We start from the raw sequence: 115343 nt of genomic DNA on the forward strand, positions 1-115343 counted from the left end.
CGTGGTGTCGAGCCTGATTCTCCTCGCCCGCCCTCCTTATCCCCATCGCGTCTTCGCGACCGCAACCGAAGCTTGCACATGGTTTCAGCGCGGTTTCGGGGCCGAAGCCGTGAATGGAAAAGAGCTCGAGATCGCCATCGCCGACCTCAGACGACGCATCGCGGTGCGCGCGTTTCGATAAGTCCGCTGACCAGTCTCCGCGATGGCGCATCGTAGGTGCTGGGGGTCAGGTGCTCACACTCGCGCCTCACGCACTTACGGGCCGTGACATAGACGAAGCGCGAACATTCCGCGTGCTTGCGCTCGATGCCGAGACATTGCAAGCCCGCATGGATGCTCCGTGCACGCCGGATCTCGGGGCGCGCCATGTGCTCGAGCTCCACGCGGACGTCGAACCGCTCCTGGGCGAGGTGGTGGATGTCGTCCCCTCCCCGTCGGGTACGGTCGTCGACTACGCGGTCAAAGAGCTGCCGCTGCAGGCCGTGCGCGAGCTGCTCACATTGATCGACCGGCTCACGGCCCGCGGCCTCGCCGTGCAGAACGATGTGGCGCTGCCGCGCGAGCAAGAGACCATCACCGATCCGCGCCGCATCCGCGAGGTGCTGCGCGCCCTGATGGCCAACCGCGCCGGCGCGCGCGCCGTCTCCGAGCAAGGTCGGCCGCTCACCCGGCTGGTCCCGGCGGACATTACCCCCGAGCTCGCGCTGCCGCTGGAGTGGCACACGGACGACGTGTTCCCCAATCCGCCGTTCTCGATTGAGATGGTTAGCCATTTCTCGGTCTACCGCTTCACCGTCACCCGCATCGAAGCGCGCGGCGAGCGGCTCGCCACCGCGGTTCCGACCCGCATCGAGCGCTCCCGGCATCGCGCGTGGATCCGGGCGCGTCCGCGCGAGAACGATATGTTCATCTCGTTCACGCACCCGCGCTGGCCCGAGCTGCGCATTCGCCGCCCGCTCATCGATCTGTCGCTCGACGGCGCCGCCTTCGATACCCAGCGCCTCTCCGACATGCTGTACCCGGGGCTGGCCATTCAGGATCTCTCCATCCAGTCCGACGACCGCGAGCGCTTCGACTTTCGAGGCATCATCCGCCACGTCGGCCACCCCGGGGATTGGTCGGGCGAGGACGTGGCCGGTATCCTGCTTTTGCCGCGCTCGGAGGACGATGGCCGGCGCTGGCGCGACCAGGTGCTCCGCCTCTTGTGCCCGAACACTCGCGCCGATGGAACGTTTGCAGCGCAGGTGTGGGAGCTCTTGGATCGCGCGGGCTACTTTTCGCTCTCCGGCAAATCGCACAACGATTTTCTGCCGCAGCGCGAGGGCTTCGGTGAGTTCTGCCACCGCATCTCCAACGCCCCGCACCTGGGGTGCCAGGTGGTGCGGCCATCGGGGCGCGGGGTCGAGGGCTCGGTGGCCGCCATCCGCCCCTACGAGCGCAGCACCTTCTTCTACCAGACGGCGCGCCATCCGAACCATGTGACGGCGCGCGGTCAAGTGTTGCGCGACATCCACCTGGACATCATGACGCGCACCTATCGCGATTCGCCGAACACCGATTGGCTCATGGCCATGGTGCAGGAGACCGCGCGCTTTCCGCGGTTGGCCTACTACGATATCCCGCGGCGCTACGTGGACTCGGGGCGCTCGTACATCCTGCCGTTCCGCGCCCTGCAGACGCGAACCTTCGACCGCATGAGCCCATGGCCCGACGCCACCGAGACCACCTTCGCCGTGGCCAACGACGAGGAGCGCGCCTTGGTGTGCGAGGTCCTGGGGCGCACCAAAAACCCCATCTACCTGGACGCGCTCGATCTGGTGCCCGAGCGCTTCGATCTGAGCTCGATCTGCGACGTCTGGGGCAAGGCTGGCATTCTGCGCAAGCGCGAGGTGCTGGTCGCGCGCACCCAAGCGGGCCCCATGGTGGCCGCCATCGTGGAGCTGGTGGGCGAAGGCGTGCACCTGTTCGGGCTGCTCGATTCGGTGCGCATCGTGCCGCTGCGCGACGAGGTGCTGCCCAACGAAATGCTCGTTCAGCTCCTGGACCACGTCCGCGAGTTCTACAAATCGCACCACAAGGCGATGTTCACGTACCACTTCGAGGGGGGCGACAACAAAAACGACATGGGCCACGCGCTCGACGCGGGGTTCCAGGACATGGGGGGCGCCTTTCTCATCTTGCTCCGCTGGGAGCTGGTGCCCGAGATGTTGGAGCAGATCTACCAGGTCGCCGCGCCGCGCGATCTTCCACCCTTGCCGCACACCACGCCGTGACCGCTCCCCCCGCCGCCGCAGCGCCCGCCCGCCCTTGCCACGATAGCTGGGAGCCGGTCCGCTACGACGACGGCGCCGAGCTCGCGCGGCTCCGCCACTCGGGCGAGGCCGTCTTCGTCCACGACGAAATCGAGCTGCAGCTCTCGGAGCTGATGGAGATCCGGTCGCCTTCGCGCAAGCTCTCGGCCGGGGAAATTCACGAGCGCGTCCTCGCGCACACGGGGCAAACGCGGCTCGCGGCCTATGGCTCGTGGTTCTTCTTCCCGTGGTCGAAGACCTTGGTGCACGTGCTCCCGCGCGAAGAGTTCCGCGAGCTGCGCAGCCACGCCAACCGGCACAAGATCACCACGGCGGAGCAGGATCGGCTGAGCGCCTTCACCATCGGAGTGGTGGGGCTCTCGGTGGGGCAGAGCACCGCGGTGACCCTCGCGCTCGAAGGCATCGGCGGCGCGCTCCGCCTGGCCGACTTCGACTCGCTCAGCCTGGGCAACATGAACCGCTTGCGCGCGGGGGTGCACGCGCTGGGCGTCAACAAGGCCGTGCTGACGGCGCGCGCCATCTTCGAGCTCGATCCGTACGCGAGCCTCTCCATTTTTCCCGAGGGCATCACGGACGCCAACATCGAGGCGTTCCTCGAGGGGCTCGATCTCCTCTTCGAAGAGGCCGACGATCTGCGCATGAAGGTGCGCCTTCGCGAGCGGGCGCGCGCCTTGCGCATCCCGGTCCTCATGGGGACCAGCGACCGCGGCTTGTTCGACGTGGAGCGCTTCGATCGCGAGCCGGACCGCCCGCTCTTTCACGGCATGACGGGGCCGCTCGACACCAAGATGCTCGAGGGGCTCACGGCCTACGAAAAGATCCCCATCGCCTTCGCCATCGTGGGCCCCACCTTGTCGAAGCGCGTGGCCGCCTCGTTCCTCGACATCTCCAGCACGCTGGCCACCTGGCCCCAGCTGGCGTCGGCCGTGGCCTTGAGCAGCGCCATCAACGCCGACGCCGCGCGGCGCATCCTGCTCGATCAATTCCTGGAGTCCGGCCGCTACTTCGTGGATCTGGAGTCCCACGTGCGCGATGGCGCGGGCGCCGACACCCCTGCCCCACCGCCAGACGACATGGCGCGCGCGATGCAGGAGCCGCCCAAGCGCGATCCGCTGCCCCGGCTCGAGGGGCGCGGCGCGCAAGGCAAGGACATCACCGCCGACGAAGCGCGCGCCTTGCTCGCCTACGGTGTCCTCGCCCCATCGGGGGGCAACACCCAACCGTGGAAGTTCGTGCTGCGGCGAGGGCGCATCCTGTGCATTCGCGATCCGTCGCAGCCCGGCGGGTTGCTCGATTTCGAGCACGCGGCGACCCACCTCGCCTTCGGCGCGCTGGCCCGCAACATCGAGCTGGTGGCGCGCAAGATGGGGCGCGAGGTCACGGTTACGCCCTTTCCGGGCCCCGATCCGCAGCTGGTTTGCGCCATCGCGTGGGCGAGGTCGTCGCCCCGAGGCCCCGAGAGCACGCGCGATCTGGCGGTGCACATGATCGAGCGCACCACCAACCGCCGCATGGGCGCGCGGATGCCGCTCGATCCGGCGCACCGCGCGGCGCTGGTGGAGGCCGCCCATCGCGCGGGGGCGCACCTCGAGCTGATCGAGGACGAGCAAGCGCGCGCCGCGCTCGGCGCGCTGGTGGGCGAAGGCGATCGCATCCGCGGCCTCTCGCCGATCATGCACAGCGAGATGATGAGCGAGATCCGCTGGACGCGGCAGGACGTGCTCGCGCGGCGCGACGGCCTCGACGTGGCCACCTTCGAGCTCGGGCCCGTGGACCGCGTGGGCCTGCGGCTCGTGGCGGACGCCGAGGTGATGAAGCTGGCGAAGAAGCTCGGGATCGGAAGAGGGTTGGAGCTCCCCGCCAAGAAAGCGCTGGTGGCGTCCTCGGCGGTGGGGCTCCTCACGATCCCCGGCACCGGCCCCCAGGCTTATTTCGCCGGGGGTCGCGCGATGCAAGACGTGTGGCTCACCGCCACCGCGTGCCGCGTGGCCCTTCAACCGATGACCGTGCTGCTCTACATGTTCGCGCGCCTCGAGCGGGGCGCGGGGGTGGGGCTCTCGAGCGGCGAGCAAGCCGAGCTCCGCCGGCTGCGCCACGGGTTCCGCGAGCTCGCGAATGTGCGGCCCGATCACGCCGAGCTCCTGCTCTTCCGGCTCTTTTATGCCGATCCCCCCTCGGCGCGCTCGCTCCGGCGGCGGGTCGACGACGTGCTGGTGATCGAACCATGAAAGCCGCGCTGGTGCCCCTGGCCTTGAGCGTGCTGAGCCTCGGGGCGAGCGCGCCGCGCGCGGTGGATGTGGCGCGCTGCGAGTCGCCGTCCGGGCCCTTTGCCTCGCAGCTCGAGACGGGGCCCGGCTGCGGCCCCTCGCCCGTCGGGATGTGCACGCACGGAAAGCTCCAGGGCTCGATCGACGCGCGCTACGAGTTCATCTTCCAGACGTTCGCGCCCGACGAGGTCGATCCCTTGCGCGTGAACTACACGGGGGCGAGCATCATCACGCTCGCCGATGGCCACCAGATGTTCGGCGAGGACTCCGGCTACATCCGTTTGAGCCTGAACGGCGACGCCGTCTTCGAGACCACCGTCCATGTGAACGACGGCGCCGATCCCGTCGACGGCGACTTCGGGATCCTCATCGCGAACGGCTTACTGAACTTCACGACCGGCGCCGGCGACGGCTCCTACATCGGGGCGTACTGCCGCTCGAAGCGCAAGAAGCTCACGAGCGGCTGCGAATCTTCTCGGTAGGCTCGAGCCCGGCGGCCTCGCGCGCGGCGCTCTTGGTGGCCGCGAAGAGCATGCGGCCCGAGCGCGTAAAGGCGCAGCCCAGACCGATGAGGAGCCAGACGAGGGCGGCCCCCACGGTGGTGATCAGGCCCCACGCGATCACGGTCGCCTCGGCGGCCCGCGGATCGCCGCCGACGTGCCCTGCGAAGAACGCCACCTGCGCCATCTGCGCCGGACCGAGACCTTGCACCGAAATGGGCGCCCCCGTGACGACCAGGAGCGCGGGGACGTACACGAGCAGCGAGGCCAGCGGCACCGAAATGCCGAAGCAATGAAGGGTGGCCACTTGGCTGGCGAAGACCACCACCATGGGCGGCGTGCGCACCGCAAAGGTAAACGCGTGCCCGCCCACGCCGAGCTCGAACAGCTGCGCGAACGCCCTGCGCCGCGCCACCACCGCGGGCTTGGCCGCGACCAGCACGAGGTACACGGCGGCGCCGAGCAAGGTGAACGTCACCACCCGCCCGGAGAGCGACGAGACCTCGCTTTGCCCCAGCGCGAACCCCAACCCCGCCATGGCAATCAGCTGGATGATCGCGATCACGGTGAGCAGCAGCATGACTTGGACCGTGCGCGCCAGCGGGGTGCCGCGGCGAAACATCATGAGCCCCGTGGCGGCCATCCCCAAGGTCGGCGAGATGGCGTCGAACAGGTACGTGGCCCCCCGCAGGCACCACATTTCATAGAATGTAATGGGGGTGCCAAAGCGGCGAAAGACGATGGCGCTCGTCAACGAGTCGCCGACCCAGCCGGCGAAGGCCGTGAGCACGATGATGGGAAATATCCACGGGCTGGCGCGGCCCACGGCGGCGGCCAGAACGGCGCGCCCGCTCTCGTCGCGAAAAGGCCAGAGCAGCATGACGCATACGACGATGCTGACCAGCCACGGCAAAACCCTCTGGGCAACATGACGTACGCGCATATCGAGCCATTCGCGCGGGAGCGCAGGAGCCTCGAGGCCCGGAGCGCGCCCGCTTCGCTCATTGTCTCACTCGGACTCGGGCGCGGCAATCGCCGCGAGCTGGGCTCGCTCCCGAAGGACGCTCTTCGTGGCGGCAAACAGGGTGCGCCCCGTGCGCGTGAAGGCGCACCCCACCCCGATGAGGAACCACACCAGGGCGTGCCCCACGGTCGTGGTGAGACCCCAAGCGATCACCGTCGCCTCCGCCACCCGCGGATCACCGCCGACATGCCCCGCAAAGAACGCGACCTGGGCGAGCTGCGCCGGGCCGATGCCTTGCACCGAGATGGGCGCCCCCGTCACGACCACGATGGCCGGGATGTAAACGAGGAGCGGCGCAAACGGCACCGCGATTCCAAAACAATACAACGTCGCCATCTGCCCCGCGAACATGGCCACCATGTTCGGCGTGCGCGCGGCGAAGGCGAAGGCATGCCCGCCCACGCCGATCTCGAACAGCTGCGCGAAGGCTCTTCGCCGCGCCACGAAGGGTGGCTTGACCGCGACCAGCACGAGGTACACGCCCGCGCCGAGCAAGGTGAGCATCACCACCCGCCCGGAGAGGTTCGAGACCTCGCTCTGGCCGAGCAGCAGGCCCAGCCCGGCCACGGCGACGAGCTGGATCATGAACACCACGGTCATCAGCAAAATGACTTGGACCGTGCGCGCCAGCGGGGTTCCGCGGCGGAACATCATGACCCCCAGCGCCGCCTGCCCCAGCACCGGGGTGATGGCGTCGAACAGGTATGTCGCGCCGCGGGTCAGGCAGGCCTCACGAAACGAGATATCCGTGCCGAAGCGGCGAAACGTCACGGTGGTCGTCCACGAGTCGGTGATCCAAGCCGCCGCCGCCGAGAGGACGATGATGGGAAATGTCCACGGGCTGGCGCGGCCCACCGCGCTGGCCAAGACCGCCCGCCCGCCCTCGTCGCGAAAAGGCCAGAGCAGCGCCACGCACACGCCGACGCTGACCACCCACGGGAGAACCCTCTGAGCCACGTCACGTACGCGCATCGCCGGCTCTTTCCTATTTTCAACCCGCCAAGGTGCGGAGGCGCCGGACCGCGCGCTCCTTGGCCTCGCGGACGATGGCCCTCGGGTTGGTGAAGACGCCCCACGCATAACCGTTGGGGCACGTGGGGCAATTCATATTGAACATATCGCGCGCCAAGGTGCGATGGCGCTCCGAGTTCACGATCTTGCTCAGCGGCGCCTCGCGCACATTGCCGATCGGCGAGACCGCGAAGCACCCGGGGTACACATTGCCGAGCGAGTCGATGTACACCATGGCGTAGCCCACGCCGCACGAGACGCGCGGCCGGTCGATGCTCGGATCCTCGCGCTTCAAATACCGTCGGATGTACTCCACGCCCTCGTGGGTGAGCAGCGGATCGATGCCGGCCGAGTGCTGCAGGTGGTGGTGCACCTCGTCGATCAGCCCATCGATGTCCGGCGGGGCGAGCTTGTCGCCATCGTAATCGGCGTCGCCCGTGAAGTACTGCACGTTGTCCAAGAACTGCAAGTGGACCACGGCCCGGTACTCCTCGCAGAGCGCGAGGATCTTGCCGAGATCCCCCGCGCTATGCCGCGACGCCACCATGGCGAGCTCGATCTCCAACTTCGGAAAGCGCGTGCTGCGAAGCTCGCGCAGGGCGTCGAGGGCGGCGATGTTCTTCTTCCACGCCCCCGGCACCCCCCGCTGCGTCTCGTGGTTGGTGCCGACCCCGTCGCACGAGATGGCCACGCGCCCCACCCCCGCCTCGAGCAGCTCGGTGAGCCGCTCCTTGTCCGCCAGGGACGCGTTGGTCGTCACTTGAATCATGACGAAGCCATTTTTGGCCGTCTGGCGCACGATCTCGGCGAGATCCGAGCGCAGCAAGGGTTCGCCGCCCGTAAAGTTGACCTGCGCGATCCCCAGCTCGCGCAGCTCCCGCGTCACCCGCTGGATCTCGGCCGTCTCGAGCTCGTTCGGCGTATGCCGGTGCCAGAACGAGCACATCACGCATTTGTAATTGCAATTCTGCGTGACCATGATGCTCGAATAGACGGGGTGAATCGGTATGGCCCGGAGCACCCCCTCCGACGAGCGCCCGATCATCAGCCCCGCCAAGGTCAACCACTGATTGTTGACCGCTCTCTTGAAATACCCGTCGCCGTGCTTCTCCATGTGCTTTCTTCCGGCTATTTCGTGGGGATACGAGCTCAGGAAACGAAGAAGGGATCACCGCCAGGGCGCCAGGACCGCCAAAGAATTGGGAGTGAATTTTTACTTCTTCTCTTTTGGCGACCCTGGCGCCCTGGCGGTTGATCCGCGTCTCGGGCGGTGATTCGCGTCTCCGGCGGTTGATTCGTTCGTCTCGGCCTACGACAGCGACTTCAGAATTCCGCGCAAGAGGGGCTTCGGCAGATGAAATTGGACCTTGGCCGCCTGGTTGGCCAAATCGAGCGCCAAGCCCGGCACCCGATCGAGCTCCTTGAGCGAATCGTCCAGCGCGTCGCCCGCGCGATCGATCTCCTCGCGCGTGACGATCAGCGGGGGGAAGAAGCGCATGACGGGGCGCGGGGTCATGGGGTTGGTCGAGAGCCCGGTGACGACCCTTCGCTTGAGCATTTGAAGCCACACGGCGTTCTCCACCATGTTGTTTCGAAGCTGAATGCCGGTCATCAAGCCGATGCCCGGCGCGCCCAATCCCAACTTGGGATAGGCCCGCGAGGCCTGCGCCAGGCGCTGCTGCAGGTACGGGCCGATCTCCGCCGCGCGCTGCACCAGCCCCTCGTCGAGGATCACCGACAAGGCCTCCGACGCCACCGCGCACGCCAGGGGCGATCCGCCCGTATCGCTCATATAGAGCAGCGGATCGGCCGCGGACAGCTCGGCCACCTCGTTGGCGATGGAGTCACGCACCACCGCCGCGGCCATCGATACGTGCCCGCCCGTGAACCCCTTCGAGAGGATGAGCACGTCGGGGACGATGTCGTCGTGCTGGAACGCGAACATCTTCCCGGTGCGCCCGAAGCCAGTTTGCACCTCGTCGCAGACGAAGACCGTGCCCGTGCGGCTGCACATCTCACGCACCTCCGCCAGGTACCCCCGCGGCGGCGTGGTGATGAACCCTCCCCCGAGCACCGGCTCGAGGAGCACGGCCGCGGCACCATCCCCGATGGCCTCCTTCATGGCGCCCACATCGCCGTAAGGGACGAAGCGCACGTCGGCCCAAATCGGCTCGAAGGGCTTTCGCAGATAGTCTTGCCCGGTCACCCCCATCGCGCCCACGGTCTTGCCGTGGAAGCCGTGGTGCACGGCCACGAACCGCGTTCGCTTGGGGTTGCGGAGCGAGGCGATGCGCAGCGCGATCTCCACCGCCTCCGAGCCGCTCCCGCACAAGAACAGCCGCTTCAAATCGCCGGGCAAGAGCTTTCCGAGCTTGGTCGACAGCTCCGCGGCCGCCTCGTGAATGGCCAGCTGCGGCGCGGTGGCCAGCTTGTCGAGCTGGCGCAGCATCACGGCCTGGACGCGCGGGTTGGTGTGGCCGATGCTGAAGACCCCGTAGCCGCAGGCGAAGTCGAGGAACTCCTGCCCGCGATCGTCGTAGACGCGCGTACCGTGCGATCGCGATTCGACGGGGCACTTGGCCATGTCGAACAGGAGCGCGAGCGTGGGATTGTAGTGTGCGTCGTAAATGCGACTGATTTGCTCGTGGTTCAAAGTTGCACTCCCGCGCCGACACCGTTCATCGGCGCCTTCTCGTTCAAGACCGCATCGAGGGCCGCGTCCAGCGCCGCGAGCCCGGTCTGAAGCTCGCTCTCCGACACCGTGAGCGGCGCCCGCACCGCCACGTGCCCGGCGTTCACGGAGGGATCGGGCGCGAACACCCGCACCATCACGCCGCGCGCGAGGGCCGCCCGCTGCAGCGCGCGCGCCGTCTCGGTGCCGCCCGCCAAGGTGATGCTGCCGAAGAGCCCCTGGCCGCGCGCCCGCGTGACCACCCCCGGGTAGCGCTCGGCGAGGCTGGTGAGGTGGCGCTGGAGCTTTTGCCCCAAGATGGCCGCCTTCCCGGCCAGCCCCTCCTGCTCGATGATCTCCAAGGTCGTCAAGGCGGCCGTGCACGCCGTCGGGTTGCCGCCGGTGGTGTTGGCGTGGAGCAACGGATCGCGCTTGTCGTAGACTTTGTCGTTGATGGCGCGCGTGGTCACGTAGCCGCCGATGGAGAGCATGCCGCCGCCCAGGACCCCGGCGAGCACCATGATGTCCGGCACCACGCCGTCGTGGTCCACGCCGAACATCTTTCCGGTGGGCCCGAGCCCGGTGATCGTCTCGTCCGCGATGAGCAGCGCCCCCACGTCGGTGCAGCGGCGCCGCACCGCGCGCAGATAGCCGGCGGGCGGCACCGCCACCTCGGTCGCCAGCTGCACCGGCTCGAGGATGACCGCGGCCACCGACTCGTCGACCGCGCGCTCCATGGCCCCCACGTCGCCGAACGGCACCCACGAGGCCTGCACCGGACGGCGCGCTGGATCGCGCATGGGGTAGCGCAATTTCTCGATGCCCGACACGGCCAGCGCGCCCGTGGTGGCGCCGTGGTAGCCGCCGATGGCGGAGACCACGCGCGTGCGTTTGCGGTGGTAGCCCTTGACGAGCTTCAGCGCGCCCTCCACCGCCTCGGCGCCTGCATTTCCAAAGAAGGAAACGGCCAGATCGCCCGGCGTCACTTGGGCGATGCGCTCGAGGAGCCTCGCCAGAGGTACGCTGTAGAACACGCGCGACGACAGCGGCATCTTGCGCACTTGCTCTTTTACGGCTTCCAGAATGCGCGGGTGGCCGAACCCAAACCCGCCCGAGGCCAAGTCGACGAGCTCTCGCCCGCTCTTGGTCTGAACGGTCGCACCCCGCGCCGAAACGGCCACCTCGGCGTCGAGCGCGAGCAGGCCGCGGGCGAGCTGCGGCGGCATCCCAGTCGAATAAGCTTCCCTGACGTCGTCGAGCATCGAAATCTACCTCACTTCCAAGTGGGCCGGCGTTGCCTGGATGGATCGTCGCTCGGCCATGTATTGGCCCGCGGCGAGGCCGAGCAGCTCGTTTGCACACGAGCGAACGGCGTCGTAGCGAGCAAGCTCGGACTTTGCTTTCTGCGCTGCTTGCTTGTACGAAGGCTCTTTGAAAATGCGCCCCACGGCCGCGCGCAGGTTCTCGGCCGAGAGCTTCTTCTTGTCGATGCGAATACCACAGTTGCGCTCCACCAGCCGCTGCGCGAAGTCCAGGTGCTCGTGGTTGAGCGGCACGGCCACCGCCGGCACGCCGCGCGCGAGCCCCATCATCGTGGTGCCTGCCCCGCCGTGGTGCACGAGCACGTCGGCGCGCGGGATCATCATCGAGTTGGGCAGAAAGCTCTCCACGATGAAGTTGTCCGGGGGCTTCGGCAAGCGCGAGGCGACATAATCGTCTTTGTACGCGCCCACGCTCACCACCACCGTGTAAGGCTGGTCTCCGAGCGCCTCCATGATGGTGGTGTAAAAGTCGATCTCCATGCGGTTCGATAGGGTGCCGATGGTGGCGTAGACGAGCGGCCGATCCGAAGGGATGCGCTCGAGCGACCGAGGCGGCGCGTAGTCTCGAGGCTTGTCCCAACAGTACGGCCCCACGAAGCGCACGTGCGCCGGCCACGACGCGCGCGGCGGCTCGAACTCGGGCGCCACGAACAAGAGATAGAGGTGCGGCGAGACCGGGGTCGCGAAGAGCGCGTCCTCGATGGCGGGCAGCCCCGCGCGCACGCGCGCCTCGTTGATGACGTCGTCCAGGGACATACGGAACTTGCGCATTCCCCACTTCATCGCCTTGTTGCGCATGCGCTCCAGGCCCGACTCCGGCGGCGAGAGCCCCATGGTCCATGGCAAGCTGTCGTCGGACTCCACGAAGCCCGTGTGCACGGAGAACGTCGCCCAGGGGACCCCGAGCTTCTCCGAGGCCATGGCGCCGGCGAGCACTTGATCTTTGACCCACACCGCCGACGGATCGTACTTCTGGAACACCGGAATGGCGTACTTCAGCCAGTGCTCGTAATAAGGAATCAAGTAATCGCGAAACAGCGACTGGAACGCCCGGTACTCCAACAGGAAATTCTTGGGCGTCGGCACCTTCCCCGGCAGCTTCAGCGGCGGCGCGGACACCTCCAGCACGTCGAGGCCCTCGTCGCGTAGGATCTGCGCCGCGTCCAGGGCCGGGATGATGTCGTTGGAGCGGTTGATGAACCCGTGAAAATCGAAGACCGCGAACTTGACCTCGTGACCGCGCGAGGCGAGCTCGCGGGCCACGGGGATGGTGCACCCGAGCGGCCCCCACGAATCCGCAATAATGAACAAAAAGCGGAATCTGCTCATGACTTCACACTCTGTACATTGGTTTGACCATCGTCCAGCAACGCCGATGCTTTGTCGGGAAGAATGTTCTCCGGAATGATCGTCTGCGTATACAAAGCCAGGAGCATGAGACACAAGATGATCGCCAGCGCGTGATCCACGCGCACCACGCCGGCGATGAGGGCGGGAAAGGACAAGCACTCGGCGATGCGCCCCGCTTGCAGCGCGCTGTAGCCCACCTTCGCGCTCGGCTCCTCGTAGAGGCGCAGACGGCTCCAGATGGTCAGGGCGCAGGCCGGAACCAGCGGGATGAGCGCCCCCGCGTGTGCCCAGCCGATGACCACCGATCCCGCCTGCACCGCCATGCCCGCCACGCCGCACACCAAGGCCACCGCGATGGCCGGCTTGGGGCCGATCACCACGGGCAGGACCCGCTCTTGCTCGGACGTCTCCCAGAGATCCTTGAACGACCCCACCACGTTCATGTTGATGTCGCCCAAGAAGATCCCCGCGGCCGAGATCCACGCGAGCGGCAGCACCTGCCCATGAACGATGAGGGAGCCGTAAAGGGGTGTCAGGGCCAGCGCCCCCGGCATCATCAAATGATGAAGCACCGTGTGCTTCTTCAACGCCGAGTATTTGCGCGTGAGCGCGAAGGCCCCGAACACGGGGAGCACGGCCATCGGCTCGAGGGCCAAGCTCACCACCGCTAGGATGACGGCCAACAAATGGCCGCCGAAGAGGACGCTCGACGACTTCAGCTTTCCGCTGGGAATGGGGCGAAAGGGCGCGTGCGTGGCGTCCGACGCTCGATCCTCGTAGTCATTGAAGGACTGCGTCGAGGCCGAGCCTACGATCGCAGCGAAGATGACCACCAGGAATCGAAGCGTCGGCTCGACCGGCGCAGCATAGGCGCCCGCCAACATTCCACATAGCGGAATGGGGACGTTGTAAATTCGAACCAGGTCGAACCACGACCGCGCCCACTGCCCTGGGCCGGGGCGCGACTCGTGCACCAACGGCCCATTCACCAGCGGACTGCTCAATGTGCGGATTCCGCGTCAGCGAAACGCGAGGGCATGCCGCGCATTTCTTTGAGGATGATTTCGGGCGTCTTGAGCTGGAGCATCAGGCGGAACAGATGCCCGCGGAGCTTGATTTTGCCCATCATCACCGCGGTCAGGATATCGTACTTGCCCGCCAGGATATCTTTCCACACGGGGTACTTGCCCAGGAGCGTGAACGTCGCCTGCTTCTTGCCCGCTTCGTCCGTCAGGTGAACGTCCTTGATGGTGCCGCCCGTCGGATCGAGCGCGATGTTCACGTCGCTCGCCAGCTGGCCGGGCTCCGCCATGATGGACATGACGAGCGTGCCCTTCCAGTTCTCGCTCGAATCGCGGTAATCGGTCCGCGCGTTGAGCCGATTGGCGAGCTCCTGCGCCCACTCGAGGGACGGAAATGCGAAAGTACTAGATTCCATCTTTTTCCCTCACCTCTATTGAACGAAGCCCGACTCTTCGAGCTGGCTCTTCTCGACCGAGTTTTTGAGCGCCTGTTTGAACGCGTACTCGTAGGCCTCGCGCGACGAGGCATCGAGCTCGCGGTAGCTGGCGAGCGAAGCACCCAGCGCCTGGCCGACCCGCACCAGATCCTCGTGCCGGGCGTTGAGCGCGGGGCTGATTCGAATCATGTCGATGCGATTCAAATGCGGCGCCACCAAGATGCGGTGCTCCCGGATCATCTGCGGGAACACGAAGAACGACGCGAGCCAGTCGGAGAACTCGATGGTCCACATCATCCCGACGCCGCGCACTTCCTTGATGATGTTCGGGAACCGCTGCGCCACCGCCCGGAGCTCCGCGCCGAGGACTTCACCGCCGCGCGCCGCCTGGCCCGCGAGATCCTCCTCGACGATGACGTTCACCGCCGCCAAGCCCGCCGCGCACGCCATCTCGCCGCCGCCGAAGGTGCTGGTGTTGAAGATGAGCCGCTTGCTGATGGCGTCGGCCACCCGCTCGGAGTACAGGGTCGCGCCCAGCGGCATCACGCCGCCCGAGAGGACCTTGCCCATGCAGATGATGTCCGGCGCGACGCCCGGGTGGTGGTCGATCCCCCACAGCTTGCCCGTGCGCCCGAGGCCCGTCTGCACCTCGTCGTCGATGAAGATGGCGCCCGTGCGATCGCAGCGCTCGCGCAGCGCCGCGAAGTAGCCGGGCGGCGCCATTTTGGAGCCGAGGCCCGCGTGCACCGGCTCGATGATGATGCCCGCCGTCTTCTCGGTGATGGCGTCGAGCGCCGACACGTCGCCGAACGGGATGAAGCGAACGCCCGGGAGCAGCGGCTCGATGCCCTCGCGGAAGTGGCGCATGCCGCTGACGGCGACCGCGCCCACCGTGACCCCGTGGTACGACTCGACGGTGCTGATGATCTCCTGGCGCCCGGTGGTGAACTTGGCGCACTTGAGGGCGACGTCGACCGCCTCCGAGCCGCTGTTCGAGAAGAACACGTTCTTGACGCTGCGCTGCGGGGCGATCTCGATCAAGCGGGCGGCCAGGTCGGACTGCGGCTTATTGAAGAAGTACCTGGCGTTCATCGGCATGCGGTCGAGCTGATCGCGCACCGCTTGGACCACCTTGGGGTGACGATGCCCGATGCCGAAGACGCCCATGAAGGACAGCGCGTCGTACCAGGTCTGGCCGCGCATATCGCGGACCTCGTTCCCGTGTGCCTCCCACTCCACCACGTCGCCCAGGGTGGCCTGCATGTAAAAGCCGAGACCCGGATCGACGTGTTCTTGATAACGCTGCACCGTTTGCTCGATAGTGCGCTCGATTTCTTCGTTCTCCATTGCCTCTCCGTTTGCCCTGTCTAAGTCATTTTTCACCAGGCACCGCGGTGGCGGCGCACAGGCGTACCATCATCTCGAGTGTCTTCAACGTCGTGCCATCGGGGTGGCCTCGCAAGGCCGAATACAAATGCTCCAGTGTTTCGTCGCGGTATCGATCGGCGATCTCGCGACATGCCGAAAACACCTCGGCGTTCGCGAGCTCGGACGTGACCTCGCCCACCTCGGCCTCCGTGAGGAGCGGAGAGCCCTTCGGTGCCGCGATCAAGGCCTTGAGACGCGACGAGGCGCGCTCCATGCCGATGACCAAGGGCAGCGACGGTTTTCGCAGCTCGATATCGCGTCGCGACTTCTTCCCCGTCTCCAGGGGATCTCCCCAGATGGCGCGGATGTCGTCGCATACTTGATACAACATGCCGAAGCCGAGCCCGAACTGGCCGAAGCTCCTCTCCATCTCCGGGGCCGACCCGGCGACCAGCGCCGTTGCAGCCGCGAAGCACTCGAGGGGCGCAGCCGTCTTGCGCTCGATCATATCGAGGTACTCGGTGCGTGTCATATCGGCACGGGCGCCGACCATATCGGAGTGCTGACCTTCGGCCATGCGAAGATAAGCATTCACGTAACGATCGGTGGTCTCGATGGCAACTGCCGACGAAACGCCTTGATGCCGAAGTTTGAGAAGCAAGTCGAAAGCCATACCCACCATCGCGTCACCGACGTTGATGGCTTGATCGATGCCGAACTTCATCCAAGCCGTGGGCCTCCCCCACCGCATCGGCTCGGAATCCTGAATATCGTCATGAACGAGGCTCGCGTTATGAAGCAGCTCGGAGGCCAACATGAGTGTCGTCAGGACATCGCCCTTGGCACCCATGGAACGGCCGATGAGCAAGCAAACTATCGCGCGCAGCCGCTTTCCGCGTGCGTGCAAACTACTCTCTGCTTCGCCATCACCGTTCGGCTGGAGCCCCAGGTGATAACGAATCATTTCATAGTGTGATGGGGGCTGCGCGAACTTACCAAGATAAGAAGCCAGCGCCCTATCGACCTGCTGGATCTCAGCAGCGAACGTTGATCGCAAAGTGCTCATTGTGTCTTGCATAAACACCGTACCGACGTCACCATACGACCGGGTGAGTCTAACGCAATAGAAAATCGACACAATGGATATCGCGCGCCATGGAAATCGAAATTACCGAAATTAGTAGACGGTTGATCGCGGGGTTCCTGATCTACATCGCAGCAGGGATTCGATTTTACTACGAGGCGAAGACGAAGGTCCGCCCCGTGCGGACGGAGACGGTGCGGCACCTCCCCGTTGCCCGCAGCGCCGCGACGATATCGAGTTGGAGCTGGTTCATGATGCTGATGATCACGCCGATCCCCGGCGTGATCCCGCTCGATTCGGTGGAAATTACGCCTCCTTTGCTGGCACGTGCGCTGGACGTCACCGGCGCGACGCTCCTCGCTCTGGCCACGGTGATGTTCTATGCGTGCCATCGCGCACTGGGAGAATTTTGGGCTGGCGCGCCTGGACTCAAGAGAGACCACGGGCTCGCGGACACGGGGCCTTATCGCTATATCCGACATCCGATGTATACCAGTTTCTTTCTTGGTTACGTCGCAGCGGCATGCCTCTTGCGCAGCTGGCCTTTTCTAATCCCTATCGTATTTGCGCCAGGGTTCTACGTCATGGCGCGCGTGGAGGAGGGCATCCTCGGCGCGCACTTCGGTGAAATCTATGCCACGTATTGCCGGACGCGGGGAATGTTTTTGCCTCGTTTCGTCTCCGACAAAGCACGGCTCGATCCGCTCGGGCGCGGGAGTTCTTCGTGAGGAGCACGATTCCGCTCCTCGTGTCCCTCGAATTGACGACAGTATGTTCCAACGGGGGATCCACTCACGCCATTGCCGCACATCACGATCCGGCGAATGGCGCGCAAATCGGCTTTCCCCGTCATTTCACGCGCGTCGCGTGGGGATGCAGTCGTTTCCACAACAACAGTCCACGCACACGGCGACAAGTCGCGCGCTACGGGTTTTGGGGCTCGAACCGTGGCATTAATTGGCATTTAGTAAAGTGTTAGGATTCATTGCGCGGGAGCGCGCCCATCGGCCGCCCTGACGCCCCCAGATCCCGCGCACGTCCCCGGATTCGAGCTCTCGACACGGCGCGCGGTGATGATTACGTCGACCACCACGCTCGTCGCGCACCAGGCGTGTTTTAGTGGTCTTACTGGTCTTGGTGGTCTTACTGGTCTTGCGCGTAATCCTAATTTTTTCCTAAAGGCTTTCTCTGCCTTTCGCGATCATTTAGGGTCGTTTCTTGGTTTTTCCTCGAGAAAGGAAGCGATGAACCAGCTTATCGAGCAGGCGATCGGAAGAGGAGTGAATCGCATGCGGGCCTTGCAGTCCGCAGAGGGTTATTGGCTCGCGGAGTGGCGCTCGCTCGCCGTGCTGGTGGCCTATGGCACGGCCCTCGTCGCGTGCGGCCACCATCCAAAATCGCCCGTTTTGTCCGATATATGCGATCAAATCGAGACGTACGCGAAGCCCGGCGGGGGCCTCGCGCACTGCCCCGAGTCCGACGCGCAGCCGCAGGTCACGTATGACGCGTGGCTCTTGCTCCGCCATTGCCGGCCCGACTCCCGCGCCGTTCGCGCGGCCTCCCTCTATTTGAAGGAGACGGGCCCCCTCCCGCTGTCGCCTTCCACGCTGATGCAGCGCTGGATCCTCGAGCCCTCCGCCCGCGCGGAGATCGCGAACCATCGCCCGCCGCGCCCCGCCGTTCGCGATTTGCTCGCTGCACATGTCACGCCACGGCTGGTGCGCGCCATGTCGACGCACAAAGCGCTCGAGCGCGGCTCCGGCAACAAGCAATTTGCGCGGCTCTTTTCCCATCTGGCCACGACGTGTGTCTGGCCATCGGTTCGCGAGAAGCCGTACGCGCTGTCGCCTCCTTCCATACTGGGAAATGGGGCAGCCCTCCTGGCGCTGCAGCAGCGGGCCGGGAGCGATCGTCCACTCTCGGCAGGACACGAAGCCTCAGCCGCGCACCTGGTGCCGTACCTCGAACGATATCTGTACCCCGATGGCTCCACGTACTATTTGCTTTTTGCGCCACCGCTCCTCGAGTATTTGCGGGCTTATGGCCGCGAGGAGGACGCCAAACGCTTCGTGGGCGCCATCGAGCGGGTCGGCTACCGCGCGGGTGGCTACGTGCGCACGACCATGGTGGCCACCAATGTCATCGAGACCAGCCTGACGGTGCTCGCCATGCTGGAGCTGGGCGCGGAAGAAGACGATCCCGCGATCGTGCGCGCCTGCGAATTTTTGCATCGCGCGCGGACCCCAAGCCGCATTTGGTCGTGGTCGTGGGAATCATCGTCAGGGTCGTTCGGACATCGCGATTCGGACAGCGACGACAGCGGCGCGGCGCTCATGGCGTTGCAGCGGGCCAAAAGCCCTTATGCCACGGCCCACCGCGATGAAATCGTCTCCGAGCTGTTTCGTTTTCAGCACGAGGGCGGCGGTCTGCTCACGATGGATCCGAGCGTGTGGCTTGCGAGTCCACTGACCCCTTCGAACAACTCGCGCGCCATCCAAGGACTGCTCGGGCTCGGCGTTTCCCCCGAGGATCCGCGGATCGTGCGCGCTTGCCAATGGCTGCTCGAGCAACAAAAGCCGGACGGCAGCTGGTTCGATTTCTGGATAAGCGGCGCGACCTACGGAACGACCTTGGCGCTCGAGGCGCTGGTGGCCGCGGGGTACCGCTCCCCCGGCGATCCCGAGATCGAGCGCGCCCTCTACTTGTTCGTTCGCACCCAGAACAACGACGGCGGCTGGGGTTTCGACTGGTACGGTACACGCACACGCGAATCCAACGTCGAGCACACGGCCATGGCGGTGTATGGACTTTGCAAATTCAGCCGGCCCAGCGCTCGCCCCATGAATGCCATCGAGGGCGCCATGCGATTTCTGCTCGAGCAGCAAAATGCCGATGGATCTTGGCCCTCGTCGTACGTATGCAATTATAGCGGGTGGGAAGGCTACACCTCATCGCACTACGCCTCGGTCTTCGCCCTGCGCGCCATTGCGGCTTATCTCGAGCTGTCCAAACAACATCTATTGCGAGCCCCTCAGCTCGTGCGCAACCGGCGGATTCAGAGCCGTAAGATGACAGCTACGTGATTAACCGTCGCCTCATCGGATCCGAGACGAGAAAGAATGGAACGAACCATGCGCACCGAGGTAAGCGAATCCGTCGTGGTCGACGTGCCCATGGCGAAGGTATGGCACCATTACGACGACCTCGAGGCATTCCGGCGATGGGCGCCAAATGTGGTCGACGTGAAGGTCATCGGCGAGACGCGCCGCTCCTTGGGCGCACGAATGCAATTTACGCTGAAGTTCGGGCCGTTCCATCAAAAGCTGGATGAGACCATCACACGCTACGAGCCGCCTCGTGCGAGCTCGCTTACTGGGCGCGCGCCCGGGTGGACGTACGAAATGGCCCTCGACCTCGTCGAGGAGCCGGGGGGAACACGGGCAACGTATCGTTGTCTTTCCGACTACTCTCGTATCATGCGTCCTCTCGTGCCGCTGCTCGATCGAATGAATCGTCGAATGCTTGGTACGGCGCTCGCCGCGCTAAAGAGCGCCGTCGAAAGGGAGAGAGAGTGACGTCATGCCGGTACTGGGAATCTCGGGGGTGGCGCACGACGCCACGGTAGCTCTCGCGTACGAATCGAGCGGACAAGGAGTCACCTACGCCATCGAGGAGGAGCGATTGTCGCGCATAAAAAACGCGCTCGTATTTCCCTCCTCCGCGCTGACCCACGTGCTGGAAACGCACGAGCTCCGCCTCCACGATCTCCAGAAAATCGCCTTTTATGCCGACTCGCGGCTGGATTTCGGCTGGATGGGCAAGCTGGTCAAGTACAAGAACGGCCATAAGTCGGGCGACATGCTGCAGCTCATGGCCAGCAAGCACGCGGCCGAGTTTTACATTCAGCAGTCGTTTCTCTTCCAGCTGCGCGAATACGCGCGGGTGCGCAACGAGCAGCTGCCCGAGGTGGTATGCCTGCCGCACCACTTGACGCATGCGGCGGCGGCATATGCCACCAGCTCCTTCGAGCGAGCGGCGATTTTGGTGGCCGACGGACTCGGTGGCGAAGCGTGCACCACCTCGTATGCGGCAGGGCCCACGGGCTGCGAGCGTCTGGGAAGCATCGATTTGCCGCACTCGCTGGGGCTCCTCTATGCCGCCGTCACCCAGCACTTGGGGTTCAAGCACACCTCCGACGAATGGAAGGTGATGGGGCTGGCGCCCTACGGCGAATCGGATCGAAAGCTCGATCGGTTCTTCCAGGAGCTGGTGCTCCTTCGCCCCGATGGCTCGTACGCCATCAATTCGCGTTACACGCAATGGCATAAAAATCCGTTCACGTTTGGCTCTCTCTTCGCGGAGAGCGTGGCCGAGCACCTGGGGCCGGCGCGAAAGCCCGACGAAGAGATCACCGACCGCCATCGCGCGGTGGCGCGCGCGCTCCAGCATCGGGTGGAAGAGGCCATGTACCATGTGCTGCGCCACCTCCACGCGCGCACGAAGATCGATTCGCTCTGCCTGGTGGGCGGCGTGGCCCTCAATTGCGTCGTAAACGGCCGTATACTCGCGGAGACGCCCTTTCGTCAAGTCTATGTGCCCTATGCACCGGGCGACGCCGGGGCGGCGGTCGGCGCGGCGCTCATCGCGGCCAAAAAGTGGCCCACGTCCGACTTCGACCCGACACCGTATTTGGGTCCGGCCTACTCCAACGAGCAAATCCTGAACGAGTGCCGGCGCGCCAAGCTGTCGCCCCGTGAAATGTCCGATCCCTACGGCGAGACGAGCCGACTGATCGCCAAAGGCGACATCGTCGGCTGGTTCCAGGGCCGCATGGAGTTCGGCCCCCGCTCGCTCGGCCACCGCAGCATCCTCGCCGATCCGCGGCGGGCGGAGATGAAGGACCGAATCAACTCGGCCGTCAAATACCGCGAAGCCTTCCGGCCTTTTGCGCCGGCGGTGCTCTCGGAGCGGGCGTCCGATTGGTTCGAAGATCTGGTCCCGTCACCGTACATGTCGTTCGCGCTTAAGGTGCGAAAGCCGAACATCCCCGCGGTCACCCACGTCGACAACACGGCGCGTTTGCAGACGGTGGACGCGAAGACGTCGCCGACCTTTCACGCGCTCATCTCGGCCTTCGAAAAGGAGACATCCGTTCCGGTCGTGCTCAACACGTCGTTCAACGTGAAGGGCGAGCCCATCGTGTGCTCCCCGGCCGACGCCATTCGCTGCTTCTATTCGACGGGGCTGGACCACCTGGTCATGGGGCCATACCTCCTGTCGAAAGAGACGTCGAAGGTCGCCGCGTAGGCGCTCGGGCCATGAAGCTCCGCTCCACCGCCGTCGGCGTCTCCCTGGTCTGCATGTTGGGCGGATTGGGTCGATTTTTCCTCGATTGGCGCTTCGTTCCAGAATTCGCCGCGCCGGACGATCCGCCGGCGAAGGTGGCCTGGATGCTCCTCGGCATCCTGGTCCTCTTCGGGGTGTGGACGTGGGCCATCGTGCGCATGGCGCAAGAGAGCCGCGGTTGGACCATCGTCCTCGCCGCATTGAACATCGTGGTGAACTTCGCGTACTTGGGTGCAGGCACGGCGGTGTCCTTCTGCCCAACGCCGTGCACCACGATCTGGCCGCTGATGGAAATCATGATTTGGGCCAATTTGGTCATGGGCGTGGCGGCGGCCGCATTGAATCTGCTGCTGCTGCGTAAACCGGTATTGAGGGGAGCGAGGGCTCGAGGTACATGAAATCGCGCTGGCAACGGATTTTAGCGGGGATTGGTGTCGGGGTTCTGGCGCTCGTCGCGGCGGCGGGCGCGTGGGTGCTGTTCCAAGTTCGCGCATACGATGCGAGCGTGGAGCGCGTTTACGACGTGCCCGTCCCGCAGCAGGTCGTGCGATCGACCGACCCCGCCGTCCTCGAGCGCGGCGACCACCTGGCCCGCTCCCTCGGATCCTGCGCCAACTCCGAATGCCATGGATCGAATTTGGCCGGCGGCCACCCACTCCAATTGGGGCCGCTGGGGACGGTGATTGGACCGAACATCACACCCGGACCGGGATCGGCCGCCGCGGCCTATTCGGATGGGGAGCTCGTTCGGCTCATTCAACATGGCATCAAGCGCGACGGCCGCAGCGTTCAATTCATGCCGTGCCACGAGTTCGGGTGGATGCCGGGGCCAGAGGTGATGGCCATCGTCTCGTACGTACGCAGCGTGCCGCCCGTCGATCAGACGAGCGGAAAGAGCAGCCTCGGCACCCTGGCCAAGGTCCTCGATCGCACCGGCCAAGTCACCGTCGACGTGGCTCGAAAAATCGATCACACGCGGCCCACCGACGCGCCCATCACCCCGGAGCCCACCGCAGCTTACGGCGCCTATTTGGCGCGCGGTTGCGGCACGTGCCACGGCCAGGGCCTGAGCGGAGGACGCATCCCCGGCGCGCCGGCTTCCATGGCCACCCCGGCGAACCTCACGCCGGATTCGACGGGCCTCGAAAAATGGACCTTCGACGATTTTTCGAAGGTGCTCGATACGGGCATTCGCCCCGACGGACGAAAGCTCTCGCCAGACATGCCGTACGAGAACCTGTCCAAAACGAACTTGCTGGAGCGAAGAGCGCTCTGGGCTTACTTGCGGAGCCTCCCGCCGCGACCCTTTGGCAATCGATGAATTGGAGTCAGCTACGTTTGGGCACGTCCAGGATGGTTTACGCCATGTTCGATTTTCGACATCGAAGGGCGAATTAATTCAATCGCGTACATCGAGGGTTGCTCTCGAGTATTCATCTCTTATACTACTACGGTAGGCAGTCGTGCAGAATTGCACGCCTGCCTACCTTCGCCACCGACTCGGGCACGCGTTCTGGTCGATCGCACTTGGTCATTCGACGGCGCCATGGACATGGCGCTTGCGATTGGATTCACCGGAGGTTCTTTTCATGGCAGGAGCAGCATGGAAGATCGACAGTGAGCGTTCGCGCATCGATTTCGAGGTGCGCTACATGGCATTTCAGCGCGTGTCGGGGGCGTTCAAACGATTTCGAGGCGAGATCCGGCTCGACGAAGAAGACGCCACCCGCTCGACGGTCGAGGTGCGGATCGATGCGCGCAGCATCCAGACCGACCGCAGCGACCGCGACGAGGAGCTGCGCCGCTCGTTCCTCGCCGTCGACCAGCATCCGGAGATCATTTTTCGCAGCCGCCGGGTCGAGCGCACCTCGGGCGGCAAGCTGCGCGTGCACGGGGATCTGCAACTGCGCGGGGTGAGCGGGGACGTCCTGCTCGAGACCACGCCGAAAGAGCGCCAGAACGGCACGGCTCATTTCGTTGCCAAGGCAACTGTCGATCGCACGCACTACGGCTCCCGCTGGAGCTCCGCCCTCGACTCGCACCCGGTCTTCATCGGGCGCGACGTCCATATCTTCATCGACGTGCAGGCCGAGCGGACGAACGAATCTTTGAAATGAACGATGGATGGCGCGACCACCGCGCCACGAAAGCAACGAAATCATCCAACGATGCTTGATGCCCGTTCGGGCATGGAGGAGCCATATTGCGACGATGAGCCGAAAATACGCTTTGGGGTACAGTACGTGCGGCTTCGCGGCCGGGCGGCCGATGCTGGAGCTGGTGCACAAGCTCGGCGAGCTCGGTTACGAAGGGGTCGAGCTCGAGCTCGATCGCGATCGCTTTCATCCCCACTACCACTCGCCCACCCAGCTCGGGGCCGTGGGCCGCGCGTGCCGCGAGGTCGGGCTGCGCATGGTTCTCGGTACGGGCGGGCGCCACGTGCTCACCGCCCGCCGCCACTACCCGAGCGCCATCTGCGCAGAGCCGGATGCACGGCGCGCCTGGGTCGATTTCGTGCGGGATTCGTTGAATCTCGCGGCGGAGATGCAGGTGGAGTGCGTCATGGTCCACTCCGGGTACACGCCCGAGGGGCTCCGCGAGGAGACCACGTGGGATCTCCTCGTCGACTCCATGGGCACCTTGGCCGAGCACGCCGCCAAGGTGGGGCAGCGCATCGCGGTCGAGTGGCATCCGGAGATGTTCCTCCGCACCGGGTCGCAGTACATCGCGCTCGCGCGGGACGTGGGGAACAAAGCCATGGGATGTACGTTCGACGTAGGCCACGCGCACTGCACGGAGGATGGTCCGCTGGGCGAGATCATCGAGACATTCGCCGCACATACGATTCACGTCCAAATGGAAGACATGCGCGATCGCGTCCACAAGCATCTTCCGCTCGGGGAAGGAGAGCTGAACTTTCGGGAGATATTCGGGGCCTTCGATCGAACCGAGTACGCAGGCGTCGTAGCCCTCGAGTTCAACGCCGGTGATCTCGGGGGCAACGGCGATCAATTGGCAGAACGGTCGATACGCTTCCTGCGGGACGTAGTTGGTTCGGGATGACCCCCAAAACAGGCAATCACCATCATTGAATAGCTAACCTCCCGAAGCAGTCTTCTTCGGAATCTTAAAAGGATGTCGTCATGGCACGAGCAATTTCATCGTCTGAAGGCGGCCCCACCCTTGGGGTCATGATTGTGGGTTTGGGCGGTGCGGTGGCAAGCACCGTCGTGGCGGGCGTCGAGCTCATGGCAGCGGGTCGCGCACCGGCCACGGGCATGCTGACCGAGACCGGGCACATGCCCGAGCACGGCCGGCTCTATCGTCGCCATGAGACGGATTTGGCGCCGCTGATCCGCGATGCGCTCGGCCTGGTGCCGCTGGACCGCATCGCCTTCAGCGGGTGGGACGTGCGACCGGCCTCGGTGCTGGAGGCGGTCGAGCGCGAGAAGATCGTCCCCTACCAGCTGGCGCAGCAGGTGGCGAATCGCTTGGAGAGCATCAAGCCGTTTCCGGCCGTGCGCAAGGCGAGCAGCGAAGGCGTCCTCCAGCTGCGCCAGAACATACGGGCGTTTCGGGAGGCCACGGGCGTGTCGCGCGTGGTCGTGGTGGACCTGACCCCCACGGCGCCGACGATCCCGATCTCCGAGACGCACACCTCGCTGGAGCGCTTCGAGGCGGCCATCGAGGAGAAGTCGCCGGCGATCAGCCCCGGCATGCTCTACTTCTACGCGGCGCTGCAGGAGAACGCCCCGTACGTCAACTTCACCCCCAACGTGAACGAGATCCCGGCGCTGGCGGAGCTCGCGAGCAAGAAGGGCGTTCCGTTCGCGGGGCGCGATGGCAAGAGCGGGCAGACGTTCCTCAAGACCGTCCTCGCCCCCGGGCTGCGCGATCGCCAGCTCCGGGTCCGCGGCTGGTTCAGCGCGAACATCCTGGGCAACAACGACGGGAAGGCCCTCTCGGATCCGCAGGCGTGCGCGACCAAGGTCACCTCGAAGGGCGCGGCGCTCGACGCCATCCTGGGCTACCCGGTCACCTCCGACGAGGGTGAGCCCACCCACGTGGTGACCATCCAGTACTACCCGCCCCGCGGCGACGAGAAAGAGTCGTGGGACAGCATCGACATCGAGGGGTTCTTGGGCAGCGTGATGCAGCTGAAGATCAACTTCCTCTGCCGCGACTCCATCCTGGCCGCGCCGCTCGTGGTCGATCTGGTGCGCTTCATCGAATACGCGCACAGGCGCGGTGAGGCCGGCCCGCAGGAGTTTTTGGGCGCCTACTTCAAGTCGCCGGTCTTTGCGCCGGGGCAGTTCGTGGTGCACGACTTCTTCGAGCAGCTCGAGGCGATCATGCAGAAGCTCCGCACCTGGTCGGAGGCCGACTCGGCCCCCGCGGCCCGCGTGGCGTAGCGCCCGGTCCACTCCTCGGTCATAGAGACGTCCTTCTCACGAGCGGTGACGCCCTCCTCGCAAATGGGGAGGGCGTTTCGCTTTAACGCGCAGTGGAAACGAGGAAGAGTGAAACCGCCAGGGCGCAAGGAGCGCTAGGTGGTTCGCCGCGAGGACGCGCGAGGAGCGCTAAGTTCATTGGGGTGTTTTGTCGGGAGAGGCTTTCGCTCTTTCCCCTTTTGCGACCCCCGGCGCCCTGGCGGTTGATTCGACGTCGCGCCTTTGGCGCGAGCCCATTGAGCCGCAGAGGACACGAGGAAGATTGAAACCGCCAGGACGCAACGATCGCCAGGCTTGCAAGGGTGGTTTTGTGAGCTTCAGCTTTTGGCTTTTTCTCTCTTTGGCGATCCCTGGCGCCCTGGCGGTTGGTTCTCTCTCGATCGAAACCTAGCGCGGGCCCATCAAGTCGGTGCGTTCGACGATTTGACGGCGGAGGTCGGGGGCGTGCGGATCAAGCCCTTCGAGGAGCTTGTCCGCGGGGGTACAGCCTTGGGAGGCGAGCTCGTAGAGGGGCACCAGGTGCACGCTCTCGTCTTTGCCGCCTTGGCTCATACGGGCGCGGCGAACGAGGCCGCCTTGGGCGATGGCGATGATTTGGAGCCCGAGCTCGGAGATGGGCTTGCCGCGGAAGCGCGCGGAGAGGCCCTCTTTCCAGATGGTCGCGCGCAGGGCGCTCACCTCGGCGAAGGTCCAATCGCGGCAGAGCGCCTCGGCCTCGGCGAGGGCCTTGGCGTCGTAGAAGATGCCCGTCCAGAGCGCGGGCAGCGCGCATGCGAGGCGGGACGACGGGGCGTCGGCGCCGCGGACCTCGATGGTCTTCTTCAAGCGCACCTCGGGGAAGAGCGTATTGAGGTGCATCTGCCAATCGCCTTGCGTGGGCTTGAGCCCCTCGAAGCCGTCGTTCCAGAAGCTACGGAAGGTCTGCCCGGTGTTCGCGTAGATCTTCCCGTGTCGCTTGACGAGGAACATGGGCACGTCGAGCGCCCACTCGGCATACGCTCGGTACGTGGCCCCCTCCTGCCAGAGCGGCTCCACCAGGCCCGCGCGATCGTTGTCGACGTCCAGCCAGACGCGCGCGCGATAGCTCTTTCCGCCGTGCGGCGCGCCTTCGAGCCATGGGCTGTTGGCGAAGAGCGCGGTGGTGATGGGCCCCATGGCGAGCGACACGCGCATCTTGCGCATGGCGTCTTCCTCGCTGGAGAAGTCGTAGTTGGCTTGCACAGTCGAGGTGCGCTGCATCATGTCGAGCGCGTGCGAGCCGCGCTTCGGCAAGTACTCGCGCATGATGGCGTAGCGGTCCTTGGGGACCCACGGCAGATCTTCGCGGCGCGCAAAGGGATGGAAGCCGACGCCCAGCCAGCGGATGTCGAGCTTGTCGCTGATGGGCTTGAGCTCCCGCATATGGCCGCGGAACTCGGCACAAACTTGGTGCACATTGTCCATGGCGGCGCCACTGAGCTCGAGTTGACCGCCCGGCTCCAACGTGATGCTGGCGCGGCCGCGCTTGAGCGCGATGATGGGGCCGTCCTCGTGCTCGCGATCGGGCTGCCAGCCGTGTTCGGCGATGAAGTAATTCAAAACGGCGAGGACACCGCGATCGCCGTCATATGGGATGGGAGCGAACGTCTTTCCGCATACGCCGGGCTTCTCCATTTCCGGGCCGATGCGGTGCTCGGACTCGGGTTTCTCGGCTTCGCGAAAAACGGTTAGGAGATCGTCGTACGATCGGATTGGCTGCTCGAGGCTCGGATCTGTCGAGGAGGGCACCCGAGGCTTCTTATCACACTATTTCTTCCGGTCGACCACGCAAGGCCCCCCGTCCGCACGGCCCGCTCGCGCGCTGCCAACAGGTGGCGCAGGTGCGAACGGGACTTGCTGACTTCGACAATCGGCCCTACGGCGCGCCGCGCTCCAACGTAAACGCTAACGCTGCGCGACCGCAAAGCTGGGACGCGCCGTCTTCTTGCGGTCGAAGATGCGGACCCTGCGCAGGAGCAAATCGAGCAGGAACACCACGATCGCGGCCAGAATGAAACGCGACCAGAGATCCTGGTGGTAGGAAATGGTCTCCCCAGCCGGATCGAAGATCGTCTTGGGATCGGGATCGAGCTTGCCCGACGTCACCTCGGCCGCACGCGTCAAGGTCACCGTGTCGGGCGCAAGGGCAAGGTATTCGCGCGGGTACGGGTTGGTGATGTGGCCGAAGCTTTCGGCCACGACCGCCGATTTGGTGCCCCCTTTTCCATCGTCGACCGCTTTTTCAAGCGCAGCGTGCAGCAGAAACGAGCCATAGCGATCGATGGGAAAGTCGACTTCATAGCGACCGGGCGCGGTCTGCCGCATCACGGCCCGCTTCGTCTCACCCCGATCCGGGCCACCGGCCTGCGCCGACGCGCCGCCCATCGGCCCGGTGATTTCGAACTTGCCGTCGAGCCCATTCTGAAACTTGTCGTCGCTGCCGATGGCGTCGATCGAAGCCTTCACGTGCCCGGTGGCCGGATCGATCTCGGCGCGCATATCGAGCTGCTGGCGGCGCTTCTGGCGCATGTGCTCGCGCACCAATTGGCCCCAGAATTGGCCATAGCCCGGCCAGCGCAGCCACTCCACCGCCCAGAGGTTCTTGACGTCGCTGGTCCATGCGAGCGACCAACCGAGCCCCACGTGCCAGCGCGCCAAAATGGGCTCCTCCAGCTCCGACTCCAGGATCTTCTGCGCGGGCGACGGCTTCATCTTGGTCGCCACATACCCGTGGAGGAACGGCGCCGATCGCACGTCCACCCCGCGCAAAAAGTCGGCAGGCGTCGCGACCCGCGGCTGGAAGTACTCTTCGACGGCGGCCGAGCGGCTCACCATCTCCGTCTCGCGCGTGAACACCCGCGGGAGCGACTGCGGATCGAGCACCTTGTAAAAGCGCCCGCCGCCGATGTCGGCCACCATGCGGAGCAAGGTCTCGTCCACCCCGCCGCCCAGGCCCACGGACGACACCGTGATCCCCTCGGCCACCATGGCCTGCACCAGATCGCGGACACCGTTGTTGGGCGCCTGCCCGTCGGTGAGCAGAATGACATGCTTTCTGCGCGCGCGGGTCACCGTGAGCGCCTGGTAGCCCGCGTCGAGCGCGCTGAAGATCTCGGTGCCGCCGCCGGGCTGGATGCGCGCGATATCGTTTTGGATGCGCGCGCGGTGCTTGGCGGGGGTCATCTTCACCACCCGCGTGGGCTGCGAGTCGAAGGCGATGACCTCGAGCAAATCGTCGCCCGAGAGCGTATCGGCGGTGGCCTTGGCGGCCGCCTTGGCCATCTCCAGCGGCATGCCGCTCATCGATCCGGAGCGGTCGATGACCAGCACCATCGCCACGCCCGGCTCGTCGCGGCGCTTTTCGGAGTCCATGCGCACGGGCAAGATGCGCTCGATGGTGGTGTGGTACCAGCCGCCGAGCCCATAGCCCGCCTCGCCGCCCGCGAAGAGAAAGCCGCCGCCCAGATCGCGCACGTACTGCTCGAGCGCCTCTTGCTGCGTGAGCGACACGGCCTCGGCGGGCGCGTCCGAGAGGATCACGAAGTCGTAGCGTTCGAGCTCGCGCAAGCTCGAAGGCAGCTCGCGCGGACCGCGCACATCGACGTCGAACTGCTGCGCGGACAGGGCGCTCGACAGATAGTTGGCGCGCGCCGTGTTTCCTTCCACATAGAGCACCGCAGGCCGCCCCGGCACCGCCGCCGTGACCGCGTAGCGGTTGTTCTCCTTGAAGTGGTCCTCGCCGATCTCGCTCAAGTCGAGCGCGTAGGTGACCTCCCCGGCCACGTGCACCACGCTCTTCCAGGTGACGTCGTTGTCGCCCGGCTTCAGGTCGAGCATCTTGACGCCATCGAGCCCGTTGATGGCCTCACCCTGCTTCAGCACGCCCTTTACGCGCTGCGCGCGGCTCGAGAACACATTGGCGTGCAGCTCGAACGGCTCGCCGACGTGCACCTTGTCCGGCACGCGCAGCTCGCGAACGGCCACCTCCCCCGGCACCGGCCGATGGTAGGGAACGGCGAAGATCTTCACCCCGAACTGGCGCGCGCGGTTGGCCTCCGCCAGCACGTCGCCGTCGGTCTGCACGCCGTCGGAGAGCACCACGGCGCGGCGCAGGTACCCTGCCGGGTAAAGGCCATACGAGAGCTGCAGCGCGCTCGCCAGATCGGTCGCCGCGCCCAAGCCCGTGTTCTTCGCGGTAGCGTTTGGAGCCGCCGGAGTCCCCGGCGCATGCGGCGCGCCCGGGGCGCCAGCCTCGCCCGCCGCCGCACCATGGCGCTCGAGGGCGGGCGCCGTCTTGGCGTCGTCCGCCAGCGGGACGACGCGGGGCCTGCGCGCAAAGGTGATCACGCGCACCAGCGCGTCGCTCGGCTTCTCGTCGAGGCCCTTTTGAATGGTGGCGCGCGCGTCCTCCAGCGCCAGATCGGGCACCGAGTCGGAGACGTCGACCACATACACGGTGCAGATCTTTTGCGTGGTGGCCGTCCGCGCCAGGCGGGCCAGGCCGAGGGCCAGCAAGGCCACGAAGGCCATGCGCAACACCACCGACAGGACGCGCTGCAAGAGCGGCAGATCGGCCAGGGAGCGCCCGATCATCCAGAGGAAGTACGGGGCCAAGAGCGCGATGCCCAGCATGCGCGGCGAGAGCAGCTCGTAGCTCTTGCCGCCGCGGGTCCACGCCAAGGTGGGGCCCGCGTTCCAGACGTACCGAAGGTACAGATACAGACCGAGGGCGCCCACGGCGACCACCAGCGCGCCAAAAGCGGCCCTCTTCACCCGAGGATTCGTGCGCGGGGTCATACCGTCACCCTCCGGTGGTAGGTGGCCCACTCGAGCGCGGTGAGGAGCACCGCCGCGAGCAGCAGATAAATCCAGATCTCGCGCCGCACGCCCACGTGGAAGCCCTCCACCTTGCCGGCCGTCTTGCCGTCGACCACCAGCTCGGGCGCGGGCGTGATCGCGCTCTCCTCCGCGTCGAGCAGGTTGGCCGCGAAGGCCGTCTTGCCGAGCGCGCTCGGCGGCTGCTCCGGCGCCGTGGCCACATTGCCGGCGGTGAGCTCGTAGAATCCGGCGCGCTCACCCAAGTACACGGCGCGCCCTTCGTGCACCGGCACCTTCTCCGTGGCGCCGCCCGGCAAGGTGAGGGTGGCCTCCGTGGCCTGCGTTCCCACCGGCACGCGCCACACGTCCCCGGTGCGGAAGCTCGAGATGTAGCGCGCGTCCTCGTCGGTGAAGAAGTTGACGGTGTTGAGCAGAAACAGCGGCCACGCCACCCGCAGGGGCAAATCCGAGTCGCGCACGTCGAACCCCACGGCCACGAATTTGTAGGCGCCGCGCGCTCCGGCCACCAGAATGGGCGACGAGCCCGCGAACGAGCCCACCACCTTGTCGGTCGCTTGCGGGACCAGCTTGTGGCCGCGCGCGATGTTCACGTCGTCGAGCGCGGTGAAGCGAACGATGGGGTGCTTTCGATCGATCTTGTCGAAGCCGGGCGAGACCAGCTCCGCCTCGATCTTCACCGGCGAGCCGGGGCCGCGCGGATCCAAGTACAGCGCGTGCGCGCGCGGCGGCGAGGCGGGGGTCACGCGGTCGAAGATGATCACCTCGAAGCCGCCGCCGCTGGCGTGCTTGTTCACGTATTCGGTGGGGTTCACCATGGTGACATCGAGGTACTCGTCGAGGAGCAGCGCCGCCTCGAGGTACGTGTTGCCCTCGGTCACCACCAGCACCTTGGCGCGCCGCCGCTCCGGCAAGAGCGCATAGGCGCGATCGTCGGCCGGCAGATCGTCGTGCGAGCCGTCCACGTTGGTGAGGCTCGCCTCCAAGGTGCGGCTCGCCCCCGACAAATTGGGGTAGAAGCGCGGCAGGCGCTCGCCCGGCATCAGCCGCAGCTTGGTGAGGTCGACCACATTGCCGTCGCCGAGCAACTTCAGCTCGATGTCCTGCTGCTCGGGCCCCGTGTTGGTCACCTCGAGCATCACCTCGTAGCGGCTCTTGTCGAGCGGATAGCGGCGCACGGAGAACTGCGTGATGCCGACATTGCGCTTCCCCGTGCCCACCGCCACGAAGCTGAGCTTGTCGTCGCCCAGGTGCACGGGCCCCGAGGCATCGAGCGCGGGCCCCAAGTTGCCGTCGGACACCACCACGATTTCGCCCAGCTCCACATTGCGGAGCGTGTCGGTCGCGAACCGCAGGGCGCGCGGAAAATCGGCGCGCGCGTCGGTGGCCTTCACCTCGTCGAGGGCGCGTTCGAGCTCCGAGGTGTCGCCGCTCATGGGCCCCAGCGGGGTGACCATGGCATCCATCTGCGCGATGAGCATACGATCGGCGCCGCCCAGGCCGCGGATCATGGCCTTCACCTCGTTCTTGGCCACCTCCAGGCGGCTCGGCGCCACGTCGGTGGCTTGCATCGATGCGCTGGCGTCGATCAGCACCACCAAGGTTCGCCCCTTCACCAAGGTGGCGGCCGCGCGCGGATCGCCCAGGGCAAAGACCAGCAGCGCCAAGAGCGCGAGCTGGAGCAGCAGCGACAGGAGCCGTTTCAGGCGCGAGAAGAGGGTCGTCGCCTCTTTGTCCTTGAGGATCCGCTGCCACAGCGGCGAGAAGGGAATGGCGACCGTGCGCCGCCGCAGGCGAAGGACATAGAGGCCCACCACCGCGGCACCCACGATGCCGAAGATGGCGGCCAGCTGGGCGAAGCCGAGGCCGGCGAAGATCACCGCAGGAACCCTCCGCGCCGGAAGACGCGCAAAATGAGCTCATCGAAGGGCACCGTCACGTCCGCGCGCACATAGGGCACTTGGCGGGTGGCGCAGAAGCGCTCGATGTCGTGGATGTATTTTCCGTACTCCTCGCGGAAGCGCGCGAGCACCTTGGGGGTGACGGTCACCTCGCGCTCGTCGCCCGTCTCGCAGTCGTAGAGGAGGACGTCGCCAAAGAGCTTCGGCTGCTCCTCGGCTTTGTCGACCACGTGCACCACGAAGGGGTCGAACTTGTTGTAGCGGAGCACGTTGATGCCGCGCTCGAAGCCCTGCGGATCGTACAAGTCGCTGATGAGCACCGCCAGGCCGCGCCGTTTGTGCTGGGCGACGAAGGTCTTGAGGGCGTCGCCCAGGTCGGTCGCTCCGGCCGGCGTAAGCTCGCGCAAGAAGCGAAACACCTTGAAGATGCGCGCTTTGCCGCGGGTCTCCGCCATGCGCATCATCACGCGATCGCTGGTGGAGACGATGCACACGCGATCGAGGTTCGCCAGGCCCACATAGGCGAGCGCCGCGCAGATGCGCTTGGCGTAGCGGAGCTTGTCGCCGCCGCCGAAGGCCATCGAGCCCGAGGCGTCGACGATGAAATAGATGGCCAAGTCCTCTTCTTCTTCGAAGAGGCGCAAGAGGAGCCGGTCGAAGCGCTGGTAGACGTTCCAATCGAGGTAGCGAAAGTCGTCGCCCGGCTGGTACTCGCGGTGATCGGCGAACTCCACGCCGCTGCCCGTCTTTTTGGTGCGCCGCTCGGCGCGCATGCGGCCGGCGAACACGCGCCGGCTCACGATGGCCAGGTAGTCGAGCTTTCGCTGAAAGTCGTCGTCGAAGAGATCTTCGCCTCCCGCGCTGCGCCCCCCTTCGCTGCGCCGCGAGCCGAAAGGGAGCGATTGGCGAAGGCTCTCAAGCAGCCCCAACGTGCGCTCCCTTGGCCCCGCCCGTAAGGCCGGCCTTGGTCTCCCCCACCGACTTGAGGATGGCCTCGATCACCTGGTCGCTCTTGATGCCCTCGGCCTCGCCCTCGAAGTTGAGGAGCACGCGATGGCGCAGCGCCGGCAGCGCCACCGCCCGCACGTCGTCGATGCTCCCCGCAAAGCGCCCCTCGAACAGCGCGCGGATCTTGGCCGCCAAGAGCACCGCTTGCGCGCCGCGCGGCGAGGCGCCGAAGCGCACATAGCGCTTGGCGATGTCGGGCGACTCCGGGCCCTCGGGGTGCGTAGCTTGGAGCACGCGGATGGCGTAGTCCTGCACGTGCCGCGCGATGGGTACCTGGCGCACCAGCTTCTGCATCGCCAGGATCGACTCTTTGTCGAGCACCGCGCTGCGCCGCCCGTGCGACTCGCCGGTGGTCAAGTCGAGGATCTGGTGCAGCTCCTCCCGGTTGGGGAAGGGCACGTACAGCTTGAAGAGGAAGCGATCGAGCTGCGCCTCGGGCAGCGGGTACGTTCCCTCCATCTCGAGGGGGTTTTGCGTCGCGAGCACCACGAACGGCTCGTCCAAGGTGTACGTCTGCCGCCCCACCGACACGCGGTGCTCCTGCATGGCCTCGAGCAGGGCGCTCTGCGTCTTGGGGGTGGCGCGGTTGATCTCGTCCGCCAGCACGATGTTGGCGAAGATGGGGCCCTTTCGAAACTCGAACGCCTTGGCGCCGTGCTGCGTCTCGTCGATGACGGTGGTGCCCAGAATGTCGGCCGGCATCAAGTCGGGCGTAAACTGAATGCGCGAGAACGTCAGGTGCATCACCTCGGAGAGCGTGCGCACCAGCATGGTCTTTCCAAGCCCCGGCACACCTTCCAGGAGCGCGTGCCCGCCCGCGAGCATGCACGTGAGCACCCCGTCGACGACCTCGCGATTGCCGATGATGGCGCGGCCGATCTCCTCCCGCGCCGTCGCGATCTGCTGCCGAAAATGCTCGACTTGGGCTCTCACTTGGGACGAAACGTCATTCGGCTCGGTCATGGTTCCTCGTTCCTGATCTTCCGCTCCCGCTCTTCTCGCTCCCGTACACGTTCCCGTTCCCGTACACGTTCCCGATCTTTCTTCCTACCGGCCACCCCGACGCGACGAAGATCGTGTGCAGGAACCGGCAAGGGAACGTGTACGCGAAGAAGATCCAACCGCCAGGACGCGAGGGTCGCAAGGCTCGGCAGAAGCGTTGAAGAGAATTTTTCGAGCTTCTCTCGTTGCGGCCTTCGCGCCCTGGCGGTTAATCCCCATCCCGCTAGTCCCTCGGGCGAATCAATTGAAAGTAGCGCCGCACGTAAAAGCGATACCCGCCCGGTATCTCGTCCTTGTTGAGCGCTTCCTCCGCCACGTTGTGGTACTCGGTGTAAACCTTCGTATACCCGCGCGAAGCAAAGCCGCGCTCCGCGGCGCCTTGGATCACTTCGCTCCGGCTCGAGCCCTGCCCGGTGTCCTGCCCGGCCACCTGCGTATCTTGCGTGCCCACGGTGGGGTTCGTGGCGCCGCCCTGCACATGCCCATCGTGGCCGGTGCCGAAGCCGCGCGGGTTGGGCGAGTTTCCGCTGCCGCCTTGGTTTTGCCCGTTCTGGCCCTGGCCGGATTGCCCGCCGCCTTGGCCTTGCCCGCGCGTGAGCATCAGGATCTTTTCGCCGTTGGGCCCCACCACCCAAATTTCGCCTTTGCCGCCGCCTTGGCCTTGCTGCCCGCCCTGGCCATTTTGCCCTTGGCCTTGCTGCCCGCCCTGGCCTTGTTGCCCGCCTTGACCGTTCTGCCCTTGGCCCTGCTGCCCGCCCTGCCCTTGCTGCCCCTGGCCTTGCTGCCCGTCGTTGCCCTGGCCCTCTTGTCCTTGGCCTTGCTGCCCGCCCTGGCCGCCCTGCCCGCGCGCGCGCTGCTGAAAGCGTTGCAGGCGCACCATCTGCTGCTGCCCGCCCTGCCCTTGCTGCCGCAGCATCTCCCGCAGCTCCTGGATCTTTTGCCGTAGCTGCTCCTTCTCCTCCTGCGACATTTCTTCCTGGGCCATGCGGTTGATGTCCTCGGCCCCGCGCTCCAAATCGTCGGCCGACGCGCCCAGATCCTTCATCAAATCTTCCGCCGCCTGCGAGAGCTCGCGATCGAGCCGATCGAGCTGCCGGCCTGCGTTCTGCTGCTCCCTCTGCTCGCGGGTGAGCCGCTCGAGCTCGCGTTCGCGCTTTTGCAGGAGGCTCTTTTCCTGTTCGCTGGCCCCCGCATCGCCCATCTTCTGGCGCTGCTGCAAGAGCTGCTTCTCGAGCTCCTCGCGCCGTTGGGCGAGGGCCTCCTCGCGCTTGGCCTGGTTGGCGGAGGCTTGCTTCAGCGCCTCGCGCATCTTCTCGAGCTGCGCCTTGTCGGCGTTCTTGCCCTGCTCGCGGAGCTTCTTGGCCAGGTCCTGCAGCTGCTTCTCCGCGTCGACCAGGTTCTTGTTCTCCAGGGCCTCGCCCGCCTTCTTCGTCAGCTCGGCCTTCTTCAGCTCCTCGCCGATCTTTTGCAGCGCGGCCTCCAGCGCCTTGGCGTCGGCCTCGCGGCCCTCGAGGAGCTTGTCCTCCAGCGCCTGCATGCGGCGGAAGGCCTCCGTGCGATCGAGGCGCTTGGCGGCCAGGTCTTCGATCAGCTGGTTGAACTCCGCGGTGGCGGCCTTGGTCTGCTCGCTCTGATCCTTTTGCTCCATTTGATGGAGGAACTCGCGCATCGCGTCGAGATCGTCCGGGGTGACCTCCACCGCGTCGATGGTCTTGGCCAAGGTGGGCGCCACATGGTGGCGAACCTCGAAGAGCGCGAGCACCACCAGCGCGATGCCCAACCCCACGGCCAGCGGGGTGTCCCGCGGCATGGTCAGGGGGACCGCTTTTTTCGGATCGATCTTGCCGGCGAAGGTCACCGCGTCGGCCATGGCGGCCTGCATGAACGCGGTCTGCTCCGACGCGGGGAGCTCGCCGAACGAGAGCGCGCTCGAGAGACGGTCGGAGAGGCCGTGGTAGCGGTCGAGCGCCACCGCGCCCGCGCGGGCGGCCAACGGGCGGCCGTAGGTGACCACCGCCACCACCACCAGCTGCAGCGCCGCGAGGCCCAGGAGCACGCGCGCCGTCCACTCGGAGACGACCCCGGTCTTTCGCAGGGTGAGCGCCACCGCGGCCACCAGAAACCCGATGGCCAAGGAGGTCACGCTCGAGGCCAGAGCACGTCCGAGGCGGATGCGCCGTTCGGCAGCGAGCGCGGCTCTATGAATGTCGTGAAGATCGCGCACGCTCATCATGATGGCTCGGCCAAGAGTCTCCTTCCTCGACTACCTACTGTACTACTTCTTCCCTCTTCTGGTTTCACGCTCCAGCCAGTCAAAACGCTCGCAGAGGTCAGGTCCCTCCTTCTGACGGTCAAAGCGCCGCAAAGTTGGAGACATTCCTAGGCTCGGTGAAATTTCCATCGAGCCTTCCTACGAGCTTACCTCTTACCGATGCATGGCGAGCCCGAGTGCGAGCCCCGCGACGAAAAAAATGAAGGCAACGAACAGCAATGTCACCACCACGTGGGAGCGCGACGGACGCCGGCGCCCCGGGATCCCCAGCATCCCGAGGGACAGCCGCGAGGTGGCCGACTGCGAGGCCGCCACGCTGGTGAGGCTCGTGCGCGATACCCGCGACATCCCCGAGAGCCGCAGAGCACCCGTCGCGCCCGACGCCGGAGGAAACGACGAGCGAAGCGCGCGATCGGCCTCCTCGCGACGGCCTTCACCGTCGAAGGCGCCCTCGCCTCCGCGCGCGCCCAATGAGGCTGGCAGCGCCGGGGTGGCCCCCGTCACGGGCGGCACCGACTCGGGCGAAAAAGGCCGCAGCGCCAGCGCGCCCTCGCGCTCACCCTCGTCGCCATCGCCATCGCCGCCGTCGCGTTGAGCCAGCGCCTCCCCATAACGCGACGTGACCATTCGTCCTTTCGAGCTCGTCTTCGATCGCATCGACACCCCTCCGCTACCGGCAGCCGCACCGTTGGTGCGTGCAAGATCCTCGCGCGCGGCCTGGAGCACCGCGCGCAGCTCCTGCCGTCCCGGCTCGGTGTCGATGTTCTCGCGGATGGCGCGGCGAAATTCTTCGGCGGAGAGGGTGCGCGCCTCGGGATCGGGCGCGAGCGCGGCGGCCACCGCGTCCGCCAGCCTCTCCGGAAGATCGGGCCTCAGGGCCGAGAGGGGCGCGAGCCGCGGATTTTTCATCGCGCGGAGCATTTCGACCTCATCGTTTCGGTACTTTGCGAAGGGGGCGAAGCCGGTGGCCAGACGCCACGCCAGAAGCGCGGCCGCGTACACATCGGCGCGCTCGGTGACCGGATCGCCGCGGGCTTGCTCGGGCGACATGCACCCGAGCGTCCCCTTCACCAGACCGAGCTGCGTGGTCGACGCGACCCCGAGCATTTTCGCCATTCCAAAGTCGGTGAGCTTTGCGTCGCCCGTCCAATCGAGCAGCACGTTGGAGGGCGACACGTCGCGGTGCACGATGGGCGGCGTCTGATGGTGGGCGTAGTCGAGCGCCGAGAGCACCCGCTCCATGATGTGCCACCCCGCCAGATCGGCGAGCCGCTCCCCGCGCGTGGAGAGAAAGCGCAAGAGGCGCCCGAGCGCGACGCCTTCGACGTAATCGAACACCAGCGCCGCCACCCCGCCCTCCTCGACGAGCGCGCGCACCTGGACAATGGCAGGATGCGACAACCGAACGCACAGCGATGCTTCGCGCGCCAGGGTTTCGGACTCGGCCTTTTGCTTGGTGTTGTCGCTCAGCACCTTGACGGCCACCAGGCGGCCGCCTTTGCTGCGTGCAAGATACACTTGTCCGGCGCCCCCCGAGCCGAGTCGCTCGAGCACCTCGAATCCACCGATGGCAGAGGGTTGGCCCTCGTTCGGAAAAAGCATGAAAGGTACGCTCCACCGGGCGCTGTCAGGGCTTTCCCTTCGAAATGGTACACTCGTCGCGATGAGACTTCCCGCGATTCGCATCGCGGTCGCGCCCGACGCGGCCTGCGCGGCGCCTGGCTCCTTTCTCTCGATCCGGAGTTTTCAACTCGTCGCCCACTACCCCAATGGCTCCAGCAGCGAGCCTTTTGCATATGACATTGTGGGTCGTCGTGCGCTGGACGCGGTTATTATCCTAGCACACCACACATCCCCTGACGGCGAGGTGCGGGTGTTTCTGCGGTCATGTGTGCGGCCGCCCATCGTCTTGCGGGAAAAGCCCAGCGAGTCCCCCGAGCTTTGGGAGGTACCTGCTGGGCTGGTCGAGCCCGATGAAGCGCCCCGAACGGCGGCGGTGCGGGAGCTCGCCGAAGAATTGGGCATCACCGCCTCCGAAACGGCACTCGAAGAATTGGGGCCCTGGACGTATCCTGCCCCTGGATTCATTGGAGAGCGCCAAATCTTCTTTCATGTGCCCGTCGACCCGAACGAAAGGCAGAAACCGACCGAAGATGGCTCCGCGCTCGAGCGCGAGGCCGCCATCGCGCTCGTGCCCCTTCGCGATGCGCTGGATCTGGCGCGCCAAGGCAAGCTCCGCGACGCGAAAACCGAACTTGCGCTGCGCAGGCTCGCCGACCTCCTGATTCGGCCTTAGAACTCCAATGACAACGACCGTGGGGAAGCCGCCGATCATCTCGCAGCCGCAGCAGACGCCGCCGAAGCATGTGGATGCCCCGAACGAGCCCCGGCGCGTGCTGGTCCTGGCCAAACGCACCTCGTACCGCACCTTCGTGGAGGAGCAGAAAGACGCGAAGATCCGCGAGCTCCTCGACCGCGGCGATCCCACCGTCATGCGCCTTCGCAAGTCGCACGAGGCGCACGAGGAGACCATGCAGGAGGTCACCTCGGCGCTCTCGGCCCTGGGCGCGGAGGTCACCGTGCAGATCGGACCCCGCGCGCCCTTTCGCTGCGAGGGGCTCGATCTGGTGCTCACCGTGGGCGGCGATGGAACCTTGCTCGCCGCGTCCCATCAAGTGGGCCCCGGCGTCCCGCTCCTTGGCGTGAATAGTGCGCCCGAGAGCTCCGTGGGCTTCTTCTGCGCGGCCGCGAAAGGGAGCGTGCTCGAAGCGTTGCGCGGTGCCTTCGACGGGACCTTGCCGAAGACGGAGCTCGCGCGCATGCAGGTGGAGCTCAACGATCGATGCATCCACAAGCGCGTGCTGAACGAGCTGCTCTTTTGCCATTCGTGCCCGGCTGCGACCACGCGTTACATTTTGCGCCTCACGCATCCCAACGGGGAGTTCATCGAGGAGGACCAGCGCTCGAGCGGGCTCTGGATCGGGCCGCCCGCAGGCTCGACCGCAGCGCAACGAAGCGCGGGCGGGAACGTTTTGCCGCTCTCCTCGAAGCGCCTGCAGTTCGTGGTGCGCGAAGCGTACGTGCGCCTGGGAGGCTCGTTGCGCCTTCCGATGGGCCTCGTGGAAGACGGTGGCACGGTTTCGATTCACTGCAAGATCCGCGAGGGAAAGGCGTTCCTCGATGGGCTGCACATCGTGCACGATGTCGGAATGGGGGACCGGTTGGTGATGCGTCGATCGGATGAAACGCTCACCGTCCTCGGCTTGACGCGCCGCGATGGCAGTTGATGTCACCCGGCAGCGGGCGCCGCAACCTTCGCGATGTTCATGAAAAAAGGTGAACGCGGACGAGAACCTGACCAAGATGTGACGAGGGAAAGATTCGCCATTTCGTCGGAGCTCGGCTAGATCCCCGGGCGCGAGCATGGCGAAAATTGGATTCGAGATCATCGGGACGGGGCACTACGTACCGGGCGCACCGGTAACCAATCACGATCTCGCTCGGGTGATGTCCACATCGGACGAGTGGATCTACCAGCGCTCCGGCATCCGTCAGCGCCACTTCGCGCCCGACGGTACGGGGCCGTCCGATCTGGCGTTCGAAGCGTCGAAGCGCGCGATCGAAGCGGCGGGCATCGCGGCGAAGGACATCGACTACATCCTGTTCGCCACCATGACGCCCGACTACGTGTTTCCGGGCTCGGGCGCCCTCCTTGGCGCGAAGCTCGGGATCCCTGGCGTCGCGGCCCTCGACATCCGCCAGCAGTGCGCGGCGATGCTGTTCGGGCTGCAGATGATCGATGGCTTGATTCAAACCGGCGCGGCCAAGACCATCCTCTTCGTGGGCGCGGAGGCGCACGCGGGCTTCATGCCCTGGGAGGATTGGAGCGTGCTCGATCCCAACAGCGCTCGCGAGGCGTCCCCGGAGGACCGCGCGCGCGCCGACAAGCACCGCAACCTGGCCGTCCTCTTCGGAGACGGCGCGGGCGCGCTCATCTTCCGTGCGACCGATCGCGACGCGGGCCTTCGCGGGTTGAAGCTCCACTCCGATGGCCGCTCCGCCGAGCTTCTCTATGTCCCCGGCGGCGGCTTCCGCGCGCGCCCCTACTGGCGCGCCGACAGCTACGAGAACCAGGAGCACGTCCCGCGCATGGATGGCCGCGAGCTGTTTCGCTTCGCCGTCACCAAGCTGCCGCAGACCGCGCGGGCGCTGTGCGAGCAGCAAGGGGTCAAGCTCGACGAAATCGACTGGTTCTTGGCGCACCAGGCCAATAAGCGCATCAACGATTACATCCGTGATCAGCTCGGGGTACCCTCCGAGAAGCTCCCGTCGAACATCGACCGCTTCGGAAATACCAGCGCCGGCACCCTGCCGATCCTCATCGACGAGCAGATGCGCGCTGGAAATCTAAAGCGCGGACAGCTTTCCATGGTGCTGGCGCTCGGCGCGGGCATCCATTGGGGCTGCGCTTTCTTCCGATTCTGAGCGTGCTAAGGTCCTGCCTATGACACGTACACGATCGCACCAGTCGCATCGGGCGCACCAGTCGCATCGGGCGCACCGCACGTGCACGGCGGCGATTCTTGCCTTGGCTTTGACCTCGTCAGGTTTGGGACTCTTCGCGGCGTTCGCAGGGGAAAAAGACGCGCACGCGTCCGTCTCCATCAGCATCGCGTTCGACTCGTTGGTTCAAGACTCGGTCAGCGCCGGGGTAATGACCCCCGTCGAGCAATACGCAGCTTGGGAAAACGGACGCATTTACACGTACACGCGTGTCCACGTCGACAACGCCATCGCGGGCGACCTGGGCACCGGCGCCGAGGCCTGGATCGTCACCTTGGGTGGCGTGATCGGGAACGTCGGTCAGCTGGTCGACGGCGAGGCCGTGCTCCACGTGGGCGAATCGACCCTGCTCTTCGTCCGCCCCGATCCCAAGTTCCCCGGGTTGTACATGGTGACCTCGCGCGGCCAGGGCCAGTACGGGGTCTCGGTCGACGCCAAGACCAAGGTCAAACGCCTCGTGATCGGCAACGGTCACGGCGCCGTTCTTCCACCGCCCCCCGTCCCCGGCCCCGTGGTGCCCAAGGACGGCAAGGTGCTCGCGCGCGATGCCATCGCCGGGCGGCCGCTCGACGAAACGATCCGCACGGTCGCCGGCGCGTGGGGACGACTGCATGCGAAATAAGCGCGCGGCGGTCTGGGCGCTCGCGGCGAGCGCGCTCCTCACAACTTCCTTTTCGGCTCGGGACGCGGCGGCGTTTTGCCGCACCACCACCGAGAACTGCTCGGGCGCGTGCTGCACCGCGGGCAAGCCGCTCTACTGGAAGAACGTCTGCGTCGGCTACAGCCTGCAGAAGGACGGGACCAAGCAGATCCCGTTCAACACGGTGCAGACGATCGTCCGGAACGCGTTCGACAAATGGACGAACGTCGACTGCGGCGCCGGCAAGAAGGTCACCCTCGACTTTCGCCAGCTCGACAACGCGGCGTGCTCCGAGGTTCGCTACAACCAGAAAGCGGCGAACCAAAACCTCATCGTCTTTCGCGACGCCGACTGGGATCACACCGACAGCTCCAGCACCTTGGGCCTGACCACGGTGGTCTACAACCCCGAGAGCGGTGAGATCTTCGACGCCGACATGGAGATCAACACCGCCCAGCAGGTGCTCTCCGTCGCGAACCCCGTCCCCCCCGGCGGCTACGACTTCGACAGCATCGTCACCCACGAGGTCGGGCATTTTCTCGGCTTGGCGCACTCGAGCAACGCCGACGCCACCATGACCCCGAAGTACAACGCGGGCACCCAGGACATGCGCGATCTCGCCCCCGACGACATCGCGGGCGTGTGCAGCATTTACCTGTCCGCCGACGGTCAACCCGGCGCCCAGTACGGCCGGCGCGCCACCAGCGAAGGCCGCGCCGTGGGCGCAGACGCGTGCGACCCCACCCCGCGCCACGGCTTCTCCGTCCAGTGCAACGAGGCGTCGGGCGACAAAGGCGGCGGCTGCTCGATCGGCGCGACCCGCTCCGACTTGGAAGCCTCGAGCACGTCTGGCGCAAGCACGACCGGCCTCTTCGCGGCGCTCGGCATGGTGCTCACCGCGGGCTTCGTGCGACGAAGAAACGTTCTGCGGCGGAAATGAGCGGTCGCGGAGCCCGGGGCGGTCTGCTCGTCGTAGCGGGGGAAGCTTCGGGGGACCGCGCCGCGGCACGGGTGATGACGGAGCTCGGCCCGATGGTCGACTGGCGCGCGCAAGGCGCCTTTGGCCTGGGCGGGGCCGCGCTCCAGTCTGCCGGGGTCGAGCTGGTGGCCGACCTGCGCGACATCACGGCGCTGGGCATCACCGAGGTCGCGATGCGCGCGCTGCCCATCGCCCTGGCGCACACGCGCATCGTGGCTGCGGCCAAGAAATACCGTCCGCGGGCGGCGTTTCTGGTCAACTACAGCGAGTTCAACACGCTCTTGGCGGGGCGGCTGCACGCGGCCGGGGTGCGCGTGCTCTGGTACATCGCCCCGCAAATTTGGGCATGGCGCGCGGGCCGGGCGCAAACCCTCCGGCGCCTCATCGACCGCATGGCGGTCATTCTGCCCTTCGAGGAGCGACTCTGGCAGCGCGCGGGGGTCGACGCGCACTACGTCGGCCACCCGGCGCGCGAGGCGCAGGCGATGGACCGCAAGGTCGCGCGCGACGCGCTGGGGCTCACGCCGTATGCGTCGGCCGTCGCCATTCTGCCCGGCAGCCGCCCCCACGAGGTGCGCGCGCACTTGCAGATCATGCTGCAGGCGTACGAGCGCGTGCGCAGCGATCGGGCGAGCCTCGATGGGCGCATTTTGCTCGCGTCCAGCCTGGATCCGCGCACCAAAGCGTATGTTCGCGATCTGTCCCTGATCTCGCGCGTGCCCATTTTTTCCGTCGATCCCTACGTGGGCGCCACCCCCATCCTCGGCGCCTTCGACGCGGCCCTGTCGGCCTCGGGGACCGCCTCGCTCGAGGCCGCGCTCGCGCGGGCCGTGCCGGTCATCGTCTATCGAACGGGGCTCGTCACCGAGCTCGTGGCCCGCACCTGCCTCACCACGCCACGCATTTCGCTGCCGAACATCTTGCTGGGGCGCGCCGCCTTCACCGAGCTCGTGCAGCGCGAGGCCGATGTCTCGCACGTGGCCAAGGCGCTCGCGGCCACGTTGAGCGCCCGGCGTGAGCTGCTCAAGGCCTGCGACGAGATCGAGTCCATTTTGGGCCTGCCGCGCTCGCCCTCGAAAGAGGTGGCTGGCATGCTCGCGCCTTGGCTCTCGTGACCCCATTGTCTCCCCGTACGGGCAGTCACTCGCGCTTCGTGAAACCATGAATCGTCAACGTTACGGTCTCTTCGCCTGGTCGATCCTTTTGCTCGCCGTCCGCTTGTTCGCGTCGCGGACCGTTGGTTACGGCGATAGCGAGGCGCTCTATGCCTCGTACGCCCTGCACCCGGCGCCGGCGTTCCTCGATCATCCGGGCTTGATCGGGCTCTTTGCGCAGACCATCGGAAATGGGAGCGCGCCCGCGGCGTCCACGGCGCACTTCGTAACGGCGCTCATGGCCACCCTCTTTCCGTGGATGATCTTCGCCGCCGCCCGCACCATGGGCGCCTCGAGCGATGGCTGCTTGGTCGCCGCGCTGGCCGTGGCCGTGACCCCGGAGATTTCGGTCGGCCTCTTCGCGATGACCCCGGACTTGCTGCTCGCGTTCACCTGGGTGTTCGCCCTCGGCATCGCCGCGCGCGCCCTCACCGAGAAGCCCTCGAGCGCCGCCGCCGCCGCGTCGTTCGTGGGCGCGGGGTTGATCGCCGGCGTGGGGGCCTGCGCCAAGGTCAGCGGGCTGCTCTTGCTCGCGGCCCTCGCCTGGACGTACGCCTCGCGCGCGGCCCGCGCCCACGCCAAGACCATTTGGCCCTGGGCGGGGCTGGTCATCGGCGCCGTGGCCTTCGTGCCGGTGGTGCTCTTCGAGGCCCGCACCGGCTGGCCCATGCTCCACCATCGGCTGGTGGAGACGCAGGCGGGCTCCGGGCCTTCGCTCGCCAATGTGGGCAAGGTCCTCGGCGGGCAATTGCTCTATGTTTCTCCGCTCCTGGCCGTGCTGGCCGCGGTCGCGTTCGTGGATCTGGTCCGCCACCGCCACGACGATGTCCTCGCGGGGCTGCTCTTTCGCAGCGCCGCCCTCCCCTTGGCGTTCTTGGTTCCATTCTGCCTTTGGAGCCGGGTCGCGGAGCCCCATTGGCTGGCGCCCCCGCTGCTCGCCCTGCCCCTTCACTTTGCGCGGCGCTACGAGGACGCCGGCCAAGACGGCGCGCTCTTCCGCAAATTTCCGCGCTTTTCTGCGGCGGCGGTGGGGCTTGGCGCGTTGCTCACCGTGGGCGCGCACGCGTGGGTGCTGGTGCCCAACGCCACCCGGCTCCTCCCCGCCAAGAGCGATCCCAAATACGACATATCGAACGAATTGTACGGCTGGTCCGACGCCACCCGCGCCATCCGCGAAATCGTGGGCGAAGAGTCGATGCGCGGTGAAATCGTCGCCGCCGGGCCGCATTGGGTGATCTGCGCCCAAATGCACGCCGCCCTGGGCCCGCAAGTTCGGGTCGGGTGCGCCACCCCCATCCGCGACGATTTCGACACCTGGGAGCCGCGCGCCCGCTGGCAAAGCGCCGACAAAGTGCTCTTCGTCACCGACAACCGCTTCGACCCGGATTTGCGCGCCATTCTGCCCAATCACAGCGTCGCCCGCCGCTCGCGCGTCACCGTCCTGCGCGACGGACGCATTGCGCGAACCTTCATCGTCACCCTGCTCGAATCGCGCGCCCGCTCGTAAATCCCGAGGCCCGAGGCGTCTCAGAGCATGGCCGCGCGTCTCCAGGGGACGCGCTAAGGGCATATCGCGGGTCGCCCGCAGACAGTGCCTACATGTAGGTTTGGATCCAAAATAACCCCCTGGACGACCGATTTTGGCGGCGACCTGAGCGCGGGAATGGACGTAAAATCAAGGGGTTCGAGGCGCTCGGGAGCACGGCATGGATGAACGAAGCACCAGTCATCGGATCCAGGATGATCCGGCTCACGGGACGTTCTCCTACCGCCAAAATTCTCGAGAAATTTGACCCCTTTTCGTCACGAACCCATGGAAGTTCCGCCAATGCGGGAAGATTCTCATTGGCACGGGATGTGTAAACAAATAACCAGTAGGGAGAAGGAGACGTCGATGCGCATTACAAGCAGGCAGCTCGCGAGACTACGTCGGAATGACCTGGGTGCGGTCGTCGTGGAATACACGCTCCTCCTGGTGTTCGTCGCAATCCCCACGATTGCGGGCCTCACGGCGGGCGGCATCAAGATGCTCCAGGACTACCGCAACGGGCGTGACGCCATGCTGAAACCGACGCCATAGGACGAATGAAGCTTCGAACAAAGTCTTGCAACGCAAACGCGAAGAGGAGCGGAGGGTAGGATGAAGACGGGATTGAAGAGGCTGATCGCGGAAGACCGCGGGGCGGTGGTAGCCGAATTCGTGGTCGCGATCATCCCGCTCGGGATCACGTTTTTCTCCTTCATGCAGGTGGCGCACTTGTACACGGCGCACCTGGTGTTCAAGCACGCGGCGTTCTCGGCGGCCCGCGCGGCCATCGTCACCAAGAGCCGGTGCAACCCGCCGATGAGCGGCAACGACAACGGCCGGGAGTCGGACGTGGAGGATGCCTTGCGCGACGGCCTCGGGGCCGGCGTGTGGCAGAACACCTTCGGCGGCTTGAGCACCCGGGTCCAGTATGCGGGCTCGGACAAGTACGGCCCGGTGACGACCACGTCGAAGGCTCTGTACAAGTGCTCGGTCCCGCTCGGCCGCTGGATCGTCTGCCCGATGGCCGGCTTCCGGCCGATGCAAGAGACCATCGTGCTCCCCCACCAGGGCGCCAGCTACGAGGGGGCCGGATGCAACGAGTAGCAACCATGCCCTGTTTCGCAGGGGGATTTGGACGTTGGGCCATGCCAAGGGAGAACGCGATGGACTCGGGTAAGAAAGACCTCGTCGGCGACGACAAAGGCGCGATCATGATCATGGGCTTGTTCATGTCCATATCGCTGATCGGCGCGCTCTGGTTCATCCTGGGCATCGCCAACGCGATCATCATCCGCGACACCGCCATGGAGGCGGCCGATCACGCGGTCTTCTCCGCGGCGACCGTGCACGCGCGCGGCATGAACTACATCTCGGCGCTGAACCTCATCATGTTCGCGCTCACCATCGTGTACGTGCTCTTCTGCCTCATCGCCGACACGCTCATCGCCATCGCGGCCGTCATGCTCTGGGGCAAGGTCCCCTTCCTCGGCTGCATCGGCGTGCCCGGCCCCAACGCCGTCATCGGCGCGCCGGCCTGCCGCATCGGCCACACGATCGCCGACGTCGGCTCCAAGTACGCGGGCGGCATCGACCCCGTCATGAAGGCGCTCGGCGCCTTGGAGACGGTCATTCAGATGGGCTTCCCGGCGGTGGCCGAGGTCAGCTCCTTCACCATCGCGGAGAAGTACAAGATCGAGGCGAACACCGTGGCCTTGAAGGGCGTGCTCATCACCCCGGCGCTCATCCCGGTGAAGAGCATCAACCAGAGCGACAAGCCCATCGGCCTGCCCGTCTACGCGGAGAAGAACGACTACCTCTGCGACCGCTCGTTCAACGTGGTGAAGGATCTGGTCTACACGTACATCCCTGCGCCCATCAGCTCGATCATCGGCCAGGTCCTCAACTTGATCAAAGGCTACATCGGCTTCCTCCCCGTGAAGCGCAGCGTGTGGGATCCGCGGAGCTTGATGGGCATCGGCTGCGACGGCAAACCCTTCAACCGCAAGGACATCCACCTCGTCAGCCAGGACGCGAAGGTCAAGAACGGCTCCGACTACTTCCAGATGTGGAGCTTGATCATCAACGCCAAGGACAACGAGAACGGCCGCTACGAGCAGCGGGTCAGCATGTCGAAGAACAAGGGCAAGTCCACCGAGTCGCAGCCTCCCAAGAAGCGCATCTACTACGCGCAGGCCGAGTACTACTTCGACTGCACGAAGGACTGGAAGAACAAGGAGTGCTACGACAAGGAGCTGCGCGAGGCATCGTTCAACATGAACTGGCGCGCGCGTCTGCGCCGGGTGCGAGCCCCCTCGTTCGGCAACAACTTCCTCGGCCAGGCGACGAGCTTCCTCATGGCCGGCAACATCCAGAACTACGTGGCCGGACAGTTCGGCAACAGCGCCGCGGGGCAGAAGATGGCGGGCGCGCTCGACAAGCTGATGAACGGCTCGGTCTCCGCGGTCCTCACGGGCACGGACGTCGGCAACGGCATCAATGACCTCAACAACTTCGCGACCGGCGGCGATAGGCCGATTCACTGAGGCGATCGTGAACGCACGCAAAGAAGGAAGATCGGCCATGTCCCACACGGCGAAGAACAACTCTCGAAGGGCGAAGACGAGGCAGCGCGGCGCAGCGATGGTGGAGGCTGCGCTGGTCCTGCCGGTGATGGTGTCGTTCCTCGGGTTCATGTACTGGTTCCACGACATCGGCCGCGCGAAGATGGAGGCCATGCAGCAAGTGCGTGGCTCCGTCCTCACGTACGCTTCGCACGGCTGCAGCGGTCAGAGCGGGTCCGACGGCAGCGCCGACGGTGCGCTCTCCTCGAGCTCGCGCGGACAAGGCGCAAAGGACGCGAGCGGTGTCTCGAGCAAGTTGAACATGGTGTTCAACGCGCACGAAGAGGACGCGAGGGGCGTGCAGGCCAAGGGCATCAACAAGTCGGCCGGGAGCCTCCGAGACACCAAGACCCACCACTCGGCTTGCATGTGCAACGAGCGGCACGTCGCCAGCGGCATCGCCGGCATGATCGGGTTCGCCAAGCAAATCTTCCAGGAACGCAGCTTCTTCTGAGTCGGAGAGTCCAGCCATGATGATTGCAATCGCGATGACGGCGTGGCGTAAAGCCAAGGCACTTGCACCGATGCGGGGGAGCTTGCGGGTGGCGGCCTACGTCGGCGTAGTAGCCGGCGTGGCAGGACTCTTCGGCGTGCACAAGGCGCACGCCGGTATCTCGGAGGGCACCTTGCATATGGGGCGGGACATGCTGCCGCTCGCCGAGTTCTTGAAGCAGCCCACGCCGATGACGTTGAACGGAGAGAACATCGTCCTCGCCGTCGGCTCCAGCGACAAGAGCGCGCACGAGATCCTCAACACCTACGAGTCGTTCTGCCGCACCAGCGACGACAGCCTCGGCAAGGAGTGGTCGAACCTCGCCAACCAGACCCTGGGCGGCATCCCCAAGGTCGAGACGCGCTTCGGCGGATCCTTCGACCTCGGGGTCTACCGGAAAGAAAGTGCGGGCGAGGGCGCGCTTCTTTGCTTCATGCGCGGCTCCGAATCGTCCAAGAGTTTGACCGACTCGATCATGAAGTTCCAGGAATCCCACGACCTCGGCGCGCTGGGCAAGGTGCGCTACGTCTACATCCGGCCGAACGAGGATGGGCACTCCACCGTCTTCACCGCCTGGACCGACGACCACTTCCGCATGGACGCCTTCGCGCCGAACGGGAGCGAGGATGCACCGGGCAGCGATCCGGCAGGCATCCCGCGTCCGCCGCAGTCGCAGCGGCTGCTCTCGGCGCAGATCGCGACGAGCCCGTTCGGTACACACGTCTACCGCAGCGCGGCGAGCGAGGACCAAGTCCGCGATTTCTACGATGCGGAGATGAGCAAGGCGGGATGGATGCCGCTCGGCTGGGGTGACCAACAGCTCGATCCGGGCAAGCATCGGATCTATGTAAAAGAGGGCATCCAAATCGCGCTCGCGAACACGAAGGACGAACGTGGGACCCTCGTCTCGCTGGGTGAGTTGGGTGCGCGTCCCAATGAATCCGAACCGTATGGTGCAAGATGATTCGATCCAAAATCGCTACCGCGTTCACATTCGTGACGGTCTCCGTGCTGGGCGCCATCGCGCTCGGCACGAGCGCGCCCGAGGCTCACGCGCAGAACCCCACGCCCAAGATGATGTGCACGCAGAGCTGCCAGAAGAAGATGGCGGAGTCGAGCGGCAAGTGCGCCAAAGACACCTGCAAGAAGCCGTGCCCCAAAGAAGAAGAGGACGAGTCCAAGGTCTCGGACGAGTGTAAGAGCTGCATGAAGGGTTGCACCGGCCCCATTTTGAAGGAGCTGGAAGCTTGCATGAAGAAGTGCTGAGGGCGCGTCTTCGAAGGTGACCCGCGGACAGGTCGGGCCGCAGGTCAAGAGGTCAAGCCGAAGTCTCACGAAAGCGCCGGGTGTCGAGAAGACACGCCCGGCGCTTTCGTTTTGCGTAATCGAACGCGCTGCGCCATCTTTGCGGGCGATGATGAACTTCTCTCGTATTGCATTTCTTTCGGCGTTGGTGTTGGGCGCGATCGCCTGCTCCTCGAGCGACGATAACAAGGGCGGTGGCGGCGGCGGTCAGAACCCGCCCCCGGGCGGCGGCGGGTGCAGCGGCGATGGCTGCATCGCCGTGGCCTTGAGCCTCGCGGGCGACGTCAGCTGCGCGATCATGAAGGACGGCACGGGGCGGTGCTGGGGTCCCGCGTACACGGGCGGGCGCGGTCGCGGGGACAAAGAGAAAAGCTCCGGGCCGGAGCCAATGGCGGTGACCGAGCTAACGGCGGCGGCGGATATTTTCATCAATAACAATGCCTCCTGTGCGCGCCTGCGCGATGGCACGGTCAAATGCTGGGGCGACGGCAACGGCTCTGGAAATGGCACCGGCGAGGCGGAGGGCGGCAAAGCGGTGCCGGCTGCCGTCAACGCAACGGGCAGCGTGAAGGCGCTGGTGGGGAGCGATTCGAGGGTATGCGCGCTCTTGCAAGATGGCGGGGCGTCCTGCTGGCAGCAGATGCTCGCCATCGCGCCCGCCGCGCCCGATCCCTCGCTGGTGCCGGTGAAGGTCCCGACGGTGGTAGGAGCCACGGAGCTCGCCGTGGGCGGCGATCACATCTGCATCCTCAACGCGAGCGGCGTGGTGTCATGCTACGGCTTCAACAAGTCCGGGCAGCTCGGGTATGTGACGGACTCGGCGTCCGACGAGCTCAAGCCGGTGACGGATCTCCCGGCGGCGGCGCATGTCTGGGCCAGCGACGACTCCAGCTGCGCGGCGCTCAAGGACGGCAAGCTCGCGTGCTGGGGCAGCAACCGTGGCGACGGGAACGCGGAGGCGGGGCCGGAGGCCGTGATCGTAACGGGCGTGGCCAACGTCACGAGCGTGGCGGTGGGCGGCGAGCACACGTGCGCCGTCGTGCAAGATGGCTCGGTTTGGTGTTGGGGCGCCAATGAGCACGGGCAGCTGGGCGACGGTACGACCACCGACCAAGCCAAGCCGGTGAAGGTGGCGGGCATCACCGACGCGACCGTGGTGGCCGTGTCCAAAGAGGCCTCGTGCATCATCCGCAAAGACGGCAAGGTGCTTTGCTGGGGCTCGAACCCGGCGGGTCAATTCGGTGCGCGCACCGAAAACCCGACGGTGACGACGCCCTTCGTCGTCCCGCTCTGACGTAGCCGTTCGTCACTCACCCGTTCCCGAGCTTTTTCTCGGGAACGGGCACGGGAGCGGAGCTCCCGCCGATCCATCACACCGCAGGCGCCATCGTGACCAGCCCCGCGTCTTTGATGAGCGAGAGGTCGGCCTCTTCTTCGGGGTTGCCGACGGTGAGCAGCTTCTCGCCGTAAAAGATCGAGTTTCTCGGGAACGGGCACGGGAGCGAAGCTCCCGCCGATCCATCACACCGCAGGCGCCATCGTGACCAGCCCCGCGTCTTTGATGAGCGAGAGGTCGGCCTCTTCTTCGGGGTTGCCGACGGTGAGCAGCTTCTCGCCGTAAAAGATGGAGTTGGCGCCGGCGAGCATGCAGAGCAGCTGCGCCTCGCGCGAGAGGGACTGACGGCCGGCGGAGAGGCGCACGCGCGTGCGCGGCATCAAGATGCGCGCGATGGCGATCATGCGGACCATGTCCAGCGGGTCGACGGGCGGGCGATCGGCCAGCGGGGTGCCCTCCACGGGGACCAGCGCGTTGATGGGCACGCTCTCGGGCTGCGTCTCCAGGTTGGCGAGGGTGCGGAGCATCTCGCAGCGATCGTCGATGCTCTCGCCCATGCCGATGATGCCGCCCGAGCACACAGTGATGCCGGCCTGGCGCACGTTCTCGAGGGTGCGCAGGCGATCGTCGAAGGTGCGGGTGGAGATGATCGAGCGGTAGTGCTCGCGGCTCGTGTCGAGGTTGTGATTGTACGCGTCGAGGCCCGCGTCCTTGAGCTTTTGCGCCTGCTCTCCGGTGAGCATGCCCAGGGTGACGCACGCCTCGAGGCCGAGCCCTTTGACCTCGCGCACCATCTCGAGCACCCGATCGAAGGCGGGGCCGTCTTTGACCTCGCGCCACGCGGCGCCCATGCAGAAGCGGGTGGACCCCAGCTCCTTCGCGCGGCGGGCGCTCGCCTTCACCTGCTCGACGTCGAGCATCTTCTCGGCGCCGACGGGGGTATCGTAGTGGCTCGACTGCGGGCAGTACGAGCAGTTCTCCGGGCAGCCACCCGTCTTGACGCTGAGCAAGGTGCAGAGCTGCACTTCGTTGTCGGCGTGGTGTGCACGGTGCACCGCGCGCGCTTCGTCGAGCAGCAGAAACAGCGGGCGGTCGTACAGGGATCGAACGTGTTCGCGGGTATAACGGGGCGGTTGCGGTTGGGCGGGCGGCATATCGGAGGGCACCATACCATGATGCGGGCGGGCTTCACGATTCGCGTCGGTGCCGGTACCCTCGCACCGTGGTGGCGCCATGACAGTGGCAGACTCAGCTCGCACGATCCTCGTGGCCGACGATTCGCCCGTCGTCCATCTGGCGCTGGGTAAGATACTTCGCGCCGACGGCTTCCAGGTGCTCGAGGCCCGCTCGCTGCGCGACGCGCGCGGGGTCGACGCCGCCCGGTTGTTCGCCGCGGTGCTCGATCTCGATCTGGGCGATGGCACCGGGATCGAGGCGGCACGATGGCTCACGGCGTCACGGCCGGAGCTGCCCTTCGTCTTCTTCACGAGCGACGACGACGGCGTGCTCCTGGTCGAAGCGCGCCGGATGGCGCCGGTCTTCTTCAAGCCGAGGGACTGCGATCGGGTCGCCGCCTGGGTGCGCGGCCTCTGAGCCGAGAATCCACCGCCAGGGCGCCACGATCGCCAAGAGAGAGAAGAACCTAAAATAGACATGAAAACCCTGGCGGTCCTTGCGCCCTGGCGGTTAACTCATCTTCGCGGAGGCGCCGCGCAGCGTGGCGGTCGTCGCGCCTGGCGGTTTGATTCGTGCCGTTAGGGCGCGGAGCAGCCGCGATCGCCGAGCATCTGCAAGGTGCGGATGGCGCCGGCGGTCAACGCTTTGGGCTTCTTCGGATCGCGCGCAATCTTTGCGAGACGCTCGCAGCCCGCGCGGAGCTCGGCGGCGTCCTCCGGATCCACGGCGCGGCGAGGGCGCGCGGCGAGGGCGTTCGTCGACTCGATGGCCAGGAGCGACTCTTTCTCGCTGGCCGCGCCCGCGCCGCCCGCCGATCCGCCGCCATCGGCGATCTCGGCGAGCCATGGCAGACCGGCCCACCCCTCGGCGAAGGCGAGCGCCCGAATGGCCGTCTCACGCCACTCGGGCTGGGCGCCTCGTTCGACGAGGCCGAGCGCGCCCTCCTTGCGTGCAAGGCGGGCGAGATCGTCGGCCTCCGCTTCTTTCGCCTGCGCCCACAACGTCTCGTGCATCTGCGACTGCTCGCTGGACGCCCCGGCGCTCGAAACGGCGGCGGAGCCGTCCTTCGCCGGTGTGCCCGACGCAGGCGGCCCCGCCGTCGACGATTGCCCGCGCCCGCACCCGAGCGCCCCCACGCACGCGAGCGCGGCACCTGCAGCGAGCGCGCGAAACGCGAACGACGCGCGAAACGCGAACGACGCGCGAAGCTTCGGGAACCGACTCACGCCGTGAACAGATCCAGGGTGCGGCGGCCCTGCTTCCGATCTTCGTCGACCTTCTTGTTGAACTCTTCGACGGCGCGGTTGATGTGCATCGAGCAGAACTTCGGCCCGCACATGGAGCAGAACTCCGCGCTCTTGAAGTACTCGTCCGGCAAGGTCTCGTCGTGGAGCGCCTGCGCGTGCTCCGGATCGATCGAGAGCCGGAACTGCTCCTTCCAGTCGAACGCGTAGCGCGCACGCGAGAGCGCGTCGTCGCGCTCGCGCGCGCCGGGGCGGTGGCGGGCGACGTCGGCCGCGTGGGCCGCGATCTTGTAGGCGATGAGGCCCTGCTTCACGTCGTCTTCGTCGGGCAGACCGAGGTGCTCCTTGGGGGTCACGTAGCAGAGCATGGCGGCGCCGGCGGTGCCGGCCATGGTCGCGCCGATGCAGCTCGTGATGTGGTCGTAGCCCGGAGCGATGTCGGTCACCAGCGGGCCGAGCACATAGAACGGCGCCTCGTGGCAGAGCTCCATCTCCTTCTTCACGTTCATCTCGATCTGGTCGAAGGGAACGTGGCCCGGCCCCTCGATCATGACCTGCACGTCCTTCTCCCACGCGCGCTGGGTGAGCTCGCCCAGGGTCTTCAGCTCCGCGAACTGCGCGGCGTCGCTTGCATCATGCAAACACCCCGGGCGCAGCCCGTCGCCGGCGCTGATGGAGACGTCGTACTTGCGGCAGATCTCGAGGACCTTGTCCCAGTGCGTGTAGAACGGGTTCTGCTTGTGGTGCTCGAGCATCCACTGCGCCATGATCGAGCCACCGCGCGAGACGATCCCGGTGATGCGGTTGCGCACCAGCTCCAGGTACTGCGCCAAAACGCCCGCGTGGATGGTGAAGTAGTCGACGCCTTGCTGGGCCTGGACCTCGAGCATGGAAATCATGTCGTCGGCCGTGAGGCGCTTGACGTCCTTGGCGATCTGGAGCGCTTGGTAGATGGGGACCGTCCCAATCGGCACCGGGGAGGCCGCGATGATGGCGCGGCGGATGCCGTCGATGTCGCCCCCGGTCGAGAGATCCATCACGGTGTCGGCGCCGTGTTTGAGGCAGACGGCGAGCTTGCTCAGCTCCTTGTCGACGTGGCTCACCACCGCGCTCGACCCGATGTTCGCGTTCACCTTGCAGCTGAGCGCGATTCCAATGCCCATGGGCTCGAGGTTCGGGTGACAGGTGTTCGCCGGGATGATGAGCCGCCCGCGCGCCACCTCGCTCCGTACGAGCTCGGGATCGACCTTCTCGCGCTGCGCGACATAAGCCATCTCCTCGGTGACGATGCCTTTACGTGCATAATACATCTGCGTGGGGGTGGCGTCCCCGCGTCGCTTGGCAATCCACTCGGTTCGCATGCCCCGAGTCTTAGCATGTGTTGCGTGAGCTTCGCTTCAACCTTTCGGGCTCGGCCCCGCACCGAAACGCGCTGCACGCCCCTTCGGTTTGCGCGCCTCTCCTACCCCGCGGGCGCCCCCTCGCGGCTCCGCGTGCTTCTCGCGCCTCTTGTGTCTTGTCGCGTTCTGGCGGAGACCGCATAGTCCCCGTCCGCACCCTTCTCGAGCCGCTCCGCCGCGCCGCGGCGCGAGCCTGTCCGATCGGGCCGATCGGACCACCAGGAGACTCCACATGCCTCATGCGATCGTCGTCCACGAAGTCGGAGGTCCGGAAAAATTAAGCTGGGAGGCGGCCTCGCTCCCTGCCCCGGGCCCGGGAGAAGTTCGGATCCGGCACACGGCCATCGGCCTCAACTTCATCGATGTCTACCATCGAATTGGTCTGTACAAAGTTCCCCTCCCCACGGGCATCGGGCAGGAAGGCGCCGGGGTGGTCGAAGCCGTCGGCGAAGGCGTGACCTCCATCGCCAAGGGCGATCGGGTGGTCTATACCGGCCTCATGGGAGCCTACGCGGAGGAGCGCAATGCGCCCGCCGATCGCCTGGTGAAGCTCCCGCCCGAGGTCACGGACACCACCGCCGCTTCCGTCTTTCTCAAGGGCCTCACGGCCGAATTCCTGCTGCGCCGCACGTACCCCATTCGCCCGGGGCACACCGTGCTCCTCCATGCTGCGGCCGGGGGCGTGGGCAGCCTCCTCACCCCTTGGGCCAAGGCGCTGGGAGCCACCGTCATCGGCACGGTGAGCACGCGCGAGAAGGCCGCCCTGGCCAAGGCGCAAGGTTGCGATCACGCCATCGTCCTCACCGAGGAGAACTTCGTGGCGCGCGTCAAGGAGATCACCTCCGGGCGCGGGGTCGATGTGGTCTACGACTCGGTGGGCAAGGACACCCTGGCCGGCTCGCTGGACAGCTTGGTTGCCCGCGGGACCCTCGTCAGCTTCGGCCAATCGTCGGGGAGCCCGGCGCCCATCGAGCTCGCGTCCATCGGCGGCATGCGGTCCCTCTTCATCACCCGCCCCTCGCTCTTCGCGTACATCGGCACGCGGGCCGAGCTCGATCAATCGGCCGCCGCCCTCTTCGACGTCCTGAAAAAGGGCACGGTACCGACCCCCAAGCCCCGCACCTTCCCCTTGAAGGACGCCGCCGAAGCGCACCGCGCCCTCGAGTCCCGCGCCACCACGGGCTCCGTGGTCCTCGTTCCGTAGTCCCCTCGCCGGGTGGTGTCGTCGTCGCGTTCGGATCGAAACAGGTCGCTGCGCATGCCAGCGGTGCGTTCATCGAGAGACGATGTGCAGCCTGCAGGCTTCGACGTTGCGACCTGAAAGCATCGATTCCATCGTGGTGAGTGTGTGTAAGACACGCCTCTTGCGCCGGAAATATCCACGTCGACCCTGAACGGGATCGGGACGATGAGCGGTGAGCCCAATCCCTGCAAAGGGAGGAATCGTGGAGGGTTCAAGGCTCATCATGGATACGAAGAAGCGTGCGCTGGTTCCCGTTGCATTCGCACTGACCGCGCTGCTGTCGGTCGCTTGCGGTTCGAACAATCCGACCCCCGGCAGTGAGGGGAATGATCCAGCCGCGGATCCCGCGTTCGGCGAGGCCGCCGTCGGCTCGGGCGTTTGCGCGCCGGCCGCGGTCCTGCGAAGCGCGTCGATCGCCGCGGCGTGCTCGTCGGGCGGGTTTGGCGGCCGCGCGCGGGTGGTGCAGGCCAATGTTCTGCAGCTCGTGTCCGCATCGTTGATCGATACGGGTGAGCTACCGGCCGAAGGCGGCTCCCTGGGCGCGAAGCTGCTCTCGGTCGACGTCCCCAACCTGCTCAGCGCCGACGTGGCCACCGCCAATGTCAACGGCGAAGCGGGCGTCACGGACGCCGCCGCCGCCATCGCCAAGGTCAAGGCGAGCGTGCTCGGGATCGGCATCTCCGCCGACGTCATCGACGCCAACGCCAGCGCCAAGTGCGCGGTGGGCGGGGTCGCGTCCTCGGGCAGCAGTGTGGTGGCCAACCTTCGCGTGGGCGGGCTCCTCGTCAATGTCACCGGCGAGCCGAATCAGACCCTCGAGGTGAGCGGCATCCTGCGCATCGTCATCAACGAGCAAATCCAATGGGCCGACGGGATGCGCGTGCGTGCGCTCCATATCACCGCCCTGAGCCCGCTCAACGGGGGTGTCGACGTCGTTCTTTCATCCGCCGAGGCGCGCGTCTCGTGCAGCAGCTCGCCGGCTTGCGGGGGCGGCGGCGGGGGTAGCGGCGGTGGTGGTGGTAGCGGTGGTGGCTCCGGCGGCGGGTCCGGCGGCAGCGGAGGTAGCGGCGGCTCCGGCGGTGGCAGCGGCGGCTCCGGCGGTGGTAGCGGCGGCGGCGGAAGCTGCAGCACCGGCCATTGCGGCGGCGGATCGGGCGGAAGCACCGACACCCCGAGCCAAGGCGGCAAGGCCGGCGAAGCCTGCGACAGCGCCCACGCGTGCGCCGAAGGCCTCGTCTGCAGCGCGCGCCACTGACCGAATCACGCGAACGGGAACGCGGACGCGAAACGCGCGCGGGGGAGACCCCGCCGCGTCCGTCCGTGAAGCCCCCGCGTCACGACGCAACACGCGTCACGACGCGGCACGCGTCCCTACGCAGCCGCGTGATACACCGCCGACGTCTCGAACTCCTTTTTCCAACGCGCGATCGCCTCCGAGCAATCGAGATCGCGCGGATGGAACGACGGCTTGTAATAGAGAAGGTACAAGGGAAAGATCTTGCGCAAGATCCCCGGCTCGCCAAAGAGCCCCCACGCGAGCTTCGCCCACTCGCTCACCGAGTAGACGGTGCCGTCGCATTTCATCATCTCGGCCTGGTGCTCGAACACCTTCTTCCAAAAGATGATGCTCGCGCCCACCATCACGGCCACCCGCTCGCCATAGTGGCCACCGGCCGCCAAGTACACGTCGTAGGCCACCGACTTGTGCTCGTTCTCCTCGGCCGCGTGCCACTTCCAGAGCGCGGTCATGATGGGATCGGCGCCCTCGAAGATGTTCTTCGATCGCTCCGACTCCTCGAGCAGCGCATGCGCCATCAGCGCCGTGAAGTGCTCCAGCGCACAGGTGGCGGCCAGCTGCATCCGCGGCGGCAGCCGCTTGGAGACCCGCGCGAGCAAGCGCTCGACCCGTTGCTCCAGCTCGGCCACCGGGTAGCCCTGCCGCTCGAGCATCTCGTTGTAGCGATCGTGCTCGCGGCTATGGATGCCCTCCTGCGCGCAGAAGCCCCGCACCTCCTTGTGGAGCTTCGCCCCCTTCACGTGCTTTTGATGGGCGCGGACCGAGGCGATGAAGAAGCGCTCGCCGGCCGGGAAGAAGATCGACAGGTTGTTGAAGAACGTGGTGACCGACTTGCGACCTGCCACCCAATAGCGCGGCACATCCGCGTGGACATCGAACTTCAGGTTGCGGACCTCAATCGGATGATTCCCGGCTTCGCTCGCTACTGCATGCATGTCTAGGCCGCCTTTCGATAAACTTCGGACGTTGCATATTCGCGCTTCCAGCGCTCCATGGCCGCCGTGCAGTCGAGATCGTGCGGATGGAACGAGGGGCGGAAATAATGAAGGTACAGAGGAATGATCTGGCGCAACCAGCCGGGCTTCCCAAAGAGGAACCACCCGAGCTGCGCCCACTCGCGCAGGGAAAATACGGTGCCGTCGCACCTCATGAGGCGAATTTGATGCTCGAGCACCTTGGCCCAAAAGATGACGCTCGCCAGCACCATACACCGAACGCGCTCGCCATACGTGCCGCCCGCCGCCCGATACACGTCGAAGGCCACCGCCCTGTGCTCGTTCTCCTCCACGGCGTGCCATTTCCAGAGGGCGCCCATGGTGGGGTGCGCGCCCGCGAACACGTCGTTCTCCAGCGCCGTGTGGGCCATGAGCGCGGTGAAGTGCTCGAGCGCGCAGGTGAAGGCGAGCTGCTGGCGCTTGGTGGTCGCCCGCGCGGCCGCGGTCAGGAGCTTTTGCACCTGCAGCTCCATATCGCGCACCGGGTATCCCTGATGCGCCAGCATATCGTTGTAGCTCTCGTGCTCGCGGCTGTGGATCCCTTCCTGACCGCAGAAGGCGCGCACGTCTTTGCGCAGCTGGGGATCGCGAACGAACCTTTGGTGGGCGGCGACGGCTTGGATGAAGAATCGTTCGCCCAATGGAAAGAAAACCGACAGATTGTCGAAGAACGATGTCACCGACTTGCGACCTCCAAGCCAATGACGAGGCACATCCAGATGAACGTCGAACCGCAGATTTCGCACCTTGATGTCGCCGGTGCTGGCGTCGGCCCTGCCGTCGGTCCCCGTATGGGTTCCGGCCTCGCTCCCGGTCTCCGTCCTGCGGTCTGTCCTGGTATCTGTCCTGCTCTCCGTCCTGGTGTTAATCGGGGTCGGATTCATCCTCGTAAATCTGGCGTTGATTGACGCGCGGCGCTAGGTTCCGTGGTGCCAGAGTTTTGTCAGTTCGGGCCACCCATGTCCGGATCCATCGAACCGCCTACCATCCCCGCCATCCACGCCCTGCACCTCGCTGAGCTCGTGAAGGGGTGGAACGTCACCCACGAAGAGCTCTTCTCCGGGCTCGACCTCGACGACGAGTTCCTCTCGGAGCCGGAGGCGCGGCTCTCGATCCCCACGCTCGAGAAGCTCGTGGCGCGCGCGCGGGCGCTCACGGGAAAGCCCGCGCTCGGCTTTTATCTCGGCTTCCAAATGCGCATCTCGGCGCATGGATTTCTGGGCTTTGCGGCCATGACCTCGGCCACCACGCGCGACGCCATCCAGCTCGCCGCCCAATTCGCCCCCACCCGCACCAGCGCGCTCGCCTTCCGCCTTTGCGTCGACGGCGACGTGGCCTCGGTGGTCATCGACGAGCAAGCCGACTTTGGCACCGCGCGCGACGTGGTCATCCCCGCCATCCTCATCGGCCTCTGGCAGATCGCCAACGCCCTCACCGGCCGCGAGCTCCGCGGCAGCGCCGATCTCGCCTTCCCCGAGCCGGACTACTTTGCCAAGTACGCGCACCTCTTTCCCGCCGTGCGCTTCGGGCAGCCCGTCAACCAGCTCGTGTTCGACGCGACCATCCTCGACCTGCCGCTCACCATGGCCGATCCCGCGGCCCGCCGCCTCGCCGTCGAACAATGCGAGCGCGCGCTCGATGCCCTCGGGGGCGATGGCCGGCTGATCGGCCGCGTGCGCTCCCTCATCCCGCGAAAGGACGGTGGCTTTCGCTCGCTCGACGAGGTGGCCTCGGAGCTTCGCCTCTCGCCCCGCACCTTGAAGCGAAAGCTCGCCGCGCAAGCCATGGCCTACTCCACCCTGCTCGAGGAGCAGCAGCGCGACAAGGCCCTGCTCCTCCTGCGCGCCCTCGATCTCTCGCTGGAGAACGTGGCCGAGCGACTGGGCTACTCCGACCCTGCCAACTTTACGCGCGCCTTTCGCCGCTGGACGGGGCTCACCCCCAGCGCCTACCGCCGCACCTTGACGAGCCCCGAGCGCAAGTAGCTCCGCGGGCCGTGCCTACGGCGCGACGTGGGTCGGCGGCTCGCCTTTGATCAGGTCGCCCATCCATTTGGTGAGCGGCACGCCCTTGACGGTGGTCGAATAGAACGCGCTGGACGCGAGGAAGGTGTGCGACGTGGTCCCCACGTAATACGTCCCCGCGTTGGGCGCGGGCTTCAGATATTTATCGCGCAGGTCGGCCAAGCCTCGCGCGAATTTGGCCCCGTCGTAGTCCGATGGAGCGCCGTCGACGTTCCGGCAATCGTCGTTGCCGAAGGCCATGAAGAGCCGAATCACGGAGTCTTGGTCGCCCGAGATCAAACCAAAGCGCCCCCGCGGGTATTTGGCCGTGAGGAATGGCACCGCGTTGACCAAACCGCCGCCGGTCACCGGATCGGTGCAGGCGGCGCAGCCTGCGGGCAAGCCAGCCGTCAGGTTCCAGACCGAACGAAAGCGCTTTTGCAGACAGGGCGCGAGGTACGTATCGGACATGACGGGCCCCGCGTCGTCGACCATCACCACCGGACGCGGACAGAACGCCTGCGCCACACGATCGTAGTTGCTGGCCGCGCCGAAGCCGCCCGCGCTGCTGCCCGTCAGGAGCACCTGATCGACCTCGGGAAAGGTGGGGACGATGCGCTTCAAGTACGCCAGCGTATTGGATACGCCAAGGAAGGCTTGGTCGCGCGGACCGCCACCCGGGACATTGGAGCTGGGCGCGCTGCCATTGAAGATATCGCCGGAGCAATAGGGCACGAACACGGCATTCCAATCCTTGACCGGATTGTTCGCGTTCCCATCGTTCATGATACCGGCGTTCCCTTGCGTACCCTTCCAGCCCGTGAAGTTGGATGCACCGAAGGCCGATGGATTGCCGAGGCACGTGGTGCCATTGAAACAGGCGCCTCCGCCCTGCAAATAGATGAAGAGCTTTTTGGAGCCTGGCTTCAGCCGAACACCGAACCCGCTGGACGAGCCATTGCGGCACTTCGCCTCGGGCACGCCAATCCATGTCCAGCTATTGGCTGGCGCTTGCACGGCCTCGCCGGGGGTGAATGGCTCGCAGGTGGGCCCTGGGCTCCCACCACCGTCCCGGCCTCCTCCGCCATCGGCGCGGTTACCGCCGCCCTGCCCGTCACTGTCGAACGGTTGGATTCCGGAGTCCAATGGGGATGAGGAGCTATTGTCACTACTGCAGCCGACCAACGGCGCCAATACCACACATGGAATGGACAGTGCGAGCGAAAGAAGGATTCGGCGCATCCCACGACAATAGCATGTTCATTGGCACATGGGCTTTAACGACAACCCCTCGAGCGGGTTCGCCAAAGCGCGCCTCGAAATCTTGGATCAGCTGCGCCCGCGCCAAATCCGAGCGCGCGCGACGGCATCGAGCAGGGTTCCGTCGTAAAAGCGCCGCATGGTGCGCTTTCGAATGGCGGGGACGGTTTTGCCATTCTCGGATTTGGTCGTATCGGACGCCACGCAGAACAAGAGTTTGACCTCTTTGCCCGAAAACCAAAGACCGAGCTTTCCGGCCAAATCCCCCATATGGGCCCTTCGATTGCCGCGGCCGACGATCACGCGGCGCATTTCCATTTCGGTGATGGCGTCGCCCGAAACGCCGGCGAAGAGCGCGTCGAACGCGGCTTGGTCGAATTGACCCTCGTCGTCGAACACGCCGGTGTCGTAGGGGTGCTTCCCCGAGGCGATCGACTCGATCACGATGTCGAAGGTGATTTTGCGGGTGGTGAGGTAGCCCAAAAAGCCGTTGATGAGGGGGGTGAGGAGGATGCCCAGGTGCCACCCGATGCCGAGCCGCCCCAGGCCCCGAAAGGTCTTTCGAGGGGTGATGATGCCGGTCCGCTCGGGATCGAAGAACTGCGCGTGGCGCTGGAGCGGGGTCATGATCCAGCCAGGATCTCCTCGAAGCCGGGGGCGCTCATGGCCAAGCAGCGCTCCACGTTTCGGAAGCCTTGGGCCGTGAAGAAGTCGAGCGAGCGCTCTTTCAGCTCGCTCCCGCGGGTGCCGCCCACGACCTCGCCCAGCCGGTGGCGCGCGCACGCCGCCAGGTAGCCCAGATCGGCGCCGTCGAGCATGGGCACCGTCATCTCCAAGGCCGAGTAGGCGCCCTCGCGATCGCCGCGGACGGCGGCCGCGCACGCGCGCAGCATATGGCCCATGGCCGGCGCATAGCGCAGCTTCTCGCGGGCGAGGCGCTTGGCCGCGCGGTCGACCACGCCGAGCAGCTCGCGCTCGTCGATGAAGCGCGAACGGTGCAGCGCCAGCCGCTCGTTCGACACGGCGGAGACGGCGGTGAGCGCGCGCTCGTAGAGCGTAAAGCAGCGGATCATGGCGGCGCGAAGCATGTGCGTCTTCTCCAGCGAAGGCATGTCGCGCTCCGAGCGCCACCAGGCGGCCACGCCGTCGCCCCGGTAGCGCAGCACGGAGCACGCCGAGATCATGGCGCCCCAGTGCGCGCTGGTGAAAATGTCGTGCGGCTCTTGGCCGATGGGCAGCACCTCGGTCGCCCGCCACGCGGCCTCCACGTCGTCGCCGACGATGTACGCGATGCAGTGCGGGTAGATCGTCTGCACCAGGGCAAAGCGGTCCTCGCGCGCGCGCGCGTCCTCGACGATGGCCGGGATGCGCTCGGCCGCCTCGCGAAGCTCGCCGCTCAAGATGAGGACATCGCACATCCACGCTTGCGTGTTGGCGAGCTCCCACGACGCAAACCGGCACCGCGCGCGGAAGATCCCCTCCGCCCGTTCGAGCTTCTTGCGCGCGCTGCGCCACTCGCCCAAGAAGAAGTGCACGAAGGCCGCGGCCAGCTGCGAGAGCGCGACGCTGTGCGGATCGCCCGTGCGCTCGGCGATTTGTTCGGCGGCGCGCACCATCTCTTCGGCGCGCTGCCGCGAGGGCTCGCCGGCGCTGGCGATGTTGCCGGCCGCGATGGCCAAGGCGCGGCAAAGGCGCAGCGGATCGCCCGCTTCGATGGCGAGGAGGAGCGCGCGCGTGCCAAAATCGGCGCCGCGGAGCACGTCGGTGAGGGCCAAGCCGGCGGCGGCGGAGAAGGCGGCGTCGACCCGCGACAGCTCCACTTGCGAGCCGGTCTTTCCCGCGGTGGGGCGGCGCATGGCCCACGAGAGCCGCAGGCGCGCGTCGTTGTAGACGAACGAGGCCAGGGCGGCCTCGGTCGACGCGGGGTAGCTCAGATCGACCGCCTCCAGCACCGTGCGCAGCACGCGCAAGCCTTCGCGCTCGCGGCCGCTCTTCATCAGGTACTCGGCCGCGATGCGGCGCAGCTCGAGGGCCTCGTCGGCCGGCGCGTCCTCCGCGGCGGCGAGGTAGGCATCGGCGGCCTTGGCCCCGCGCCCGGCGCTGGCGAGCGCGTCGCCCAGCTCGCGGTAGAGCGCGCGCGCCGGGCCGGCCCCCAGCTCGATGGCCGCCTCGTAAAGGCGCGCGGCGCGCATGAAGGCGAGCGCCTCGTTGGCCGCCTCCGCGGCTTGAACGGCGTACTTCTTGGCGCTCTCCTTGTCGCCCGCCGCGTGGAAGTGCCGGAACACGGCCTCCGGATCGGCGCCCAGGCTCGAGGCGAGCACCCGCGCCAGGCCGAGGTGACACTGCCTGCGCCGCTCCTCGGAGAGGCTGCTCGCCAAGGTCTCGCGGATGCGATCGTGCGTGGTCTCGGCGGAGTCGCGCGAGCCGAGGCCGCGCGTGTGAATCAGCCGCGCGCCGCGGAGCTGCAGCACGGCGGAGAAGTACGAGGCCATGCTCCCGGTCGCGTTCTCGGCGATGCGGTGCTCCAGCGGTCCGGCCGCCACGCTGAGCACCTCGAGGAGCGCGCGCGCATCGTCGGGGAGCTCGGCCACCCGCGCCAAAATGACCTGCTCGAGCGAGATCATCCCCTCGCTGCGCGCCAAGTTCGGGCGCTCGTTGGCCCAGCGCGCCAGCTCGGCCACGAAGAAGGGGCTGCCGTGCGCCTCCGCGACCACGGCGCGCGTGATGGTGTCGCCCGAGTCCTTCAGCAGCGCGCGGGCGAGCAAGGAGGTCTCCGACGGCGAGAGCTCGTCCACCTCCACCCGCCGCGAGAGGCAGAGCGGCGCGATGCGCTCCTCGACGTCGTGCAGCGCTTGGAGCGCGGGGCTGGTCGCCTCGAGCTCGCTGCGGTAGCTGCAGACGAGGAGCACCGACGACAAAGCCTTGGGCGCCAAGAGCGACTCGAGCAGCTGCACGCTGTCCACGTCGCCCCACTGCATATCGTCGATGTGGATGACCAGGGCGTAGCGCAAGCTGATGGCGGCCAGCAGCTCCTTGAGGGCGCCGAACGCGCGGCGCCGGATCTCCTGCGGATCGGTGATCTCGACGTCGCCCCCGCCGCTACCGCCCTCGGCATCGGCGGCATCGAAGCGCGGCGAGCTGTCGACCATGCGCGCGTCGCGCAGAACGGGAAAGAGCCGCACCAGCTGGTGCATGCCCTGCGGAACCAGCTGCCACACCTCTTCGTCGGGGGCGCGAAGGAGCCATCGACTGAGCTCGTCCACCACCTGATCGACGGCCTTGAACGGGACGGCCTCGCGCTCGTAGCAGCGGCCGGAGAGCACCAGCACGTCGGAGCGCACGCCGAGGCTGTTCAAGAAGCGCGAGACCAGCGCGCTCTTGCCCATGCCCGACCGCCCGAAGACGCGCAGGATGACCGCCTTGCCGCCCAAGCTCGCGTGAAAGGCGTCGTCCAGCGCGGCGAGCTGCGCGGTGCGGCCCACGAAGGGGATCTCCACCGACGCCGAGATCCCGGGCAAGGAGGCATCGCCCTCCAGCCTGCGCAGCACTTCATCGCCCGTGGGGCGCTCGCGCGGATCGGTGCGCAAGAGGTCCATGCAGAGGCGCTCGAGATCCTGCGGCACGCCGGAGACCAGCTCCGAGGGCGGCGGCGGCATGATCCGCTGCTTGCGCATGAGGATCTCCGTCATGTTGCCGCCGAACGGCAAGGTGCGGGTGAGCACCTCGTAGAGCATGACCCCCACCGCGTACCAATCCGATGCGGTGGTGGCCCGCTTGAAGGCCGCTTGCTCCGGGGCCATGTACGCGGGTGTGCCGACCAAGGCATCGTCGCTCGCGCGGCGATCGGGTGTGCTGTCGGCGACGACCCCAAAGTCGAGGAGCACCACGCGCCCTGCCCTCGTGACCAGCACGTTGGAGGGCTTCACATCGCGGTGCAACTTTCCGGCCGCGTGAATGGCGCTGAGCCCGTCGGCCAGCTGCCGGAGCGCATCGCGCAGCCGCTCGACATCGCGCACGGCAAACGGCTGGTGCCCGCCGGCCGCGCGCAGCACCTCCGCGCGATCCTCGCCGGCGGCCGCCGCCTCGTAAAATTGGATGGGCGCCTCCAGGGTGGAGCCACCGTCGTCGACGGAGCGGTTAGGCAATGTCCGCTCCATGCTCGTGGCGGGCAGCCCGGGGGCATGCATGGCCGCCACGAAGTCGAGCCCGTCGATCAGCTCCATGGTGAAGAACCAGGAGTCGCCCTCGGAGAAGAGCTCGTAGAGCTGCACCAAGTTGGCGTGGACGATGTCGGCCAAGGCCCGGAACTCGCGCTTGAAACGGAGGAGCGCGACCGAATCGACGCGGGTCATCAGCTTGAGCGCTACCACCTCGCCGCGCTCGAGATCGCGCGCGCGATGGACCACGCCCATGCCCCCCTCACCGAGGTGGCCTTCGAGCACGAACCTCTTCGTCCCGCGAAATCCTAGTGCCGCACCGCGCATTTTCCTTGGGCCCCTGCCTCCTCGAACAGAGCCTGTCCAGACTAACAGAGCCTACTGCCGCCTCGACGAACGATCGCCGCGCGCTCCCGCTTTGTACGGCTCGATCCTGCTCTACCTCGCTCGATCCCGCTCTACCTCGCTCGATCCCGCTCTATCTCGTTTTAATGCTCACGACTCAGATGCAGAAGTGCACTGCGACTTGGGAGGAAGAAGTAGGCCCCGCCCCGAGTTTCGACGACCCTGGGGACGTTTCGAAGTTGTCGAGGTGGATAGCCTTGAAGCGTAAAATGCGAGGCGGGAAACGGGCATGCCCGTTGCGCCCCCAGCAGCGGATCCGGATCGCGACTCAGCCCGGCGAACGTTGGGTTGAGCACCCAGTTCGCGCGAATGAACTCGTACTGGCGCGAGATGTTGGCGTTCATGCCGAGGAAGAAGAGGCCGCGCGCCTCCGGCGCGTTTCCTTCTTTCGCCTCGCGCTCCTCCTTCTCCGCCGCGGCCAGCATCGCCTCGGGATCGTACAGCGGATCGAGCGGCTCGCCGTAGGGTCTTCCACGGCGCATGATGCGATGTCGGTTGGCCCGCTCGATGTGCTTTTCCCGCTCGTCGTCGTCCGTGGGTGAGCCACTCAGCCTTGGATCGTGCGGCACCGGAAGACCCGTGTCGCGCGGGTTGGTCCGGCGGATGTGTGATCCAATCGGGCAGAGCTCGCCAAATGCATCGTTGCGGGAGGCGAAGGTAAAGTCGTTGGCGTCGCGGTGCTCGTCGTCCCCCGGTGCATCGGGAAAGAGGGAGATGGGTGTGCCGTTGGGCCAGCGCCCCACCATTTTGGCGGCGAGCCAAATGGCACCTTGCCGCCCGGGGGGCGCGTCGGGCAGATCGGTCGCCGCGCGGAACACGTATTGCCAGAACGCCTTCACGTTCTGTTCGATCTGCGAAAACACTAGATAGGTCCCATTCCGACCAAAGTCGCGCCTACTGGGCGCTTCGTCGTCCTGCGACAAAGGCAGATCCCCCGCGGGATCCGCCTCCGCAGGAACCTCGGGCGACAGCGGGAGCCTTCCATACGCATTGGGATACCCCAGCACGATCTCGCCATCGGCGATCACGTTGGGTCCCTTTGGCTCGAGGGCCAAGCTCGCGAGCCGCGGGTTGGAGATGCCGTCCCGAAAGCCGAAATGCTCCTTGCGGAGCACGCGATTCGTCGGGTGTGCATGGAGCGCCTTCACCAAGCGAAGCCCATTGTCCTCGTGGACCTCGGCCGCGATCGCCTTGCGCGGAAGCTCGCGATCCCCTTCTCGCGCGTCGCCGTGTCCTGCAAACACCGCCAAAAGCCCGTGCACGGGGGGATTGTTCGGCCCGCCCCACGCCCAGTTGTCGGGCGCGCTCGGCCCATCGTCCCCGAGGCGGCGCGCGCGGTGCGGATCGTCCAGGCCCCCTTGGAACGAGAGGCAAAACCCCGACAGCGCCGTTTCATGCAAGCCGAGCGCGGCGAACCCCTCGTAGGTAAACGCCAGATTGAAACAAATGTTATCCAAGAACGGCGGCAGATACCGCGGCGTGCTTCGGTAGCTGCTGAACTGAATGCTCGGCAGCATCCGCCCGATCCAGGCGCGGGCGCGCGCAGGATCGGTGATCTCGAACAACGCGTACGACGCGACGGGGCGGTCGCCGTATCCGCTGACGATGAGCCCTTGGATCTCGTCGAATTGCAGACCCGAGCTGGAGTGGCTCAATGCGCGAGTCAAACCAGACGGATCCCATTTCGTCACGTGAGCCTCCGAAACCATGAGTCGAGATCGATGGCCTCGGGCCGCTGGTGCAGCCCGTGGCGAATCCACGTATTGTTGTTGATGGCGGCGATGCTCAAATCGGGATAGGCGCTGTAGAACACCTGTGTAGGGCGCGAGTACTGGCGCGTCCACGCCTTGAAGCTCTCTTCGTCCTTCGCGCCCCCGCCCACGAGCAGGGTCGTCCTCGGATAGTTCTCGGTGCACGACCAGGCGAAGTTCAGCCCCAAGGCCGCTTCATCGATGAAATCACCGATGTAGCTCTCCCAGCTGTGGTCGTAGTTGCTGAAGAAGAGCAGCCTCTTTCCGCCGTCGATCAAGACCCACTTGGCGAAATGAATGGTCGGGATCCCGCCGAGGCACCCGATGTGATTGAAATGATCGCGCGCCATCTCGTCGATGTACGCGTGTGCGCTTCGAAGGACGGACTCCCGATCGTGCCCGGGGCGGAGCGGGACGACGTGGGTCAGCGCATTTTGAATGCCAAAGTCCTCCCCGGCGGCCAAATCTTCGAAGCTCTCACGATCGGCGTCGGTCAAGTTCTCATGCGTGATACGGAGATCGAACGGCGGATCTTCCTTGTCCCATTCGCAAATGGTGGGAACGCTGGAGCCCAAGCGCACCACCAGCTCGGGGCTGTCGACCAGGTTCACGGCCCACGGAAAGTAGCCCTCCTTCAACTTGCGGTTCCGCACCTTCGGATCGGGGGACGACGGCGGGGCGTCGTCCACATCGAGGTCGCAGAGCCGCGGGTCGCGCTCTTTCAGGGTGCGCAAATGATCACGTATCTGGCCAAACAGGTTGGGGGGCGGTGCCCAGTCCTGTGCGCTCACGTAGTCCAGCACCACGTCACGAACATGTTGCTCGAGGCGGATGCGCCCGAGCGAGCGGCGGGCATGTCCCTGGTACGTGATGGTCGACTCCACGATCCATTTTCGGCAATAGGCGTTCAGTGCTCCCAAGGAGGCGTCCTTCGGGAAACCCGCGCAACAAGCAAAGAGCGCGCGCATGCCGTCGGGCTGCCGCCGAATCAAATCGGCGAGATGCAGCTCGCGTGCTCGCTCGGGATCGTCGGTTTCGGTGTCGAAATTCGATTCCAGTGCCAACCAGGTATCGAACCGGCCATCGGACGGGATCAGGACGATGCGCGCAAAATGAATACCCAACTTTGGATCGGCGAAAAACTGGGGCTGGGCCTGGGACCGAGCGCCCACGAAGACGCGCGCCCGTGCAATCTCCGCCAAGACACCCCGTAGCCGCGCCTCGTCGCACACTCTCGCGACGATCGTCAGCGTTTGTTGCAGCATGGTCGACCTCGACGAACTCCCGCCCGACACCGTCGGGCGATTCATTAAGGGCTAGTCCGACTAGCCAGGCTCATTCCGATGCCTCGTTGCATGTTGCACACTGCATGTTGCATGTTGCAGATTGCAACAATCGCGAGGCGGACTTGGAGCTTCGCGACGAAGTGCCGAGTCCAGGGGAATCGAAACAGATACGATCTAAGCATCGATGTGTGCGTGCGAAAGCCATTGAGCGCACAGCGCCCGAATCGAGCCCGCGCGAGCACGCATTTCAAGAAACCATGTGCGCACCAAGGACAAAAGCAAGATGGAACCGTGTGCAATCCTCATCGACCCACGCACCGCGACCGGGGACGGCAACTCTTCCTCGGTCCCAGACGTCCCACGCATCGTCTATCGAGTGACTGTGGCACAGATTGACGCTGCGTGGGAACGACAACTTCGCGGACGCATCACCACTACCAGGGGCGCGGTCTCGAAGGCGAAGCTCGAAAGACCGGTAGCTCGTGACGCTCCTCGCCATACTGCGCATCTCAGCACACATCGAAGTCGGTTGCTACAGTAATTTGATAATTACGCTGCACGAAATGGGTGTCGCCCGCGAAGCGCTCTAGTACGTAATCGCGGCGATACACTGATATTGCGTTCAGTGTTTCATACGACAGAGCGACGCAGGGCGTTATGGGACCTCGAAAGCGCCAAGGTCGAGCCCCGGAACGATTGGGCCCCCGGAGCCGGCTCACACGTCGAAGTCGACGAGGACGGGATCGTGCCCCGTCGAGGCGACGAATCGAAGCAGATCGGCGCTGCCGATCGACGTGGTGCGATCGTTGGTGAGCGGATGGCAATGAATGTTGCTCACCCCATCGCGAAAGAGCGAGGCGTCGAGCGCCATGGTCACCACGCGATCGCGATCGTTGAGGATGGCCAGCGGGGTGACGGAGCCCGGCTCCACCCCCAGGTACGTGCGCAGGCGCTCGGGCGAACCGAAGGAGAGGTTGCCCGCGCCGAGGCGCTTGCCGAGATCGCGCAGATCGATGGGGCGGTCCTCGTGCACGGTGACGAGCCACATGGCGCCCTTTTTGTTGCGCAAGAAGAGGTTCTTCACGTGGGGGCCATCGTGCTGCGCCCGGTGCTGCTTGGCTTCGTCCACGGTGAAGACCGGCGGGTGGGAGACGGTCTCGGTGGCGATGCCGAGCGCGCGCAGATGCTCGAACAGCGGCTCGGCGGGATCCTGAACGTCGAGGGAGAGATCGACCATGCGCTCGCCGTCGAAGATCGAGCAGGCGAAGAAGCGGCGGCCCGAGAGCATGAGCGGCAGCCATTCGCGATCGTCCGCCCACATTTCATCGTAGGGTATGGCATTGAGGCGGGTCCAAATGGGGAGCGCTTCATCGGTCTCCACCGGCTCGCCCTCGCAGTCATCGGCGGAGAAGACGAAGCACTGCAGCTTGTAGCCATCGGTGAACTGAAAGCGCAGCTCGCCCCGCTCGCGCACGGCCGAGGGGACGACCCCCACCTCTTCGCGCGTCTCGCGCACCGCCGCGTCGGCCGGTGTCTCCCCGGGCTCCAAGCGGCCGCCGGGCGCGTTGATTTTGCCGGCGCCGAGCCCGCGCTTCTTTCGAATCAGGAGGACCTGCCCCCCGCGCACCACGAAGAGGAGCGCCGAAACCTCCGTGGGTGTCCAGCTCGCCCAATCGATCTCGCTCACCGACCGCATCACACGCCTGTGTTTACGCGGTTGTTCCTCATCCGCACAGCACAATGCGCAGCCAAGCGGGCTCTCGCGGGGCGTGCGTTGTGTTGTGGCTTTCGGCATGCTGTGCGCGTGAGCAAGGCTTTCACGAAAGACGACGCCGAAGACGAGCCCTTGGTGGTCCCGCGCCCGCCCCTCCCCGCAGGCTCCCCCAACTACGTCACGCCGCGCGGCCTCGCACGGCTTCGCGCGGAGCTGCGGCAGCTGGACACCGAGCGCGCGCACCTGGAGGCCCAGCCGCCCGAGCCCGATCGGGTGCGTGCCCTCACCATTCTTCACGCGCGCATCCACGAGCTGGGCGAGCGCATCGCCAGCGCCGTGCCCGTCGATCCCCGCACCCAGCCCCGCGACGAAATCCGATTCGGCGCCACGATTACCGTGCGCGGCGAAACCGGTCCTGCCCGTCACTACGAAATCGTCGGCGTCGACGAGGCCGATGCCGCACACGGCCGTTTGGCGTTCAGCGCTCCGCTCGCGCGCGCGCTCCTCGGCAAACGCGCCGGCGATGTGATCGCATTTCGAACCCCGCGCGGCGAGGAAGAGCTGGAGATTGTCGCCATCGACTACGCGGGGGAAGCATAACGCGCCAGCTCGATTTTCGCCGTGATCCCTATTCCCGCGCGGCGCGAGGCCCTATGTGGCGCCATGCCGCTGGCGAGCGGAATCCCGACAGAAAGGCTCGCATGTCACGCGCTGTTTGCATGTCACCGAATTACGTCTTTCGTTCTTTTCGTGTTTTTCTGCCTTTGCTTGCGTCATTGCCGTTTGCGCCCTTCCTCGTCTCCTGCCAGGCGGGCGAGGCCGGCGAGTCCCCCGCGTCGAGCGCACGCGCGGCGCTGGGCGAACAGGACTTCGATCCGCTCGAGGCGTCCATTCCCGAGCTGCAAGATGCGCTCGATCGGGGCCGCACCACGTCGCGCGCGCTGGTCGAGACGTACCTGGCCCGCATCGCCGCGTACGATGCGCAGGGTCCAGCATTGAATGCCATCTCCGCCGTCGCGGCCGATGCCCTCGAGCAGGCGGATCGCCTCGACCACGAGCGAAAGACGAGCGGACCGCGAGGCCCGCTCCATGGCATACCGGTGGTGGTCAAAGACAACTTCGAGACCGCGCGCATGCAGACGGCCGCGGGATCGATCCTCCTCGAAGGCTGGACCTCCGGCGCCGACGCGACCTTGGTCGGGAAGCTCTCGGCCGCGGGCGCCATCGTCTTTGCCAAGACGAACATGCACGAGTGGGCGTACGGCGGTGAGACGCGCGGATCGCTCTTCGGTCAGACCTTGAACCCGTATGCGCTCGATCGGGTGCCGGGCGGCTCGAGCGGGGGTACGGGCGTGGCCGTCGCCGCCAACTTCGCCAGCTTCGGCCTTGGTTCGGATACGTGTGGCTCCATCCGGGGCCCGGCCGCCAACAACGATTTGACCGGGCTGAGACCCACGCGCGGCTTGATCAGCCGCAGCGGCGTCATTCCGCTTTCGCACACGCAAGATACGGCGGGGCCGCTCGCGCGCTCGGTGACCGATCTCGCCTTCGCGATGGACGCCCTCGCCGGCTACGATCCGGCCGATCCCATCACCCGCGATGGGATCGGGCACATACCGCCCACCTACACGGCCTTTCTCGAGCGGGACGGGCTTCGCGGCGCGCGGATCGGGGTGCTCACCAACCTGCAGCCTGCCGATGGAACCGATCCCGAGGTGGCCCGGCGCATGGACGAGGCGGCGAAGGCCATGTGCGCGGAGGGCGCGGTGGTGGTGGACGTGACCATGCCGCACCTGCCCGAGTTCGGCGACGTCCTCGATGGCGCGCCGACCGATCTGGTGGAGCTGGAGTTCAAGTTCGATCTGAACGACTACCTCGACGCCCACCCCACGGCGCCGGTGCATAGCCTCACCGAAATCGTGGCATCCGGAAAATACGACGCGAGCGTGGGGCCGCTCCTGGCCGCGGCCGACGCCCAACGGCACCGGCACACGATCGAGCGCCAAAAACGGCTGCTGCATCGCACGGTCGTCGAGACCGCGACCTTGGCGACCCTCTTTGCGAACCACCTCGATGCGCTCGTCTATCCGACCCTTCGTCAGAAGGCGTCGAAGCTCGGTGCACCGCCGCGCGGGATGAATTGCCAATTGAGCGCCCACTCGGGCCTCCCCGCGCTGACGGTCCCGGCGGGCTTCACGGACGACGGCGTCCCCGTGGGCCTCGAGCTCTTGGGCCCTGCGTGGAGCGAGGGCTCCCTCATCCGCCTGGCGTATGCGTTCGAACAGGCCACGCACCACCGTCGCCTCCCGGCCACCACACCGCCGCTGCCGAAATCGGGCGGATCGATCCGCGCCGATTGACGTCGTAGCCCGCGTCGGGCGAGCGCCGCGCGCAGGCTGCGCTCGCCCTTCGCGCCCGGAGCTTGCGGAGAAATGGCGCGCGCGCCATATTACGCGGCTTCGAGGCGCGATCACGCATGGATCACGAGCTGCTCGCCGGAACGACGGCGCATTACCGAGACCCGGACTACTATACGAAGACGTACCAGCGCCGCCTGGACGATGTTCGCTATTATGTCGATATAGCCGCCGCGTCCGGGGGCCCGGTGCTGGAGTACGGCTGCGGCAATGGTCGCATCTTGCTCCCCGTCGCCCGGCGCGGCGTGACGGCGTGGGGTGTCGACCTCTCCGAGGCCATGCTGACCGACCTCGAACGAAAATTGCTGCAAGAGCCGGAGAGCGTTCGCGCGCGGGTCAAAGCCAAACACGGTGACATGCGGAAGGTCCGGCTCGGGAAGCGATTTCCGTTGATCGCGTGCCCCTTCAACACGTTCCTCCACCTGTACGAGCGCGCCGACGTCGAGCGCTTTCTGGCCAAGGTCAAATCCCACTTGGCGCCGAAAGGCACCTTCGTGCTCGATATATCGATCCCGGATCCCAGCGAGCTGAGTCGGTCGCCCCAGCGAGGATACCGCGGCGCGCCTTTTTCATATCCAGGCGTCGGAAAGGTGCGCTACGTCGAGCGGTTCGATTACGACGGACCTCGGCAAATCCTGTTCGTCTCCATGGAGTTCGAAGACGAACGCGGCCAAGCGTGGATGACCCCCCTCGCCCACCGGCAATTTTATCCCCGCGAGCTCGAAGCGCTCTTGCACTACAATGGATTCAAAATCATCGCGCAGTACGGCGGCTTCGATGGTTCCCCGCTGGGGCCGGACTCCGACACGCTGATCGTTCACGCTCGGGCGGTGAAGTAGGACCGCTCATCGTCGCATGTCCATATGGACGGCGTCCCGCGAATACCCCTCGATCTTCCGCGCCCCGAGCTCGGAGACCGCCGCGTGGAGCGCCTCGAGCGCCCCCTTTGCAGCCTCGAGATCGCGCGCATCGACCTCGAGGACGCGGGGCCCGCCCGGGGTGAGGAAGGTGAAGCGAACCCGCCCCGGGTCGACCTCGCCGCGCGCGGTCCATTCGTCTGCCATCTCGACCAACGGCGCGGCCACCGCCATCGCGCGACGGGCGGCCTCGTGAACCTCGGCCCGGCGTTCTTTCCCGACCACGGCCCCCCCTTGCCGGCTGAAGAACCGCGAGCTGCCGTCGGAGTAGGCCACGACCGTGTCGATCCCCTCGGGATACCCCGTCTCGACGACGAGCCCCAACGGCTGCCGGGCCTCGTCCTTCTCCGGCTCGACCCCCAGGCGCCGCAGCCGGTACCACGTTTGGAGCACGGGGTGCGAGCTCCCTCGGATCTCCTCCAAAAATCGGCGAAGCGTGTCGACGGCGCCCTCGCGATCGCCGCACTCGGCCTTCGCATGGGCGACCAGGAGCAGGAGCTCCGTTTGCGAAGGTAGGAGCGGGTCGGGGTTCGACGTCCCTGCATCGTGCAGCGCGATGGCGTGTCGAACGGCCTCCGCGCCATCGCCGGCCTCCACCTTGGCCAGGACATCGCCCACCGCGGGCGCGAAGCGGGCCATCGACCCGAGCTCCTCGGCCAGACTCTGCTCGGCGAAGGCGATGGCCTTCAAGCTCGGAACGAAGTCATCGCCGCCAGACGCCTCCGCCACACGAGGTGACCCTGGCGCGCGCGACGTTCCCTGCGCCCCCGCGCTCCGAAGCGTCTCCGGCGGCCCGACGCTTCGATGCGACGCCTTCGCGCGGGCAAACGCATAGGCGAGAATGGCCGCCGCGAGCAAAGCCAAGAGCCAGATGGTCATGGATCGCGATCCTTTCCGCCGTTGGCGCGCGAAGTCAATCGCATGGGAGGCCGTAGCGCGCGAGCACAGCCTCGAGGCGGCACGCGCGCGCGTAGTCGAAACGACGCGAGGAGCGGATGCACGCTTCGGGGTTCACCTCGATCCCGCGCTGCGCATGTGGGTCGAGCGCGGCGGGGACCCAGGCGAGGAGGTAGTAGTCGCCGCGGCGCGGATCGCCGTTCGTGTGAACGGCGGCGATCCACGTATCCCATGGGGGCGCGTTGTCCACGTCGAAGAAGCCGGAGCTCTCGCGGGCCGCCGCACCGTCGGCGAGGTTTGCCCCTGGCTCGTAGACGAGGAGCCGTCCGGCCGGCCGCGCCGCGGAACGATGTGCGAGCAGGTCCCGGCGCATGCGCGCCAGCTGCTCGAGGATCGCATCGATGGGATCGTCCGCGGGAGCGCCGAACCACAGCTCGTTCGAACGAAACGATGGCGGATACGAATCGTTTCGCGGAATGTACGCGATGCGCGGCGGCCGAAGCTCGGGTGAGCGAAGGCTCCAGAGCGGATCGTTCGGATCGGCTCGCGTGGCGCACCAGCGCGCGGTCTCCAGGATCCGGTCGACGAGGCTCATCGCAGGCTCGCCACCACGCAGGTGCGATCGTCCTCGGCCTCGGGCCACGCGGCGACCGCCGCCATGATCTGCTCGGCCGCCCTTTGCACGTTCGTCGGGTGCTCGTTCACGACGCGGAGCAAATCGACCTCCGGCAGCACGTTGTAGACGCCGCGGGTGGCCAAGATCAGTCGATCCCCCGGGAGGGCCTCGGCGATGGCGACGTCCGCCTCCGCGTGGCCGCGGATGCCCAGCGCGCGCGTGACCGCGGTGGTGACCGAATACGTCGAGGGCGCGCGCCAGGCCGAAAATACGGTGAAGCCATGATCGGCGGTCACGCGGGTCAGCTCCCCTTCGCGCACCCGATACACGCGCGAGGAGCCCGCGTGCCCCACGACCAGCGCCCCCCCGAGGAGGAAGCACGCGGCCAAGGTCGCGCTCATCCCCCGATGTTGCGCGTCGCGGGACGATTCCTCTGCGATGCAGCCGCTGGCGTGGCGAATCGCCATTCGGACATGGCGGGTCGAGGCGGCCCGTGCATCGGCCGGATCCGCGCCCGAATGTCTCTCGGGCACGAGGCTCGATACCATCGCAGGGATCACGTCCACGGCGATGCGCGCGGCCGCCGCGCCGCCCGAGAAGCTTCCGACCCCCTCGGCCACGGCCGCGTGCACGGCGCTCACCGAGAACGCCGCGGTGCACGTCTCGCGATCTCGCCCCTTGCCGCTCGAACCGGCCGCCTCCATCGATCGAAGCATTCGTCTCCTGGTACGGCGTTCCGGAACGGTTCTTCCTCGACAGCGCGCGCGATGCGCGGAAACGCACGGTCGCGACGAGGTCAGGTGGGGCGAGGTGGTAGCCGGCGCGCACCCTCCTCGAGGCACAAACGGACATCCGCGAGGTGCGCGCATCAGCTACCCCAGCCGCAATTACTTTTACTACTTTGCGAAGCTCCAGCCATAAGCCCCCATTAACATTAACGTGGAGGGATCGCGCTCGCACGCGATCGCCGTGCGTGGGAGAATCGCCGCTTCGCGAAGTACGAAAAGGAGGCTCACGTGACGATCGATCCGCGCACCACTGCTGTCGTCCTCATCGAGTATCAAAACGAGTTCACCTCCAAGGGCGGCGTGCTCCACGAGGCCGTTGCGCCAGTCATGGCGGAGACGAACATGCTGACGAACACCGTCAAGTTCGTGGACGCGGTGCGGCGCAAGGGCGTGACGGTCATGCACGCCCCCATTACGTTCGCCGCCGATTACGGGGAGCTGACCAAGCACCCCTACGGCATCCTCAAAGGTGTGGTCGATGGCAAAGCCTTCGTCAAAGGCTCATGGGGCGCGACCATCGTGGATGCGCTGAAGCCCGCCCCCGGGGATATCGTGATCGAAGGAAAACGCGGCCTCGACACCTTCGCCAGCACCAACCTCGATTTCATTTTGCGGAGCAAAGGGATCAAGACGGTGATCTTGGGCGGCTTCCTCACCAACTGTTGCGTCGAGTCGACCATGCGGACCGCGTACGAGCATGGCTTCGACGTGATCACCCTCACCGATTGCTTGGCCGCGACCTCCCCCGAAGAGCACCGCAACGCCATCGCGTACGATTATCCGATGTTCTCCAAGCCGATGCCTTCGACCGAGGTGCTCGCGCAAATCGGATAACCCAGCGCGAGCGATCAGGCCTGCGCGGGGAGCGCCTCGCGCGGGCCGAGGTAAATGCCCCCGCTGGCCTCGAGCGCCTGCCCCGTGACCCAGCGGGCGTCGTGCGACGCGAGGAAGGCCACGGCGTCGGCGATGTCTTCGGGCTGGCCGAAGCGGCCGAGGGCCGTCATCGATTCGAACAAACTCTGGGCGCCCGGCTGCGCGAACAGGGCCTCGTTCAAATCGGTGGCGGTGGCGCCGGGGGTGATGGTGTTCACCGTGATTCCGCGGCCGCCGAGCGCGTTGGCCAAGGTTCGGCTCATAATCTCCAGCGCGCCCTTGGTCATCGCAAAAGAAGTTTGAATTGGGGTCGAAATTCGGGTGCACACCGAGGACACGTTGATGATGCGCCCTCCGTCGCGGAGCCGGGGGAGCGCGCGCTGGATGATGAAGTACGGCGCCTTAACATTGATGGCAAAGAGGCGGTCGAACGCCTCGGGGGTGTCCGCCTCGATGGGACCTGCGGGTCCGGCGGCCGCGTTGTTGACCAAAATGTCCAGCGGCTGCCCGGAGAGCCCCTGGTCGAGCGCCGCGAACAGCGCGTCCACGTCGCCGTCCTTGCCGAGCTCCGCCCGGATGGAAAAAGCGCGGCCGCCCGCGGCCTCGATGGCCTGGAGCGTTTCCTTCGCCGCGCGGTCGTTGCTACCGTAATGCACGGCAACCCGTGCGCCATCCGCCGCCAGCCGGCGCGCGATGGCTCGTCCAATTCCCCGTGAGGCCCCCGTTACCAATGCCGTTTTTCCAAGCAGCTTCGCCATGCGTGTGCCCTCGTACCCGTTGATGTTAGTAACTAACACATCGATAGCACGTAACACATGACGCGCAAGCCACCAACATTGCGGGAGCGCCAGCGCCTGGAGACGCGCAGGCTCATTCAGACGCAGGCGATGCGGCTTTTTCTGGCGCGCGGCTACGACGAGACCACCGTGAATGACGTGGCCGAGGCCGCTCGGGTCTCGGCCATGACGGTCTATCGGCACTTCCCCACCAAGGAGGACTTGGTCCTCAGCGACGAATACAACGCGATCATCGCCGAGCGGATCGCGGCGAGGCCGCCGCACGAGACGTTGGTGCAGCGCATCGGAAGGACCTTCGTGGAGGACATCGGGCTGATGGTCGGCGGAGGTTCGCACGAGCGCGCCGCAGAGGGCGTCCGCGCGCGGCTGGTGGTCCCCGGCGGCAAGGAGCTGCTCCTCGCGCGCCTCAAGCTGGTGATGGCCACGCCCGCCCTGCGCGCGCGCCAATGGGAGAGCCAGTACGCGATCCAGCGAACCATCGTCGAGGCGCTGCGCGGCGATCCGCCGGACCGCGACTTGGAGTTCCAACTATGGGTCGCCAGCGGCGCCTGCTGCGCGGCCCTGCGCGCGGCGCTGTTCCGTTGGGCCGAGGAGAATGGTCGACCGGATCTCACCCGGCTGCTCGAAGATGCGCTGGCCATCGCCTTCGCGGGGCAGTTCCCGTAAAGGGCGCACTCCGGAGCCACCCCGGGCCGCGCCTCCCACCCGCTCCGAGGGTGCGCGAATCGCGCTTCCCGGCGATGGGCGTTTGGGAATTATGAACCCCGAGGTCGAAAAATCGACCCATGAAAATTATCACGCGTTGGAGCTTTTAAATCGAAGCCGGCGCCGAGCCCCAGATGGGCACTTTGATAATCGCCTCCAGCGTGCTCGGAGCGAGAAAATCGCGGCTACAATCGTTTTATGAACGCGATCGACATTGCGATCGCTTTCATGGATATGCGCCGCACGCGCACCGTGGAGCACTCGCCGCCCGAGATACTCGACGTTGCCCGAGTGCGTGTCCAAAATATTAAATTGCAAACCAGATTGCTTCGGCCTTATACAGAGTGACACGTTCCCCATTCGGCCGGGTGCGTCCATTCGCACCGTTCCACCCTTCGAATGCCATCCGGGGACGAAACCTCTCTGCAAGGGGGTGCACATGTTGAATCGCACTGCTACGGCGCTGGCTCTCGTCGCATTCACTGCAAGCTGCAGCAGCAGCACCGAGCCGGAGGACGATCCAATCGGCGCGCAAATGGCCGCGGACGAATCGTTGTTCGACGATCGAACACCCAATGCGCTGGGTCACTCCTCGACGGTATCCATCAATCGCATCGTTCAAGACTCGACCAACCCATTTTTCCGAAATATGGGCGTCAACGGTCGCAATTGCGGCTCCTGCCATCTGGAGGAGCTCGGCTGGACCGTCACCCCCGAGTACGCGCGGACCCTTCCGGCGCGCGATCCCTTGTTCCTCTTCGATGGGTCGGATTGTCTGCCGCCCGGCACGTCGAACGCGAACCCCGGCACGAACTCCACCTTGATGCTGTCGAAGGCCCTCGTGCGCGTCGAGCTCCCCATCCCGGCGACGGCCGACTACACGCTCGCGGGCTTCAACGATCCCCTTCGCTGCGCCACGCCGCCGAGCGCAGCCAAGATTCGCAACTACCGGCGGCCGCTTCCGTCGGCGAACACGTTTTTCTTGTCGACCGTCATGTGGGACGGGCGCGAGAACGTCAATCCGCCGAACAACACCACCGACCTCATTCGCGCGAACATGGCGCACCAGGCGAACGACGCGAACCGCACCCACGCGCAGGCCACGGCCGATGCGACGGACGCCATCCGGCAATCCATCGTGTCGTTCCAGAACGGAATATTCAATGCACAACAGCGGAATGGTTTTCAGGACCTGAACGGTGCAGCCGCCAATGGAGGGGCCGCGTTCCTCTACACCAACACGCGCCCGAACTTCTTCATCGGCATCAACGACGTGCTCAACTGCGCCATTCCCAACTCGTGCGCGCCCGGTCGAACGGCCACCTTCACCAGCCAGGTGTTCACGATCTTCAAGCCCTGGGAGACGAACCCGCCGAACGACGAGGGCGCCGCGGTCGGCCGCGGTGAAATCGTCTTCAACACCAAGAGCTTCCCGATCGACAACGTGCCCGGCCTCAATGGGCCTCGTGACACCATCGGGCTCCCCTCGCCCTTCACCGGCTTCTGTGGCTCTTGCCACGACTCGCCCAACATCGGCAACCACTCGACGTCCTTGCCGATCGATATCGGCATTTCCGCGCAGTTCCCCGTCGGAGGGCTCGACGTCGCGCGGCTCCCTACCTACACGTTCCGGGAGAAGAGCTCGGGGCAGACGCTCACGGTCACCGATCCCGGCCGCGGCCTGATCACCGGGAAATTCAGCGATCTTGGCAAGATGAAGGGCCCGAACCTCCGCAACCTCGCCTCGCGCGCCCCTTACTTCCACAACGGCTCGGCGAGGGATCTGAACGCCGTCGTGAACTTCTACAACACGCGATTCAATATCGGCTTCACCCCCCAGGAGCAGTCCGATCTCGTCGCGTTTTTGCAAGCTCTGTGACGTGATTACGGGGTGACGTTCCAGACGACGTTGTCATAACGAAAGCGCCACGTGAAGTTCGTTTTCTTCTTCGGCCGGTAGCTGATACCGAGCCGCAGCTCCACCCCCGTGTCGGTGGAAGGCCAAGCTGCGGCCATCGGACTGTCGATCACCTTCACGTGGCCGACGAACGCCCGATACGTCTGCTGCCGCCATTGGAGATGAAGCTCGATATGGCTCCATGTGCCGGGTTTCACCGCGCCATCTGGAAAAGCGATACTCGGATATTCGGCGACGGAGCCGTCGTTTCCACCCGGGATCCGCTCCTGGATGGCGGCGAGCTCCGGTCCTATCGTAACGCCGAGCGAGCGGCGCGGTCCCGTGGCCGGGGACCGCGCCAGGATATCGAGCACCTTGGCGACGGGTTTTTCCACGTCGCCCGCCGGGGAGGCCGCCTCCAAAAGGATATCGAAGGACACGCGCGTTTCGGTCGGCAGCGGTCCCTCGATGGTCCGCGCCAGATAGGCGGTGGCCTCCTCGGACAGTCCTTCGGGGAGCTCCACCAGCAGCGCCATGGGCGCCGAGATTGAATTTTTCGAATCGATTTGGACGACGCTGCGATCCGCGGCGCGAAAGGTGAATCCGGCGTCGAGCGGCCGGCTATCGTCGAAATCGTAACAAAGCGCGGGCGCGGGTTGCTGCTGCCGGCAATACGATCCCTGGCCGCCGCCATCGCGGCCGCCGGCATCACCGCCCTCGAACCGCGCCTCGCCGTTGTCGAGCAGCATGTTGCACGCCGCTGCGCCCATGCCGGCGGACGCGAGGCCAAAGCTCGCCGCGACGAGGCGCGGCGGCAAGGTGGAGCGGATCGATTTCATGGCATGGAGCATCCTGCCACCCCGAGCCGGGCAACACTACGCAAAGCGCTCCACCAAACCGTGCAAGCGCGCACACGCCTGGGCGAGCCCTTCGTCGGGCGTGGTCGCAACCCCGAGCAACAGGCCCGATCGTGACCACTCGGGCGACATGTACCACGGCGACAAGGGCACAGGGGCGAGCCCGTAGGCGGTAGCCTCCCGCGCGATGTCGGTATCGCGCGCGCCATTTGGCAAGCGCAGCACGATCGCGAGACCGGTCGATACCGCGTCCATGCGCCGCGCTTCGAGGCACGCTTTCAGCGCATCGCGGCGACCTGCATAAACGCGTTTGGTCCGTCGAAGGTGGCGCATGTAGTGCCCCTCGCGCATGAACTCCGCGGTCGCGAGCTGCACCGACGGTCCCGGGGCCGGGGCCAGGCACGCGGCGACCTCGGTGAAGCGCTCGACCAGCGCGCTCGGCACCACCAAGAAGCCGAGGCGAAGGGTGGCGCTGATCGTTTTGCTGAACGAGCCGATATGAATCACCCGCCCCGCGGTATCGAGGGAGGCGAGCGCGGGTGCGGCCCGGCCCTTCAATTGGAGCTCGCCCAAGTAATCGTCCTCGATGATCCAAGCTCCCGTTCGGGCGGCCCACGCGAGCAAGCGCACCCGCCGCTCGAGCGAGAGCGTCGATCCGAGCGGCGCCTGCTGCCCCGGCGTGACCATCGCCAGCGCCGCGTCGGGTGCGTGCTGCAGGCCATAGCCCACGTCCAGCCCGCGGTCATCGACGGGGATGGGCACGGGCGCGAGCCGCGCGACCTCGAGGCCCCGGCGGGTCAGGGGAAAGCCGGGATCCTCCATCCACGCGGTGCGGCCTTCGAGGCCGAGCGCGTGCAGGGCGAGCCCGAGCGCCCCCGTAAAGCCCGCCGTCACGAGGATTTGCGCGGGGGAGCAGGTCACGCCGCGCGCGATCGCGAGGTGCGCGGCGATCTCGCGCCGCAAGATCCCCTCGCCCCTCGGATCCGGATAGCTCGCGGGCGAGGCGGTTTCGGCCCGCACCGTGTGCGCGCGAATCCGGGCAAAGAGCTTGGTGGGGAAGCAGTCGGCCGCGGGCACGCCCATTTGAAAGAGCGCGGGGCCGCGCGTGAAGTCGCGAAACAAAATGCCCAGGATGGATCCCCGGTCCGGAGGCCCTTCGGGCGGCGCCTTGGTCTTCACCGGCCGCTGCGCAACATGCGTCCCGGCCGACTTGGACGACACGATGAGCTGGGCGTCGGTCAATCGTTCGTAGGCGGTGCGCACCGTTCCACGCGCCACGCCGAGCTGGACGGCAAGGTCGCGCCACGACGGCAGACGCGCCCCCGGCGCCAGCGCCCCATTGTCGATTGCCGCGCTGATTCCCCGGCGAATTTGCTCCGCCAAGGACGTTTTGGCGGAACGGTCGAGCTCGAATGGCAGAGGCTTCGTCATCGGTCGTGGTACATTAAACTAATTCATTCTTGGTCCTTATCCATGAGCCACGCGGGCTTCATCCATGGTGGCAAAGGAGATGCGACCGAGATGAACCCCAAAACCCTCACCGTCGTTGCCGCCGCGGCTTGCTTGGCCGTCGCCGTTCCCGTCGTGGCCCACGGCCCTGGCGACACCGCCCCTTCCGGCCCCCACGAGACGGTCATCCCCAACTTCGAGCGCGTCCTTCCGAACGTTCCGGGCAAATCGCTCGTGGCGGTCGAAGTGGTATTTCCACCGGGGGTCGCGTCACGCCCTCATCGCCACGCCAAATCGGCGTTCATCTATGGGTACGTGGTGTCGGGCACCATCCAGAGCCAAGTCGAGGGCGAGCCCCCGCGCACCTTGAAGGCCGGTGAGAGCTTCTACGAATCCCCCGGCGCGCACCACCTCGGCACGCGCAACACCAGCACCACGCAACCCGCCAAGCTGCTCGCCGTGTTCGTGGTCGACAGCCATGACAAAGAGCTCACCACCCCCGACAAATGATCCCACACGAAAGGAAATGACGGAGAAAAGCACATGAGCGCTCGAATCGATTACACCAAAGTAGCCCCTGGCGCCGTCAAGGCATTGGGCGGCATTCATGCCTACATCGCGCAGTCGGGTCTTTCGGAGGTCCTCGTCGCGCTGATCCTATTGCGCATCTCGCAGATCAACGGTTGCGCCTTTTGCCTGGATCTGCACACGCGCGAGCTCGTGAACAAAGGCGTCGGGGTCGAAAAGCTGGCGCTCCTGCAAGCCTGGCGCGAGGCGGGCGAATTGTTCGATCCGCGCGAGCGTGCCGCGCTGGCGTGGGCCGAAACCGTCACGCGGGTGGCCGAGACGGCCATTCCGGACGAGGAGTACCGCGCGGCGGCCGCGGTGTTCAGCGAGAAAGAGCTGGTCGATCTGACGATGGCCATTGGCCTGGGCAATACGTACAACCGGATGGCCATCGGCTTTCGGCGCACGCCGGTGGCGGTCGCGCGCAAGGCGTAGGGCACGCCCTGGTCGTGCGTTCGGGGCGCGGCGGGCGCGCGCGGCGAGGCCGCCGCCATCATCGCGTGCGCGCGGACACCCTTCCGCGTGCCGCGCCATCCGCGAAGCCAAGGGCGATGATCCTCGCGGGCGAGCTCACCGTTGCCGCGTGCCGCGGTCGATGGCCTGTTGCAGCAATGGGTCGAACTCGGACGGGCGCTCGAGCATGGGCCAGTGGCCCGTGGATTTGATCGGAATGAGCTCGAATCGAGGTGCGTATCTGCGGTTTTCGTCGACGTGGGTTGGTTCGTAGTCCGAGTTGACGGCTACGATGGGTACTTTGATTTTTCGGATTTCCGAGCGGCCGTCGTAGGTGAAGCCGCTGCGAAGGAGGGGGACGACGGCGCGGGGCTCTGCGGTGGCGGCGCTTCGGAGCACGCGCTGCACCGCGGGCTCGGGGGAGGTCGGTACGAAATTGCGTTTGACGATGGCCTGCGCGGCGGGAAGAAAATCCTTTTCGAGGGAGGCGAAGAAGGCTTCGGTCTCCTCGCGGGTCGCCGGGCCGCCGATTCGTTTCAGGGTGTCGATGGGGATCAGGCACACCGTTCGAGATGGGATTTGATTCGCGGCCTCGATGATGATCTCACCCGACATGGAATGCCCAATCCAAACGATGCGCTCGAGCCCCAGGGCTTCGGCCACGGCGCGGGCGTCGGAGCCGGCGGCCTGGTAGGACCAGGCTTTTCGGTCTTTGCCGGACTCGCCATGGCCGGCCAGATCCATGGCCACCACCCGGTAGCGCGGCGCGAAATGGGTGAGCTGCTCGTCCCACCAATGGGCGTCGCCAAGCCAGCCGTGCAGGAAGAACAAGGCGATCGATCCGCGGCCGCCCTCGCGGTAGTGAAGCGTCACGCCGTCGGGCGCGGTGATCCGACCGTCGCGGATGACGGTGCTCTGCGCGGACGTCGCCGCCTGCGCCGAGGGGGCGGCAGCTGGCTCGGGGGTGTGCCCGCACGCGGCGAGGCCGAACAGGAGGGCGGTACGAGCGGCGAATCGGAGGTGTTGCGCGACGCGCGGGCGGGTCATCTCCGCAGTGTTAGGACGCGGGTCCCGCGATGCCAAGAAGGAACGTGGCGATGTCACGCCACGTGAAAAACGGCGGCCGCGCCGAATGTCAGCAATCGCAGCCCGCCGCCGCGCAGTAGCGGGCGCGGGTCTCGGTGAGGGACTTGGTCGGTTGCCCGTAGGTCGCGTAGGGAAGCGAGGCCCACTCGGGCGAGAGCTTGCGCATCGCGTCTTCGAACTCGCTGTCCGAGAGGGCGCGATCGGTGGGCAGGTCCACCCCGCGACGTTTGATGAGCTCGATGGCGGCGATGTCTTGGTTCGCAGGACCGAAATCGCTCTTTCCAAGGCCCGCCCAGGTCTTGTTCAGGAATTGATAACGACCCGCCGCCGTGGAATTGCCCCACAACGTATTGGGATGGCTCGCGCAGCTCTCGATGCAATGGTAGCCGACCCCGGTGCTGTAACCGTCGGTTCCGCAGCTGCCGGCGGTGCCCTCGGTGTAGGCGATGGTATCGAGCATGGCGCGGTGCATGGCCGGTACGGCGTCCTTGGCCAGATCGGGCGAGCAGCTGGGGGCGGCGGGCGCATTGGCCGGACCGCGGTTTTGCTCACTGGTGGTGCAGGCGAACGTGGATTGATTGCTCGTGCGCTGCGCGTTCTGCAGGCTGCCGGAGCAGTTGGTGGAGTTGGCGCCCGAGGAGTCGCAATCCGTAACGGCGTGCGCCCCGGCCGAGGCCGAGCCGACGAGCGATGCGTTGCAGGTCTTCGTCAGGCACTTGCCCGGCTGGTAGAGCGTGGATCCGTCGGACACCAGATCCGCTGCGTGCACCTCCCCGGCTTTGTCGAGCAGCCCGGTGCCCGCGCGGGTCGCGGGCTGGTTCTCCACGTCGGCGATGATCCGCGCGAGAACGCGGTGGGCCTCGGCATCGTTGGCGAAGGTATTTTCGACCATGCGCGCTTGCGAGGGGTCCGCGCCCTTTTCGAGCTTCATTCGGGCGCTGCTCCCCTTGGTGCGCAAGGTGGCCTCGAACGTATCGCGCGAACCCCGTACGATGCTCTGCTGAAATTCGATAATCGACGCGCGCGACCCGTCGTAGCCGTGAATCACCGTGGCGGACGATTCGTCGATGTGAATCCCCCAGCTCGCGACCCCGAGCGTGGATCGCGTGGTATCGGAAGCTTTCACCGTGATGATATCGGCCTCGGTGCGCCCGGGGCTCTGGGTCGATTCGCCGGGCTTGCTGCTGCATGCGAAGACCGGCACCGCGAGAAGCAATACGCCCATGGCGCGGAGAATCGTTCTCATGTGGGTCGCGTTCAGCAATACTCGGACCGCGCGGATCTCTGCGCAATTGCACGCGGATCGTTGCGCGGCCGCGCGCGCCGACGGGGCTCATTTCGGAACGACCCGTTCCACGAGCGGCAATGGCCTTTCCATGCGACGGCGATAATCCGATTGGTCGAATGTGTTTGGCGCGCGAAAAGTCCGCGCTCGATTCCCGCGCTGAGGGCGCCTTTTCGACAGATGGCGATTTGGCCCGCTGAGCCCGCACGATGTTCGAGCGTGGGAGCAGGGCGTCCACTAGACTGCCCGGCATCGCCAGCACGGGGGGATATCGCAAGCAGACGTCGGGGCATCGAATGAACGTCATCACGTATCCTGCACGGCCCACGGAGAAGATCCCCGGAATGCGCGCAGGCCACTTGCGGGAGTGCCTCGCGCTCATCGACGAGCTGACGCCGACGGTGGCCCGTGCCGTGCGCGAGCGTTGCCCCGAGCAGCACCTCGATGCGATCGCGGAAGCACCCCGGCTGGCGTGGGTGCCGCTCGATTATGGGCTGGAGCTCGCCAATGCCTACCATCACGTCCTCGGTGAACGGGCGACCTTCAATTGGGGGCGCACCTTGATGGTGCGGACCACGTCCCGGCCATGGCTGCGCACCACCCGCGATACGGCGGTGCGGCTGTTCGGGCTCACCCCCAAGGGCCTTTATCGCTTCGCGACGCAATTTTATGATGCAGTCTATTGCCATTGCGGGGAGGCGCAGTGCTTGGTGCGCGACGATGGGGCGGTCACCATCGTGCTCCACGGCATGCCCAAGCCCATGCTCGCGGCCCAGGCCCATTTGATCTCGGTGGCCGGGGTCATCGCCGGAGCGTTCGACTTCTGCAGGGTGCGCGGCGACGTATCGATGCATCCCATCCTCACGGGCGACCATGGATGCGCGTTCGACGCCATTTGGGCCGAGCGCCGAACCGCAGCTGGAGCGCGATAAGCTCGTGGGATGGTGTACGCGGGGCGAGCGCGCGACTCCGTTCTAGCGATCGGCCGCGAGTGTGTGCAGCATGGGGCATGCGTAAAACCGTCTTCTTGCTTTCGGCATACGTCACGTCCTCGATGGTGGCCTGCAGCGGCGGCGAAACGCCGGGCGAGCCGCCGGTGCAGCAGACGGCGGACATGCTGTCCGAAGGCCGATCCATCGATCCTCGGCCGAGCACCGAAGAATTGGCCTCCGAGCTGCGCGCCATCGCGCGGCGAAGCCGGGGCGCGGTCGAGGTATCGGAGATTGGGCGCACCAACGAGGACCGGCCGGTGTGGAGCGCGCGCGTGGGGCACGGGCCGGTGCGCATCCTCTATGTCACGCAGCAGCACGGGGACGAGCCGCTCGGCACGCCGGCGGCGCTCGAATTTTTGCGGCTGGCGGGGGCCTCCGATGGCCCGTGGCAGCGCTGGCTGCGTTCGCGGGTGACGGTGGCCATCGTGGTGCGCGCCAACGCCGATGGGTTCGAGCGCAACTGGCGGTACAACTACGATCCCGATGCCAATCCCGAGTACGGGGAGCGCGGCAAGGGGTACGATATCAATCGGTACCATAACCCCGCGCTCCAGCCGGACGACAATCCGGCCACGGAGGCCGGGCACATTCAGCGGCAGTACACCGCGTTCGCGCCGGCCATCGTGGTCGATTACCATATGCAAGGCCGTTATCGCGACCTTGGCGGCCGCGAGATCACCGGATCGGTGAAGTGGCCCACCCACCCCGATACGAAGCCCGAGCAGGTGGAGCTGGCCAAACGCATCACGGTGCTCGTGCAGCAGACGATGAACGCGGCGGGGGGCAATGTCTCGCAATATCCCGGCGGCGATTACGAGGGCATCGCCCGCAATGCGTACGGGCTGCGGGGCAGCGGCAGCGTGCTGATCGAGCTGAGCGCCATGGGCGCCGAGCACGAGCCCGCACAAATCCGCGCGGCGTTCCTCTCGATGGTGGCCATCGCGCAGACGGCCGCCGCCTCCGGGCTCGGGTGGATCGATCCTGCGCAGGCCGATCGAATCCCTCCGCGCGGGGAGCCCATCCCCGCGCTCGCCGGCGCCGCCGCATCATGGGCACCCCCGCCGGGGAGCGATTCGGACGACTGATTCGGCGAAGATTTTACATCAGCGCTTTGGCCAATTGGAGCGCCCCCGCGTCGCGCCAGAGGTCCCGGAGGAACGCACACCAAAGTCGCTCGGGCCCTCGGGGATCGCCAGCTCGGCAAGGCCGGGCGCGAGCACGTCGAAGGTCACGTTCTTCGAGCTCGTGACCATTTCTCACATGCGGGGCGCAAAGTGAATGAGGTGCAGCTTTCCATCGGGCAGCCGAACGATGGAGTACGTGGCCGCCCGAATCTGAACCCTCTGCGCGGGTCCGCCGTTGGCGGAGTTCATGCCCTCCACCGTGTACTGGAACGTATGCGTTCCCTGAACGGGCGGATCGCCCGGTTTGAGCTTCGCCAGATCGTCGGCGCGCTCGTTCATGATGTCGCGCAGCGCCTGCTCACCGTGACGGCCGGTGCGGAACACTGTGTTGTTCTGATACGGATTGCCATTGGCGTTGCGACGTGATTCCGCGAGCTTCGCGGCGTCCTCGCCCTCCTTCGGGACGTGGGCGCGCGCATGTCCGGTGTTGTTGCCGAACTGACGCCCCTCGGACTCGTCGATGAGCCGCTGCGCGTCCGCCTTGGAGGCCACCTTGGCCCCTTGGCTGGCCGCTTCATCGCTGTTCTTGGCGATGACCCCGGCGGTCGCATCCGCCACCTCGTCGGCGTGGCGCGCACCCTTGATCCCGGCCTTGAGACCGTCGCCCACGCCGGGGATCCACGCGACCGCGGCGCCGCCAAGCTGGGCCCAGCCGCCGGGCTCACCGTTTACGACCGCCTTGATGCCGGCGATGGTGTCGCGCGCGTCGGCGATCTGCCCCACCACGGGGATGAAGCCGGTGACCACCTGCCCGGCGATCCCCGACCAGCCGTTGTCGCCGCCGAAATCCCCTTGAATGGCGCCCTTGAAGAAGTCCCCGACCCCGCCCCAGAAACCTCCCCCTTCGTTCTTTTCGCCCCCGCTTCCTTCGTTTCCATCGCCACCGCCCCTATCGCCGCCGCCCTCGTCGTTGGACGCGACGGGCTGCCCGGAGGATGGGTCGGAGGAGCCGGGAGGCAACGAGGAGCCGGGGTCGCCGGCCGCATTGCCCGCGCCGACGCCGCCGGGGCAGCCGCCCGGAGGAAGGCCGCCGCCGGGGCTCGCGGGATCGCCAGGACCGCCCTGCAGCGTCTTGGTCGCGCGGGCGGCGACTTGGGCATTGTGGGTGCCCAACAAGCGATATCCCGCCGCCACCAGGAGCAGAATCCCGCAAAGAAGGAGCACATATTCGACCGCCGATACGCCGCGCCGATCGAGGAGCAGCGACCGACGCGGCAGAGGCGTCCGATCGGGGTGCATCGCGTCTTGAAAGTTGAGAATGGCGCACTATGGTCGCAAGTGGATCGCGGCCGAACGTCCACGTGGACGTCGCATGTTCCACATGCAAAATCGCGTGCAATTCTCTTATGCGATGTGCGGCCGACTTCGCCGATTCGCGTTCTTTTTTTGCGGTATCGCTTCGAAATGATGGGGCAAACTTTTCAGGGCCTCGAACCATCGTTACGCATGAAAAGGTGAACGATCCCAACCAGCGTATCGGTGTGCCCTATGTGCCCTCGCACGCCGTCGAAGCACCGCGTCCCCCGTCGATATGGCGTTGGTACATCGCATATGCAGCATGTATGGCGCTCCTTTACATCGGGGTGACGGCCATGGGCGCCATCGGCTCATCCGGCCAGAACGGTGCGGGGGAAGGCGTGCGCTGGATCTTCCTGGTGACGGGCCCCCTGCTCACGGTGGCCTATGGCATTGCGCCGTTCTTACCAAAGAAGCCATGGGCCTGGACGTACCACGTGGTATTGATTGGCATGGGCCTGACGAGCCTCTGTTGCTTGCCCGTCACCCTCCCTCTCCTGCTCCAATGGTTGAAACCCGAGGCCAAAAGCTTCTTCGGGCGGAATTGAATCGACAAACTCGCAACCTGGCGCCCTGGCGCGCGTCATCCTTTCAACACCATGCGTACTCGCGTTCTTCTTTTGGGCTTCGTACCTTTCATGCTGGCCTTCCACGGTGAGGAGGGTGAAGGTTGTGGAGGCGGCGGCGAACTGACGTGGACACCGTGTCCGCTCGAGACGGGCGAGCATGCGGAGTGTACGACGGTGCCCCTGCCCCTTGACTGGGACCATCCCCGGGGCGAGACGATCGACATCTTCGTCCGGAGGCTCCCGGCCGCGCAGCCCTCGGGGCGGCAAGCCTGGCTCTTGGCGGGCGGACCGGGGGGCTCCGGGCTCGATATGCTCAAGCCGGCCCTCACCCTTCACCGCGAAGATCCCACCGTCGACGTTTACCTGCCCGATCACCGCGGCACCGGCCAGTCGCACATCTTCGGGTGCCCCAACAGCGTGCCCTTGGGCGATCGGCCGGACGCGCTCTCGTTCTGGGCGCCGTGCATCGACGCGCTCGAGGCGAAGTGGGGCGCGGGCCTGGCCCAGCTGACGACCACCAACGCGGCCCACGATCTGGGCGCGCTCATCGGGCGCACGCGCCGCGCGCACGACGAGGTGCACGTGCTCGGGATTTCGTACGGGACGATCTGGGCGCAGCGCTACTTGCAGTTCTTTCCGCGGCAGGCCACGTCGGTCACCCTCGACGGCCTGGTGCACACGCCGCCCTCCGACATCTTCGGCTCCGACACCCTCTTCGACAAGATCGCGCGCGAGTTGATGCAAGGCTGCGGCACGGATCCGTTCTGCGCGGGCAAGCTGGGGCCCCACCCCGAAGACCGGCTGCGCGCCCTTCACGAGGCGCTCGACGCGGGGACGTGCGCGCCGCTGGCGCAGGCCGGTGTCACGCGTAAAGACATGCGCAACGCATTTGCGACCTTGCTGTCGGCCGCGCGGCTCCGCGTTCTGATCCCGGCCGTCACGTATCGGGCCTTGCGCTGCGGGCCCGCGGACGTCGAAGCGGTCAAGAAGATCGCGCTGCGTTTCCGGTGGCAGCCCAGCGACGCGCCTTGGTCCGAGGACGGTTTTGCGGACGCGCTCTACATGCACATCATCCTGAGCGAAATCAGCGCGCCCACGCCGCCCTCGCTCGAGGAGCTGCAGCGGGCGCAGGCCGCGACCTTCGCCTCGGCCGACGAGTCGACCTTGCTCCGCAAGCTTTACGATATCTGGCCGCGCTATCCGCATGACCGCCATGTCGCGGAATATCCGGATACCCGGGTGCCGATGCTGCTGTTGAACGGTACACTCGATCCGCAAACGCGCATCGAGGACGCCCGTCAGATCGCGGGGCACTACACGCGGCCGAATCAAACGTTCATTTCCGTCCCCAACGCGGGGCATCCCGTCATGTCGACGAGCTACATCGCCGGGAACGATCGCATGACGTGCGGCGAGCAAATGTGGATTTCGTTCATGAAAGATCCGCGGGCGCCCATCGATCCGTCCTGCATGGGGCATTTGCGCGGTTTTGCCTTCGAGGGCACGCCGCAGTTGGCCAAGCAGTTCTTGGGGACGGCCGATCTTTGGGAGAATACGCCTTGAGACGCGGCGACCGCGGGCGCTCGTAAAAGGTGCGCGCCGCGGGCGCTCGCAAAGTGTGGCGAGCGCTCGTGAGCGCGGCGGGCGCGGCAGACGCTCGTTAGCGCCGCGCTCTCGTTAGCGCCGCGGGCGCTCGCAAAGCGCGGCAGACGCTCGTAGCGCCGCGCTCTCGTTAGCGCCGCGGGCGCTCGCAAAGCGCGGCAGACGTTCGTTAGCGCCGTGCTCTCGTTGGTGCGGCAGACGCTCGTTTAGTGGCGCGGGCGCGGCAGACGCTCGTTAGCGCCGCGCTCTCGTTAGCGCCGCGGGCGCTCGCAAAGCGCGGCAGACGCTCGTTAGCGCCGCGCTCTCGTTAGCGCCGCGGGCGCTCGCAAAGCGCGGCAGACGCTCGTTAGCGCCGTGCCCTCGTTGGTGCGGCAGACGCTCGTTTAGCGGCGCGGGCGCGGCAGACGCTCGTAGCGCCGCTCGTTCGCGCCGCGGGCGCTCGCAAAGCGCCGGGGGCGCTCGTTAGTGGCGCGGGCGTGCTGCGCTCGGGTCGGAGCGTGGTTGCGATCCGACCCGAGGTGCGACGGGGGGGATCGATCAGCGCTGCTCGAGCGTGATCGAGTTGATGGGCGTGAAGTCCTTGTCGATGAAGCTGTACTCCGTCAAGTCGCCCTCGCAGCCGGTGCCGTTGTAGCCCGTGCAGGACCGCGCGACCGCGCCGCCGTACTGATTGTTGAAGAAGCGGTGCACGCCAAACATATTGCTCAGATTGTAGGCCCCGTACTTGGTATAGACATGGGACGGTTTGCCGTTGTTCCAACCTGCGTTCTGCGGGTAAATGCAGACAGCACCGTAAGGACACCCTTCGTACGTGCCGCGCTCCGCCTGGGCTTCGGCGGCGTCCAGGGCTTGCGCCGCGCCCGGGGCATCGCTGGCAGAATCACTTGCCTGCGCGACGGTCGGGTGGATGGTTGCCATGGCACCAACAGCCAGTGCGAGGCTCGCGGCGGTCGTCATGAACTTTGCAATATTTCGCATGATCTTCCCTTTATTTCCCATTGGCAGTGCCGATAGGCAGATGACCTACCGGTAAGCTAGGAATCGGCACTTCTGCTTCTGCGCGCGCGCCGTTTCTACCCCTCCTCTACGCGTCACTTTTGCGGCTCCATCGGTCGAATCGAAACTTTCCACCCTCCCCGTGCGAAAATGGCGCGATTGGTCGTTTGAAGCGGGCGCGAACGCACGAACGCCTCTTCTCATCGAGGTGACGTGCCGGATGCTGCGGCCGCCATGGCCTCGGAAACCAACTCGGCCACGCGACGCGTATCCCAATGCGCTTCGCCCTCGTAGGTGCGGCCGTCGCGCAAGCGAACGCGATCGATCCCTCGCCAGGTGAGCGCTCGACCTGCCACGGTTGCGCGCGCGCACCACTCCACGAACACGGTGTCCCCCGTCGCGGCCCAGCGCTCCACCTGGAGCACCAGATCGGGCACACGCTCCTTGGTTCGAACGAAGTGCGCGATCACGCCCTCGCGATCGGCGGGCTCGGTCATGGGCGGGATGGTGTTGCGCGTATCGGGGTGCATCAGATCGCGGAGCCGCTCGGGATCGAGGGGGTTCCAGCGCTCGGCGAATCCTTGCACCCAGCGGGCGGCCGACTCGAGCTGGGCTTGCGTCGGCAGCTCGAAGGCGGCGCGGGTGTCGTTTTTTGCGGTCGTCATGGCGGATCTCCTGGGTGTGGCCCACGATGGGCACGAAAGGGACGATGGGCGGGATCGCGGCGTGCGCCTAGGCGATTGAATCGCATTTCGCTCATGCTAATTTCGCATGAATGGATGATCTCCACCGCTTCGAGGTGTTCGTGCGCGTGGCCGAGCTCGCGAGCTTTTCGGCCGCCGCGCGCGCCCTCAAGATGGCGCAGTCGCAAGTGAGCCGGCAGGTGCGCGAGCTCGAGGAGCGGGTGGGCTCGGCGCTCTTCACGCGGACCACGCGCAAGGTGACATTGACCGCGGAGGGCGCGACCTACCTCGGCGCGGTGCGCTCGGCGCTCGGGATCTTGGCCGACGCGGAGGAAGCGGTGCGCGCGTCGCGCGGTACGGTGAGCGGGACCTTGCGGCTCACGGCGCCGCTGGAGCTCGGCGAGTATCTGGCGCCGGTGCTCCACGATCTGCTGGCGCGGCATCCGGCGCTGGCCGTGGATCTGGTGCTCACGGATCGCATCGTCGACTTGGTCGAAGAGGGGTTCGACCTCGGCGTGCGCTTCGGGCAGCAGCGCGCGTCGAGCCTCCGCGCGCGGCGGATCGGCGCGATTGAATCGGTCCTATGCGCGTCGGCGGCTTATGCCGCCCGTCATGGGCTGCCGAAGCATCCGCGCGATCTCGAGCGGCACGAGCATGTGCTGTTCACCGCCAAAGCGGCGCCCGACAAGCTGACCCTCTTCGACGAGCACCGGCGCGCGGTGTCCGTCCGCATCGCGGGGCGCTTTCGCGCGAACGAGCTGCGGGCGGTGCGCCTGGCGGTGCTCGCGGGGAGCGGTTTGGGCATGTTGCCGCTTCCGCTGGCGGCGCCTGCCTTCGCCGAAGGAACGTTGGTGCGCGCGCTGCCCGCGTGGTCCGGGCGCACGGTGCCCGTTCACGTGGTGTTTCCACCGCGCTCGCCGCAGCCGCCGCGGGTGACGGCGTTCATCGAGCGGCTCGTCGCCGGAAAGCGCCTTTCGCGGCGGTGACGATCGCCCTCGCGGCGGCGGTGACAATCGCCATCCGCGGCGGCAGACGATTACCGCGCGGCCCGGAGGTGCCCGTTCACGTGGTGTTTCCACCGCGCTCGCCGCAGCCGCCGCGGGTGACGGCGTTCATCGAGCGGCTCGTCGCCGGAAAGCGCCTTTCGCGGCGGTGACAATCGCCATCCGCGGCGGCGGTGACGATCGCCCTCGCGGCGGCGGTGACGATCGCCGTCCGCGGCGGCAGACGATTACCGCGCGGCCCGGACGATGTACGTGCCCTCGTTGCGCTTGGCGGCGAAGAAGACGCTGGCGTCGTCGAGGGCGATGCGTGAGACCTCGACGTTCTCCCGCCAGAGGGGCTCCGGGTTGGCGCATGGCGCGTCTGCTGCGCATTTTCGGACGGAGCCGGTGGCATCGTCGTTGGCCGTCCAGTAGATGCCGCCGCTGCGCACGGCGAACGAAACGAAGCCGAGCTGGGTGACGATGGCCGTCGCTCCGCCGTCGCCGCCCTGGGCGTGGATGGTGATGCCGGTGGGGCTGGGAGCGGCCCAGTACAGTCGACCGTCGTAGGCGAGAAAGGAGGGCGGCAAGGAGAATGGCCCCGTGATGGCGCTGCTTTGCGCGGTGCCGTGCGGCTTCGTCCAGACCTCGCTGGTTTCGCCTCTGGACCAATACAGGTTCTCGCCCGATGCCGCGATGCTCTTGAAGTTTCCGAGGTTGATCCACAGCCCGCTGCCGACGCCCTCCAGCGCCTGGATGAGAACGCGGCCGCCGTGGGTGCCCGCATAAATGGCGCCATTGGCGATGGTGATGGGGCCCGGATCGGAGGCATCGAAAAAGAGGGTCGGCGGGGTCGAGCTCGCGCGCTTGTCGCTGCGCCAGACGCCGCGCGCGCTCGCCGGGCCTTCGCCGACGCTCCAGAATACGTGCTTGTCCGAGAGCGCGAGGGACTCCGGGGGGCCTTGGAGGGTGGCGATGGTTTGGATCTTCGTCCCTCTCTTCGGGCATGACTCGACGGCGTATCCCTCGGTGCCCGACGGCGGGCCGCGCAGCCAGAAAACGGCGGTGGCGTCGACCGCCATGTCGAGGACGACGCCGCCGTTCGGAACGAGGCAAATGGCCCCCCGGGGAGCACCCGCGGGCAGCGGGGGACCGTCGGGCCCGGAGGCGCCATCGGCGGTAGGGGGAACGGCGGCGTCGGAGCCGTTGTCGCTCACGCGGCCGTCCGGGAAGTCGCCCAGGATGGAGCCGCACGCCGCGCTCCCGATCGCGAGCGCGGCAAAAGGAAGCAGCCAGGTGCGCCACATGGGCATCCGGCGGAGGTGCGCCGACACCCCAGCCGAGGCGAAGGAAGAACGGCCGCTTGGCGCGGAATACGTAGACATCGTGTCTACATCATACCTGCGCGCCGGTCGATCTCTCCATTCGCTTGATACTGAACAAAAGATCAGTACAGTCCATCCCATGCTCCCTTCCCGATACTGGCCAGCCCCGGTGGTCGAACTCGCGCGCGTGGTCGAAGCAGCTGGCCGAAAGCTCGACGTTCGCGTTCGAGTCGATGACTATGGCGATGCGTACGAGGTCAGCATCCGCGTTCCACGGCAGGCCCTCGCGGCCGCAGCGGACGCGGACGACCGTCAACCCATGTCGACGCGGTAACGCGGGCGGCTCCACGGAATGCGCGAAGTGGGCGGCGCGGCGCCATCGGGCCGCGCGCCCATCCGTTCGTAGAAGGCCGCGGCGTCGGGGTTGGACACGATCACGACCTCGCGTGCCCCCAGGTGTTTGGCGAGACGGCACATGTCCTCGAAGAGCGCGCGACCGAGCCCGAGGCGGGCGAAGCGCTCGTCGACGAAGAACATGTCGAGCTCCATCTCGGAGTCGACGGCCAGCAAGGTGTAGAAGCCTGCCGTCTCGCCCTGGTACTCGAGGATCCGCGATGCGTTCTCCGTGAGGTACTCGGGCGTGAGGACGATGGACTGCACGAGGGCGCGCTCCTCGGGCGTGCGGTAGCCGTGCGACTCGTGCACGATGAGGGTCAGGACCTCGGCGTCGGCGGCCGTGGCCGGTCGAAAGGCGATGGGGCGCGAGGTGGGCATGGCGGCGGCCAGCGTTTAGGGCGGCGCGGCCGACTTTAGAAGCGGCCCACCGCGCCGATGCCGTCGGCGCCCGCGTACGGCAAGATCGTCGCGCGGCCGCTCGATGCGTTCGACGGATGCGAGGGCGCGGTGAGGAGCAGGATCGCGCCGGCGATCCCGCCTGCCGCGGCGACGCCGAAGCCGACGGTGGCGATGGCGGTGGTCGTGTGGTAGCGCGACAGATCGTCTTGGTATGAATCGAGGGCGGCGCGGTTGCAGCCGGCGGCGCCGGTGGCGCAGGGGCTGCCGGAGAGGGAGCTCTTGACGCCGAGGGCGAGGATGCCGCTGATGGTGCCGGTGACGAGCGCCGCCCCGCCCAGGCCGAGCGCGGCGATGCCGAGGGTTCGTTGCATCGACGAGGGATCGTGCGTACGCGGGGGCGGCGAGGACGGGACGATGGGGGACGGGGCTTGCGCCTCGGCGGTCTCGGTGGGCTCGCGGGTCAGGGTCAGCGAGACCTCGCGCGATTCGCCCTCGGCCACCGTGACGGAGGTCTCGGCGGCCCCCTCGCCTTCGACGCGAACGGCGATGTGGTGCGTGCCCGGGTTGACCAGCCGCTCGCCGCCGAGCGCATCGCCCGGGAGCCCCGTTTCGTCGAGGGTCACCACGGGGGCGGCGGCGGGCGCGCGCGCGGTCAGGCCGGTCACGCGCACCACCACGCGCGCGCACCGCGCCTTCACGGGGCCGATTTCCCGCTTCGCCGACTCGACCGCCTTGATCATGACGGGGTTTGCCTCCGGCATGGGGCCCTCGTCGATGATGCGTTGGTAGTGCTCGGTGGCCGCCACCACGTCCCCGAGCTGCGCCTCGGCTCGGGCGAGCCCCAAGAGCAAGCTCGATGCGTGGTAGAACGTCTCCGCGCGGCGAAAGAGCGTCTCCGCCACGCGCCACTCGCCGCGATCGAGCGCCTTGAAGCCACGCTCGCCGAGCTCGCGCGCGGACGCCCGCGCCGAGGCGCGATCCCCCGCGGGCGGCGGGGTCTGCGCATGCGCTGCGCCCGGATCGATGGCCATCGCGCAGAGCGTGCAAACCATGGCGGCCATCCAGCGCGATCGTGAGCGACGGCGCATCAAAGACCCGTTCGACCTAGGCTGGTGGTCACCGTATCACTCACCTTTACGCGATTCGCGCGTCGCGATGACGGAGCCGACGCGCTCGCGGGCACCGCATTTGCTGGCGCGGTATTCGTTGCTGGTGCACCATTCGCCGCTGGCGCGGTATTCGTTGCCGGCGCACCATTCGCCACCGGCGCGGTATTCGTTGCCGGCGCACCATTCGCCACCGGCGCGGTATTCGTTGCCGGCGCACCATTTACGACTGGCGCAACATTCGCTACCGGCGCGGCATTCGTTGCTGGCGCACCATTCGCCACCGGCGCGGCATTCGTTGCCGGCGCACCATTTACGACTGGCGCCGCCGGTTCGACGGGCGCAGGTGCCGGCGGGGACTCCGGCGCAGCGGAGACCACCGCAGCGGCGCTGGCCGGCACGGCGATCGGTGCCGCCGTCTCCGCCGAGGGCACGTTTTCGCTCGCGGCCGGCGCCGCGGTCTCCTTGGGCGCCTTGACGAACGCCAGGAGCACCCAGGTGCACGCCGTCAAGGCCACGGCCGCCGAGACCGCGCCGACGATCCACGAGCGCCCGTGCCGGCGCTCCCGCGCACCGAGTGAGATGCCATGCACGGACGGTTCGGGGGGCTCCATGCGCGCCACCGAGTCGACATGCGGGTTCGGGTGGACATGCCGGGTCGGCTCCATGGCCCCGATCGGATCGAGAGGACCCGCCGGCCGATCGCGCTCCGTCGGCGCGGCCTCCAGCGCGGCCTGGCCCTCGGGCGGCACATCGGGGATCGACGGGGACGCGGGCCCGGAGACGACGTGCAGCACGCTGGCCTCGTCGGCCGCGGCCTCGTTGAGGACGCGCTCGAGCGCGAGCACCAGCTCACGCTCGGTCTGAAAGCGGTCCTCGGGATCGCGCGCGGCAGCCTTTTGCCACCAGGCATCGAAGCCCGGGGGCACGGCCGCCATTTCGGAGGGGACGAGGAGCGGCTTGGTGCAGATCTCGAGCACCAAGTTGCCGAACGACTCCGCCACGAAGGGCAGACGCCCGGTGAGGCACCGAAACACGATGACGGCGAGCGACCATAGATCGCTGCGCGTATCGACGTCGCGGCTGCCGCGGATCTGCTCGGGGCTCATGTACACCGGGGTCCCCAAGAGATCCCCGCTGCGCGTGTGGCTGGCCATGATTTGGTCGTGGGACGTCCACTTGGCCACGCCGAAGTCGAGCACCTTGGCGATCTCGGCCCCCTGCCCTTGCGTGAGATCGTCGTCGTGCGTGAGGAAGATGTTGTCCGGCTTGAGATCGCGGTGAACGATGCCGCGCTCGTGCGCCTTTCGCAGGCCGCGACCCACGTGACGCACGATGCGAAGCACCTCCGGCGGCGAGAGCACCAGCATCCGTACGAGCCGCGCGCGCAGGCTCTCGCCGCGCAGGAGCTCCATGGCGATGTACGGCACGCCCTCCCACACACCGTGATCGAGGATCTGCACCACGTGGCGGCTGCGGATCTGCGCCGCCGTCTTCGCTTCGCGCTCGAAGCGGTGATTGGCAATCTCGCGATCTTGGGCATTGCCATCGATGAACTTCATCGCACATGGCACGTCCAACCCCAGATGCATCGCCTCCCAGACCGAACCCATGCCGCCTTTTCCGATCGGGCGAATCAACTGAAATCGGTCGGCAACGACCACGTCCTCCGCGATGATGGAGTCCGGTATCCCACCCAATGACGCACCATCGGCGACCACGCCGGACAGCTTACCGCAGAAGCGCTAGGGCCGCGAGACCAGACTTTGCCGATTAAGTTTTGCTTGCATGTTCCAAATACCACGCGATCCGTCCCTTTCACGCCTGCGCGCGCTGCCCCCTGCAACGTGTGCGCCGCCGTTCAAGGGCGCGCGATTCGCATCCTGGCGCACATGGCCTGGACCCTCATGGTCCGCATGGAAGAAAGAGTTCCGCACAAAGGAAGTGGTAGAGCCGTTTTGTGCAACCGCATCATTTGCATCCAAGCGCGCGGCGGCGTTGCTCGGCCTCGCGCGCGGTGATCGAGCGCGGTGTGGTGTGGCCCCATCGATCGAGAACGACACGGTAGGCGCCGCACGCGGCGGCCGTATCGCCGAGCTTCTCCTTGGCCATTCCGAGCCACAGGTGCGCGCGCACATTGAGGAAGGGATAGGCGATGCCCTGGCAAGCGTGCGCACCTTTTTCGAGCAGCGGCGCGGCGCGCGCGGGATCGCCCGCTTGCAAGAAGATGCGGCCGGCATAGGCGTCGAGCAAACCAATGCGCCAGGCCACGTGGAAGTGCCTGGCGCCCTCGCGCGGCTCGCCCGAGGGCGCGTCGGCCATGGCTTGGGCCGCGTCTTTTGGCGAGTCCACCCGCGTTCCCCACTTGAGGACCCAGCGCTCGAAGGCGCTGAGCGGGCCCTCGTTTGCGCGCTCCCATCCGCGCGTCGCCGCGCGCCATTGGGATTCGGTGCGGCGTCCACCGCGCAGGGCGGCCGCGAGGAGCCACGCCTCCATGGGCGCGGCCGACACGGAGATCGTCTTGTCCGGCACCCAGGCGTCCTTGCGAAGGTACGCGTTCTCGGCGATACGAGCCGCCCGGTCGGTCTCTCCCACCTCGAACAGCGCCTCGGCGGATTCCAGGGCCGCAATCCAATGCGACTCGCGCGCCGAGGAGCTCGCGAGGAGGTTCTCGAGCTGCTCGGCCGTAGCGACCGCAAGGTCGAACTGACCGGCCCACGCCTCGAGCTGCACCTGATCGAGGAGCGATGCCTCTTCGCGGGTCGGGACCGGCAAGCGGTTGGCGCGCATGGAGAGCACCTGCTCGATGGCCTCCTTGGGGGCCCGCGTGGCGGCCAAGGTCTCGGCGAGGCTGCGATAGACCTGCGGCTCGTCGGGATCCCACGAGGAGCGCCGCCTGGCTTCGGTCGCCGCCTCGCCGCAGTGGCCCGTGCGGCTCAGGGCAAAGACGCGGTCGGCCATGCAGTCGACCGAGCCCGGTGACATGGCGAGGCACTGATCGAGGGCCGCGCGCAGCTCCTCTTCGCGACCGAGGTGCTCGAGGATCCGCGCCTGCGCCTGCCAGGCGTCCGAGTACGAGGGATCGAGCTCCGCGGCCCTTCGCACGCGCGCGAGCGCGATCTCGAAGTCCTCGGGGCTGCGCGCCACGTTCATGCGCTCGCCCGCCGAGCGAAAGAGCACCTCGGCGTCCATGGGGAATCGGCGCACGGCCTCGTCCAAGATCCGCACGGCCTCCTCGCGCAGCGGCGGCGTGTCCTCGGCGACGACCAAGCCGAAGGCGTCGAGCACCAGCCGATCGCGCTCGCTGAGCGCATCGCGAAGGCGCACGGCCTCGCGAAGGTGCTCGCGCCGGAGCGAAATGGGATCGCTGTGCTCGCGCTCGATGAGCAAGCGCCGGAGCAGCGCTTGCGGGCACGCGCCATCCGTTTGCGCCGCCAGCTCGAAGAAGCGACGCGCCTGGTCCCAGCGGCCATCGTGCAGCGCCTGAAGCCCCTGTTGGTACGCGGTGACGGCGTGCGGATCGCACGATGGCGAGGCCGGGAGCGCGGTGAGGCTCGTGGGCGGCGGCGGGATGGCGGTGACGGGCGGCGGCTCCGGGCGGCGGCGGCACCATGGGAGGAGTGCCCCGGCGATGCCCAACAGCACCAGCCCGAAGATGGCCCCCGCCCACGCGAGCGGACGCCGCACGCGCGCAGAAGGCGTGGTCGCCCTCGACTTGGGCGAGGCGCCGAAGAGCCGCGACGAGGTCTGCGCGCCGCCCGCGAGCACGATGGCGGTGCGCGCGAGCGCTTGCTTCACCGAGGCGGCCGACGGGGGCCGCATCGAAGGCTCTTTGGCGAGGAGACGGCCCACGAGCGCGTCGAGATCGGGCGGCACGTCGGGCCGTAGCTCCGCGAGCCGCGGGGGCGCGTGCATGAGCAGCATCGACAGGGTGGTCACCGGATCGGGGCCCGTGAACGCATCGCGGTTGGCGAGGCATCGAAAGAGCACGCAGCCGAGGGAGAAGAGATCGGCCCTGCCGTCGAGGTGCTCGACCCCGCGGGCCTGCTCGGGCGCCATGTAGCCAACGGTTCCGAGCATCGCCCCGGTGGTGGTCGCGTGCTCCGCGGACTCCGCGCGCACGATGCCGAAGTCGACGAGCTTGGGCCTCCGCAGGTCGCCGCCCTCGAGCAAAATGTTGTTCGGCTTCACGTCGCGGTGCACGATGCCCTGCGCGTGCGCGGCCTCCAGGGCGCCCGCCAGGTGCTGCCCGAGCTCGACGATGTCGGCGATCGGCAGGCGCTCCCCGTCCTGGGTTGCGCGATCGACCCGCGCCCGCAAGCACTCGCCCTCGACCCACTCCATGGCGAGATAAGGCGCTTCGTCCTCGGCGATGCCATGGGTCACATAGCGGACGATGTTCGGGTGATTCAGCTTCTCGAGCGCGTCGGCCTCCATCGCAAAGCGCCGGAGGGTCGATGGCTCGATCTTGTGAAGGACCTTGAGGGCCACCGTTTGCCCGGTGCCGCGATCGATGGCGCGGTGCACGATCCCCACCCCGCCGCGGCCGGCTTCCTTCTCGATGACGAAGCGACCGACAAAGAGCCCCTGATCGTCCCCATCTTGCATCAGGGCCTCGCGCGCGACCGCCCGCGTCGCGGGCCTTTGGCCATGGTACACGATTCTGCGCGGGTCGTGGCGGCCACCTCGGCGCGCGCGCCTTCGGGTAGGCCACGCAGGCCAGGGCCAGGCGGAGCCGTGCTCTGCGCCCTTGTGCCTCGCGGCATTTCTGCGGCTCGTGCGGCGCGCGCGATGGCTCGCGAGGCGCGCGCGATGGCTCGCGATTTCGCGGCCGGATGGGCGACGAACGAGGTCATGCGCGCAATCGCCGGGACCGTAACGATCGCCACGGGAGCGGGCCGCACGACACCGCGCAGCGATCTATACTGATTCGACGGGGGCACGTCGGGCCGTACGGCCTTCCATGCGTTGTATTGCACGAGGGAGACACCTATGAGCACCACTGTGGCACAGATTCTCAAGTCCAAACCCGACTCCGGGCGCACCGTCTACACCATTACGAAGACCGACTCCGTCTACACCGCGATCAAGCTGATGGCGGAAAAAGGTATCGGGGCCCTGCTCGTGATGGAGGGCGAAAAGGTCGCGGGCATCGTGACCGAGCGCGATTATGCGCGCAAAGTCGTGCTGCAGGACCGCTCCTCGAAGGGCACGCGGGTCGAGGAGATCATGACGGCGAGCGTGCGCTACGTGAGCCCCTCGCAGACCAGCGACGAGTGCATGGCGCTGATGACCGAGCGTCGCATGCGTCACCTGCCGGTCATCGAAAATGGCAAACTGGTCGGTCTGGTCTCGATCGGCGATCTGGTGAAGAGCGTGATTGCCGATCAACAATTTACGATCAACCAGCTCGAGCACTACATCCAAGGCACGCCGGGCTGAGCACCGAACGGCTCGGCGGGCGACCCGCGCGGGCGCGCGCACCTCGATGGGGTTACGGGTTCGCACGTGACCGAGCGGCCGCTTGCCGAAGGTAGCACACACGTTTTCCATTGCGTGGATCCACGCCCTCGCCGCACGGCACGAACCCCAGTCGCTCGTGAAACGCGAGCCCCGGGTGGTTGGGCGGCTCGAGGTTCACCTCTGCGCAGAGCACCCGATCCCCGGCCGCCGCCAAGTCCTCGTACAACCTCCGCGCCAGACCGCGTCCGCGCGCCTCCGGCACCACCACGACCCGGTCGATGTAAAAAAATGCAGGTTCGCGCTCCAGAAACCACGCGTGGTTGGGGCCCTGCACCGGCGTCGTTTGGTCGAACGCCAAGAGAAATCCAAGGCCGGCATCGACGACGCGCGCCCGCGCGGAAAGGCCGACGAGCTCTTCGAGACGTTCGCGCGTTAGCTCATTGACCTCCATCGCATGGTCGTTGTTGATGCGAAGCAGGAGGGGGAAGTCCTTCGGCTCGATGTCGCGGATGTACACGATGTCGACATGATTCCATTGACGGGCGCCGTGGCGCAAGCGGTCGGTTTCGGCGGCGGCGTAGGGGACGAGACACCGCCAGGGGCGTGCGGTACGAACCGCTGGGGGCGTGGGTGAGAGACACCGCCAGGAGTCGTCGGCGATGGGAGCAGAGAGAAACCGCCAGGGCGCAAGGGGCGCCATGAGATGAGTGGCTCTCAGCTATGAGCTTTCCGGGCGTCCCTGGTGTCCTCGCGGTTGCCCTCTTCTCGTCGCGTTCGCGAATTGGCGCGGGGGCGCGAGGTAAAGAGAAAAACCGCCAGGACGCAAGGGGCGCCACGAGATGAGTGGCTCTCAGCCATGAGCTTTCCTGGCGACCCTGGTGTCCTGGCGGTTGCCATCGTCTTCGCGTTTGCGAATTGGCGCGGGGGCGCGAGGTAAAAGAGAACCGCCAGGGCGCAAGGGGCGCCATGAGATGAGTGGCTCTCAGCTATGAGCTTTCCGGGCGACCCTGGTGTCCTCGCGGTTGCCGCTTCTCGTTCCCGAATGGCCGCGGGCGGCTGCCCGACTTACGCGAGGCTTGCGCCGATGGGCTGCAGGTGCTCGGCGGTCTCCGCGCGGGGATTCGCAGAGCTCGTGCACTTTTCCATGGAGCAGGAGGATGTAGATGACGTCGAACACGAAGACAACAATTGGCCCCTCGAGGCTCTCGGCCGCGAGCGTCGAGGGCGAAGATCGCTACTGCAACTCCGATACCAGCTCTGTGAGGTTGCCGCGCGCACGGTGGGCTGCAATTTTCAGCCGCGCTCGAATGCCTGACCAGGATGCGTACCATTAATATGTATCAGCGTACCGTACCGATGTACCGCGATGCTGCGCGCCATCCGGATTCGATGCAGTACCTTTGACACGTTTTAGCGTCGCTCCGCCGCATCGTCGGCCACGGCGATCGCCTCGATCTCGATTTTTGCTTCCGGCGTGTAGAGCGCCCGAATCTCGACGATGGTGTCCGCCGGATACGGGGCCACGAACCACTTTTCGCGAAGCGCCACGATGTCTTGAAAGTGCCCCATGTCGGTCAGAAAAATCGTCACCTTCATGACGTTCTTCATGCTCGATCCCCCGGCCTCCAGGGCACGCCGCAAGTTGCTCATGGCTCGATCGGCCTGGGCGCCGAAGCCGCCCTCGACGATCTTTCCCCGGTCGTCGTACCCCGCTTGGCCGGAGATGTAGAGCATGTCGCCCACGCGGTACCCCTGCGCGAGGTGAAACGGCTCGTACGGATCCGGATGGGTGACGATCCGCTCGATCCGCGTCTTGTGCCGGTGCGCGAGACCATCGACGTCTTGGCTGGTCACGAGCCGCGTGTCGCTGGCCGACGTCCCTGTTTCGCCGGTGGCTTCTCCGGCGCAACCTGCCACGATTCCAAAGATACCCGCGACTCCGCCCAGGAGCGTGCATACGAAGTTGGATTTCATGATTCGTTATCCCTTTCGTTGCAAACTGTAATGTTGGCGCAAAACCGCGACAATCGACGAAAAGTCTTCCGATGCATGACATCAAGTCAGCTATCCACGTCCGACGCGAGCTCGATGCGCGGCCCCGTTAGCTCGGCGCGCCGGCCGTTGGCTCGGTGCGTGGACCCGTTAGCTCGGTGCATGCGCCGTGCGCCCCGTTTCGGGCGCCCCAACGACATCGTCGCGCTTGAACCCGGTTCACCTTGCCGTCGCCGGGTCACGCGCGCTTAGCGCTGCCGGGCGCGTGCAGAAAACGCGCAGGTTCCGCCGCCCCAGGGCTTGCGATCGAACCCCTCTCGCTCCAGGACATCGACCAACGGAGACCGTCTCGACGAAGCACCGGGGGGATCGCAGCTACGACAGGAGATTCCCTATGCACGCGGCCATTGGTGACCGAATCACGCTGAAGAACAAGATCGAGGGCATGCGCCAACACATCGCCGAAATCGTCGAGGTGCTCGGCGCGAACGGCACCCCGCCCTACCGCGTGCGATTCGACGATGGCCATGAGGCGGTCTTGAACCCGGGTCTCAACACGACCATCGAGCACCGCTCCAGCATGGACACCATGCCGGGTCTCTCCGACGACTTCGACGACTGAGCGCATCACCTCACGCACATCCACGCGTCATCGCACCGTCCCGTGCACACCACGCGCGACCGCACGCCCCTCGCACTTCAACGCGTGATCCCAACGTTCCCGTGATCATCCACGCACGATCGCACGCCCCTCGCACATCCGCGTGACCGCAAACACCTCCGTGAACATCCACGCGTAACCGCAAGGTTCCCGTGATCATCCACGCACGATCGCACGCCCCTCGCACATCCACGCGTGACCGCAACGCCTCCGTGAACATCACGTGCGACCGCAAGATTCCCGTGATCATCCACGCACGATCGCACGCCCCTCGCACATCCGCGTGACCGCAAACACCTCCGTGAACATCCGCGCGTGACCGCAACGTTCCCGTGATCATCCACGCACGATCGCACGCCCCTCGCACATCCGCGCGACGCAAACGCCTCTGTGAACATCCGCGCGTAACCGCAAGGTTCCCGTGATCATCCACGCGCGACCGCAGGCGCCTCGCACATCCGTGACCGCAAACACCTCCGTGAACATCCGCGCGTGACCGCAACGTTCCCGTGATCATCCACGCACGATCGCACGCCCCTCGCACATCCGCGCGACGCAAACGCCTCTGTGAACATCCGCGCGTAACCGCAAGGTCCCGTGATCATCCACGCGCGACCGCAGGCGCCTCGCACATCCGTGACCGCAAACACCTCCGTGAAACATCCACGCGTAATCGCACGGCTCCCGTGATCATCCGCGCGCGCAAACCCATCGCCGCGCGACCGCAAGGCATCTTGCACATCGCCATGCGACCGCAAGGCCTGCACATCGCCATGCGACCGCAAGGCCTGCACATCGCCATGTGACCGCAAGGCTTGCACATCGCGTGATCGCAAGTCCCCGTGCACATCCACGCGAAAGCGCACGGCCCCGTCAAGGACCGTGCGCCCACTTTCACCCGAGTGGCTCGCCGTTGGGAGCCTCAGCTCACGGGAGCGTTATTTGGTTCGAATGGCAGCGTATTGTTGTTGGCCGTAGGTGATGCGATTGCCCTTGATGCGCAGAACACCCGGGTAGGCCGTAGCGACAAGGCCGCAGTCCCTTTCGGCGATCAGGTTGGCGCTGCCGCTGGCCTTGTCGGCCCAGCCCGCGAAGAGGAGGATATGACCGGTCGGCGAGGTTCGATTGAGAGCGTCGCCCGGCTGCAGGGCGTTGGGCTCGATCTCGCTGCTCGCCGATGCGTTCTGGGGCGCAAAGCCCGATGTGGTCAGGCCCGGTGCGTCGATTTTCCATGCGTAGGAGACGAGCCCCGAGCAATCGGAGCGGTACTTGTCCCACTCGGGCTTGCTCGCCGCCCCCGTGCGAACGCAGGTGCCTCCGCAGATGGAGTCGGCGCCGCCTTTGATGCCGCCGCAATAAGGCACTTTGGCGGTCACCCACTCCATGGCACGACGTACGGCTTCCGACGTCTCGGCGCCGGAGCCGGCATCCGCCCCTCCGCCACCGCCACCACCGTTGTTGCCACCGCCGTTGTTGCCGCCGCCGCCATTGCCGCCGCCGTTACCCCCACCGTTGCCACCCCCCGAGCCGGCGTCCGATCCACCGCCACCGTTGCTCCCACCACCGTTGCTCCCACCACCGTTGCTCCCGCCGTTCGACCCCCCTCCGGAGCCGCCGTCGCTGCCGCCGCCTTTGTTGCACTCGCTCAAACACGATTGTGCGGCGCTGTTGGCCGATTCGGCGGCTTTTTTGGCCGATTCGGCGCAGGATTGTGCGCTGCTGGTGGTGCTTTGCCCGCTCGTGGAGGAGCATTTGTCCTTGTCGCTGCACGTGAGCTCGACTTCGCTCCCGGTCACCAGCTTCGAGCAGTCGGCGATGCCTTTGATGCCGTCCGTGACGAGCGAAATGAGGCTGGTCACGCACCCCGCTGTCAGGTTGATGCACGTACCGTTGACCAGACCGGCGTCGTTGCCGGGGTTGTTGATGAGCGAATCGCCATAGGGGGCCGTCTCGAAGCTCCCCGAGCGTGTCAGCTTGCCGCCGCCCGATTTTCCATACGGGTGCGGGGGGTTCGCGTCCGCGTCCTTGCCGACGACGTCGATGATGTGCTGCGCGGCGGGATCGTTGGCGAAGGTGTTTTCGCGCATCAAGAAGGTCAACGCTTTGGCGTTGCTCGTGGTGCCCGACGACGGGTTCGCGTCCACGGTTTCCACGTTGCTCTCCATGTGCGCGTTGGCGCCGAGCCCGGTCACCGACACCGAGTACGCGTTGTAGCCGGCCGCGACCACCGCGTTCTGGCGGCGCACTTCGACGATGGAATGGTTCGATCCATCGTAGCCGTGAATCACGGTCGAATCGTTGCCGCGATCCAGGCTCACGCCCCACAGGTTCACGCCCATTGCGCGGGCCTCGTCGCCGGCTTCGAAGACGAGAGGATCCGTGATTGTCCCCTTGTCGTCGTTCTTGCCGCTGCACGCCGCGATCCACATCGCGCCGATTATGAGACCCGTGAGCACCTCGATGGAATGTCTGCGCATGTGGCTGTTTCCCTTCCTGAGGGCGACCCATCGCAAAGGCCGCACCAACCAAGAAAACCGCGCATTTGCCGCCGATTCTTGCATAGAGGCAACCTCCGCGCGGAAGCTATCATTCCGCAACGGAATGACGCCTTCCGCGCCGGGCCGCCAGGACCCGCGCGCCCGGAACGCGCGCTACCGAACGACCACGAACGCGCCCAGCACATTGCCGCCGAGCGCCGCGTCCCAGGTGTTCTCGTTGGCCATCTGCACCGCCACGTCCGCACGGCTCGGCGTGCGCGCTCCGGCGTCCGGAAGACGCAGGAGGACGCGCCAGGTGCCAGGGGTCAGCTCCTCGGGAATGCTATCCGGGTGTCGATCTTGGCACTTGCCCCCGCCGCCCCGCGACGCCCGTCGATGCCGTCCAGGCGAATGCCATAGGAGCACCCGCCGTTCTCGAAGGTGAGCACGACCGGGCGCGCGTCGAGGGACGATGCCCAACCCTCGTTCCCGTAGCTTCTCTGTAACGATGACGAATCTCGAATTGCTTCTTTGAACATATGAATACACGATGAAAAGCTCGCCGCGTAAAATCTTCGTTCTCGCCGAGGCGAGGGCGCCGCAGACGAGGACGCCGCAGGCGATCCCTCGTGCGCACCGCGGGTGGAAGATTGCAATGGCAATACCACCTTCAACACGGCGCCTCGCCGCGCACGATGGCACGCGCGCGGGGGCAGCGAGCCCCGATGTGGGCCGGTCCCCCAATGAATTCGCACGTGGGAGCACGTTCGAGCCGCCGTAAATGCCCGATGAAATACGGTTTTTCGGTACCGGTCCGCTTCGTGCACCGCGGCGCGGACATGAATCGCTCTATCGCGAATATCTTCGCCCTTATCGCACTTGCGGCATGCAGCGAAAATGCATCGAACGCGCCACCAGGCGGCGACGCCGACGGAGGAAACGCCGATGCGCACGGCGGCCATGGTGACGCCCGCCCGGATTCGGGCGCCGATTCCTATGGACCTTGGGAGGACCCTCCGGCCTATTACGCGCGATTCCCGCGCGGCCTCCCCAGCGATCCGAGCTTCTTTCCAATCGCCGTGTGGTTGCAGAACCCCGATCAAGCCGCGAACTACGCGGCCATTGGCGTCAACCACTTCGTCGGCCTTTGGGAGGGGCCCACCGACGCGCAGCTGACCAAGCTCGCCAAGGTCCCCATGCCGGTGCTCTGCGATCAGAACGGCGTCGGCCTCGCGCACGTGAACGATCCCACCGTCCACGGGTGGCTGCACGACGACGAGCCGGACAACGCGCAGCCCGACGGCCGAGGCGGATATGGGCCGTGCATCGCCCCCGAGACCATCGTCCAGCGCTACGAGGGCTTTCGAAAGGCCGATCCCACGCACCCCGTGTTTCTCAACTTGGGGCAGGGTGTCGCCAGCCCGACGTGGGTCGGCCGCGGCAGCTGCTCGGGCCATGACGAGCATTATCCAAAGTACGCGGAGGGCGCCGATATCGTGTCGTTCGATGTTTATCCCGTCAATAGCTACGATGGAGATCTCGGCTTGGTCGCCCGCGGGGTCGATCGGCTGCGCGCGTGGGCGAAGTACAAAAAGCCCGTTTGGAATTGGATCGAGACCACCGGGTACAACGAGCCCAAGGGGCGGCCCACGCCGGCGCAGATCAAGGCGGAGGTGTGGATGTCCATCGTTCATGGCTCGATGGGGATTGGCTACTTCGTGCACATCTTGAAGCCCAACGTCAACGAGCGCGGGCTCCTCGACGATCCCGAGAACAAGGCCGCGGTCTCCGCCATCAACGCCCAGATCCGCGCGCTCGCGCCCGTGCTCAACACGCCGCCCGTGATCCGCGCGCTCGACGTGGTGTCGTCGGACACCAAGGTGCCGGTCGATACGCTCATGAAGCGGCACGGGGGCGCGACGTACGTGTTCGCGGTGGCGATGAAGAACGCCAAGACCACCGCGACCTTCACCGTGCGCGGGGTCGCGCCCTCGGCGAAGGCGGAGGTTTTGGGCGAAAATCGGACCATTTCGCTCGCGAACGGCGTGTTTCAGGACGCGTTCGACGGCTATGGGGTGCACCTCTACAAGGTTCAGTAGAGGCGAAGATCGGCCAGGTCGACGCCAAGGCTCTCCATGCGCTGGACCTTGGCGCGGTCCTCGGCGATGGAGTAGACGAGATCGTCGAGGAAGATGCTGCGCTTGACCGCCGATCGCGCTTGCGACCACCAGGTGTTGCAGTTGACGCCTTTGGTGCCGTGGTCCACGCCCCCGAGCCGGGTGAAGCCCTTCTCGGTGTCCACGTCGTAGATGAGCAGCCCGCTGAACGCCAGGGTGTCGCCGGAAATGCCGTCTCCTCCGCCCTCGCAGATGGTCATGGGCACGGCCAGAAGTCCCTTGTCGGCAAAATAATTGAACGCCAGGTGATCGGTCGCCGCCTGGGAGCTCGAGCCTCGCGAGCCGATCTTCTCTTTGTGAACGAGCTTTGGCTCCGTGGGATTTTTCACGTCGAAGAGCTGGAGGATGACGCCATCGAAGTACGCAAAGTCGCCGTGATCGTTCGCGTCGAACCCGATGGAAAGCAGGTGATCGGGATCGATTCGGTGCATGTAGGTCGAGAAGCCCGGGATCTCGAGCTCCCCCAGGATCGAGGGCTGCGCGGGCGGGTAGAGATCCAGAACGAAGAGCGGATCGGTCTTCTTGAAGGTCACGACATAGCCGCGATCCTGATCGAAGCGGACGGCGCGGATGTCCTCGCCGGGTGCAATTTGGCCGACGGCGCCCACGCGCGTGAGGTTGCCCCCCTGCCCTTTGGCGAGGATGGATACGGTGCTCGACACCTTGGGATCGGGCACGCGGCCGCTGGTGGTCGCCACGCGCAGATAACCGGACCACTCGTCCATGGCGAATTGATTGAGGATATGTCCGGGAACCACCCCGCTGCCCACGTACTTCGTATCGCGCGGATCCGCGCCGATGCGGAGCTCGTGAATGTCGCTCACCTCGTCGGTCGACGCATAAAAGGAATACCAACCATGGCCGGCCCCGCGCTTGCGGTGGGTCACGGACATGTAGAGCGCCTTGTCCGATGCGAACACCGCGCCCGGGCGGCTCTGCAGGATGGCCGTCGTGGCGGGGGTGTTGTCGTCGCGCAGATCGAAGGAGACGACGGTGGTGAAGGCCGTTCCATCGTGGATGCCGGTGCGCATCACGGCGCTGGACGCGAGCCGCTCGATCCCTTTCTCGCGAAGGCTGGGAAAGCCCGGCGACGATGCGCGAATGACGCGCTCGTTCTCGGCTTTGAGCTTGGCGAAGGCCGCGCGAACGGTGGCCGCGGGGGTGCCGCACGAGCTCAGCCCCGAAGGCCATACCGCGTAGCCGAGGCCCGCGTGCTCGCCGTCGGCGACCACGGTGTGAACGGCATTTCCAATGCGGCGCGCGGCGATGAAGGAGCCGGATAGCTCGATTTGCCGCATGCGCTTTGGGCTCGCCCGGTTCGAGACATCGTAGACGTGAACGGTGGTGGCGCTTCCATCGCCGCCCACTTCGCAATCGTAGCCATAGGTGCACGGCGCGCGCGTGGCGCTGCTCGACGTGTACACCACCGCGCGGTCGCCCTCGACGAAGAGATCGCGCACGGTGCCCGGAAGTTGCGTGACGGAGAGCATGCGCGGGTCGAGCGCTTCGGCGATGCGCAGCGCGCCGTTCATGGCAAAATAGACGTAGCGACCGTCGGTCTTGACGATGTCGGCCTCGTCCACCCCCGCAACTTGATTGTTCGTCCCCGACGCGCTGCCCGCCTTGGGGGCTTCGCTCTTCGACGCCGCGCCCTTGGCGGGGGTGCTGTTCGGCGCGGGTCCCGCGGGTGCGCGCTGCGCGGGCGCGGAGGCCGAGGCGGTCGGCGCCGGCATCGAGGACGGTATGCCCTTATCGGAGAATTCGCTGGGGCGCAGCACCCGCCTTGGCCACCGTTTGCCTCGAAGCCCGCAGTACGGCTGCATGTTTTGCCACGAGGCGAACGAGTTCTCGAGGGCCACCCGCATGGCTTTGACGCGCGCTTCGATGTCATCGCGGGAGGCCTGCTCGCGGCTCACGGTGACCAACCGCGCCTCGGCCAGCGCGGCGCCCGACGGCTCACCCTTCATCGGCGCCGTCACCACCGGGGGCGGTGGCCGTTGCGCGACCGGTGGATGGGCGCGATGGACGAACCGCCCGGGAGCCGGCGCGGGCGCGGAGCCGGCTCCGGTGTGCGGTGCATCCCGGTGCGCGGAGGAAGACGCCGGAGCCGGGCGCGCCGAAGGGGGGGCGCAGCTTGCTGCGAGCGCGCACGCCATCAAGATGCCACCCGCGAGCCTGAGTCGTTTCATGATGACGCCTCCCACCGATCCGTGCGGCCGATCTCGACGCGAGCTCGTGCCGTGAGCGGTCTTACGCACGAGCGCCGCGGACGATCTACCGCTGCGTCGCGACATTCGCGTAGGTCCGGCGCGGACCGGCGCGGGCGCCGACGCGCAGGTGCGGCGCGGGGACGTCGCGCGGTCAGTGGAACGAGAAGCGGTCCACCGTGATGCGGTGGTAGCGTTTGCCCGGCTCGATGCGGCCGCCGAAGGAGAGACGCTGCTGGTTGCCGGCGTTCGTGCGGTACACCGCGCCGACGGCCACGAACGAACAGGCCCCTTCCAGCGGCTGGATGCGCTCGTACAAGCACGTGTACGCGTCATCCTCGCCCGCGATGGGGCGGCACAGCTGGGGATCCAGGCCATGGGCGCGAACCCACGTCCCCGGGACCCGCTGCCCCTCGTACGCGATCGTCAGCTCGTTGTCGCAGCGAAGATAGATGGGGATGTACTGGTGCTCGACGGAGCTGTAGAGAACCCCGTTCGACGTGCTCTCGCGCACGGCCGATGCGGCATCCAAGTACGCGCGGAGCCGCACGGGGGCGCGAACGGGCGCGGGGAGCCCCTCGGCGGGCCACCCTTCGGGGTGCGGGTGATCGCCCGCGAAGACGAGCACATGGAGATCGTGCATGCGGTTGTTCTCGGTGAACGGCGAGAAGATCTCGCGCGCCGCACCACAACGCGCCGCTTGATCGGGTGACTCGGTGGTGACCTCTTCCCGAACCTCCTCGACCCCCAGCTGGCCGGGGAGCACGAGCGCGCCCCAACCGCGCGCATTTTTGGCTGCGCTGAGGGACGCCGCATCGTCGAGGGGCGTGCCCCAGAGCACCGAGTTTCGCGACGGGGCAAATGTGAGCGACCGCATCACGTAACCGGATTGGCCGCACCCCTTTCCAAGCTTGGCATACGTGGAGTCGATATCGGCCGCGTCCGAGGGTACGTTGGGCACCGGCCCGGGGCCTCCGGGACCTCCAGGACCTCCGGGCTCGTGGCCCCCCTCCGAGCTCGACCCCTCGCAGGCCCCCAAAAGCGACGCGATCCCCACCGCACAAAGCCATGTCCGACGAGAAGCATTCATGGCCGGCACCCTTAGCAAATACGAAGCCTTCATAAATTGCAGGAAAATCAGCGCTTGGCGGACGGTCCCTTACACGCGTTCACAGCCATGAGAACGCCCGACTTCACCCGCGCGGGGTACTGGCCTCGAGAAAATCATCGAGCGCGCGCGCGAGATATGGGCATACGCCGATGAGATCGTCGCCCGGGCACGTCAGCCAGTGTTCGAGGTATCGAACCGCGCCCGTGTTGCGGGCGATGCGCTGCTCCAGCGCGGCGAGGCGCCCTCGCACCACCGCTTGCCAGGCCCCGTGGGTGACGTCGTCGCGGAGCATGACGGCCACGTCGTCCAAGCTCAAATGGCCAAACTGCCGGCACAAAACGATGAACCCCAGTCGGTGCAGCTCCTCG

At 66.4% G+C, this 115343-nt stretch carries 100 protein-coding genes (2 of these 100 cut by a window edge); 48 read left to right on the top strand and 52 right to left on the bottom strand.

Translation table 11 applies throughout. From position 1 onward, the window contains the following. The 4 genes from LZC94_22200 to LZC94_22215 form a co-directional block, all read left to right on the top strand. Positions 1–181 carry the final stretch of a hypothetical protein gene (locus tag LZC94_22200; protein WXB19922.1) on the top strand. 326 nt of this gene lie to the left of the window's left edge, so only the last 181 of its 507 coding nucleotides appear in the window; its start codon lies beyond the left edge, outside the window; the stop codon is at positions 179–181. Positions 182–293: 112 nt separating this feature from the next. Next, entirely contained in the window at positions 294–2273 is a 1980-nt protein-coding gene (locus LZC94_22205; GenBank protein ID WXB19923.1) for a hypothetical protein, read from the top strand. Further along, entirely contained in the window at positions 2270–4540 is a 2271-nt protein-coding gene (locus tag LZC94_22210) for an Rv1355c family protein (GenBank protein ID WXB19924.1), read from the top strand. The genes LZC94_22205 and LZC94_22210 overlap by 4 nt, the downstream gene beginning before the upstream one ends. Next, positions 4537–5061 (top strand): hypothetical protein, encoded by a 525-nt coding sequence (locus LZC94_22215; protein WXB19925.1) that lies wholly within the window; start codon positions 4537–4539, stop codon positions 5059–5061. The genes LZC94_22210 and LZC94_22215 overlap by 4 nt, the downstream gene beginning before the upstream one ends. On the opposite strand, the gene LZC94_22220 is transcribed toward LZC94_22215, so the two are convergent. The 10 genes from LZC94_22220 to LZC94_22265 all read right to left on the bottom strand — a co-directional run bounded on the left by LZC94_22220 (position 5033) and on the right by LZC94_22265 (position 16362). Next, complete coding sequence (locus tag LZC94_22220) at positions 5033–5959, bottom strand: hypothetical protein (GenBank protein ID WXB19926.1); 927 nt, start codon at positions 5957–5959, stop codon at positions 5033–5035. The two genes, LZC94_22215 and LZC94_22220, sit on opposite strands and share 29 nt — an antisense overlap. 129 nt (positions 5960–6088) lie before the next feature. Further along, positions 6089–7075 carry a flippase-like domain-containing protein gene (locus LZC94_22225; GenBank protein WXB19927.1) on the bottom strand — a complete coding sequence of 329 codons (987 nt, stop codon included), beginning with the start codon at positions 7073–7075 and terminating at the stop codon, positions 6089–6091. A 19-nt stretch (positions 7076–7094) separates the two neighbouring features. Then, entirely contained in the window at positions 7095–8228 is a 1134-nt protein-coding gene (locus tag LZC94_22230) for a radical SAM protein (GenBank protein ID WXB19928.1), read from the bottom strand. 195 nt (positions 8229–8423) lie between these two features. After that, positions 8424–9767 carry an aminotransferase class III-fold pyridoxal phosphate-dependent enzyme gene (locus tag LZC94_22235; protein ID WXB19929.1) on the bottom strand — a complete coding sequence of 448 codons (1344 nt, stop codon included), beginning with the start codon at positions 9765–9767 and terminating at the stop codon, positions 8424–8426. Continuing rightward, a complete protein-coding gene (locus LZC94_22240) occupies positions 9764–11047 on the bottom strand; it encodes an aspartate aminotransferase family protein (GenBank protein WXB19930.1) in 1284 nt (427 codons plus the stop codon). Before LZC94_22240 ends, LZC94_22235 begins: the two co-directional genes overlap by 4 nt. Before the next feature lie 6 nt (positions 11048–11053). Continuing rightward, positions 11054–12436 (bottom strand): hypothetical protein, encoded by a 1383-nt coding sequence (locus LZC94_22245; GenBank protein ID WXB19931.1) that lies wholly within the window; start codon positions 12434–12436, stop codon positions 11054–11056. Then, positions 12433–13461 carry a UbiA prenyltransferase family protein gene (locus tag LZC94_22250; protein WXB19932.1) on the bottom strand — a complete coding sequence of 343 codons (1029 nt, stop codon included), beginning with the start codon at positions 13459–13461 and terminating at the stop codon, positions 12433–12435. The genes LZC94_22245 and LZC94_22250 overlap by 4 nt, the downstream gene beginning before the upstream one ends. Continuing rightward, a complete protein-coding gene (locus tag LZC94_22255; protein ID WXB19933.1) occupies positions 13458–13895 on the bottom strand; it encodes an SCP2 sterol-binding domain-containing protein in 438 nt (145 codons plus the stop codon). Before LZC94_22255 ends, LZC94_22250 begins: the two co-directional genes overlap by 4 nt. A 15-nt stretch (positions 13896–13910) precedes the next feature. Next, positions 13911–15263, bottom strand: a complete 1353-nt coding sequence (locus LZC94_22260) for an aminotransferase class III-fold pyridoxal phosphate-dependent enzyme (protein WXB19934.1) — start codon at positions 15261–15263, stop codon at positions 13911–13913. Positions 15264–15288: 25 nt separating this feature from the next. Continuing rightward, the gene (locus LZC94_22265) at positions 15289–16362 is read right to left on the bottom strand and encodes a polyprenyl synthetase family protein (GenBank protein WXB20228.1); all 1074 of its coding nucleotides are present in this window, start codon (positions 16360–16362) and stop codon (positions 15289–15291) included. Between the two features lie 77 nt (positions 16363–16439). Between LZC94_22265 and LZC94_22270 the strand changes: the two genes are divergently transcribed. The 9 genes from LZC94_22270 to LZC94_22310 all read left to right on the top strand — a co-directional run bounded on the left by LZC94_22270 (position 16440) and on the right by LZC94_22310 (position 26126). After that, a complete protein-coding gene (locus LZC94_22270; GenBank protein ID WXB19935.1) occupies positions 16440–17096 on the top strand; it encodes an isoprenylcysteine carboxylmethyltransferase family protein in 657 nt (218 codons plus the stop codon). Positions 17097–17657: 561 nt separating this feature from the next. Next, on the top strand, positions 17658–19451 hold the full coding sequence (locus LZC94_22275) for a hypothetical protein (GenBank protein ID WXB19936.1): 1794 nt from the start codon (positions 17658–17660) through the stop codon (positions 19449–19451). Between the two features lie 48 nt (positions 19452–19499). Then, entirely contained in the window at positions 19500–19943 is a 444-nt protein-coding gene (locus tag LZC94_22280; GenBank protein WXB19937.1) for an SRPBCC family protein, read from the top strand. A gap of 4 nt (positions 19944–19947) precedes the next feature. After that, positions 19948–21675 (top strand): hypothetical protein, encoded by a 1728-nt coding sequence (locus LZC94_22285; protein WXB19938.1) that lies wholly within the window; start codon positions 19948–19950, stop codon positions 21673–21675. A gap of 11 nt (positions 21676–21686) precedes the next feature. After that, the gene (locus LZC94_22290; protein ID WXB19939.1) at positions 21687–22112 is read left to right on the top strand and encodes a hypothetical protein; all 426 of its coding nucleotides are present in this window, start codon (positions 21687–21689) and stop codon (positions 22110–22112) included. Then, positions 22109–23035, top strand: a complete 927-nt coding sequence (locus LZC94_22295) for a hypothetical protein (GenBank protein WXB19940.1) — start codon at positions 22109–22111, stop codon at positions 23033–23035. Before LZC94_22290 ends, LZC94_22295 begins: the two co-directional genes overlap by 4 nt. A 268-nt stretch (positions 23036–23303) precedes the next feature. Beyond that, positions 23304–23831, top strand: coding sequence for a YceI family protein (locus tag LZC94_22300; GenBank protein WXB19941.1), 528 nt, complete (start codon positions 23304–23306; stop codon positions 23829–23831). A gap of 94 nt (positions 23832–23925) precedes the next feature. Continuing rightward, positions 23926–24777, top strand: a complete 852-nt coding sequence (locus LZC94_22305; protein ID WXB19942.1) for a sugar phosphate isomerase/epimerase — start codon at positions 23926–23928, stop codon at positions 24775–24777. Positions 24778–24929: 152 nt separating this feature from the next. Beyond that, a complete protein-coding gene (locus tag LZC94_22310) occupies positions 24930–26126 on the top strand; it encodes an inositol-3-phosphate synthase (GenBank protein ID WXB19943.1) in 1197 nt (398 codons plus the stop codon). A gap of 426 nt (positions 26127–26552) precedes the next feature. Here LZC94_22310 and LZC94_22315 read toward each other — a convergent pair whose 3' ends face one another. The 7 genes from LZC94_22315 to LZC94_22345 form a co-directional block, all read right to left on the bottom strand. Continuing rightward, the gene (locus LZC94_22315) at positions 26553–27932 is read right to left on the bottom strand and encodes a glutamate-cysteine ligase family protein (GenBank protein ID WXB19944.1); all 1380 of its coding nucleotides are present in this window, start codon (positions 27930–27932) and stop codon (positions 26553–26555) included. Positions 27933–28088: 156 nt separating this feature from the next. Beyond that, a complete protein-coding gene (locus LZC94_22320; protein WXB19945.1) occupies positions 28089–30980 on the bottom strand; it encodes a VWA domain-containing protein in 2892 nt (963 codons plus the stop codon). After that, positions 30977–32899, bottom strand: a complete 1923-nt coding sequence (locus LZC94_22325; protein WXB19946.1) for a VWA domain-containing protein — start codon at positions 32897–32899, stop codon at positions 30977–30979. Before LZC94_22325 ends, LZC94_22320 begins: the two co-directional genes overlap by 4 nt. Next, positions 32896–33849: a DUF58 domain-containing protein gene (locus tag LZC94_22330; protein WXB19947.1), complete on the bottom strand. Its 954-nt coding sequence runs from the start codon at positions 33847–33849 to the stop codon at positions 32896–32898. Before LZC94_22330 ends, LZC94_22325 begins: the two co-directional genes overlap by 4 nt. Next, positions 33836–34891 carry a MoxR family ATPase gene (locus tag LZC94_22335; GenBank protein ID WXB19948.1) on the bottom strand — a complete coding sequence of 352 codons (1056 nt, stop codon included), beginning with the start codon at positions 34889–34891 and terminating at the stop codon, positions 33836–33838. Before LZC94_22335 ends, LZC94_22330 begins: the two co-directional genes overlap by 14 nt. Before the next feature lie 262 nt (positions 34892–35153). Beyond that, positions 35154–37163, bottom strand: coding sequence for a hypothetical protein (locus LZC94_22340; GenBank protein ID WXB19949.1), 2010 nt, complete (start codon positions 37161–37163; stop codon positions 35154–35156). Between the two features lie 192 nt (positions 37164–37355). After that, on the bottom strand, positions 37356–38804 hold the full coding sequence (locus LZC94_22345; protein WXB19950.1) for a serine/threonine protein kinase: 1449 nt from the start codon (positions 38802–38804) through the stop codon (positions 37356–37358). A gap of 61 nt (positions 38805–38865) precedes the next feature. Between LZC94_22345 and LZC94_22350 the strand changes: the two genes are divergently transcribed. The 13 genes from LZC94_22350 (at position 38866) to LZC94_22410 (ending at position 51779) form a co-directional block, all read left to right on the top strand. Further along, a complete protein-coding gene (locus LZC94_22350; GenBank protein ID WXB19951.1) occupies positions 38866–39498 on the top strand; it encodes an NUDIX hydrolase in 633 nt (210 codons plus the stop codon). 7 nt (positions 39499–39505) lie between these two features. Then, on the top strand, positions 39506–40489 hold the full coding sequence (locus LZC94_22355; protein ID WXB19952.1) for an NAD(+)/NADH kinase: 984 nt from the start codon (positions 39506–39508) through the stop codon (positions 40487–40489). Positions 40490–40625: 136 nt separating this feature from the next. Beyond that, a complete protein-coding gene (locus LZC94_22360; GenBank protein WXB19953.1) occupies positions 40626–41687 on the top strand; it encodes a ketoacyl-ACP synthase III in 1062 nt (353 codons plus the stop codon). A 19-nt stretch (positions 41688–41706) separates the two neighbouring features. Next, positions 41707–42387 carry a hypothetical protein gene (locus LZC94_22365; GenBank protein WXB19954.1) on the top strand — a complete coding sequence of 227 codons (681 nt, stop codon included), beginning with the start codon at positions 41707–41709 and terminating at the stop codon, positions 42385–42387. Further along, positions 42377–43345 carry a matrixin family metalloprotease gene (locus LZC94_22370; protein ID WXB19955.1) on the top strand — a complete coding sequence of 323 codons (969 nt, stop codon included), beginning with the start codon at positions 42377–42379 and terminating at the stop codon, positions 43343–43345. Before LZC94_22365 ends, LZC94_22370 begins: the two co-directional genes overlap by 11 nt. Continuing rightward, complete coding sequence (gene lpxB / locus LZC94_22375) at positions 43342–44499, top strand: lipid-A-disaccharide synthase (protein ID WXB19956.1); 1158 nt, start codon at positions 43342–43344, stop codon at positions 44497–44499. Before LZC94_22370 ends, lpxB begins: the two co-directional genes overlap by 4 nt. 46 nt (positions 44500–44545) lie before the next feature. Beyond that, positions 44546–46045, top strand: a complete 1500-nt coding sequence (locus LZC94_22380; protein WXB19957.1) for a glycosyltransferase family 39 protein — start codon at positions 44546–44548, stop codon at positions 46043–46045. Between the two features lie 633 nt (positions 46046–46678). Further along, a complete protein-coding gene (locus LZC94_22385) occupies positions 46679–47170 on the top strand; it encodes a hypothetical protein (protein ID WXB19958.1) in 492 nt (163 codons plus the stop codon). Between the two features lie 59 nt (positions 47171–47229). Then, entirely contained in the window at positions 47230–48609 is a 1380-nt protein-coding gene (locus LZC94_22390) for a hypothetical protein (GenBank protein WXB19959.1), read from the top strand. 37 nt (positions 48610–48646) lie between these two features. Beyond that, a complete protein-coding gene (locus LZC94_22395) occupies positions 48647–49141 on the top strand; it encodes a hypothetical protein (protein WXB19960.1) in 495 nt (164 codons plus the stop codon). A gap of 16 nt (positions 49142–49157) precedes the next feature. After that, positions 49158–50144: a hypothetical protein gene (locus tag LZC94_22400; protein ID WXB19961.1), complete on the top strand. Its 987-nt coding sequence runs from the start codon at positions 49158–49160 to the stop codon at positions 50142–50144. Then, positions 50141–50446 carry a hypothetical protein gene (locus LZC94_22405; GenBank protein WXB19962.1) on the top strand — a complete coding sequence of 102 codons (306 nt, stop codon included), beginning with the start codon at positions 50141–50143 and terminating at the stop codon, positions 50444–50446. Before LZC94_22400 ends, LZC94_22405 begins: the two co-directional genes overlap by 4 nt. Before the next feature lie 148 nt (positions 50447–50594). Further along, positions 50595–51779, top strand: a complete 1185-nt coding sequence (locus LZC94_22410) for a hypothetical protein (GenBank protein ID WXB19963.1) — start codon at positions 50595–50597, stop codon at positions 51777–51779. A 227-nt stretch (positions 51780–52006) separates the two neighbouring features. Here LZC94_22410 and bioB read toward each other — a convergent pair whose 3' ends face one another. Then, positions 52007–52975 (bottom strand): biotin synthase BioB, encoded by a 969-nt coding sequence (gene bioB / locus LZC94_22415; protein ID WXB19964.1) that lies wholly within the window; start codon positions 52973–52975, stop codon positions 52007–52009. Positions 52976–53054: 79 nt separating this feature from the next. On the opposite strand from bioB, the gene LZC94_22420 reads away from it, so the two are divergent. After that, a complete protein-coding gene (locus LZC94_22420; protein WXB19965.1) occupies positions 53055–53414 on the top strand; it encodes a response regulator in 360 nt (119 codons plus the stop codon). A gap of 161 nt (positions 53415–53575) precedes the next feature. Here LZC94_22420 and LZC94_22425 read toward each other — a convergent pair whose 3' ends face one another. Together LZC94_22425 and thiC are read right to left on the bottom strand one after the other, a co-directional pair. Next, entirely contained in the window at positions 53576–54223 is a 648-nt protein-coding gene (locus LZC94_22425) for a hypothetical protein (GenBank protein WXB19966.1), read from the bottom strand. Next, complete coding sequence (gene thiC, locus LZC94_22430) at positions 54220–55602, bottom strand: phosphomethylpyrimidine synthase ThiC (protein WXB19967.1); 1383 nt, start codon at positions 55600–55602, stop codon at positions 54220–54222. Before thiC ends, LZC94_22425 begins: the two co-directional genes overlap by 4 nt. A 271-nt stretch (positions 55603–55873) precedes the next feature. Between thiC and LZC94_22435 the strand changes: the two genes are divergently transcribed. Next, positions 55874–56845 carry a quinone oxidoreductase gene (locus tag LZC94_22435; protein WXB19968.1) on the top strand — a complete coding sequence of 324 codons (972 nt, stop codon included), beginning with the start codon at positions 55874–55876 and terminating at the stop codon, positions 56843–56845. A gap of 262 nt (positions 56846–57107) precedes the next feature. Continuing rightward, the gene (locus LZC94_22440) at positions 57108–58139 is read left to right on the top strand and encodes a hypothetical protein (GenBank protein WXB19969.1); all 1032 of its coding nucleotides are present in this window, start codon (positions 57108–57110) and stop codon (positions 58137–58139) included. Between the two features lie 116 nt (positions 58140–58255). Here the strand turns inward: LZC94_22440 and LZC94_22445 are convergent, their stop codons facing one another. Continuing rightward, positions 58256–59116, bottom strand: a complete 861-nt coding sequence (locus LZC94_22445) for a metal-dependent hydrolase (protein ID WXB19970.1) — start codon at positions 59114–59116, stop codon at positions 58256–58258. 2 nt (positions 59117–59118) lie between these two features. Continuing rightward, positions 59119–60060 (bottom strand): metal-dependent hydrolase, encoded by a 942-nt coding sequence (locus LZC94_22450; GenBank protein WXB19971.1) that lies wholly within the window; start codon positions 60058–60060, stop codon positions 59119–59121. 75 nt (positions 60061–60135) lie between these two features. Between LZC94_22450 and LZC94_22455 the strand changes: the two genes are divergently transcribed. Next, positions 60136–61161 (top strand): AraC family transcriptional regulator, encoded by a 1026-nt coding sequence (locus tag LZC94_22455; GenBank protein WXB19972.1) that lies wholly within the window; start codon positions 60136–60138, stop codon positions 61159–61161. Positions 61162–61176: 15 nt separating this feature from the next. Here LZC94_22455 and LZC94_22460 read toward each other — a convergent pair whose 3' ends face one another. From LZC94_22460 to LZC94_22485, 6 genes are all read right to left on the bottom strand, one after another. Further along, entirely contained in the window at positions 61177–62325 is a 1149-nt protein-coding gene (locus LZC94_22460; GenBank protein WXB19973.1) for a pectinacetylesterase family protein, read from the bottom strand. A 183-nt stretch (positions 62326–62508) separates the two neighbouring features. Beyond that, positions 62509–63066: a caleosin family protein gene (locus LZC94_22465; GenBank protein WXB19974.1), complete on the bottom strand. Its 558-nt coding sequence runs from the start codon at positions 63064–63066 to the stop codon at positions 62509–62511. After that, on the bottom strand, positions 63063–66881 hold the full coding sequence (locus tag LZC94_22470; protein ID WXB19975.1) for a protein kinase: 3819 nt from the start codon (positions 66879–66881) through the stop codon (positions 63063–63065). Before LZC94_22470 ends, LZC94_22465 begins: the two co-directional genes overlap by 4 nt. A gap of 203 nt (positions 66882–67084) precedes the next feature. Further along, on the bottom strand, positions 67085–68656 hold the full coding sequence (locus LZC94_22475; protein ID WXB19976.1) for a hypothetical protein: 1572 nt from the start codon (positions 68654–68656) through the stop codon (positions 67085–67087). 32 nt (positions 68657–68688) lie between these two features. Then, complete coding sequence (locus LZC94_22480; protein ID WXB19977.1) at positions 68689–70017, bottom strand: hypothetical protein; 1329 nt, start codon at positions 70015–70017, stop codon at positions 68689–68691. 736 nt (positions 70018–70753) lie between these two features. After that, complete coding sequence (locus LZC94_22485) at positions 70754–71725, bottom strand: NUDIX domain-containing protein (GenBank protein ID WXB19978.1); 972 nt, start codon at positions 71723–71725, stop codon at positions 70754–70756. Between the two features lie 117 nt (positions 71726–71842). On the opposite strand from LZC94_22485, the gene LZC94_22490 reads away from it, so the two are divergent. The 3 genes from LZC94_22490 (at position 71843) to LZC94_22500 (ending at position 75008) form a co-directional block, all read left to right on the top strand. Beyond that, positions 71843–72352, top strand: a complete 510-nt coding sequence (locus LZC94_22490; GenBank protein ID WXB19979.1) for a GreA/GreB family elongation factor — start codon at positions 71843–71845, stop codon at positions 72350–72352. Positions 72353–72528: 176 nt separating this feature from the next. Then, on the top strand, positions 72529–74112 hold the full coding sequence (locus tag LZC94_22495) for an amidase (GenBank protein ID WXB19980.1): 1584 nt from the start codon (positions 72529–72531) through the stop codon (positions 74110–74112). A gap of 116 nt (positions 74113–74228) precedes the next feature. Beyond that, complete coding sequence (locus LZC94_22500; protein ID WXB19981.1) at positions 74229–75008, top strand: class I SAM-dependent methyltransferase; 780 nt, start codon at positions 74229–74231, stop codon at positions 75006–75008. Positions 75009–75014: 6 nt separating this feature from the next. On the opposite strand, the gene LZC94_22505 is transcribed toward LZC94_22500, so the two are convergent. From LZC94_22505 to LZC94_22515, 3 genes are read right to left on the bottom strand one after another with little or no spacing between them, the layout of a single operon-like run. Further along, positions 75015–75965 carry a hypothetical protein gene (locus tag LZC94_22505; GenBank protein WXB19982.1) on the bottom strand — a complete coding sequence of 317 codons (951 nt, stop codon included), beginning with the start codon at positions 75963–75965 and terminating at the stop codon, positions 75015–75017. 34 nt (positions 75966–75999) lie between these two features. Beyond that, complete coding sequence (locus tag LZC94_22510; GenBank protein ID WXB19983.1) at positions 76000–76578, bottom strand: hypothetical protein; 579 nt, start codon at positions 76576–76578, stop codon at positions 76000–76002. After that, positions 76575–77315 carry a serine/threonine-protein phosphatase gene (locus LZC94_22515; GenBank protein ID WXB19984.1) on the bottom strand — a complete coding sequence of 247 codons (741 nt, stop codon included), beginning with the start codon at positions 77313–77315 and terminating at the stop codon, positions 76575–76577. Before LZC94_22515 ends, LZC94_22510 begins: the two co-directional genes overlap by 4 nt. Before the next feature lie 300 nt (positions 77316–77615). Between LZC94_22515 and LZC94_22520 the strand changes: the two genes are divergently transcribed. Next, positions 77616–78221, top strand: coding sequence for a cysteine hydrolase (locus LZC94_22520; GenBank protein ID WXB19985.1), 606 nt, complete (start codon positions 77616–77618; stop codon positions 78219–78221). Between the two features lie 14 nt (positions 78222–78235). Here LZC94_22520 and LZC94_22525 read toward each other — a convergent pair whose 3' ends face one another. Beyond that, complete coding sequence (locus LZC94_22525) at positions 78236–79018, bottom strand: SDR family oxidoreductase (protein ID WXB19986.1); 783 nt, start codon at positions 79016–79018, stop codon at positions 78236–78238. Positions 79019–79075: 57 nt separating this feature from the next. On the opposite strand from LZC94_22525, the gene LZC94_22530 reads away from it, so the two are divergent. Continuing rightward, positions 79076–79723 (top strand): TetR/AcrR family transcriptional regulator, encoded by a 648-nt coding sequence (locus LZC94_22530; protein ID WXB19987.1) that lies wholly within the window; start codon positions 79076–79078, stop codon positions 79721–79723. Positions 79724–80201: 478 nt separating this feature from the next. Further along, entirely contained in the window at positions 80202–81641 is a 1440-nt protein-coding gene (locus LZC94_22535) for a hypothetical protein (protein ID WXB19988.1), read from the top strand. A gap of 5 nt (positions 81642–81646) precedes the next feature. Here LZC94_22535 and LZC94_22540 read toward each other — a convergent pair whose 3' ends face one another. Next, positions 81647–82498 (bottom strand): hypothetical protein, encoded by an 852-nt coding sequence (locus LZC94_22540; protein WXB19989.1) that lies wholly within the window; start codon positions 82496–82498, stop codon positions 81647–81649. A 36-nt stretch (positions 82499–82534) separates the two neighbouring features. Then, a complete protein-coding gene (locus LZC94_22545) occupies positions 82535–83947 on the bottom strand; it encodes a PLP-dependent aminotransferase family protein (protein WXB19990.1) in 1413 nt (470 codons plus the stop codon). A 90-nt stretch (positions 83948–84037) separates the two neighbouring features. Here LZC94_22545 and LZC94_22550 point away from each other — a divergent pair, with 90 nt between their 5' ends. Beyond that, a complete protein-coding gene (locus tag LZC94_22550; GenBank protein ID WXB19991.1) occupies positions 84038–84475 on the top strand; it encodes a cupin domain-containing protein in 438 nt (145 codons plus the stop codon). 33 nt (positions 84476–84508) lie between these two features. Further along, on the top strand, positions 84509–84967 hold the full coding sequence (locus tag LZC94_22555) for a carboxymuconolactone decarboxylase family protein (protein ID WXB19992.1): 459 nt from the start codon (positions 84509–84511) through the stop codon (positions 84965–84967). Positions 84968–85102: 135 nt separating this feature from the next. Here LZC94_22555 and LZC94_22560 read toward each other — a convergent pair whose 3' ends face one another. Continuing rightward, positions 85103–86032, bottom strand: coding sequence for an alpha/beta hydrolase (locus LZC94_22560; GenBank protein ID WXB19993.1), 930 nt, complete (start codon positions 86030–86032; stop codon positions 85103–85105). 88 nt (positions 86033–86120) lie between these two features. Beyond that, a complete protein-coding gene (locus LZC94_22565; GenBank protein WXB19994.1) occupies positions 86121–87317 on the bottom strand; it encodes a glycoside hydrolase family 104 protein in 1197 nt (398 codons plus the stop codon). A gap of 335 nt (positions 87318–87652) precedes the next feature. Between LZC94_22565 and LZC94_22570 the strand changes: the two genes are divergently transcribed. Both LZC94_22570 and LZC94_22575 read left to right on the top strand, forming a co-directional pair. Further along, the gene (locus LZC94_22570) at positions 87653–88288 is read left to right on the top strand and encodes a hypothetical protein (protein WXB19995.1); all 636 of its coding nucleotides are present in this window, start codon (positions 87653–87655) and stop codon (positions 88286–88288) included. A gap of 77 nt (positions 88289–88365) precedes the next feature. Beyond that, positions 88366–89433 (top strand): hypothetical protein, encoded by a 1068-nt coding sequence (locus tag LZC94_22575; GenBank protein ID WXB19996.1) that lies wholly within the window; start codon positions 88366–88368, stop codon positions 89431–89433. An 18-nt stretch (positions 89434–89451) separates the two neighbouring features. Here the strand turns inward: LZC94_22575 and LZC94_22580 are convergent, their stop codons facing one another. Further along, positions 89452–89601: a hypothetical protein gene (locus LZC94_22580; protein ID WXB19997.1), complete on the bottom strand. Its 150-nt coding sequence runs from the start codon at positions 89599–89601 to the stop codon at positions 89452–89454. Between the two features lie 3 nt (positions 89602–89604). Then, positions 89605–90771 (bottom strand): hypothetical protein, encoded by a 1167-nt coding sequence (locus LZC94_22585; protein ID WXB19998.1) that lies wholly within the window; start codon positions 90769–90771, stop codon positions 89605–89607. Positions 90772–90986: 215 nt separating this feature from the next. On the opposite strand from LZC94_22585, the gene LZC94_22590 reads away from it, so the two are divergent. Further along, entirely contained in the window at positions 90987–91376 is a 390-nt protein-coding gene (locus LZC94_22590) for a hypothetical protein (protein WXB19999.1), read from the top strand. Between the two features lie 195 nt (positions 91377–91571). After that, positions 91572–92960 carry an alpha/beta hydrolase gene (locus LZC94_22595; GenBank protein ID WXB20000.1) on the top strand — a complete coding sequence of 463 codons (1389 nt, stop codon included), beginning with the start codon at positions 91572–91574 and terminating at the stop codon, positions 92958–92960. Between the two features lie 576 nt (positions 92961–93536). Here LZC94_22595 and LZC94_22600 read toward each other — a convergent pair. Both LZC94_22600 and LZC94_22605 read right to left on the bottom strand, forming a co-directional pair. Beyond that, positions 93537–93977 carry a hypothetical protein gene (locus LZC94_22600; protein ID WXB20001.1) on the bottom strand — a complete coding sequence of 147 codons (441 nt, stop codon included), beginning with the start codon at positions 93975–93977 and terminating at the stop codon, positions 93537–93539. Between the two features lie 218 nt (positions 93978–94195). Beyond that, on the bottom strand, positions 94196–94660 hold the full coding sequence (locus LZC94_22605; protein WXB20002.1) for a nuclear transport factor 2 family protein: 465 nt from the start codon (positions 94658–94660) through the stop codon (positions 94196–94198). Between the two features lie 110 nt (positions 94661–94770). On the opposite strand from LZC94_22605, the gene LZC94_22610 reads away from it, so the two are divergent. Then, a complete protein-coding gene (locus LZC94_22610) occupies positions 94771–95664 on the top strand; it encodes a LysR family transcriptional regulator (protein WXB20003.1) in 894 nt (297 codons plus the stop codon). Continuing rightward, entirely contained in the window at positions 95661–95834 is a 174-nt protein-coding gene (locus tag LZC94_22615; protein ID WXB20004.1) for a hypothetical protein, read from the top strand. Before LZC94_22610 ends, LZC94_22615 begins: the two co-directional genes overlap by 4 nt. A gap of 75 nt (positions 95835–95909) precedes the next feature. Here LZC94_22615 and LZC94_22620 read toward each other — a convergent pair whose 3' ends face one another. Further along, positions 95910–97046: a hypothetical protein gene (locus tag LZC94_22620; protein ID WXB20005.1), complete on the bottom strand. Its 1137-nt coding sequence runs from the start codon at positions 97044–97046 to the stop codon at positions 95910–95912. Between the two features lie 79 nt (positions 97047–97125). Here LZC94_22620 and LZC94_22625 point away from each other — a divergent pair, with 79 nt between their 5' ends. Next, positions 97126–97320 carry a hypothetical protein gene (locus LZC94_22625; protein WXB20006.1) on the top strand — a complete coding sequence of 65 codons (195 nt, stop codon included), beginning with the start codon at positions 97126–97128 and terminating at the stop codon, positions 97318–97320. Here LZC94_22625 and LZC94_22630 read toward each other — a convergent pair. The 4 genes from LZC94_22630 to LZC94_22645 form a co-directional block, all read right to left on the bottom strand. Continuing rightward, positions 97299–97760, bottom strand: a complete 462-nt coding sequence (locus LZC94_22630; GenBank protein WXB20007.1) for a GNAT family N-acetyltransferase — start codon at positions 97758–97760, stop codon at positions 97299–97301. The two genes, LZC94_22625 and LZC94_22630, sit on opposite strands and share 22 nt — an antisense overlap. Before the next feature lie 35 nt (positions 97761–97795). Continuing rightward, positions 97796–98842: a hypothetical protein gene (locus LZC94_22635; GenBank protein ID WXB20008.1), complete on the bottom strand. Its 1047-nt coding sequence runs from the start codon at positions 98840–98842 to the stop codon at positions 97796–97798. Positions 98843–98868: 26 nt separating this feature from the next. Then, a complete protein-coding gene (locus LZC94_22640) occupies positions 98869–100500 on the bottom strand; it encodes a protein kinase (protein WXB20009.1) in 1632 nt (543 codons plus the stop codon). Between the two features lie 358 nt (positions 100501–100858). Further along, positions 100859–103546 carry a protein kinase gene (locus LZC94_22645; protein ID WXB20010.1) on the bottom strand — a complete coding sequence of 896 codons (2688 nt, stop codon included), beginning with the start codon at positions 103544–103546 and terminating at the stop codon, positions 100859–100861. Positions 103547–103879: 333 nt separating this feature from the next. Here LZC94_22645 and LZC94_22650 point away from each other — a divergent pair, with 333 nt between their 5' ends. After that, positions 103880–104329, top strand: coding sequence for a CBS domain-containing protein (locus tag LZC94_22650; protein WXB20011.1), 450 nt, complete (start codon positions 103880–103882; stop codon positions 104327–104329). 52 nt (positions 104330–104381) lie between these two features. On the opposite strand, the gene LZC94_22655 is transcribed toward LZC94_22650, so the two are convergent. Then, positions 104382–105050 (bottom strand): GNAT family N-acetyltransferase, encoded by a 669-nt coding sequence (locus tag LZC94_22655; GenBank protein ID WXB20012.1) that lies wholly within the window; start codon positions 105048–105050, stop codon positions 104382–104384. 710 nt (positions 105051–105760) lie between these two features. Continuing rightward, entirely contained in the window at positions 105761–106324 is a 564-nt protein-coding gene (locus LZC94_22660; GenBank protein WXB20013.1) for a RidA family protein, read from the bottom strand. A gap of 412 nt (positions 106325–106736) precedes the next feature. Here LZC94_22660 and LZC94_22665 point away from each other — a divergent pair, with 412 nt between their 5' ends. Further along, positions 106737–106964 (top strand): DUF1918 domain-containing protein, encoded by a 228-nt coding sequence (locus tag LZC94_22665; GenBank protein WXB20014.1) that lies wholly within the window; start codon positions 106737–106739, stop codon positions 106962–106964. Positions 106965–107941: 977 nt separating this feature from the next. Here the strand turns inward: LZC94_22665 and LZC94_22670 are convergent. Further along, positions 107942–109480, bottom strand: a complete 1539-nt coding sequence (locus tag LZC94_22670; protein WXB20015.1) for a hypothetical protein — start codon at positions 109478–109480, stop codon at positions 107942–107944. Positions 109481–109654: 174 nt separating this feature from the next. Further along, a complete protein-coding gene (locus tag LZC94_22675) occupies positions 109655–109906 on the bottom strand; it encodes a DUF4832 domain-containing protein (GenBank protein ID WXB20016.1) in 252 nt (83 codons plus the stop codon). Positions 109907–110319: 413 nt separating this feature from the next. Between LZC94_22675 and LZC94_22680 the strand changes: the two genes are divergently transcribed. Further along, positions 110320–111579, top strand: coding sequence for a hypothetical protein (locus LZC94_22680; protein ID WXB20017.1), 1260 nt, complete (start codon positions 110320–110322; stop codon positions 111577–111579). Here the strand turns inward: LZC94_22680 and LZC94_22685 are convergent. From LZC94_22685 to LZC94_22695, 3 genes are all read right to left on the bottom strand, one after another. Further along, on the bottom strand, positions 111573–113846 hold the full coding sequence (locus LZC94_22685; protein ID WXB20018.1) for a beta-propeller domain-containing protein: 2274 nt from the start codon (positions 113844–113846) through the stop codon (positions 111573–111575). The two genes, LZC94_22680 and LZC94_22685, sit on opposite strands and share 7 nt — an antisense overlap. 172 nt (positions 113847–114018) lie before the next feature. Further along, entirely contained in the window at positions 114019–114954 is a 936-nt protein-coding gene (locus tag LZC94_22690; protein ID WXB20019.1) for a hypothetical protein, read from the bottom strand. A 103-nt stretch (positions 114955–115057) separates the two neighbouring features. Then, on the bottom strand, positions 115058–115343 hold the 3' portion of the coding sequence (locus LZC94_22695) for a MerR family transcriptional regulator (GenBank protein ID WXB20020.1). Its footprint extends 539 nt past the window's final position; the window shows 286 of its 825 coding nt (coding positions 540–825); the start codon falls outside the window, past its right edge; it ends in the stop codon at positions 115058–115060.

Source organism: Sorangiineae bacterium MSr11954, from assembly GCA_037157815.1.
GTDB lineage: Bacteria > Myxococcota_A > Polyangia > Polyangiales > Polyangiaceae > Pendulispora > Pendulispora albinea.

Bases quoted from the DNA above. Each gene is read 5' to 3' on its own strand.
- LZC94_22215 (WXB19925.1), top strand. From the start codon at position 4,537: ATGAAAGCCGCGCTGGTGCCCCTGGCCTTGAGCGTGCTGAGCCTCGGG.
- LZC94_22220 (WXB19926.1), bottom strand. From the start codon at position 5,959: ATGCTGCTCTGGCCTTTTCGCGACGAGAGCGGGCGCGCCGTTCTGGCC.
- LZC94_22225 (WXB19927.1), bottom strand. From the start codon at position 7,075: ATGCGCGTACGTGACGTGGCTCAGAGGGTTCTCCCGTGGGTGGTCAGC.
- LZC94_22230 (WXB19928.1), bottom strand. From the start codon at position 8,228: ATGGAGAAGCACGGCGACGGGTATTTCAAGAGAGCGGTCAACAATCAG.
- LZC94_22240 (WXB19930.1), bottom strand. From the start codon at position 11,047: ATGCTCGACGACGTCAGGGAAGCTTATTCGACTGGGATGCCGCCGCAG.
- LZC94_22245 (WXB19931.1), bottom strand. From the start codon at position 12,436: ATGAGCAGATTCCGCTTTTTGTTCATTATTGCGGATTCGTGGGGGCCG.
- LZC94_22255 (WXB19933.1), bottom strand. From the start codon at position 13,895: ATGGAATCTAGTACTTTCGCATTTCCGTCCCTCGAGTGGGCGCAGGAG.
- LZC94_22260 (WXB19934.1), bottom strand. From the start codon at position 15,263: ATGGAGAACGAAGAAATCGAGCGCACTATCGAGCAAACGGTGCAGCGT.
- LZC94_22265 (WXB20228.1), bottom strand. From the start codon at position 16,362: ATGCAAGACACAATGAGCACTTTGCGATCAACGTTCGCTGCTGAGATC.
- LZC94_22270 (WXB19935.1), top strand. From the start codon at position 16,440: ATGGAAATCGAAATTACCGAAATTAGTAGACGGTTGATCGCGGGGTTC.
- LZC94_22275 (WXB19936.1), top strand. From the start codon at position 17,658: ATGCGGGCCTTGCAGTCCGCAGAGGGTTATTGGCTCGCGGAGTGGCGC.
- LZC94_22280 (WXB19937.1), top strand. From the start codon at position 19,500: ATGCGCACCGAGGTAAGCGAATCCGTCGTGGTCGACGTGCCCATGGCG.
- LZC94_22285 (WXB19938.1), top strand. From the start codon at position 19,948: ATGCCGGTACTGGGAATCTCGGGGGTGGCGCACGACGCCACGGTAGCT.
- LZC94_22290 (WXB19939.1), top strand. From the start codon at position 21,687: ATGAAGCTCCGCTCCACCGCCGTCGGCGTCTCCCTGGTCTGCATGTTG.
- LZC94_22295 (WXB19940.1), top strand. From the start codon at position 22,109: ATGAAATCGCGCTGGCAACGGATTTTAGCGGGGATTGGTGTCGGGGTT.
- LZC94_22300 (WXB19941.1), top strand. From the start codon at position 23,304: ATGGCAGGAGCAGCATGGAAGATCGACAGTGAGCGTTCGCGCATCGAT.
- LZC94_22305 (WXB19942.1), top strand. From the start codon at position 23,926: ATGAGCCGAAAATACGCTTTGGGGTACAGTACGTGCGGCTTCGCGGCC.
- LZC94_22320 (WXB19945.1), bottom strand. From the start codon at position 30,980: ATGACCCCGCGCACGAATCCTCGGGTGAAGAGGGCCGCTTTTGGCGCG.
- LZC94_22335 (WXB19948.1), bottom strand. From the start codon at position 34,891: ATGACCGAGCCGAATGACGTTTCGTCCCAAGTGAGAGCCCAAGTCGAG.
- LZC94_22340 (WXB19949.1), bottom strand. From the start codon at position 37,163: ATGATGAGCGTGCGCGATCTTCACGACATTCATAGAGCCGCGCTCGCT.
- LZC94_22345 (WXB19950.1), bottom strand. From the start codon at position 38,804: ATGCTTTTTCCGAACGAGGGCCAACCCTCTGCCATCGGTGGATTCGAG.
- LZC94_22350 (WXB19951.1), top strand. From the start codon at position 38,866: ATGAGACTTCCCGCGATTCGCATCGCGGTCGCGCCCGACGCGGCCTGC.
- LZC94_22355 (WXB19952.1), top strand. From the start codon at position 39,506: ATGACAACGACCGTGGGGAAGCCGCCGATCATCTCGCAGCCGCAGCAG.
- LZC94_22360 (WXB19953.1), top strand. From the start codon at position 40,626: ATGGCGAAAATTGGATTCGAGATCATCGGGACGGGGCACTACGTACCG.
- LZC94_22365 (WXB19954.1), top strand. From the start codon at position 41,707: ATGACACGTACACGATCGCACCAGTCGCATCGGGCGCACCAGTCGCAT.
- LZC94_22370 (WXB19955.1), top strand. From the start codon at position 42,377: ATGCGAAATAAGCGCGCGGCGGTCTGGGCGCTCGCGGCGAGCGCGCTC.
- lpxB (WXB19956.1), top strand. From the start codon at position 43,342: ATGAGCGGTCGCGGAGCCCGGGGCGGTCTGCTCGTCGTAGCGGGGGAA.
- LZC94_22380 (WXB19957.1), top strand. From the start codon at position 44,546: ATGAATCGTCAACGTTACGGTCTCTTCGCCTGGTCGATCCTTTTGCTC.
- LZC94_22385 (WXB19958.1), top strand. From the start codon at position 46,679: ATGAAGACGGGATTGAAGAGGCTGATCGCGGAAGACCGCGGGGCGGTG.
- LZC94_22390 (WXB19959.1), top strand. From the start codon at position 47,230: ATGGACTCGGGTAAGAAAGACCTCGTCGGCGACGACAAAGGCGCGATC.
- LZC94_22395 (WXB19960.1), top strand. From the start codon at position 48,647: ATGTCCCACACGGCGAAGAACAACTCTCGAAGGGCGAAGACGAGGCAG.
- LZC94_22400 (WXB19961.1), top strand. From the start codon at position 49,158: ATGATGATTGCAATCGCGATGACGGCGTGGCGTAAAGCCAAGGCACTT.
- LZC94_22405 (WXB19962.1), top strand. From the start codon at position 50,141: ATGATTCGATCCAAAATCGCTACCGCGTTCACATTCGTGACGGTCTCC.
- LZC94_22410 (WXB19963.1), top strand. From the start codon at position 50,595: ATGATGAACTTCTCTCGTATTGCATTTCTTTCGGCGTTGGTGTTGGGC.
- bioB (WXB19964.1), bottom strand. From the start codon at position 52,975: ATGCCGCCCGCCCAACCGCAACCGCCCCGTTATACCCGCGAACACGTT.
- LZC94_22420 (WXB19965.1), top strand. From the start codon at position 53,055: ATGACAGTGGCAGACTCAGCTCGCACGATCCTCGTGGCCGACGATTCG.
- thiC (WXB19967.1), bottom strand. From the start codon at position 55,602: ATGCGAACCGAGTGGATTGCCAAGCGACGCGGGGACGCCACCCCCACG.
- LZC94_22435 (WXB19968.1), top strand. From the start codon at position 55,874: ATGCCTCATGCGATCGTCGTCCACGAAGTCGGAGGTCCGGAAAAATTA.
- LZC94_22440 (WXB19969.1), top strand. From the start codon at position 57,108: ATGGATACGAAGAAGCGTGCGCTGGTTCCCGTTGCATTCGCACTGACC.
- LZC94_22445 (WXB19970.1), bottom strand. From the start codon at position 59,116: ATGCATGCAGTAGCGAGCGAAGCCGGGAATCATCCGATTGAGGTCCGC.
- LZC94_22450 (WXB19971.1), bottom strand. From the start codon at position 60,060: ATGAATCCGACCCCGATTAACACCAGGACGGAGAGCAGGACAGATACC.
- LZC94_22455 (WXB19972.1), top strand. From the start codon at position 60,136: ATGTCCGGATCCATCGAACCGCCTACCATCCCCGCCATCCACGCCCTG.
- LZC94_22465 (WXB19974.1), bottom strand. From the start codon at position 63,066: ATGACCCCGCTCCAGCGCCACGCGCAGTTCTTCGATCCCGAGCGGACC.
- LZC94_22480 (WXB19977.1), bottom strand. From the start codon at position 70,017: ATGCTGCAACAAACGCTGACGATCGTCGCGAGAGTGTGCGACGAGGCG.
- LZC94_22500 (WXB19981.1), top strand. From the start codon at position 74,229: ATGGATCACGAGCTGCTCGCCGGAACGACGGCGCATTACCGAGACCCG.
- LZC94_22505 (WXB19982.1), bottom strand. From the start codon at position 75,965: ATGACCATCTGGCTCTTGGCTTTGCTCGCGGCGGCCATTCTCGCCTAT.
- LZC94_22510 (WXB19983.1), bottom strand. From the start codon at position 76,578: ATGAGCCTCGTCGACCGGATCCTGGAGACCGCGCGCTGGTGCGCCACG.
- LZC94_22515 (WXB19984.1), bottom strand. From the start codon at position 77,315: ATGCTTCGATCGATGGAGGCGGCCGGTTCGAGCGGCAAGGGGCGAGAT.
- LZC94_22525 (WXB19986.1), bottom strand. From the start codon at position 79,018: ATGGCGAAGCTGCTTGGAAAAACGGCATTGGTAACGGGGGCCTCACGG.
- LZC94_22530 (WXB19987.1), top strand. From the start codon at position 79,076: ATGACGCGCAAGCCACCAACATTGCGGGAGCGCCAGCGCCTGGAGACG.
- LZC94_22535 (WXB19988.1), top strand. From the start codon at position 80,202: ATGTTGAATCGCACTGCTACGGCGCTGGCTCTCGTCGCATTCACTGCA.
- LZC94_22540 (WXB19989.1), bottom strand. From the start codon at position 82,498: ATGAAATCGATCCGCTCCACCTTGCCGCCGCGCCTCGTCGCGGCGAGC.
- LZC94_22545 (WXB19990.1), bottom strand. From the start codon at position 83,947: ATGACGAAGCCTCTGCCATTCGAGCTCGACCGTTCCGCCAAAACGTCC.
- LZC94_22550 (WXB19991.1), top strand. From the start codon at position 84,038: ATGAACCCCAAAACCCTCACCGTCGTTGCCGCCGCGGCTTGCTTGGCC.
- LZC94_22555 (WXB19992.1), top strand. From the start codon at position 84,509: ATGAGCGCTCGAATCGATTACACCAAAGTAGCCCCTGGCGCCGTCAAG.
- LZC94_22560 (WXB19993.1), bottom strand. From the start codon at position 86,032: ATGACCCGCCCGCGCGTCGCGCAACACCTCCGATTCGCCGCTCGTACC.
- LZC94_22565 (WXB19994.1), bottom strand. From the start codon at position 87,317: ATGAGAACGATTCTCCGCGCCATGGGCGTATTGCTTCTCGCGGTGCCG.
- LZC94_22570 (WXB19995.1), top strand. From the start codon at position 87,653: ATGAACGTCATCACGTATCCTGCACGGCCCACGGAGAAGATCCCCGGA.
- LZC94_22575 (WXB19996.1), top strand. From the start codon at position 88,366: ATGCGTAAAACCGTCTTCTTGCTTTCGGCATACGTCACGTCCTCGATG.
- LZC94_22580 (WXB19997.1), bottom strand. From the start codon at position 89,601: ATGGTCACGAGCTCGAAGAACGTGACCTTCGACGTGCTCGCGCCCGGC.
- LZC94_22585 (WXB19998.1), bottom strand. From the start codon at position 90,771: ATGCACCCCGATCGGACGCCTCTGCCGCGTCGGTCGCTGCTCCTCGAT.
- LZC94_22600 (WXB20001.1), bottom strand. From the start codon at position 93,977: ATGCGAAATATTGCAAAGTTCATGACGACCGCCGCGAGCCTCGCACTG.
- LZC94_22605 (WXB20002.1), bottom strand. From the start codon at position 94,660: ATGACGACCGCAAAAAACGACACCCGCGCCGCCTTCGAGCTGCCGACG.
- LZC94_22610 (WXB20003.1), top strand. From the start codon at position 94,771: ATGGATGATCTCCACCGCTTCGAGGTGTTCGTGCGCGTGGCCGAGCTC.
- LZC94_22620 (WXB20005.1), bottom strand. From the start codon at position 97,046: ATGTCTACGTATTCCGCGCCAAGCGGCCGTTCTTCCTTCGCCTCGGCT.
- LZC94_22625 (WXB20006.1), top strand. From the start codon at position 97,126: ATGCTCCCTTCCCGATACTGGCCAGCCCCGGTGGTCGAACTCGCGCGC.
- LZC94_22630 (WXB20007.1), bottom strand. From the start codon at position 97,760: ATGCCCACCTCGCGCCCCATCGCCTTTCGACCGGCCACGGCCGCCGAC.
- LZC94_22635 (WXB20008.1), bottom strand. From the start codon at position 98,842: ATGGCCGCCATGGTTTGCACGCTCTGCGCGATGGCCATCGATCCGGGC.
- LZC94_22640 (WXB20009.1), bottom strand. From the start codon at position 100,500: ATGGGTTCGGTCTGGGAGGCGATGCATCTGGGGTTGGACGTGCCATGT.
- LZC94_22650 (WXB20011.1), top strand. From the start codon at position 103,880: ATGAGCACCACTGTGGCACAGATTCTCAAGTCCAAACCCGACTCCGGG.
- LZC94_22655 (WXB20012.1), bottom strand. From the start codon at position 105,050: ATGGCGCCCCTTGCGCCCTGGCGGTTTCTCTCTGCTCCCATCGCCGAC.
- LZC94_22660 (WXB20013.1), bottom strand. From the start codon at position 106,324: ATGAAATCCAACTTCGTATGCACGCTCCTGGGCGGAGTCGCGGGTATC.
- LZC94_22665 (WXB20014.1), top strand. From the start codon at position 106,737: ATGCACGCGGCCATTGGTGACCGAATCACGCTGAAGAACAAGATCGAG.
- LZC94_22670 (WXB20015.1), bottom strand. From the start codon at position 109,480: ATGCGCAGACATTCCATCGAGGTGCTCACGGGTCTCATAATCGGCGCG.
- LZC94_22680 (WXB20017.1), top strand. From the start codon at position 110,320: ATGAATCGCTCTATCGCGAATATCTTCGCCCTTATCGCACTTGCGGCA.
- LZC94_22685 (WXB20018.1), bottom strand. From the start codon at position 113,846: ATGAAACGACTCAGGCTCGCGGGTGGCATCTTGATGGCGTGCGCGCTC.
- LZC94_22690 (WXB20019.1), bottom strand. From the start codon at position 114,954: ATGAATGCTTCTCGTCGGACATGGCTTTGTGCGGTGGGGATCGCGTCG.